We start from the raw sequence: 110,799 nt of genomic DNA, 5'->3' as shown, positions 1-110,799 counted from the left end.
TTATACCGGCAGGGCTTTTCTTGTTTTTGACTTGTCTAAAGAGATTTCAGGGATACCGAAGCATTTATTTTTTTCCCTATAATGATTTCCAATATCGATATTGGATTCGTCGATGTCCATACGGCGGATGCGGCTCGCTACTACAGTGACGATAGGTTGTGAACCCGGTCAGGTCCGGAAGGAAGCAGCCGTAGCAGCTGAAGCGGGTACTGAATTCAAGCGGACTGCAGCCGCCGCCCATATCTTCCCATGTCGCAGAGCATGACCGATATCAATCTGAGTCGCAAGTGAGTTATCTAGTCTTAGCCAGGAAGTGGCGCCCGAGGAATTTCGAGCAGATTGTAGGCCAGGAACACGTAGTCCGAACACTCAGGCACGCACTCGATAATGAACGGCTGCACCATGCCTACCTCTTTACGGGAACCCGCGGTGTCGGCAAGACCACCTTGGCCAGAATTCTCGCCAAGGCCCTGAATTGCGAAAAAGGTGTCAGTTCCAAGCCCTGTAACGACTGCGGTGCCTGCACCGAAATAGACGAGGGGCGATTCATCGATCTGATTGAGGTGGATGCCGCCTCGAGAACCAAAGTGGAAGATACCCGCGCACTGCTGGACAATGTTCCTTTCAGCGCAACTGCCGGTCGCTACAAGGTCTATCTGATCGATGAGATCCACATGTTGTCCGGACACAGTTTCAACGCACTGCTGAAAACGCTGGAGGAGCCCCCGGAACACGTGAAGTTCCTGATGGCGACAACCGACCCGCAAAAACTGCCTGTCACCATCTTGTCGCGCTGCATCCAGTTCAACCTGAGTGCGATGGATTCAAATGAGATCAGTGCCCAGATGATAAGAATTCTCGAGCAGGAAAACATTGATTTCAGTACCGAGGCAGTCGACAGTATCGCCCGGCAATCGCGAGGCAGCATGCGCGACGGACTCAGTATTCTCGACCAGGCGATTTCCTATACCAACGGCAAGTTGGAGGAAGCGCCTGTCCGTGAAATGCTCGGAATGCTGTCGCAGGACTTTCTGCTTCAGCTCCTCACCGCGATTGCAGATCAGGACCCCGACAGGATGCTTGAGATCACCGGAAAAATGTCACAGCAGTCTGTCAATTATGAAAGTGCACTGGATGATATTTTGCTTATGCTTCACGAACTGAGCCTGCTCAAGGCCGCACCTCAGATCGTCACCGAGAGAGCGGACAATATCAATGATCTGAAAAAGCTTGAATCCCAGCTTTCAAAAGAAGAGATCCAACTGTATTATCAGATTGCACTGATTGGCAAGCGAGACCTGCCGTTCGCGCCGGATACTCAGACAGGATTCCAGATGGCGCTGATGAGAATGCTGGCCTTCCACCCGGCACCGAGTTCTTCCGCACAGCAAAAGGAACGCAATCCCTCTCCCGAACATCCAAAAGTGCCGGTCACACCGCGCGGTCAAGCCAAAGCGTCCGATCCACCTCGTGCCCAAAAGCCGACCACACCTGAGGCGGACTCCCCGCAGCCGGAGAGCCCAAAACAATCGCCACACCCCACCATTGCGAAACTTCAGACTTCAGATGACTGGCTTGACATCCTCGACAATGCAGGGAAACTTTCGGGGCCGACCAGACTGTTCGCTAAAAATCTGTCATTCAGGTCCCGCTCGGGGAATACTATAATCGTGGACGCACCTGATAAAGATTCGGTTGCAATGGACCGGCCGGAAATCCGATCAAGGCTCGAGGCGATTTTGCGTGAGATAACCGGTGATAGTATCGAATTGGTCGTCGAAAACGGCGCCAATGAGAACGAAACACTCAGTCAGAAACAAGAGCGGGAACATACGAAACGGATTGCTGAAACGCGGCAGACCATCATCGGACAGGAACTGCCGTCACTCTTGATGAAAGATTTCGGTGCCAAACTTGAAGAGGTCACGCCGAAGCAGGAGTGAGAACAGACACATTTATTGGGGAAAGGAACACGCGATGACAGAGAATTTCAAGGAATTGCTGAAGCAGACTACAAAAATTCAGACACAGATGAAACAAGCACAGAATGAGATGCACAAGCAGAGAGTCACCGGGGTCGCCGGCGCAGGACAGGTGAAGGTTGTACTGACCGGACGATATGATGCGATCGACGTGCAGATTGATCCGTCATTGATGGAAGGTGATCGCGAAGTGATTGAGGATCTTATTGCCGGCGCAATCAACGACGCTGTAAAGCGCGTTGAGCAGATGAATGAGGAGCATATCACGAACATAGCATCCGAACTTCCATTCAACCCTCGGGATTTCCCCTTTTAGCCACCGGACTGCCCCGCTGAGATGACTGTTGCAAAAGCAGTCGACGATCTGACCAAGGCCCTCCGACGCCTGCCGGGAGTAGGACCTAAGACAGCTCAAAGATATGTATTTCAGTTGCTGGCGCGCGATCGGAAAGGTGCGACAGAAATTGTCGACACCCTGCAAAAGGCCGTTGAATCCGTACGTCATTGCAGCCAATGCAATAACTTCAGTGAGTCGCCCGTATGCAGCATCTGCGATTCTCCGGCACGCGACCGTTCACAACTGTGTATCGTTGAAACACCCGCAGATCTGAATTCATTCGAGGAAGCCGGCGTTTACCAGGGCTTGTATTTCGTCCTCATGGGAAAGATCTCACCGATGGACGGCATTGGTCCGGACGACCTGAACATCGATGAGCTGCTCGATGTGCTTAAGTCCAATCCTGTCAATGAAATCATACTGGCAATGAACATTACATTGGAAGGAGATGCAACCGCGGACTACCTGTCGGAACGAATGACCGAATATGGATGCACAATAACCCGCCTTGCGCGCGGACTTCCCCTCGGCGGAGAGCTCGAATACATGGACAAGGGCACCTTGATCGAGGCGTTTCAGCGCCGTGTGCCAAACTGATTCCGATGTCCACGGACTGTGCGTTGCCATGACAAAAGCACCCCGAAACCGCACACTCACCTGCTCCAGACAGGAACTCGCCGAATTGTCCGGCGAGATACTGAATCCGAACTCACGGATGTCCCTGGACAAGATCTCTGGCCGAGTAGCGCAAGGTGACGTATTCAGATTGATCTCATTGCTGCCGGATAGGTTCGTTGATCTCCTGATCCTTGACCCACCCTACAATCTCAGCAAGAACTATCACGGTACCAGATTCCACAACCGGGACGGTACACAGTATCAGGCATGGTTTGAGAGTCTGCTCGATGCACTCATGCCGACACTGAAACCCCATGCGACAATCTATGTCTGCTCAGAATGGCGGACTTCCGTTCTCATCGGACCGATCCTGCAATCCAGATTCCATGTGCACAACCGAATCACTTGGGAAAGGGAGAAGGGTCGCGGCGCGCGATCAAACTGGAAAAACAATTCAGAAGACATTTGGTACTGCACCAGATCAGCGGATTACTTTTTTGATGCCGAAGCAGTGAGATTGAAACGCAAGGTGATCGCACCCTACAGGGTCAACGGTGATCCAAAAGACTGGGCGGAGGAGGAAAATGGGAATTTCCGTCTGACATTCCCTTCCAACATCTGGACTGACATCACCGTTCCGTTCTGGTCCATGCGGGAAAACACGGATCACCCAACCCAAAAACCCGAAAAGCTGATCGCGAAACTCATGCTCGCCAGTTCAAGAAACAATGACTTCGTCTTCGATCCTTTTCTCGGCAGCGGTACCACCGCTGTGGTCGCCACCAAGCTGGGAAGAAGATGGTTTGGCATGGATTGCAATCAGGAGTATCTTTGCTGGGCGCTGAAGCGAATTCGGCTTGCCCGGCAAGACCCGGGCATTCAAGGCTATCGGGATGAGGTGTTCTGGGAAAGAAATTCAGCGAACACAGGCTGAATGCAACTGGAAAATATATTGTCCCGTCCGTCCCGATTCCAGCTGCAGCAATCGCAGAATCATCTCAGCAGGTATTTCCTGTAAAATCATTAACGGCATTCACAGTACTTACCCCTCCTTGATCTCAATCATGTCCAATCCAATTGCTGGGATATCTGACTCGTGCGCGGACGCCAACCCGAAAAGAGACGTCGGGCAGTCGGACGTACGACACACGACCGAAAATTCCAAGCAACAGCTGAGTCAGATCCGTTCGTTCGTCCAGGACGATCTGGACGCCATGCAGGATTATGTCCTTGAGGCACTGGACTCGGATATTCCCCTGATTCAGGACGTCGGCCGTCACATCGTTGAACATGGTGGTAAAAAAATGCGGCCGATCACGGTTCTTCTAGGTGCCCGGGTATTCGATTACCCGGGTCCCCATCATGTCATGCTTGCGACAATCCTGGAGTTTATCCATGTTGCAACCCTGCTTCACGATGATGTCGTGGACGATTCAACCATGCGTCGCGGTCGCGCCAGCGCAAAGTCCATCTGGGGCAACCCCGCAAGTGTGCTCGTGGGTGACTTTTTCTCTACCAGGGCGTTTGAACTGCTCGTATCCGCTGACAGTCTCAAGCTGTTCGAGGTCATGACCAGCGCCATGCGGAAAGTTGCTGAAGGAGAAGTCCTCCAGCTTGTGCAGATGCATGCCTATGAAACCACCCAGAAGGACTACTTCGACACGATCGATCGCAAGACTGCTCCCCTGTTCTGGGCTGGCGCGCAACTCGGAGCGATCATCACCGGCCAGCCGCAAGACGTTCGGCACAACATGGCGCAGTTCGGATACAACCTGGGTATGGCATTTCAGCTGATCGATGACTACCTGGACTATGCCGGAGACACCGAGACGATCGGCAAGGAAGTTGGCGATGATCTGATGGATGGAAAGATGACTCTTCCCCTGATTTACGCGCGAGACCACTGCAAGTCACAACACACAGAAACAATCCGCTCTGCAGTCGATAACCCGGACGAAACAAAAGTCGCCGGGATATGTGAGATTGTTGCCTCGTCCGGCGCACTTGAATATACTGTCAGCCTCGCTTGCAAGTACCGCGACAGCGCAATCGAGAATCTCAGGTTTTTGCCGGACTCAGCCTGCAAGGAAGTACTTTTCAAATTAATTGAGTTTGCGGTCAGTCGGGACTTCTGACCATCAGGAATTCGGGGTGTAGCTCAGCCTGGCAGAGCACTGCCTTCGGGAGGCAGGGGCCGGTGGTTCAAATCCACTCACCCCGACCAATTCCGTTCCCGGTTTCATCTCATTTGCCCGAATCCGGGGCGAACGGACACGTCAGATGGGCAGACCGTAAGATGCCGCCTGCAAGGCGCTCCCCGTCAATTGAGGGTACTTTTCGCTGACGACCGCAGAGTCCAGCCGGCAACGACAACATTCCGCAATGCAGATACCCGTGTGGGAGAATTCCTTCTCCCACACGGGTCTTGGTCATGTGATCGCAGTCAACTGCTGCAGTTGACCGCAACAGTTATTCCGCAGCAGCAGGGGCCGCTTGGGCGGGTTCGACAACCACAGCTGATGAATCCTCGCTCAGCGACTTCACAATGCCGTAGGTCATCAACAGCATGATCACGCTCACCGGCAATGCGGCTGCGATGGACGCGGTCTGAAGCGCGCCGAGACCACCGGCAAGAAGAAGAACCGCGGCGACGAATCCCTCTCCAAGTCCCCACACAATCCGGAACTTCTGAGGTGGGTGATCATCGCCCATGCTGAGCATCGTCGTGATCACCAGTGTTCCTGAGTCCGACGAGGTGATGAACCAGGTCGCTAACAGGAATGTTGCCAGCGCGGCCATGAGCCAGTTGAGCCAGTTCACGCCGGTCATCTGATCGATGGTGCCGTAGAGGGCTGCAGGCAAGTTCCAGTTTCGGACAAGATCCGCAATTCCCGCCGTTCCAACGCCGCCATCGGCCATCATCTCGATATACATTGCGTTACCGCCGAAAATGCACAGCCAGAAGAAAGCCAGCGTGGTCGGGACAAACATGACGCCTACCATGAATTCTCGGATGGTACGTCCCCGGCTGATACGTGCGATGAACATGCCTACGAATGGGGCCCAGGAAATCCACCAACCCCAATAGAAGATCGTCCAGCCGCCTTGCCATTCCCGCTCACCAGGACCATTGAATGTGGCAAACCCCATCGGAATCGCATTCCATAGGTAATCGCCGATCGTGGTCACGAAGAACCCCATCAACCATTGTGCGGGACCGCCGAACAGGAAGTAGGCGAGCAGAACCGCCGACAGCCAGATATTCCACTCCGAGATGATTCGGATTCCATTGCCGACTCCGGACACCGCTGACAGGGTCGCCACGACAGAAATCACACCGATCAATATGATCTGGGTGAAAACCCCCGGGTCGATGCCAAACAGGTGATTGAGTCCAGCTGCCATCTGGCTTACACCGAGACCGAGCGAGGTCGCAACGCCAAAAACTGTACCGAACACAGCAAGCAGGTCCACCGCGTGCCCGACGGGCCCGTAGATCCTGTTACCGATGATCGGATACAGGGAAGATCTCAGTGTCAGCGGCAACTTCTTGCGGAATCCAAAGTACGCCAGGCACAGACCGATCATCACATAGACAGCCCACGCATGAAATCCCCAATGAAAATAGGTTACCCGCATCGCATGAACGGCGCGTTCCTCATTCATCTCCGTCACCAGGGCCCGATCCGCAAATGGATTGTTCGGATAACCCCATGGCTGCGTGTTGTCGAAGTAAAACATGGGCTCTGCAATACCGAAGAAAAGCAGGCCGATACCCACTCCAGCTGAGAACAGCATCGCGAACCATGAGAAGTTGCTGAACTCCGGCTTGGAGTTATCGTCCCCAAGCTTGACTGAGCCATGTCGACTGCACATCAGAAAAATGCAGACAAAGAACATGACTACCAGTGCGCTCACATAGTACCAGTTGAGTGCGGATTCGATCCAGCCTCGGACCGCCGAGTAGATGCCGCTCGCGAAATCAACATTCAGTGCGGTGAAGACAACGAAAGCCAAGACCATTGCCTTGGACGCGATGCCCATTCCTGGATGGAGACCTTTCCACAGACCTCCGGTTGCCACTGCAGTTCGATTTCCGTTAGACTTTTGATTGTTCATATTATTACATTCCCGGGTAACTATACCCTCCTTGGTCTACCAAAAAGATGGCCAGAGCTTCAGCCTTACGCCCTGGATGGTGACGCATGCCCATGGCAGAGCATCGGTACTTCCTAACCGAGTTCACTTCTACCATCTCATCGATTGATGAAGTAAATCGTCATAAAAAAACGAATATCATGGAAAACTCCATTGAAGAAATTATACAAATTTATGCTGACAGGTTAGAACGCACGAACCCGACCGGGCAAACCGTATGAAGTCAGACCGAACCGATCTTGCTACCGAAGAATTCCTGCCGGCGGCTGAACTCGATCGTCTGAGAAACAGACGATGGCGGACGCAGCGGGAATATGTACTGAACCGATCCTCGTTCTTCAAAAGACTGTGGACTCAATCCCATGTTCCGCATAGGCTCGAGGAGTTTGCGAATCTGCCGCTGTGCTGCAAATCCCTGTTGCGAGAATCCCAGATTGCCTGCCCTCCATTCGGAGATTATCTTGCAGCCGACCCGGATTCCATCGTGCGATTGCACCGCACCTCAGGCACCACGGGACAGGCCATGAATGCAGCCCTGACTGAATTGGATGCGCTGCAGACCGCACGAATTGGCGCCAGATGTTTCAGGGCCGCCGGGCTGAAGCCCGCAGACATGGTAATCCATTGCCTGAACTATCAGATGTGGATGGGTGGCGTTACAGATCACCTTTCGCTGGAAGCTGCCGGAGCAACCGTGATTCCCTTCGGAGTCGGCGACAGTCGACACCTGATCAGGACGATTGCGGACCTTGATGTCGCCGCCATTCACTCAACTCCTTCATATCCTGCAGTGCTGGAACAGACGATCAGCGATCATTTTGAGAACCTCACTCCCAGGGATCTCGGGTTGAGGATCGGCCTTTTCGGCGGCGAGGCGGGACTCGACAGTGAGGCTTTTCGAAACAGGCTCGAGGAGACCTGGGGCTACGCAGTGCGAAACTCAAACTACGGGATGGCTGACGCTTTCAGTAACTTTGCCGGACAATGTGAACACAGCAACGACCTTCATCTTCTCGGGCACGATGTTCTGTTTGCGGAACTGATCTGTCCGCAATCACTTTCGGTGATTCCTTTCGAAACAGGTGAGACCGGCGAGCTTGTACTCACGCACCTGATGCGTCAGGCACAGCCTCTGGTGCGCTTTCGGACCAACGATATGGTGACGATCACCGGTACAGATACTTGCCGATGCGGTCGTACCACACCGCGTTTTCGTGTACTCGGGCGCAGCGACGACATGATCATTGTCCGAGGCGTCAACGTCTACCCGACTGCTGTACGCGGGGTCATCAACAGCATTCCCGAACTGTCAGGTGAGTTTCGTATCCGCTTGCGCGGCAAAGGTCCCTATGACCGACTGCGTGTCGAGGCCGAACTGGCGGCACAGACAACCGCGACCGCGGATCTGGCGGAAACAATCGAACACAAGATCAGGCAAACGGTACGGGCCTCAGCACAGGTTGAGCTTTTTCCAGCAAGATCATTTCCCCGAACCGAGGGCAAGACAAAACGAGTAATCCGGGAGTAGATTGATATGAGCAATACTGTATTGTCGAATACGAAAGACAACGTCCGAACCATCACCTTGAATCGTCCGCTGCGATTGAACGCCATGAACTCCCAAATGCTCAGTGAGCTGTGTCTGGCACTTGACGAGGCGAATGCCGACCACAACATCGGCGCAATCGTATTGCGCGGGGCTGGACGCTCGTTTTGCTCAGGCGATGATCTGAAGGATTTCGACAGTCAGGCGCGAAGCGAACAGGACGCGTTGGCCTTCATTGAGTCTATCCAGGATGTCACCCGTCGAATCGTGCTCGGGGAAACAACCGTGATCGGCGCAATCCACGGTTGGGCAGTCGGCGGCGGACTCGAGTGGGCAATCAATTGCGATCTCGCGGTTTTTGCCGACACGACGCGTTGTTTCTTTCCGGAACTGAAGTGGGGAATGTTTCCGACCGGCGGGGTAACCTACCTGCTGCCAAAGACGATAGGACTTGTGAAGACCCGGGAACTGATGCTCTTGGGGGAGGTATTCGACGCGGGCGAAGCGCTCAAGATGGGACTCGCCTGGAAAGTGGTTCCCGAGGACTCGGTCTACGACATAGCACACCAGGCCGCACAGCGCATCGCAGCGTTGCCTCGCAACGCTGTGACTGACCTTAAGAAAGTGCTCAATCAGGTCAACGCTGACGCGCTTGAACTCGCGATCAAACTGGAAACCGAGGCGACAGTCCGGGGGTTTCTGGACCCCGAAACCCATAACCGCTTGCGTGAGTTCATCGATTGAGTCAATCCGCGTTCCAGGTAACCGCGGTCACTCGAGACTTTCTCCTGTTCTGCGTGCCTGCAATCATTTACCAAGCCCCTTTTTCAGCCCAACCGATCGCACGACCGTCAGGCTATAATCTGCCGGGTCAATTGGGTTCGGGCATGGGAAGCAGTCGGTGGCTCCACTATAGACACCACAATTTCCTGCTGCATGCATTTGGAGAGGTGACCGAGCGGCCGAAGGTGCACGCCTGGAAAGCGTGTGTGCGTGAATAGCGTACCGAGGGTTCGAATCCCTCCCTCTCCGCCACAAAATCCGTTCGCAGTTTGTGCTGTTGACGACTTTATCGGATGCGATCCTGGCACCATGTCTGAATCTGCGGCAGTTGAATCCATAATCCAGGCCGATACCGAGGGCGGGTCCGCTGGCCGGCGAGTCATCAATATGGACGATTTAAATCCAGCATCGATTCCGCACACGATTTCCCCGGCAATGCCCGGGTTGCGTATTGTTTCTCAGCAATGGAACTAGGCGGACTGTTCCTCAGTGCCCTGCTGTCCGCGACTGTCCTTCCAGGAGGTTCCGAGGCAATACTTGTTTATCTCGACTCACTGGCCGAATACGGTTTTTGGACCCTGCTGGCTGTCGCTTCGGCAGGAAATACCCTGGGCGGAATGACCAGTTATCTTCTAGGGCGGATATTTCCTAAACGCCGGTTCACTTCAGCAAGCGCCAGCAAAGCGATTGCGGGCATATCCCGATATGGTCCGCCATTGCTGCTCCTGTCCTGGGTTCCTGTGATCGGTGACGGGTTGTGTGTTGCAGCTGGATGGCTGAGAATCAATTGGCTTTTGTCGGCAATACTCATCGGCGCTGGCAAGACCGCACGATATGCTGTCGTGCTTGTCGTACTGTAATTGGCTGTGGCGCTACGTATAATAAGAAACGCCTTCACGACCAAATTGACCGCAATATCCAGCAACGAAAATGCGCAACCGAATACAGATTATCGCCTCGCTTGGTGGCGCAAGGCTCACCCGTGCAGTTGTGATTGCCATCATTTTTGTCGGCGGGACTGTCGCAGTCTTCGCACAGCAGCAATTTCACGCCGATCATACAGACCGTGCAGCCGTAAAGCTCGGGAGCCAGGTTTATGTCCAGCATTGTGCTGTTTGCCACGGTGCCAATCTTGAAGGCGAGCCCGACTGGACGAAGCGCAAGGCAAGTGGCGCACTGCCCGCACCGCCGCACGATCCCTCCGGTCATACCTGGCATCACTCAGATGAAATCCTGTTCAAGCTGACAAAGTTCGGGGTGAGGATTTTCGCAGGCCCCGAATACATCACTGATATGCCAGCGTATGAGAAGATTCTCACCGACGAGGAAATCCTCGCGGTGATCTCCTATATCAAAAGTACCTGGCCGGAAGAGATACTTGAGGCACAGGAACGGATGTCACAATAGTCCGCTTTCCGACCAGGCGGATCGGCACGATCAGGCGAAAACAAACGGGTGCTGAATCTGGCGGAGAGGGTGGGATTCGAACCCACGTGGAGCTTGCGCCCCCAACGGATTTCGAGTCCGCGCCGTTATGGCCACTTCGGTACCTCTCCAAATCCCGATCCAACATGGTGGGCGACTCGTATTATAAGATGTTGACTATTGCGATTCCCACACAACCCACATTCAGTTCAGCACTCAGGGCCGATCCTGCGCACTTGAAAAAATTGCTGAATCAGTTCCGAACATTCATCATGCAAGACGCCTCCCATCACCTCGCATTGATGATTCAATGCCCGATGACGCAACACATCCATCACTGAACCGGCGGCACCCGATTTCGGATCGCTTGCGCCGTAGACCAATGCCGACAGTCTCGCCTGGACCACCGCGCCGGCACACATCGCACACGGTTCCAGTGTCACATACATCGTGCTTGCAGGCAGGCGATGATTGCCCATCCGAGCCGACGCGGCACGCAACGCTACAATTTCAGCATGCGCACTTGGATCGCGATCAATGATTGTGCGGTTGTAACCCTCACCCACAATCTCACCAGCATGGACAACAACGGCACCGACCGGCACTTCGTTCAATTCCAGAGCCAGACGCGCCTGCGTCAGTGCATGACGCATCCAAAGTTGATGTTTCGGCATCCGTTCGACCACCGTGCGGGATAGTTGCGGGACAGTTGCGACTTTGGGCGTGCGCAACTCAATCGAATGGCATGTGACCGGCTACCCGCGCCGCCACAGGACGGGAAACCAGTCCGTTCGCATGCGTTGTCCGGGTTCGAGACCGATATCGGGAAATGGCGGCGACGTCTCAATCGCACGTTCACAGTAGGTGACATCGTCCCCAAGCCAGCGTGTGGACACCGCCCGTCGTCTCGCCTTGATCTTGCCGGCTGTCGTACCGTGCAACGTCAGGAAGTGAAACGCAATACAGTCGCCTGGTTGAAGATCCCACGCAAGAACTTCAAAATCACCGTGATCTTGATTGACATCAGGAGCAGCCTCAAGATGCTTCTCGGCCGACTCAAAATCCTCGCCGTCCAGAAAGGAAACCGGATGAAACAGCCGATTCCACAGGTGAGAGCCCTTGACAAAACGGACCGCTACCTCGGCAGGTGTCTTGTCCAGTGCGACATACAGGCTGACAGTCTGCTTTCCATCGACGCAGTAATACGGCATATCCTGATGCCATGGTGTTGCAGCCTGGGTACCCGGCTCTTTGCAAAACGCATGGTCATGAAAGAACTGCGACTCATCGGATCGCATCAGCTGACCGGCGACCGAGGCCGCACATGATTTTGTCACATGGTCAAAATACTCGGGAATCAGCATCCAGTTGCAATAACTGTCGAAAAATCTTCCAGGCGTCCCTGCAGGAATACTCTCACATGGAAAAGCATAGTCATTCGGAGCATCAAGATTTCTTTGCAGACCGTTTCGAAGCTGCGAAACCCAGTCCGAGAACAGTCCAGGTATCAGTACCGCGCCATCCTCTCGGTATTTTTCGATCAATTCATCTGCGACCGGGACGGATGGTACCGATAACAGATCAACATCCGGAACACCGTTCTTTCGCCAATCGACCGTCGTCTGATTTCCACCGCTCTGCGTTGTCACCGCACCGTCCATAACCCACTCCATAACGTCAGTTGTCCTGATTGCTTCCCTGGTTCGGGGCCGCCGCTTCAGGCAACGCCCGGGCCGGCTGAGTGCAGGTCCGGACTTTCGCCGCGTCGCAAGGTAAGTTGTTTGAGATAGTACATGCACACAGATTATAATAGCGTGAACGCAGCGTCAATGATGACGTCCCCTACCGATCATTCGATTCGCGAATCAATCTTGACTGCAAATTACGACTCCTCTGCAATTGAAGTTCTGGTCGGACTTGAACCTGTCCGGCAACGGCCTGGGATGTATACCCAGACCGACACACCCAACCACCTCGCTGCCGAAGTCATAGATAACAGTGTCGACGAGGCAATTGCCGGACACGCCGGAAAGATCGACGTTGTCCTGCATTCCGATCTCTCCATCAGTGTCGAGGACAACGGCAGGGGAATTCCAGTTGACATTCATGAGCAGGAAAGCGTTTCCGGCGTCGAGGTGATCATGACGCGTCTGCATGCAGGGGCAAAGTTCTCGTCCAAGAACTACCTGCATTCGGGCGGCTTGCACGGTGTCGGAGTCTCAGTTGTGAACGCACTTTCGAAACAGTTGATCGTTCACATCCGCCGCAACGGCTTTCTCCATCAGATGAAGTTCGCAAATGGCGATGTGGTGGAAGACCTGTCGGAAATCTCAACAGTTCCGAAGTCCAGTTCAGGAACAAGAATCCAGTTCTGGCCGGATGCCAAGTTTTTCGACTCGGTCCACATCAACGTCGCCAAGCTCAAGCGACTGATGCTGGCCAAGGCGGTCCTATGTTCCGGATTGGAACTGACCCTCACCGACGAAAACGATGAAAGCAACAACGAAGTGTGGAAGTTTGCGGAAGGGTTGCCGGATTATCTCATCGGACAGCTCAATGGCAGCGAGAGAATTCCCCGCGACCCGCTCATCATTCATCGAAGTGATGAGCAGACACAAGTCGATTGCGCGATCTGCTGGACACCGCAAGCGCATCAGACAGTCACAGAGAGTTATGTCAACCTCATTCCAACAGAACACGGCGGCACTCACGTCAATGGGTTCAGGACCGGCATAACCGATGCCGTTCGGGAATTCTGTGAGTTTCAGAATCTGCTGCCGCGAGGCCTGCGAATTTCAGTCGAGGATGTCTGGCGCCACTGCAGCTACATACTTTCTGTGAGAATGGAAGACCCGCAATTTGTGGGTCAGACAAAAGATCGCCTGTCCTCAAGACATGTGGGCAAGTCTCTCATCTCCATCGCCAAGGGTGCGACCAGCCTGTGGCTCAACCAGCATATATCTGATGCGGAGAGAATTGCCCGGTTGGCCATCGAAAATGCCCGCAGAAGAGAGATCGCGGCCAAGAAGGTTGAAAGAAAGAAAACCGCCGCCGGGCCTGCCCTGCCCGGCAAGCTCAGCGACTGCACCAGCCGAATCATCCAGGATACCGAACTGTTTCTGGTCGAGGGGGATTCTGCCGGAGGCTCAGCGAAGCAGGCGCGTAATCGCGCATCCCAGGCCATCTTGCCGTTGCGCGGCAAGATACTCAATACCTGGGAAGTGGCTTCAGCGCAGGTGCTGGCGTCCGATCAGGTACACTCCATCGCAGTCGCGCTCGGCGTTGACCCGGGGTCGGCCGATATTTCCGGGCTGCGCTACGGCAAAGTCTGCATACTGGCAGATGCCGATTCCGACGGCGCACATATCGCCACACTGCTGTGCGCGCTGTTTGTCAGACACTTCCGCAGTCTCGTCGAGGCAGGACATGTCTACGTCGCCATGCCACCGCTATATCGGGTTGATGCCGGTAAGGACGTCGGCTATGCGCTGGACGATGAGGAACTCGAACATACCAAATCCAGGATGCAGGCGAAAAGGCCAAAGGCAAAAATCTCGGTTCAACGCTTCAAGGGACTCGGCGAGATGAATCCCGCCCAGCTGAAAGAGACTACGATGAATCCCGACACCCGCAGGCTGATTCAGCTTCGTATCGACTCATCATCAAAACTGGACCGAACCCTGGATATGCTCTTGGGCAAGAAGAACGTCGCCGAAAGGAAGAGTTGGCTGATGCAGGTCGGGGATCAGGCCGGATACTGATTGTCATGCCGACCCAACAATCGCTGGAGCTTGTCAGCCCCCCGCCGCCTTCCGATACAGAATCCATCCCGCTTGAGGAGTTCGCGAAACAGGCATATCTCGACTACTCGATGTATGTCATCCTTGACCGGGCGCTCCCGCATATCGAGGATGGCCTGAAGCCGGTCCAGAGACGGATCGTCTATGCCATGTCCGAACTCGGACTCAGCGCCGCGGCCAAGTACAAGAAGTCGGCTCGCACAGTTGGGGACGTCATCGGTAAGTTTCATCCGCATGGCGATACCGCCGCCTACGAGGCCATGGTACTGATGGCGCAGCCTTTCTCATTTCGCTATCCGATCATTGACGGGCAGGGAAACTGGGGATCGACCGATGACCCGAAGTCGTTTGCTGCCATGCGCTATACCGAATGCCGATTCAGACCGTACGCCCAAGTCTTGCTGGAGGAGATTTCCAAGGGAACCGTGGACTGGGTGCCGAATTTTGACGGCACTCTCAGCGAACCCCAAAGACTGCCCGCCCAACTGCCAAACATCCTGCTCAATGGCGCTTCCGGTATCGCGGTGGGCATGGCGACCGATATCCCACCGCATAACGCACGCGAGGTTGCCGACGCCTGTATACAGCTGCTGCGGAATTCAAGAACAACGATTGAGCAGCTGTGCGAGTCAATCAAGGCGCCAGACTTCCCGACTGGCGCACAGATCGTTAGCTCCCGGTCAGAAATTGTTCAAGCCTACGAAACCGGATCAGGCGTCGTCCGGCAAAGAGCCGCATGGACTGATGACAAGACATCGATCGTAATTGATGCAGTCCCCCATCAGGTATCAGGCGCCAAGATCATGGAACAGATCGCCGCTCAAATGCTCGCGAAGAAACTGCCCATGATCACAGATTTGCGCGATGAGGGGGACGAATCCAGTCCGGTCCGGCTCGTCATCGAACTTCGCAGCAACCGGGTCAGTCGTGACGACCTGATGAGCCACCTGTTCGCAACGACAGACCTGGAAAAAACCTATCGTGTAAATCTGAACATGATCGGACTCGATGGAAAACCCAAGGTCTACAACCTCAAGCAACTGTTGCAGGACTGGATCGCGTTCAGGAAGCAAACCATTCTCAGGCGACTGAAGAGCCGTCTGGAGTTTATTGAGAATCGCCTGCACATTCTTGATGGCCTGTTCATCGTCTTTCTGAATCTGGACCAGGTGATCCATGTAATCCGAAATGAGGATGATCCGGAAACTGAACTGATGACCCAGTTGCAACTCAGTACGAGACAGGTGGCGGCGGTACTGGACATCCGGTTGCGACAGCTGGCCAGACTTGAAGAGATCAAGATCCGGGAGGAGCAGTTTGCACTGCGCGACGAACGCGACCAGCTCAAGGCAGTCATTGATTCAGAAACAAAACTGAAAAATCTCACAATCCGTGAAATCGATGCGGCCGCCAATGAATACGGGGACAGCCGTCGCTCCCCGGTCCGCACGCAGGAAGCGGCGCGGGCCTTTTCAGCCGACCAGCACATTGCCTCGGATCCCATTACCGTCGTCCTGTCCAAACACGGCTGGGTACGGTCGGCAAGAGGACATGAACTCGATCTCGAGACGCTGAACTACCGCGAAGGGGACGAATATCTGGCGCACACAACGGGAAAGATGAATGGTCAACTGATGTTTTTGGACTCCAGTGGGCGAGCCTACAACCTACCGGCCCATAATCTGCCCTCAGCAAGATCTTTCGGGGAACCCCTGACCAAAATGCTGTCACCCGCGGCTGATTCGCGGTTTGTCAGTCTGATTCTGGGAGATGAGACAACACACTGTCTGCTGGTGTCCGCAGAGGGAACCGGATTCGTCTGCAAACTGTCCGATGCAATCACCAAGAACCGCTCCGGAAAGTCATTGCTGAGTGTCAGGAAAGGGATCGAGGCAACGCAGTTGGAATGTATCGACAATGTCGATGACAACCTCTTGGCTGCTGTCACGAGCAGTGGGCGGTTGCTGATCTATCCGGTTGCGGATCTCCCGCTTCAGTCAAAGGGCTTCGGTGTCAGACTGATCAATATACCGAAAGCCGCCAGGGATTCCGGGGAACGGGTCGTATTTGTGAAAGTGTTTTCCACCGCGCAGGCACTTGTCATTCACTGCGGCAAGAAATATATCCGGATCAGGAAAACTGAGCGCGAGCGCTATCTGGGTGAACGCACCCTGCGGGGAACGCTGCTGCCAAGGGGATACCGAAACGCTGACCGGGCGGAAGTTCAATAACCGATCAGTTTTGGTTGAACTCAAAACCCAGTTCTTCTTTTTGGTGAGTTATTTTGCCGGCCGTCAATCGAGCGCCTGACCGCTTCGATTCCAAGCATGAACATCCGCTCGATCCGCACCAGCCCCTCACTCGAATCAGCCTCAAATCGCAGACTGACTTCCGATGCGGTATTGGACGCCCGCAAAAGACCGAACCCATCCTCAAAGTCCGCCCGAATTCCATCCAGATGACTGACCGCTGCATTGTCAAATGACACCTGCTGCCGGAACAGCTCAACCAGTCGCGGAGGATCTTCCTCATGCAACCTGATTTCAGGTGAGCTGATTCCCGCAGGCAGATCCGCGAACACTTCCTGCGGTGACCTCGCATCTTCAGCAAGAATCTCACACAGTCTCGCAGCCGCATAAATTCCATCGTCAAATCCCGGCCAGCGGTCGCTGAAAAAGAAATGTCCGCTCAACTCGCCGCCAAACACAGCATCGCATTCGCGCATTTTGGCCTTCATCAGCGAATGTCCCGTTTTCCACATGATCGCCTCCCCACCGGAGGATTCGATCGCAAGTGGCAGTGAACGCGTGCACTTGACATCAAACACAACCTTTCGACCCGGATTTTTCCCAAGAATATGCTGTGAGAAAAGAATCATCAGCCGGTCCGGCCAAATGATCTCACCGGATGGTGCGATGGCAACCATGCGATCACCATCTGCGTCAAGCGCCAGTCCTGCATCCGCCTTCATTTCCTGAACCTTGTCGATGAGATCAGTCAGATTCTCGGCAACAGTTGGATCCGCCGGATGGTTTGGAAAAGTACTGTCGACATCACAGAAAAGTTCAATCACATCGCAACCGATCTGCCGCAATACCCGTGGCGCGAACGCGCCGCCGATACCGTTCGCACAGTCGACAACAATCCGTAACGGACGATTCAGTCGAACATCAGATCCGATCCGAGCGCAGTATTGGTCAAAAACACGCTCGGTAGAAAGCCCCCCGTGACCGGCAGCAAAATCGCTGTTGCCGATCCGTTGCTTGAGATTCTGGATTTCGTCACCGTGCAGACTCCGGCCATTGAGTACCATCTTTACACCGTTATACTCAGGCGGGTTATGACTTGCGGTCACCATCAGACCGGTTCCCGTCTTGAACAGACAGGTTGCAAAGTAAAGCACAGGCGTTGCCACCGTCCCGATGTCGATCACATCACATCCGGTTGATCTCACACCATCGATGATGGAACTCTTGAACTGCGGGCTGGATTCTCGGCTGTCGCAGGCAATGACAATCTGTTGGGTTCCGTTCAGTAGCGAAACCGATCCGAACGCGCGGCCGATCGCGTACATATCCTGGCTCCGCAGGGTTTCGTGGGCAACCCCCCGGATATCGTACATCTTGAAGATTTCGTCAGCGATTGACGCAGCAGTCGTCTCGGACGCGGATGCTGGCATCAGGCTTCATCTGACGGAATGTATGGCCCGGCCACCAACCGCCAGTGCCGCTTCATGCATCGCTTCAGACAAGGTGGGATGGGCGTGTATGGTCCTTGCCAGATCTTCGGAACTCGCGCGGTACTCCATCGCGACCACCGCCTCGGCAATCAACTCCGACGCATGCGGGCCGATGATATGGACACCGAGTATCTCGTCCGTTCGGGAGTCCGCAACAATCTTGACGAATCCCGCCGTTTCCTCCATCGCCTTTGCACGGCCGGTGGCAGCAAAAGGAAATTTGCCGCTGCTGCACTGCAATCCCGCATCGGTCGCTTCGCTTTCGGTTTTACCGACCCAGGCAATTTCAGGTGCCGTATAGATCGCCCACGGAATCGTCCTGTAATTCATATGACCGTGACCGGTTGCGATGCGCTCGGCAACCATGACGCCTTCCTCGGATCCCTTGTGTGCCAACATCGGACCTCGAACACAGTCACCGACAGCATAGACGTTGTCCGCGTCGGTCCTGCAGTCATCGTCGACCTGGATGAATCCCCGCTCATCGAGTTTGACACCGCTGTCCTCCGTCAGGAGATTGTCGGTGCAGGGCTTGCGACCAATGCAAACGATCAACCGGTCGACATTGATCTGTTTTTGTTCATCACCGACGGTGTATCGGACTGTGATATCGTCACCCGCCTCAGCTGACTCGACCCGCGCACCCAACTGAATGTCAAGTTTCTGACGCCTGAACTGTCGCGCTGCATCTTTGGCAACATCGGTATCGGCCCCAGGCAGAAAGTCAGGCAGTGCTTCGAGTATGGTCACTTTCGAACCCAGCCGGTTCCATACACTTCCCAGTTCCAGCCCGATGACACCGGCTCCGACTATTCCCAGCCGCTCAGGCACCTGATCAAACTCCAGCGCACCGGCAGAGTCAACGATCAAATCATCCTGAAAAGGAATGCTGGGCAATTCGATCGGAACCGAGCCGCTCGCTAAAATGACATGCGCTGCCCTGATCTCGTCTGACTTCTCGCCGCTTTCGAAATCCAGCAGTTCGACGACGCCCTGTCCTGAGAGTCGACCATGGGCATGATACGAATCCACCCCATTGGCCTTGAGCAGCGTTGCAATCCCTTGGGTGAGGCTGCTGACAATCTGAGTCTTGCGCTTCATCATCGTCGAGATATCCATGGACACCTGATCGACAACGATGCCGTGTTTGCTGTAACTCGTGTGGATCTGATGAAACTTCTCCGATGAGTCGAGCAATGCCTTGGATGGAATGCACCCGACGTTCAGACAGGTTCCACCTAAAGCCGCCTTGCCCTTGGAATCGCACCATCGGTCAACACAGGCGGTCCGAAGGCCAAGTTGGGCACACCGGATTGCGGCGACGTAACCGGCGGGACCCGCGCCGATAACCGCAACATCATACTTCCCGCTCACGGAACCGACCGGTTAAAGCTGCAGCAACAGCCGGGACGGGTCCTCAAGGGCATCCTTGATTCCGACCAGGAATGTCACCGCCTCGCGTCCGTCAATGATCCTGTGATCGTAGGTCAATGCGAGATACATCATGGGGCGGATCACGATCTCACCGTTGACCGCGATCGGACGCTCCTGTATCTTGTGCATCCCGAGAATCGCACTCTGTGGTGGGTTGATGATCGGTGTTGACACCAAGGATCCGAATATGCCACCGTTGGTGATTGTGAACGTTCCACCGCTGAGTTCCTCTAGCTTCAGTGTGCCCGATCTCGCCCGCTCGCCAAAATCCCGTATCTGTTTCTCAACGTCTGAAAAACTCATCTTTTCGGCATTTCGGACAATCGGTACAACCAGACCCCGCGGCGAAGACACTGCGATGCCCACATCGCAGTAATCGTGATAGACAATGTCATTGCCGTCGATTATCGCGTTGACTGCAGGAATCGACTTCAGCGACTCAACACAAGCCTTGACAAAAAAGGACATGAAACCGAGTTTTGCCCCATGCGTTTTCTCGAATTCTTCCTTGTACTTGCTTCGAAGCGCGATCACCTCAGTCAGATCGACTTCGTTGAACGTAGTCAGCAATGCCGCACCATGCTGAGCCTGGATCAGCCGGTCTGCAATCGTTCTCCTGATGCGGCTCATCGGCTCGCGACGTTCGTGTCGATCGCCGGTCACTTCCGTCTCAACCGCGACTGGCCGGGCAGGCTCAGGTTGAGGGTCGACTTTCTGCACCTCGGACGGAGCAGGTTCGGGCGGAGCCTGTACCTGATCGAGAAGATCGGTTTTGGTCACCCGCCCGTCTTTGCCCGTACCCTTGATCTCCGACAGATCAATACCCTCCTGCGCGGCAATGCTGGTGACAGCCGGGCCATGCCGGTCATCAACGGGCTCAGTCGCAGTGTCAGCGCCATCGGCCTGCGGTTGTGCCGCCGCCACGGGCTCAGGGTCCGCCGAATCCGATGCTGCCGCCTCGGTATCAATCACGCAGAGCAGATCACCCTCGTAAATGGTTTCACCCTCAGCTTTCAGGGACTCGCGCAGTACGCCACTGGTGGACGCTGGAACCTCAAGCACAATCTTCTCTGTCTCAATCTCAATCAGCAGTTCGTCCTGCTGGACAAACTCCCCTGGGGACTTTTTCCAGGACAGTAATGTGGCCTCGCTGACCGACTCCGGCAGCATGGGGGTCTTGATCTCAACTTGCATCGGCTGTAACACCCCGCTTTTGTGAACTGGAGACAGATGGTTTATTGACTGTGAGCGCTTTTGTGATCAGTCGTTCCTGCTGTGCCAGATGAACGCGATAATTGCCGACAGCAGGTGACGGAGCCGCTTCCCGGGATGCCGAAGTCAAATTCTGATTCTTCGTCAGGCACGCGTTCAACCGATGCCATATCTGATACCACGCGCCCTGGTTCTTGGGCTCTTCCTGACACCACACGATGTCGGTTGCATTGGTGTACGACTGCAACAGGAAATTCAACTCACTGGTCGGAAACGGATAAAGCTGCTCGATTCTCGCAATCGCGGTATCCTGAATTCCCAGATGCTCGCGCATTTCCAACAGATCGAAATAGACCTTGCCTGCGCACAAGATCAATCGGACAACACTCTCGCGGTCGATGTTCTCATCGACCTCGTCGATCACGTTCTGGAATCCAAACCGTGTAAGGTCCTTCACATCCGATACCGATCGCTTATGCCGCAACAGGCTTTTCGGCGACATGACAATCAATGGCCTCCGATAGGGTCTGATCGCCTGACGTCGCAACAGATGAAACATCTGCGCCGGCGTCGTCGGTACGCAGATCTGCATGTTGTCGCCCGCGCACATCTGCAAGAACCGTTCCAGCCGCGCGGACGAATGCTCCGGTCCCTGACCCTCGTAACCATGCGGCAACAGCAACACCAGCCCGCAGAATCTCGCCCACTTCGCGAAACCGCTGCTGATGAACTGATCGATGACAATCTGCGCGCCGTTCACAAAATCTCCGAACTGCGCCTCCCACAAGACCAAGGTTTCGGGATCCGTCGTCGCATATCCGTATTCGAAAGCCAACACAGCCTCTTCCGACAAAAGCGAATTGAACAGCTGGCAATCCTCCTGCTTCCTGACTGACTTCAGGGGGCAATGGACATCACGGCTGTTCTGATCGTGCAGCAGCGCATGGCGGTGCGAGAACGTACCGCGACCGACGTCCTCACCGGTCAGACGGATTGGCACTCCGTCGTCAATCAGCGTCGCATACGCCGTCGTTTCGGCAAAACCCCAGTCTATCGGCAACTTGCCGGCGGCCATTTTCATGCGATCATCCATGATTTTCCGTACACGGTTGTGCAAGACGAAATTTTCCGGCAACTCAAGCGCACTCTTGGTCAGCTCCGCGATTTTCTTCAAGGTCACGGTCGTGTCGACCGGATCCGACCATTTCGAGCTGATAAATCTGGACCAGTCGACCATTTTTTCTGTCTTGGCCGGATCAATAATCTGTCCGACAACAACCTCACCGCGGTCAAGATTGTCCCGATAGTCCTGAATCATTTTCTGCGACTGTACCGAGGACACGACGCCCCGTGCGTCCAACTCAGCTGCGTACTTGCGGCGAACCGGTTCAATTTTCTTGATCGCATCATACATGACCGGTTGTGTCATCATCGGTTCATCCGCTTCGTTGTGGCCATATCGGCGGTAGCACACCATGTCAATGACAACATCGGTGTGAAACTTCATCCGATAGGCGTGAGCGTGACGAACCGCCGCGATCACAGCTTCAGGGTCATCACCGTTGACATGAAAGATCGGCGCCTGCACCATTTTTGCGATTTCGGTGCAATAGACCGTCGACCTCGCATCAAGCTGATTGCTTGTGGTAAATCCAATCTGATTGTTGATGACAATATGGATTGTTCCGCCGATATTGAATCCACGGGTATGCGACATGTTCAGGGTTTCCATCACCACACCCTGACCGGCGAGTGCCGCGTCGCCGTGAATCAGTACCGGGGTGACCTCGATCCTGTCCTTGTCGCGTCTGCGATGCTGTCTCGCCCTGACCGACCCCTCAACAACCGGGTTGATGATTTCCAGATGCGATGGGTTGAATGCCAGTGCAACGTGGACAATGCCGCCAGGCGTATTGATGTCGGCGGAAAATCCCTGATGGTATTTGACGTCTCCATGTGCTGTCATGTATTCGTCCGAGACTGGAAGGTTTCCCTCAAACTCACCGAATACCTCGGCTGGAGATTTCCCCAATATGTTGACCAGAACGTTCAGTCGTCCGCGATGCGCCATTCCAATGACGACTTCCTTGCTGCCCGACTCACCGGAGAGATTGACCAATTCATTCAGCATTGGGATCAGAGACTCACCGCCTTCAAGCGAAAATCTTTTCTGACCGACATACTTCATATGAAGGTAGGTCTCCATGCACTCGGCCATGGTGAGCAGATTCAGGATGTTCTCACGATCAGAATCAGTGATGGCTTTGCGCATGTCTGATTTTTCGACTCTGGACTGTATCCACTCAAGCCGTGTTGGGTCGGTGATGTGCATGTACTCATAACCGATCGATCCGCAGTAGGTTTGCTCGTAGAATTTCAGGATCTTGGATAGCGGCATCGACGCGGAATCTTCGACTGCGTCAAATTTGAATTTCTCGTTCAGGTCGCTTTCGGTCAGGCCGACCACTTCCAGGCTCAGGTCGGCGGTAAAAAAGCTGTCACTGAGCCCTAGCGGGTCAAGGCGTGCGTTGAGGTGTCCATAGACCTGATAGCGTCGAATCAGACGCTGGACTGCGGCTTGCTTGCGGATATCGTCCTTGCTGACATAGCCATCCATTGAAGGCTTGCCCGCTGCGGGCGGGCCGATCTGCTGATCCACCGTCGCCTCCAGCGTCTGGAAATCTCCTTTCCAGTCGTCAGCCAGTTCCGGAGTATCAGCCTGGTAGTCCTCGTAGAGACTTTCCAGATATTCCACGCTGCCGGAAAATAACCCTGTGGGATTTGTGTGATTGTGCTTTTCTGACATGATGATCGGGTGGCAGTGACGCGGTTGGGGGGCTTTGGGGTCAGTCGGACAATGCAGAACCGCATCGATGAGGGGAAATGGGGGCGGTAGGACGATTCATTGCGATAATGCTTTCAAATCCCTGAACAAAGATTCAACCTGCACCACCGGAATTCTAAATTCTTCGACTCGGCAACGCGGTTGCAATTCATTTGAAAATCTGACTTTCCCGCTACGGGAATAAGTATCTGAATACATCAAATTATATGCAATTGGTGAACCTTGTCACGATGGTTTTGCTTGGTCGCGATATCTTCGGCCTCAGCATTGGACAATCGAATGCGTCTCAATTCAGACGCGGTGACGGGCTGTTTTCGGATGAACGCGAACGGCTGCGTTCATTCCAGTTCGATCAGCAAGTCCTTGGCGTCGACGTTGTCACCTGCAGCGACCAGCAAGTCGCCGACTTTCGCATCTCTCTCCGCCCTGATCGCGGTTTCCATCTTCATCGCCTCAATGGTGAGCAGGATGTCACCCGACCGGACCGATTGTCCGCGGGTGACACTGATCGACGAGATCATGCCTGGCATGGGCGAGACAACATGATCAGGATTACCGCTGTCGCCTTTCCTGCGTTTTTCCAGCATGTGCGAGAACTTACGGTTGGCCACCTTGATCGTGCGCGGCTGCCCGTTCAGCTCAAAGAAGATCTGGACCTGTCCTTCGGCGTCGGTTTCCCCGATGGCGAGACAGTGGATGACAAGTGTCTTGCCGGGGTCCAGCTCAACGGAGATTTGCTGTTCCGGTATCATTCCGTAAAAGAACACGGGAGTCGGCAGGACATGAACCGGACCGAACTGACGCCGGTGCGCCATGTAATCGGCAAATACCGCCGGATACATCATGTAGGATTGAAACTCCTCGTCGGAAATCTTCCTTGCAACGCGGTCTTCCGCCTGACTGCGCGCAAGCTCAAGATCGGCCGGCGGCAGACTCGCGCCAGGCCGGTCATTCATCGGTGTGCGGCCGGCAAGCACCTTCTTGCGCAGCTGCTCGGGAAATCCGCCAGGCGGCTGACCCAGTTCCCCGGCGAAGAATGACTGCACCGATTCGGGAAATGCGACCTCCCGATCCGGATTCTCAATATCCGCCCGACTCAGATCTGAACTGACCATGAACAACGCCATGTCACCAACCATTTTTGAGGTCGGTGTGACCTTGATCACGTCACCGAACATGTCATTGACCTGTGCATAGGCTTCGGCCACCTCGTGCCAGCGACGCTCCAATCCCAGCGCGCGGGCCTGCTCTTTCAGATTGGTAAATTGACCGCCCGGCATCTCGTGCAGATAGACTTCTGACGCACCATAGCGGACATCGCTCTCAAATGCCGCATAGTTGCTGCGAACACCCTCCCAATAGGCCGAAAAAGACCGGATTGTCGCAGCATCGATTCCGGTATCACTGTCGCCGTCGGCAAGGGCACGCACGACAGAACCCAGATTCGGCTGTGACGTCATGCCCGAGAGCGAGTCCATTGCCAGGTCAACAATGTCCGCACCGGCGTTTACCGCCGCCAGTACACTGGCCGCCGCGATACCACTGGTGTCGTGCGTATGAAAGTGGATCGGCAGTCCAGTCTCCTGTTTCAGCTTTCGCACCAGGACATCGGTACTGGCCGGTGTCAGCAAGCCTCCCATGTCCTTGATGCACAGCATATGGATTCCCGCCTCAGTCAGCTGTCCCGCAAGATCAACGTAATAGTCGAGAGAATACTTCGTCCGCGTCGGGCTGAGAATATCGCCACTGTAGCAGATCGCTCCCTCAAGCAGTTTGCCCGACTCCAGAACCGCATCCATCGACACCCGCATGTTCTCCACCCAGTTCAGACAGTCAAAAACACGAAACAGGTCGACGCCGGACTTTGCGCTGTGCATGACAAACTCCCTCACCACATTGTCCGGATAATTCTTGTAGCCGACCCCATTGGCACCGCGTAACAGCATCTGGAACAGGATATTCGGAACCGCTTCGCGCAGGTCATGCAGCCGCTGCCAGGGACATTCCTTGAGAAATCTCATCGCGACATCGAACGTGGCGCCACCCCAGCACTCGATACTGAAAAGCTGATGCAGATTACGCGAATATGACTCAGCAACATTCACCAGGTCATAACTTCGAAATCGGGTGGCCAGCAATGACTGATGCGCATCGCGAAATGTCGTATCGGTCACCAGCGTCCTTTGTTGCTCCAGTATCCACTTGGAGAACCGCTCGGGCCCGAGCTCATCAAGCAAGGGGCGGGTTCCCTCGACTGCGCGACCGCCCTGTTGTGGCAGTACCGCCTCGGCAAACATGAAAGGACGCGGCCGGTCGGTGACCTCCGGATTGCCGTTGACAGTCACGTCCGCAATGTAAGTCAGCAACCGGGTCGCGCGGTCACGACGCTTGGGTATGTGCAACAGTTCCGGTGTCGTGTCGATAAACCGTGTTGTATAGGTACCCTCGACAAATTTCGGGTGCCTGATCAGATTTTCCAGAAACTCCAGATTCGTCGCGATGCCGCGTATCCTGAATTCCCGGAGCGCGCGGGTCATCCGGCGCACTGACTCTTCGGGCGTTGGAGCCCAAGCGGTTACCTTCTCCAGCAAACTGTCGTAGTATCGGGTGATCACAGCACCGGAATAGGCCGTACCGCCATCGAGACGGATACCGAAGCCGGCGGCTCCTCGATAAGCCATGATCCGGCCGTAGTCCGGAATGAAGTTCTCCTGCGGATTTTCTGTCGTGACCCGACATTGCATCGCATACCCGTTCATCGCAATCTGTTGCTGTTCGGGCACGCCGGAACTGTCAACATCGCCGATTCTGGCACCCTGCGCAATATGGATCTGCGCCTTGACGATGTCAATTCCCGTAATCTCCTCGGTGACGGTATGCTCAACCTGTATCCGCGGATTGACCTCGATGAAATAACACTCCCCGGTATCGTCATCGTACAGGAATTCAGCTGTACCGGCACTGATGTAGCCAACCGCCTCAGCGAGGCGAAGTGCGGACTGACACAGGGTTTCACGCTGATCGTCAGAAAGAAACAGTGCCGGTGCGCGCTCAATGATCTTCTGATTGCGTCGCTGGATCGAGCAATCCCGCTCGAACAGATGGACAATATTGCCATGTGTATCACCCAGCAACTGAACCTCAACATGACGGGCGTTTCGAATCAGTTTCTCAAGATAGACTTCGGGGTTGCCGAACGCAGCCTGGGCCTCGCTTCGACCCATCCGTACAGCATCCAGCAGCTGCGCTTCAGATTCAACCATGCGCATGCCGCGGCCGCCGCCACCCCAGGACGCCTTCAACATCAGTGGATAACCGACAGCGGCTGCAATCTGTCTGATTTTGTCTGGATTTTCAGGTAACGGGTCGGTAGCCGGCAGAATCTGCACATTCGCCTTTCTCGCTTCCTCGCGTGCGGTAACCTTGTTGCCCAGACGTCGCATGATCTGTGGCGTCGGACCGATGAATCGAATGCCGCTGTCCTCGCATTGCTGTGCAAAATCGGGTTTTTCGGACAGGAATCCATAACCCGGATGGATCGCATCGACCCTGCGTTCTATCGCGACGTCCAGAATGTCACTGATCGACCCGTAAGCCTGAATCGGTCCCATCCCGACACCGATAAGATAACTTTCGTCAGCCTTGAATCGATGCAGTGAATACTGATCCTGCTCGGCAAAAACGCCAACCGTCGTAATGCCGAGTTCAGAAGCCGCACGAAAAACGCGAATTGCAATTTCGCTTCGATTCGCGACCAGCAATTTCCTGATGGGTCTTTGCAGATTCATTGCCTGATACCTCGTTTCCACTGAGTCTGTCAACCGCTTATGCAGTGTCGCTGCGCGATGCAGTGACCTCAAAGCCGGGCGCATCCTTCTCATCGTCTGACATTTCCGCTGGAAATCCAGGCGCATGAACGGTCGTTGAGCATTGCTCCTCCAGCCGCCTGATGATGTTCGGAGACCATTCCCGAGGTCCGTACCGCTCCATTCCATCCTTAAAGATCTCGATGAGTTTGGGGCTGATCTCCAGCTTGACCCCCGCCCTTTCGGCCACCTCGTGAAACAGTGTGATGTCCTTGACGACCAGGTCCATGGTGAAGTTGATGTTGCGACTGCCGTTTAGGATGACCTGGCTTTCAGTCTCATGAACAAACGAGTTGCCTGAAGAGATGCGTATGGCCTCGTACGTCGTGGCCAAATCCAGCCCGGCCTGGTCAGCTGTCACCAGCGCCTCACACAGAGTCACCAGGTTCGCGGTCGCAAGATAGTTCGTCATGACCTTCAGTACCGATGCCGTGCCCAGCGGACCGGTGTGCAATATCTGACGCCCCATGGTCTTGAGAACCACCAGGACGCGATCGAATACGGGTCGATCACAACCGGCAAAAATCGAGATGTTTCCGGACGCCGCACGGTGGCAGCCGCCGGAGACCGGACAGTCAATCGGATCAGCATCGACTTCCCGTACCATCTGTCCCAATCGGACAACCTCTGTGTGATCGGTCGTGCTCATCTCAGCCCATATGCTTCCCGGCCTCAATCCGGCCAGCACCCCGGCCGGGCCCTCCATCACACTGCGACAGACAACTGGACTCGGAAGACAGGTGATCACCACGTCGACCGAAGCCGCCAACTCGGCCGGCGTCTCCGACCACGCAGCACCATCGTTGAGGAACGGCTGTGCAGCATCCTGGTCCAATTCCCGAATAGTCAGGTCGAAGCCATTTCTCAGCAGACTGCCCGCAAGCTTTCCGCCGACATTGCCGAGACCTACAAATCCTATTTTCATATCCCTTCCCTTGTCAGAAAATATTTCGTCCGGAGCCGATCGGATTTCCCGATGACGTGTACAGTATGATACTCATGCCGGACGGTCCAGCCGCGCGGTAATTTGCTGTGCGGCATCCGAAAACACCCAGCTGGCTCCGGACCGGATCTCGCGCGCAAGCAGATTTGTGGAGTTTACAAATCCAGTCCCCCACGGGATGCCGCTTGCATTGAGCTGCTTGCGCATTGCGCCATTCAGCAACAGGAAATGTCCGGTCAGACCGCCGATTCCCCCACTCAGGGTCTCGCGCAGCATCTGTTTGGTATTGGTGATCGCGACCAGCAGTTTCGCCTCGACCGGAACACCATCCATCGCCTTGAGTCGGGCCGCGTCCAATGACATGATATGGAAATCCCCGATCGGTTCCAATCGGTCCAGGCAGTCAACCAGTGACTTTTGGACCTCAGTGCCAGCGGCCTCATTTTTCAGTTCGATCATCAGGTGGATCCTGCCGCCGAATTCGGCGACGACCTCATCAAGTCTTGGAACCAGCGGACAGTTGTCTCGCAACTGATCGAATTCTGTACTGCTGATCTCGAGCGAGGCCGAACCGGGAAGCCGCGCTGTATCAGAATCATGAATCACGACCGGAATCTGGTCCCGTGTCCACCGGACATCAAGCTCGACTCCCCAGACACCGGCCTGACAGGCCGTCTCAAAGGCCGCCAGTGTGTTTTCGTGGGTGGTCTGCCCGCCGTCATGACAGCCGCGGTGGGCGACAAGCTTGCAGGTACCCCATTCAACTTCCGAAGCGCCCAGTCGGGGTATGTGGCGGTAAACGACATCCGCTGCCTTTTCGGCGGCTGACGTCAACTTTTTCCTCAAATCCTCCATATCCCATCACCGAATTTTGCTGGTTTGATTTTTGCGGGTCCTCAGTCCTGTGCGCCAAGGACCGAAACCACTGCATCGAGCAAGTGGCCCAACTGCGCCTGTGTGATCACAAGCGGCGGAAGCAGTCGCAGTACGGTCGAGCCTGCAGGCAATGCAAGAATCCCATTTTTTTGCAATTCCATCAGTATCGGGGTGACCTTCTGTCGCAATTCGATACCGATCATCAGGCCTTGGTGGCGGATCTGGCGGATCTGCGACAGCTCCTGCTCCCTGAGCCGGCTCACAAAATCGTCGCCGAGCTGCTCGGCGCGCGGTGCGAGCGATTCCCTTTCCATGACTTCAATGGCGGCCAGGCAGGCAGCGCTTGCGAGCGGATTGCCGCCGAACGTGCTGCCATGGGTGCCGGCTACGGTCCGGATCTTCTGATTGACCAGTACCGCCCCCATCGGCAGACCCCCTGCAATCGCCTTGGCGAGGCACAGTATGTCCGGTTCAAGTTCGAAATGCTCGCATGCGAACATCTTTCCGGTTCGGCAAAAACCCGTCTGGATCTCATCAATCACCAATAAGGCACCCGAATCGTGACAGATCCGCTGGACTGCACTGACATACTCCGCAGCTGCCGGTCGTACGCCACCCTCACCCTGAACCAGTTCCAGAATAACCGCTGCGGTATCGGAATCCACCGCCTGTTCCATCGCTTGGCGACGATTGAATGGCACTGCGACAAATCCGGGCACCAGCGGTGCGAACGGCTCCTGATACTCCTTCCTGTGTGTCGCACTCAATGCACCAAGACTTCGGCCATGAAAGCCTCGCAGCGCGCTGACCACTTTGGTCCGGCCGGTTGACTGACGGGCAAACTTGATCGCCGCTTCCACGCTCTCTGTGCCTGAATTGCACAAAAAGACACGATCCAGGCCAGCCGGCGCGATCGAGATGAGTTTTTCCATGCAACGCACCCTGACGTCATTGGCAAATGCACTGGCTACAGTGACAATGGTTCCGACCTGCTCTTGGATCGCAGCAACCAGTTCGGGGTGGCAGTGACCGATATTCGCGACGCCGACGCCGCACGTACAGTCGATGTACTGTTTACCGGTGTCATCCCACACCATCGCGCCGGACCCCCTGACCAAGGCAATCTCCCGGCTTGCGTATGATCCGGTTCCAAGCGAGGTTTCAAGCTCAGCGATAGTCATCTGTATATTGCTCCCGTTCACTGAATCATCGTACCCTTTCCTTCAATGGCGTCCAGATAAGGGGTTTCAGAGCGTCCATCCGCAATGACGACTTGCGTCGGCCCCTGCTCGAACAGTTGCCGGATGGCAAGCAGTTTTCTTCTCATTCTACCTGTCGCCGCCGCCTCGTATTCCTGAATCCGTGATGCATCGACATTATGGATCAGTGTGGACGGGTCCGTCGGGTCGGCAAGCAACCCCGGCGCCTCAATGAACTGAAAAATCCTTTTTGATCGCAGATCTCGATGCAATACCGTGATGATATTGTCATTGTCCGCATTCAGCGCCGTGCCGTCCGCGTCTGAGATCGGAATGCTCAGCACCGGCACCAGACCGCGGCCAATCAGCAGCCTCAACAACTCACTGTCGACCTGCCGCGGTTTGCCTGACAGGTCGCGCTTGATCAGAGTCTTGCCGTTTTCGCGCACCCGGATTGCGCGGTTGCGATCGCCTTCGATGACGCGTCCGTCGAGTCCGCTGATCCCAAACGCATTGACACCGTATCGTTGACAGGTCTCAACAAACCGGTTTCGTGCAAGCCCTGAATAGGACATCATGATCACATCGATCGCGTTTCGATCAGAATAAACACTATCGTATCCGGACACCGAGTGGAGCACTTGGGTCGGAGTCCCGAGTTTCCCGGCCAGCTCATCCCGCAATGCGTTGGCACCGAGCACGATGATCAACGGTTCCGTCTGCCCGGCCAGATCGCGGACCAACCCCTCAAGGTTGATGGCCGAGCCGCCGCCAACCTTGATGATGGTGGGATTGAGAGCGGATGCGGGTGCAGCCATGCTTACAGGATCCGCCGCACGATGTGATTGTCAATTGCCGTCCAGCCGGACTCACCCGCATAGGGCGCCGAACTGATGATGTGCAGGTCTTCCTGCAGCAGCTCGTGCATCTGGAAATATTCGGAATACTCATTGTATTCACTGTTCAGCCAGCCATTTTCCCGATCCGCGATGATGAAATTCATGGCCCTGACATATCTCGTCTTGCTGTTGAGCAGACGGACGGCCTCGCGGATTGCGTACAGAGTGTCACCACTGTCGTGACGCCGTACAAAATTGAAAACCTTCTCGGCGCCAATCCGACCGTCCTCCCTGATTCGCACACCGCGCAACTCGCCGTTGAAAATGAACACCCGATGACCATCAGTAAACGGCATATTGTTCGCGATCTCAATGCCCTCGTTCCGGTAGGCACTTCGCGCGTGGGCCACAAAATACCGGCAATCGATGAATTGTTCAAAGTCGTCCTCCCAGATTGGTTTGAGACTGTGATGGAAGTCCCACCGGTCCTTATTCAGCCACGCGCATCCCCATCCATGTCCCTGGTATTCCGGACTGTTCCTGGCCGTCAGGGCAAAACGTTCCAGATGGCTCTTCATGCTGACCGGATGTCCGGCATGCAGATAAAGCAGGCGACACACTGCGACCGTACCGACAGCTAGACCGGAAACAGGCCTGTGAACTCAAGTCCGGATGATTCGGGCAATCCAAACATGATGTTCATATTCTGTACCGCCTGTCCTGCGGCACCTTTCATCAGGTTGTCCAGTGCGCTGATGACGACGACCCGGCCGCCTTGCGGATCCGATTCGAATCCCACATCGCAATAATTGGTGCCGGCAAGGTGCTTCGGCTCCGGCAGACGATGCAGCCCGCTGCGGTCCCTGACGATCCTCACGAACGGCTCATGCGCATATTGACCGCGGTAGGCTTTCCAGAGCTCTTTGTCCGATGGGATGGGACCTTCGAGAAAAAGATGTGCGGTAACCGCAACTCCTCTGACCATCTCGATCGAGGTGGCGGAAAAGCTGATCCGGTCCAGCCCAAGTTCCTGGATCATCTCACCGGTATGCCGATGTCCCACCGGTCGGTAGGATCGGACTGCGCCGCGTCGCAGCGGGTGATGACTGCCGTCGCCCGACTGACTCCCGCCCTCGCTGGACCCGACTTTCGCTTCTGCGACGATGGACCGGACATCAAAAGATCGCACAACCGGCAATACACCGAGAATCAGCGCCGTCGCATTGCAGCCGGCACAGGCGACGAGATCCGAGTTGGCGATCCGTTCCCGGTGAAGCTCCGCGATGCCGTAACAGAAAAGTCCGAGCATATCCGGTCGGGCATGTGGATTGCCGTACCAGCGTTCGAAATCGACCGCGTCCGCAAACCGGAAATCGCCCCCAAGATCAATGACTTTCGGTGCAAGGCGCCTGAGGTCGTCAATTCGATTCATCGTCTGACCATGTGGCAGGCATGAAAACAGTACATCACACTGCGTGAGTTCTGCGGGTGAGCAAAACTTGACGGCTGAGGATTTTCGCAGGTTGGGATTGACCGAATACACGGGCCGGCCGGCCCGACTGGCGGATGCCACCTGGCTGATCTCGACGTGCTCATGTCCCGACAGCAGGCGGATCAGCTCGCCGCCTGTGTAGCCAGAGATCCGCCTACGACAGATGCGCGAATCATGGTCTTGGACTATCCGCTCCTGGAGATGACATATTCGACAATCTTCTCGGGAATATTCACACCGGTCGGCTCGATACTATTGCGAAACTCCATTGTGTAATTGACTTCGTTGACGAGCAGTCCGCGTTCCGACTCCAGCAGGTCGACTGCGAGGATACCACCACCGACCGCACGCGCGGCCGCCGCGGACACGCTTGCGATCTCATCGGTCACCGGGCAGTTTGATGCAACCGCACCGCGAGCCGTGTTTGTAATCCAGTGTCCGGACTCCCTGTAGATGGCGGCAATGCAATCATCACCCACAACGAAGGAGCGGATGTCGCGTCCATTCTTATCGATATATTCCTGAATATAGAAGATTGAATGCTGATAGCTGCCAAGTCGCTCCTTGTGTTCGACGATGGCTTCAGCCGCCTCGCGATCATTGACTTTCGAGAGCAGTCGGCCCCACGAGCCGACGACCGGCTTGAGTATTGCCGGGTAACCGATCTGCTCGATGGCATCGAGCGCGGATTGCGTCGAATAGGCCACACACATCCGGGGCTGCGGCACACCGGCCCGGTCCAGCTGTATTGAGGTGTCGATCTTGTCGCCGCAGATGGCTGCAACCGACGAACTGTTGATGCAGTGAATACCGGCATTCTCAAGCAACTTAAGGCTGTAGACCGCGCGCGAGTGATTGATACACCGCTCCAGCACGACATCAGGTCGCGGGTAGCGTTCCAGGTCAAAAATCAGATTGCGGTCATCGAGCATCTCCACATCAGCGGACTGTCGGCGAAGCTCCGCGAGCAACAGTTTTTCCTCAACCCGGATCAGCGAGTGCAGAAAACCGACTTTCACGTGAACTTTTCTTCAGCCAAAATCGATTGGATGACGCTCACTGACCCCAATCCTCATCCGTCTCCGGCGCCTCGGCCACTGCATCCGGATCAATGCTGACCACTTCCAGCTCGGCACCGCAGTCATCACACTCGATGAGCTCGCCCGTGATCGTATCCTGCTCGAACTCAATTGCCAGCGCGCAAACGGGACATTCCGCCATATTGTCTCTCCCTGTAAACCCCGGTATTTCAGGCCCGCTACGATTCCTGTTCGGGTGTGGGATACATCAGTATCTCATGCATGTCCACCCGGGGATGCTGCTCGACTGCGAACAGAATTGCGTTGGCGACATCCTCGACTTCCATGGCATTCGGCCTGGCCTGGGAAAAAAGTTCCGTATTGGTCACACCGGGTTCCACAAGCGTGACCCGGATGCCAGTCCCGCGAAGCTCCTCTCTCAGATTCTGACCCATTGCGGTCACCGCCCACTTGGTCGCGCCGTACATTGATCCTGCAATGGGCCGGCGGCCGGCGGCGGAGCCGAGCAACAGGATGTGACCTTTGGTCCGTTTCAGCGCCACCAGTCCGGCTCTCAGCGTCAATCCGGCACCGTAGACGTTCGTCAGGATCATTTCCTTCCAATGATCCGGGTTGCCTTCCACAAACCCGCCGCCGGACCGGTAGATGCCTGCGTTCGCCAAAATGACATCAATCTGTCCGAACCGGTCGAGTGTGCAACCGATCATTTCCTGCTGTTCATTCCATTGGGTAACGTCACACTGCACCGCAAGGGCACGTTCCGATCCACCGAGTTCCTCAGCCAGCTGATCGAGCTTTTGCCGTCTGCGCGCAGCGAGGACAACTCGAAATCCGCGCCGTGACGCCGCTCGGGCTGTCGCTGCGCCGATTCCACTGGAAGCACCGGTAATCAGAAATACCTTGTCAGCCATTTGAGATAATGCAATCTGCGGCAATTGGTCGGAAAACCATGATGGCAGAGTATTATAGAAGTATACAGACAGGCACCTTGAAATCATTCCATGCCGACGAACGTAACAGCCGAGTATAAGAAGGCCGAACAGGCATTCCGCGATGCGCGCGAGCCGACTGACCGGCTGCAGTGTCTCAAGGAGATGCTTCGGACCATCCCGAAGCACAAGGGCACCGAACACCTGCAGCGTGACATCAAGACCCGGATCAAGCAGCTCACCGACGAGCTGGCCGCGCCTAGGAAAAGCGGTGCCCGAACCGGGCCATCGTATTCGGTAAGACCGGAAGGTGCAGCGCAAATTGCTCTTTTGGGGCCGCCGAATTCGGGAAAATCCCAGCTGCACCATGTTATGACGGGCGCAAGATCGGAAGTGGGACCGTACCCATTTACCACACAGTTGCCGCTGCCGGGCATGATGCCGTATGAGGACATCTATATTCAACTGATCGACCTGCCGCCGATTTCCGAAGACTTCTTCGAACCATGGATTGTCAATTCACTCCAGCCAGCGGACGCGGCTTTGTTGATCATCGATATCACCAACCCGGAGTGTATCGATCACATTCAGCATGTCATCACACAGCTGAACAGCAAAAAAATCTGCCTCAATGACAGGTTCGAGGACGCGCAGGATGATGTTCCGCAACAGGACGATGACTTTGACGATCCATTCCGTATCGAGCTCCCAACCATACTGGTTGCCAACAAAATCGATCTGGCGGACAGTTCGGAAGAACTCGACGCACTCAACGAACTTGTGAGTCACGGCTTTCCATCGATTGCGATATCCGCACTGACCGGGAGAAATCTCGACGCGCTGTCGCGCATGCTGTTTGAGAAAATGAAGATTGTCAGGGTTTATACCAAGGTTCCGGGCAAACCTGCAGATACCGAGCGACCGTTCACACTGATCTCTGGCGGTACGGTGGCCGATGTCGCGCGGCAGGTTCACAAGGAATTCGCTCAGTCGTTTCGATTTGCGAAAGTCTGGGGGGCGCATGTGTTCGACGGGCAGCAGGTCGGACCCGACCACATTCTTCACGATCTCGATATTGTCGAGCTCCACGTCAAGTAGACAGGAAGCGGGGTTCGCATGAACGCAAAACGCAACATGGACGCGCGCGAACGAAAGATCGTCGGCGTTGTCGGAGCCGCGCATTTCTTCTCGCATTTCTATTTTCTCGTGCTGCCGCTGATGTTTCCGATTCTTTACGATGTGTATGGAATCGGTTACACGGAACTGGGAATCGGCTACGCGGTGTTCAGTGGCGCAACCTTGATTTGCCAGACTCCGATCGGATTCATTGTCGATCGCTATGGAGCCCGGCTGATCTTGATCGCCGGCGTTGCTGTGGAGTCGTTCGTCCTGGTCCTGTTCGGAGTATTCCATACCTATTTTGCATATCTGATCCTGATGGGGATTGCGGGGATTGCCAATGCTGTCTATCACCCATGCGATTACTCAATCCTGACTCGCTCGGTCAACAAGTCAAGCTTGGGAAAGGCCTTCTCGATCCATACCTTCTGCGGTCAGATGGGCAGCGCCTCAGCACCGGTTGTGATCGTACTGATCACCCTGGGGGTTGAGTGGAACCACGCCCTGATGCTGTGCGGCGTCCTTGGATTGGTGCTTGTGCTGTGCCTGTTTATCGGGTTTCGCAGTGTTGATATCCCCTCGATCACCGATTCACAGCCCGTCACTGACAATCGCAAAAGCAGCATTCGTCTCCTGCTCAGCCCTTCGATCCTGCTTGGATGGCTGTTTTTCCTGGGTTATGCAATGAGCAGTACGGGGCTGTATGACTTCTCAGTGTCCGCATTCACAGAAATCTATGCATCCCCGCTGGCACACGCCGGAGTTGTGATCTGGCTGTTTCTGCTGGCCGATGCGATCGGCATCCTATCGGCCGGATTTTTCGCACATCGCTGGGTTCGGCACGACCTTGTTGTCACCCATTGTTTCATTGGCGTCGCCGCCTGCATGTTCTTCATAACATTTGTGCCGATGCCTTTGTGGGCGCTGACCATACCGATGGTGATCGCGGGGCTGTTCTACGGTTTCATTGCGCCGTCCCGGGACGTGATCATCTCGCAACTGGCCCCTGCAAAGGATATGGGCAAGGTGTTCGGGACGGTGACAACAGGCTTCAACGCCGGCGGAATTATCGGGCCGCCCCTGTTCGGATTCCTGCTCGATCTCGGTGATCCTTATTCTATATTCTGGGGTGCGGGCGTGATCGCCCTGCTGTCCATCGCTACCGTCGTCACCCCCGCTGCCTTGCGCAGACACGGGACAGCTGTAGCCTCCCAACGCAAGTGACGCGCGACCCATGCGCAGATCAATCGTCACAACAGACACTGCAATCTCGGTCGCAAGACCCGCATCACAGGACCATTTCTGTCATGGCTGATCAATCTCTGACATGCGGCACAGCACTGATGCGGCTGGTGCGAAAGTATGGCACGGACGTTGTATTCGGAATTCCCGGCGTGCATACGCTTGAACTTTATCGCGGTATCAGCGAGGCTGGAATTCAACATATCACGCCTCGACACGAGCAGTCCGCTGGATTCATGGCCGACGGCTACGCCCGTGCCACGGGCAGGGTTGGTGTCTGCTGCCTGATCACCGGCCCGGGCGTGACCAACGCGGCAACAGCCATCGCACAGGCTTATTCCGACTCGGTACCAATGCTGGTGATCTCAAGTGTCAACAGGACAGCCAGTCTTGGCATGGGCCAAGGCGATCTGCATGAGGTTCCGGGACAGCAGGCTCTCACTGAACACTTCACCGAATTCAGCCATACGGTGCTCGATGTCGATTCCCTGCCCGAACTGATCGCTCGGGCCTATTCGGTGTACGACACATCTCGACCGCGGCCGGTGCACATTGAGATACCGATTGACCTGATCGGGCAGCCGGTCAGCTGGCAACCATCTGCGGCTTCCAGACTGATCGCACCCAACGCACCGGGGCAGGTTCTCGAACAGGCCGCGGCACTCTTAAGCGAGGCGGCCAATCCAGCGGTCATTTTGGGAGGTGGGGCGATCAACGCATCGGTTGAAGCCGAACGACTCGTCAAACTTCTGAATTCACCGGTTGTCACGACATTTTCAGCCAAAGGGGTGATTTCCGAAGACCATCCGCTGAGTCTGGGCGCCAACCTCCTGCACCCGCCGGTTCTTGATTTTCTTCAGCAGTCGGATGTTGTGCTTGCCGTCGGAACGCACTTGTCGGAAACCGACATCTGGAGTCGCGGCGGCGACATCAGATTTGACGGGAGCCTGATCCGAATTGATCTCGACCGCGGACAACTCTACCGCAACGCCATGCCTGAACTGGGCATTGTCGGCGATGCCCGACACGCATTGGGACAGCTGGCCGAACAACTCCTCCCTTTGGCCGGCGACGGTTCGCAACGAGTCCGGGATGAGAAGGCGCAACTTGTTCAGGATCTTTTGCAGCGCACACGACCTCATTGGTATGAAAATACACCGTTGCATCTTGAGGTCTGGGATGCCATTCGAAGCGCACTGCCGGATGATGGCATCGTCACCGCTGACTCGACGCAACTGGTCTACAGCGGAAACTACTGTTATCGAGCCAGACTGCCTCGTACCTATCTGACATCCACGACCGGTTACGGAACTCTTGGATATGCGCTGCCTGCGGCGATCGGCGCAAAGATAGGACGGCCTGACAGTCCCATCGTATGCGTCGCGGGCGACGGTGGGCTCATGTTCTCGATTCAGGAACTCGCCACCGCAGTCGAACATCAGTTGCCGATCGTCGTGTTATTGTGGAACAACGAGGGTTATGGAGAAATTCGAGACAATTTCAGACAGTCGGAAATTCCACTGATCGGTGTTGACCTCAAGATGCCCGACTTCATCTCGGTCGCGCAAGGGTTTGGCTGCAGCGCACTGCGGCTGGAGCGATTGCGTGATCTGCCTCAGATCATGCAAGAGGGATTCAGGTCGAATCGACCGACTTTGGTCGAAGTGCGGCCGGAAGTCATCGACTGAGGGCTGTCGGCATCCAAAGAATTGATGTCTTCAGCCGACGCGGGCTGAGCCGGAAAACCCGAATGGGAAATTCATGGGCGCGCACCCTATTTGACTACCAGATAATAAGGCCGGCCCCAAGATTCCTCAGGATTCTTCATCATCAGATCAATCAGAATCGGGACCAAAAACGCAAGAATATTCAATGAGTCCCGAATTTGTTCGCGATTGACGCTGCTGTGCCAGGTCGCAGCACCGTGAAACACCTGATTTCTCAAGACGTATAGACGATCGAATATCAATTTGAGCATCTTTCCGGTGTCTTCGTGCTTCAGCGCAGCCAGGCTCATCATCTTTGACTTGTCAAATCTGTTCTCCCAGTCATCATTGCCGGGAATATTGTTGAAATGGTTCCAGAAAGGCTGATAGACGAACTTGTTCGCCAGCAGATTGCGAATCGGATCCGGGAATCGTTGCCAGAACTCATCATAAATCACGTGATCCTTGTCGATCATTACAATCTTGTCGAAGTATTGCCCCAGGACATCTCTTTCGGTTTCGATCAGTTCATCATGATCGAGACGCTCTCGAGCATACAGCGAGTTGAACGCCAGCCAGTAGAATATGAACGCGGAATCATCGTCGGTCTGTTTCTCGGCACGCTCCAGCCAACTCAGGGAGCGATGGATCCGAAGATTCAGGTATTCGGATAAGTTCGCTTCAGATTCACTTCGCCTTCTGTACAGCTCATTGCTGTTGAGCGGGTTATTCACTGGACTGGTCTTGTGTACAGGAAAATTGATTCAATAACGTCAATTTACCATATACGTGAATCAGTTTTTCATTCCAGCGGCGTTACAGCGCGCCAGCACTGTTATCGGTACCCTGGATGAGGGACCTGGGGCGACACCCGACGAATGTCGGGGAATTCAGGGAATCAGAACGGTCGCTCCGACAGTCGTTCCGCTCTCGACGGCCCGATGCGCCTCAGCCGCGTCCTTGAGCGCATATTCGTAGTTGACATTCGCCTTGACTACGCCGTCGCCAATCGCTTCGAACAGGGTCTTGGCTGCGACATCGAGATCCTTTCTCCGGTCAACATAGTGCATGATTGCCGGACGAGTGATGAACAACGACCCCCGACGGCCCAGATCGTGAATGATGTCGACCGGGTCCGGAGGTCCGGATACATGACCATAGGCCGCACACATTCCCATAGGACGCAGACTGTCCAGTGACTGCTGCAGCGTGTCCTTGCCGATCGACTCATACACGACCGCCGCGCCTTCTCCCCCGGATACCTGCCACACCTTGTCGACAAAGCTCTCCTCGGAACGGACAACCGGATGATCACAGCCAGCTTCGTACGCGGCTTGCGCTTTGTTCTCGGTACTGACCGTTCCGACGACAGTCGCTCCAAGCGTCTTTCCCCATTGACACAGGATCTGACCCATTGCCCCAGCGGCCGCGTGGACTAAAATCGTGTCACCGGGCTGGACGCTGTAAGTCTGATGCAACAGGTAGTATGCTGTCATGCCCTTGAGCAGCAAAGCAGCAACCTGTTTATCCTCAAGTCCATCGGGAACGCGGACAAGATGCCGGATGGGATAATTTCGAACCTCTGAATAACTGCCAAGCGGGGGCACCGCGTAAGCCACCCGGTCGCCGATCTTGAATCCTGTCACTTCACTACCGATGTCTTCCACGACTCCGACAGCCTCGAAACCGATGACCACCGGACACGGTGGAACAGGCCAGGGGTGTGGAATTGCGCCGCGATGATAGGTATCAGCAAAATTGAAGCCGATGACCGTATGGCGCAGACGAACCTCGTCACAGGCTGGCGCTGAAATCGGCCAATGTTCCCACCGCATGTTTTCCGCAGGGCCCAGGGCATGAAGGACTTGAGCATACCCGCTCATGGTTTGAGAATCCGTAAGTTCAGGCTGAACGACATTGGAAGCATTTTATTGTGCAAGAAGTCGCGTTTCATTGGAAATGACATGCAAAGCCCCCACCACATCGGCTTGCCGTGCCAGATTCACAATAGGAGCCAATTGAGATTGGCACACAATGTTTCCATCTGTGGATTGACTGGTATGGGTGGTCTTGTGACAAACGCAATCGGGATGCTCCCAAACTCAGTAACCAGCCCGAATTTCTGAAATGAGGCAACTGTCGTCAAAAGATGCATTCAGTCGAACGTTCGGCACAAAGAGCGCTTGCGAAACCTTGCTTTGTGCGCGGTTGGTTTTTTCGTCAAGGGTGAGAAGCATTGAACTGCATATGCAACCGGTCTTGCTCGGGTCGGCTCGTCCAGCAACACACACGCTTCAAAGCTCGCCGTCCACCTTCAGCCGCTCATGCATGATGGGACTGGTTGTCGTGAACTGCACGCGCTGTTTGATTTCGGGATACAGATAGTGCTGCACCCCGAATGCAGCCATGGCCGCTTCGTGGAATCCGCACAGAATCAACTTCTTCTTTCCGGGATACGAAGCAATGTCACCGATCGCGAATATGCCCGCTTCACTGGTCTGGCTGTTTTCGGTGTCCACAGTGATTGTCTTGCGGTCCAGCTGCAGGCCCCACTGTGCGATCGGACCAAGATTGGGCGAAAGACCGTAGAAAACCAGCAGCTCGTCAAACTCAATATCGATCGTCTGTGGATCATCGCTGAAGGTGACGATCCGAATCCCTGAAAGCTGTCCGCTGTCCTCAAGTATCCTTTCGATACGGGCTATGTGATAGCTCATGCTGCCTGAGTCGCTATCTGCGATTTTTTTCATTTGCACAACGGAGGCTGGCTGTGCGCGAAATTCCTGTCGACGATGAACCACCACCACGCTTGAGGCAATGCCATGAAGCTCCAGCGCCCAGTCGAGCGCCGAGTCGCCGCCCCCTAGAATCGCCACTCTCTTGCCGCGGTACTTGTTCTTGTCACTGACGTGATAATTGAGATTCTGACCGGCATGCTGCGCAGCGCCCGGTGTACGTAACGGACGTGCGTCAAATGCACCGAGGCCGCCTGCGATGACGATGGTTCCAGCATCAAATTCGGTACCCGACGATGTGGTCACGTCAAACCTCCCGTCATCACGCTTGAGCACACCTGTGACCTGTTCACCGAGCACATACTCGGGTTCAAACGGCGATGCCTGCTTTACCAGCAGATCAACCAGTTCCTGTCCGCCTACCACAGGATAGCCCGGTATGTCATAGATCGGCTTGTCGGCATAGAGTGTTGAGCACTGCCCCCCGGTCATCGACAGGGAATCGACGATATGACATTTGATTCCAAGCAATCCAAGCTCAAAAATCTGAAACAGGCCACAGGGACCCGCTCCTACAATTACAGACTCAGTGTTTATTTTCATCGAGAACGCTCTCAAAGACTTCGGAATTGGTAATACGACTCTTGCACCATGGTGAATCCAGCGATGCTTCGGGCGTGAACGGTCATCACTTCGACAGTCTTTGGATTATACCCGCAAACTGCGGTAGTGATTTTCAGCACAGAGTCCCAGTTTGCGCCAGCCGCGACTCAGGCACCGGGCAAAACTTGATAATAGCCGTTCTGCGATACAACATTCATCGAAGTTTCGTAAAGATCACTCAGCTTGTCATCGGTCAATAGTTCCTGCTTTTCGCCAAAGCCGACAATCCGGCCATGTTTCACCAACACGACAAGCGAGACTTCCGGTGGGATTTCATGGATATGATGGGTGACCAGCACAAGTTGCTTTCCGTCCGCAATCAGACATCTGATAATTCGCAAATACTGGAAGGTAGCATTCAGGTCCAGTCCGCTCGTGGGCTCATCGAGGACCAGTGTGCCCGGATCGCTTACCAATGCCCTGGCGAGCAGAAATCTTCGCTGTTCGCCGGTTGACATACGCGAGTATTCGTCCGCGCGAAGATGGTTGATTCCCAAATTCTTCATGATGCGGGTCGCAAGTTCAGTCCATGAGGACTCAATCTGCTGGTGGTCATATAAGCCGACACTTGAGTGAAATCCCGACATGACAACTTCGATCCCCTTCACATAACCCAGATAGCGATTCTGCAGGTCCTGTGAGATAAACCCGAGATTCCGTCTCAGTTCCCAGACATTCCAAGTGTCTTGGCCGAGAATCCTGACCCATGAATCTTCATTTCGCACCGGATACAGTTCACGCATCAGCACTTTCAGCAACGTAGACTTCCCTGCCCCGTTCGGGCCCAATATCGCGATGCTCCGGTCGCGCGGAAGCTGCAGCGAAAACTCACTGAGGATCTTCGAGCTGCCTCGATACACCGTCACGTTGTGCATATCAATGAGATAATTGTCAGTCACCCGGTGTAATCTCCGAATTTCGTGAAACAGGAATTTCCGATAGAATATTGTACGGCGAGACGGCGGCGAAGTCAGTGTCGCACCAACTTTACAGATCTGAAGTCAATCCGATTCAATGGCTCTTCTCATTACCGACGAATGCATCAACTGTGATGTATGTGAACCGGAATGCCCGAACGATGCAATCTACATGGGTCCGGAAATCTATGAGATCGAGCCGGCGCTGTGCACCGAGTGCGTCGGGCATTTCGAAACCCAGCAGTGCGTGGATATCTGCCCGGTTGAATGCATCATCGTCGACCCGGATCACACCGAAACTGAAACCCAGCTGCTGGAAAAATACCGACGCATCATCGCTGACATACCGGTTGTCGACAAGCGGTCATGACTCATTTCTGACAGGTCCGGCAGTAATAGGTTGAACGTTGTCCGATCGTCTTCCTGCTGATCGGGGTCTGGCATGACTTGCAGGCCTTGCCCGCCCTTTCGTAAACCGCAAGCTCCTGTCTGAAGTATCCAGGCGCTCCATAGCCATTGACAAAATCTCTCAGGGTGGTTCCGCCTGCAGTGATCGCATCGCTCAACGTATCTTCGATCGCCTTGACCAAACGATGGTATTTCGGCCTGGAGATCCGACTGGCACGCGTCCCAGGGCGGATGCCGGCGCGGAACAGAGCTTCTGAAGCATAGATATTGCCGACACCGACTACAACGCGACTGTCCATGATCAGATTCTTCACAGCAGTTCGGCGAGCCCTTGACACCGCATAAAGATAATCCGCGTTGAATCCGTCCGCCAGCGGTTCCGGACCGAGATTTCTCAACAACTTGAATTGTGCCGGGTTGCCCTCGATCCACAAAACGCACCCGAACCGACGCGGATCGTGAAAGCGGAGCGCTCTTTCGTTGTCAATTTCAAGGTCGACATGATCATGAAACTTGTAATGTTCACCGCTGGCCGCGAATCTCAGACTTCCGGACATGCCAAGATGAATGAGAATGTGTCCGGATTCAACCCCGATCAGAATGTACTTCGCACGTCGACTGACGCTCGTCACCTGCCTGTTGATGATGTGGTCCGCGAGTGTTTCGGGTATCGGCCAGCGCAGTCTGGATTCACGCACAACAAGATTCGTGATCCTGCGTCCGACCAGCAAGGGTGAGATTCCGCGAACAGTTGTTTCGACTTCAGGGAGCTCAGGCATGATTTAAAATATTGCGATATTCATTTTCCTGTATCTGAAGGGCATTTTCTCATAAAGCGGAAATTTCCATGTCCGAATTTCAAGTCAGAAATCTGTCGTCACAACGAGACTACACCGTCCGTCCTGACGAAACAATTCTCGACGCCATATTGCGCCAGGGTGTCGCAGTTCCCTACAGTTGCAGAAATGGAACGTGTGCAGCGTGCAAATCAACGCTGGTCTCAGGCAAGGTTGCTTATGATCCGTACGACAAGTCCGCCATGACGGATGCCGAACGGGAAGCCGGTGCCATCTTATTGTGCCGTGCACGGCCGATAGAAGATCTCGAGGTTCGCGCCGAGGAGATCCCAACACTATCCAACATCAGCATCCAGAAACTGCCGTGCCGGGTGCAGGCGCTCAACCTTCTGGCTCATGATGTGATGGAGCTTACACTGCAGTTGCCCGGTGAGGCATTCTTCAACTACATTCCCGGCCAATACATCGACGTGATGATGCGGGATCAGCGACGCCGCGGATTCTCAATCGCCAATCCGCCGAATGGCGAATCACTGACTTTGCATGTTCGCCACGTTCCGAATGGACGATTCACCACACATATCTTTCAATCCATGAAGTCGCGCGACATCCTTCGATTCGAAGGACCGCTCGGCACTTTTTTTCTGCGCAAGGACTCCGAACGTCCGGTCATCCTGATTGCGGGTGGAACAGGATTCGCGCCACTGAACGCGATGATCGAGGATGCGCTGGGCAATGGCAACATGCGTCCAATGCACCTATTCTGGGGCGTGCGTGCCTATCGCGACCTGTATTTGTACGAGACAGTACAAGCGTGGGCTGAGCAGGCGCCAGCCAGCTTTCGGTTCACACCGGTCTTGTCAGAGCCGATGGAACAGGACAACTGGACGGGCGAGACAGGCTGGGTACACGAATCCGTGCTCCATCATTACCCTGACCTGACTGACTATGATGTCTACGCCAGCGGACCGCCGCCGATGATCGATGTCATCCGCGAGACATTTCCAGACCACGGACTTGACGCAAGTCATCTGTATTACGATTCGTTCGAGTTTTCCACCGATACGCTCTATCCATCGGTATCGGAAAACTGAACCAGGCGTGATGCTAGTCGGCCGAACCGGATAGCGCTTTGCGGTAGGCGTCCACAGCTTCGTCTATACGACGTTGCGCCAGAAGCAGTTTTCCGAGTGCTTCCGTGGCCTCAGTTCTGCCCCCATTGTCAGCGGAGGCCCGCAGATGTTCCACTGCCTTGTCCGGGAGCTCGTTGCGGATTGCGAGTTTTCCGACTGTCAGCAGCAACTCCGGATCTTCCGGATGTTCCGCCAGCCATTTGCCGGCCGTTTCATACAACTCGCTGTCACTCAGATTGCCGCCAATCAAACCATATAAATATGCCAGCTCAGAATGCCAGTTGCGAGCGAGCAATCGCCGGATGACTTGTTCCGCTTCCTGATGACGATCGAACTCGAGCAGCCGGCGAACATACAATCCACTGAATTCCACCATGTTCTGCTCGCGTGACGAAATTCCTTTCCAGACCTTGAACAGCTCGCTGGCGGTCTGCGCTGAGCGCAAGCGGTTGTTAAGCACGCGCGAGTCCAATAGCTTGAGTTCATCGGGCGTAAGGGCTTTCGATTTCTGCAAGTGAGGTCGAAGCTGAGCCAAAGCCGTCCAGTCGCCGGTTTTCTGATAGGCTTCAGCCAGCATTGCAAACGCGACCGGATAGTTTGGAAGATGCGAGCATAATCGTTTCAGCGCCTCGATCGCCTCCTCATGTTCACCGCTAGCGATCTGAAACTGGCAATTTACAAGCTCCACGACATGCTTGTGATCCGAATTGCTTCCCTTGGCCTTTTCGAGATACTCCTGTCTTTTTTTCGAATCACCGCGCTTTTCTGCCGCGAAAGCGGCCGCAAGATAGTTGAATTCAGGCTCGGGCAGATGCCTCGCCATACTGCTCAATAACTTTTCAGCCCGGTCCCAGTCACCCAGCAGAAGAAACTTCAGCCCCTGGCCGGTCCTGATCAATCTTTTTGCATCCTTGTACTCTCGATACGAACGGCCGATACGACGGGGGATTCCCAAAATGGCAGAAACAACATCGAACACCAGATACAAGACAACGATGAATAGAAAGATCGCCGCGACAGCAAAAATCAAGGAAGTCTCGATCTGCCATTCACTCCACTGCAGAAATACGTAGCCGGGCTCGCCCAGCGTAGAGAGCGTCACAACAGAGACAATGGCAGTCAGAATCAGCAATAGAATCATATAGATCATGGCACTACTCCACGATCGCCGATTCAAGCGCCTGTTCCAGAAGCTCAATGGAACGGGAAAGGTCTGGAATGTCCAGCACGATGTCGGTTGCGATCAATGCGCTGACCTCGCTGGAAAATTCGGCAACCACAGACGAGTCCGAAGAGAACTGTTGTCCGACTGAAGCCCTGACATACTCAAGATTGGCCTCAAACAACTGCTGATCGGATCGTATTGCCGCGGATTGCGCCGCGAACAGCGCCGACTTCAGGTTTTCCACCACATTGATTATCATGTCCGGCCTGAGCAGTGACTGTTCAGACGGATCGATCTTCTTCACGCGTACCAACGACTGGATATCCGTCCAGACTTCCGTGATTAGTCCAGAGCCCATCGAACTGTCCACCTCAACAGGCTGGTCGGGCATCGCATTGTCGTCGCCATCATCTTGCAGCATCGAAGCGGCTGACAGATCCAGCGGCAGCTGCTCGACATCAACGGCCAACCTCAACAAGCGACTCGAAACGTCACCCAAATCTATCGGTACAAGATTCTCAAGCGCTGCAATCTCCTCCTCAATTGCCAGTTTTGCGTCGAACAGTCCCGGGTTGGAAATGGTCTGGAGCTGATCTTCGACCGCCCGCCAGACCACCAACGCGGAGTTCACATTCCCGTCGATCTCAATCCGATGCCGGGCCAGTACCATCAGAAAGATAATTTCCTGAACTCTCCACTCGTCTGTCTCATCGTCCTGATTCTCATAAATCGCGGACAGCGAGGCCTTGACATCTTCAAGCTGTCGCGTCAATTGCTCGAATGATTGCTGCATTTCGCTCTCGAGGCGTTCGATCTTCCCATCCCGGTCTTCAACCTCGTCGTCCAGACCCTGCAACCCGGCAATCAGTTCGTCTTTCTGCCGGGAGATGCTTTCAGTCAGTTCCGAGATCTGACTGTCGACATCCTGAATGAATTCACTCTCGGAAGCGAACTGGGGAAGAATCCTGAATTCCTGTTGATAAAACAGGTAACCGGCACCACCGAGCGAAACCAGGGACAACAGCAATGCGACAAAAATCCAGAACTTTGCACCGGAACTTGTTTGCTTGGGTTTACGCGCTCGCTTCGCTTTATCGGATTGACCGGATGACCCGCGTGAGTCGGGTTGTGTCGATTCTTCAGCCATCTTAAAACCTACTCCAATTTGTTCTCATTGTCATGACTCGTCAAAGTCCACTGGCGATGTTCATGTCTTGAGCCTGAACGGAATTCTCAATCGCCGCGATGACCGCATCATCGCACGACTCGCTGGCAACGACCACCTGATCAAAGCCTTCAGAGCATATGCGGTCCGCGATTCTCTCACTGTAAGTAATCATACATGATGCCCTCAACCGGTCTGACAGTTGTGTGCCCAATATGCTGAACAGATTGGTGGCGCCAGACACGCTGGTGATCACAACGTAGCCGATCGAGCCCTGACCCAGATACTCGGCAACAGGCCCGATATCAACATCGGGACATTTTCTGCGATACACAACAAAATGTGCAACCGAGGGAGAGCCCCGATGCCGCAGGAGATCCGACAATTTCTTGGAATTCGCGCCGCCGCCGTCGATCACCATGGACGGTGTCCGAGCAAGATTCTGCATTCTGTCCATTTCCATCAGATGGGTGATGCCATGGGCTGATTCGGGATAGATCGCGCAATCGATGCCGAATGAATTTTCTATCGCCTGTGCCGTCTTGCGGCCGACCGCAGCACATTCGAGAACACGCGGCCATGCGGCATTGCTGTCTCGCAGCCACTCGGCTACCGCATCCACTGCATTTCGACTGGTGAATATTGCAAGCTTTCGCTCCGAATCTGCGCACAGGACAGCCGGAAGACCCGAAGCCTCCACGGTGTATTCAACCTGTACGGTCGGCAGCGCGATGGCGTGTCCGCCGCGCAACTCGATTTCGCCGATCAGATATCCGGCGTAGGCAGACGGTCGTGTGACCAGTACACTGACCCCTTCCAAACTCCTGCAGGTCCCAGAATCAATCCGTCTTCCAGGCATTGAGAATCTCCTGCGCGCCCTGTCGGTCCAGATCACCCGCCAAGGTGTGTGCGACCGCTTTGGCATCATCAGTCGCACCTTCTATGGATGACTGTATCCGTGTGCTGCCGTCAACACTTCCAACAAACGCAGACAACCTGATCCTTTCATTGTCGGCCGAGGCATGAATTCCTATCGGTGCAACACAACTGCCGCCCAATTCCCGGTTGGTCAGTCGTTCAGCCTGTACAGCGATACTGCTGTATTCGTGATTCAATGGCGCAATCAGCTCCTGAATCCGGATGTCGGACCTGCGGCATTCAATCCCCAGCGCGCCTTGCCCCGGGGAGGGGACATGATCCGTGCCGTCAAGTATCTGTGCGACTCGATATTCCAGACCCAGCCGTTTCAGTCCTGAAACCGCAAGTATTATTGCGTCGAATTCACCTGCATCAAGCCGATTGAGACGGGTCGTCACATTGCCCCGCAGGGTGAGAAACTGTAAATCCGGACGAATACCCTGCAATTGGCTTTTGCGGCGCACACTGCATGTTCCGATCGTCGCATTGGCAGGCAACTGATCAATTGACCCATAACGATTGGATACCAATGCGTCGTATGGATTGCCGCGATCAAGAATGACATCGATACACAATTCCGGGTCCAGATGGACGGTAACGTCTTTCATGGAATGGACCGCGATATCCACCTTCTCCTCATGGAGACTGCGTTCGAGCTCCTTGATAAAAAGACCCTTGCCTCCTATTTGCGACAGTGTGACATCAAGCCTTCGATCACCTTCGGTCTTGACGGGCACGACTTCGATCCGAACTTCGGGGTGAAGATTCCTAAGGCTTTCGGCAACATGATTCGCCTGCCACAACGCCAAGTCACTGCCCCGTGTTCCTACCAGGATGTTCTGCACGCACATTACCCTCGAATCGGTCTATACCAGGCCGTACGTCTCAACCCGAATCATCAGGCAATACCGATTCCGGGAAAGAAAGAACAACAAAAGCCATGATCATATCTATGTTCCAAATGCCGCCGCCAAGTCCGGATGTCATTATAAATGAATAGCGACAAGGCATTATTGACGCTCATCGCCGACCGCAGCGGAAGTTTGTCCGGTCAGACCAAGAGGAAGATCGCCGCGCCCAGTGCCAATCGGTACAGCACGAATGGCATCATTCCGACACGCTCTATGAATTGCAGGAAGCAGCGTATGCAAAGGTATGCGACAACGGCAGAAATCACAGCCGAATATGCGAATACCGGCCAGTCAGTCACGGAATCCGACGTCACCAGAGTCAGAAACTGCCATCCCCCGGCCATCGCAATTGCTGGAATTGCCAGGAGGAACGCGAATTTTGCAGATTCCTTCCTCGAGAGTCCCAGCAACAGACCAACGGTGATCGTCATGCCTGATCTTGAAGTACCAGGAATCAGAGCAACGGCTTGTCCCAGTCCAATCAGCACAGCATCCTTCCAGCTCAGTGAATTCAGGCTGCGTCCGCCCCTGCGAAATCGATCCGCGTACCACAGCAGTAACGCAAACAACACGGTTGCTGATGCAATGACAACAGGACTTCTGAGTTCGTTCTCGACCAATTCATGGAACAGCGCCCCGGCCAGCGCAACCGGAATACTGGCGATAACGATAAGCCAGCCCATTTTCGCTTCCGCTGAGTCGTCTCGCCCCGAAAGTGATTTCAGCCATGCGACAAGAATTTTCCGGATGTCATCGCGAAAGTAGGTGAGCGACGCGGCGAGCGTTCCTGCGTGCACTGCGATGTCAAATGCAAGTCCCTGATCACGCCAGCCAAAAATGTGCGGCACAATGACCAGATGAGCTGAACTCGATATCGGCAGAAATTCAGTTGCACCCTGTATGAATGCGAGAAAACTGGAACTGAGAAATTCTGTCATCGAACCAACACCAGACCGGAAATCGTATCAGTTTCCCGCTCCGAAATTCGGGTCGGAAACACCTAGACGATGGGTCCGATCAGACAATTCAAACCCCAATCCGGTTGAATTGAAGTTCTTGGTCAGTTCCATCACCTTGAAAATCTCACCCATTTCTTGCGGACTGCTCAACTTGTCGAGCTCGCGGGCATGCTGTGCGGAATTCTGCGTTGCCTGTTCGAGTGCCGCGCCGATCACTGCGATGTCAACGACAAAACTGCCAAGATTGGTGAACCCATTGACTTCCATTCCCATTTCAGCGGCGGCCCGGGCCAGTCCCGTGTAATTGACGTGGGCCGTGATATCCTGACAGCCGATATAGGCAAAAGGATCATACACAAGCCTGTGTCGTCGGTGACAGACCAAAGTTCCCTGATTCCTGTCGTGATGGTAGTACTCGTGCTCAGGAAACCCATAGTCAGCGATCAGAATCGACCCGGATCGCATCATTTGTGCCAATGTGCGGATCCATGCTTCAGCCTGGCAGTGAATCTCGGAGAAGTATTCGTCATCGAACTCCAGCAGATTCAGCGCGTTGATGGACTTTCGGAAATCCGGCCGAACGGGTGTACGGTATTCCAATCCAAGACCGCCATCGGTCTCGACGACAAACCCCTGTCGGCACTCATCACCCGCCTTGAAAAACAGTTCAACTGGCATGGCATCAATGACCTCATTCGCGATCACGATGCCATCGAATCCCGATTGCGGCAGTGTTTCCCGCCACTCAATCTTGTGACCGACCTGATGTCCCGCACGGCTGAAGGTGTCTTTTTGAATTTCCCTGAGCACCGGACTGACTTCAACGATCACATAATTTTCGATGTCAACATTTCGGCGATGCAATTGTTCGAGAATCTGCATCGCCAAGGTCCCATTGCCCGCGCCAAACTCGTACAACACGGGCGGATTTTCAAACTGTGTGCGACAGTCCGCAATCTTGCTCGCAAGAACAATACCGAACACTTCCCCAAGTTCCGGTGCGGTAATGAAGTCACCCCCGGCACCGACTACCCGTCCTGCGGAGGTATAGTAACCGCAGTTCGGTGCATACAGGGCGAGATTCATATAGCTCGAAAATGGAATCGCCTGGTGGTCCGAACTTGCAATCTGCTCCTGAATCAACGCGCTGAGCATACGGGAACGCTCATGCTCTTCAGCAGACATTTCGAGGTCCACGGCCAGGCGGGCATTGTCAGAATGCGTTTTCATATCGATATGAATGTACCGGTCGCCATTATATTGTTGAAAACACCGAATATTTTTGGCCGCGCTGACAGCCGGCGACATGTGTATGCATCTGAAGTCCGGTCCGGCGGGCAGGCTGTGGTCGCAATGCCGCTAAGCGACGACGGATCGACGTTGTTGAATATTGCTCCTGTACGGGCAGATAATCAATGGATTTGGAAGGCTCAAGACTGTTCGCCTATGCGAAAACAGCAGACGGAAGATTGCGTCCGAAACTTCTGTATCCCCGCTTGCTGATGAGCAAGGGTTGGACATACTGCTCATAACGTTCGAACAGGCAATCTATTCTTTCCTGATCTGAGTCGAACGGTCTGCGGCGGTAAAGCCGTTCAACCGCTCGGTCCAGATTGGCGTGCGCCGTACGCAATCCGGCAGGCATGAAGTCTGGATCATACAAGTTCAGGAATGCTGTATCCGGATATTGGTCTCTTGCATCGAGCACCGCCTTTGCGAATGGTTCCAGACGGTCAAGATCACCTTCGGGACGCGGGAAGACGTTGTAGACCAAATTGATGGAATAACGATAGCGACTTTCCAGTCGGCCACCTACAAATCGAAGCCAGACCATGTGCATCCGGGACGTCAGCAGTGCGAAATCGGCCAGACTCGCATCGACAAGTATTCTTGTATCGATGTTGGGGATTACAGGCGGTTCCAGCCAGCTGATCGGAACATACTCCCGACGTTCGGAACTTGTCACTGGAATCACCAGGAAGGCAGAGGAAGGAATGACATTGATGTGATACAGCATTGGAGTGTCAGCAAGTTTGATCGTTGGAACGCTGCTGCTTCGCTGCCTGAACTCGCGCACTGCCCTGATCCGCTCGCGCACCTGCGGAAGATTTGCCAACTGATCCGGCGTGGCATCGTGCAGTGCCAGAATGTATCGGGTCGTACCATTGATCAGATCCTGTGATCCGACATAGGGACGGATGAACTGCGCGGCGGCTGGTTCCCGGGCGACAAAGGCATCCCGCTGCGCCTGGGACTTGAAAATGTAATTTCCGTCGTCAATCGGTTTCGATCCCGCCTTCAATGCCCGAAAGCCATTGATCGGACGTTTGCTGGCCTGCACTGCCACATAGGGATAGCGCTCAAGTTCGGGCACGAGATACGGGGAGATATTCTTGTGCGAGCTTTCTTGCGGCCGTTGCGTGTTGTCAGGATAACTGAAAAGACGCACCGACTTCGGCCGATATTCACTTCGCACGAGCCCGATAATCACCACATGGACATGAGCTGCGCCGCTCGCTTCGGACGACCATGAGAACGAACTGTGTGCGAATGCGATATCCAACCCGGCCCGATTGAACATCAATGGCCACAACTGACCCACCTGTTCACCCTGCACAATCGAGTTGGTTGCGACAAGACCGATTCTCGTTTTGCCTTCAACATACGCAGCAGCTTTCAGAAACCAGCAACTCACATAATCAAGTGTTCCCTTGATGTGCTTGAATGCGGCAATTCGATGAACCTGAGCGCGTTGTTCCGGACTTTGGAGCTTGGAACCTGAAAAGGGAGGATTGCCAAGGATGTAACTGCAGTTCGCCGCGGAGATGACGTCATTCCAGTCCATCTCGAGCGCATCCGCGCACGCAATGTTTGCGGTGGCGCGAAGAGGAATACGCGTGTAGACCTTGCCGAATGCCTCTCCCAGCCGATTGTTCATGATGTGATCCATCATCCACAACGCAATCTCAGCAATCCGTGCTGGAAATTCTTCCAGTTCGATACCGTAGAACTGATCGACATCGACAATACTCAGACTGCGGGCATCCAAATCAAGCTGACTGGAACTGATTCTCTGTCGAAGCACGTCGATCTCCAGTTGCCTTAACTCCCGATATGCGATAACCAGGAAGTTTCCGCAACCACAGGCCGGGTCAAAAAATGTCAGATCACCCAACTTGCGTTGGAACTCCTGCAACCGATAGGCCTGACCCCGTTTCAACTTGCAGATATCTGAGAATTCCTTTCTGAGGTCATCAAGAAAAAGTGGCTCGATCACTTTCAGAATGTTCTCCTCAGTCGTATAGTGAGCTCCGATCGCACGGCGAAGATCCTTGTCCATCACACACTGAAACAACGACCCGAATATTGCCGGCGATATCTCCGACCAGTCGTACTCGCAGGCTTCCAGCAGCCGGTTTCGAAGCACGGAGTCAAAATCAGCAGTAACAAGATGGTGTTCGAACAGCATGCCATCCACATAAGGGAATGCTGCCAAATCATCAATGAGGTAACGTTGACGCTCGTCAACCGGGGTGTTCAGTAACTCAAATAACCGTTTCAGCCACAGCCCTGTGTCCGATCCATCCTCGTGCGTGTGGTCAAGCAAGAGATTATGAAAAATGTCACGCGGCTCGAAGATTCCGGTGTCGTCAGCAAAAAGGCAGAAGACCAGCTGCACCAGGAATCTCTCAAGATCATCAGCTGGATACCCCGAATGTGCAAGTCTGTCATGAATTTGGCCCACAAGTTCTGTCGCCGCGATACTGACGGAATCCTGTTGGTTGAAGTCGCGAGATTGCCGACCCAGAATGAAGCCAAATACTTCCACATTCTGTGGCAGTTCCTCAAGCGTGAACTTCCACTGCCCGCGCGTCTCTCGATCGAGCAGGTGGAACGTCTGAAAATCACATACCAGCTGATAGCGCGGTTTTTCCGAGTCGTTTACGGCATCAAAATACTCACCGGCCTGCTCTGCGGCCTGATTCAAGTCGCGGCCGACACTTTTTTGCTCAACCAGCAACACACCCGGCCAGAAAAGATCTATATAGCCACGTGAATTGTCCAGTCGGGTCACTCTCTCCTCAAAGCGCGCAACCCTGCGTCGTTTCACCCCGAATATAGCGAAGAAGTCGTTGTAAAAGCTCTGTGTATCACTTTTTTCATATCTCGCATCACACCAGTCGCGGGAAAACTCGGCAGCTCGGATTCGAATTTCATTCCAACTCAATGCCATTGGTGCTGGTCTGTTGTGTGCGTGTTGTGAATTCCACAAGATAGCGGCATTACGCAGCCAATTCTTTGAGAGGTGTCAGGGCGAGGCGCGTAACGAAGCTTCAAATGCGCTTGCATAACCGGTATTTTACAACTGTCCCAAACCGATTGCCTCGTACGTGACCATCCCGTTTTGCGTGCCGATCCGCCAGACGCGCGCGGATTTGTAAATTCCCATAAAGATAGGTATTAAAATTAGATTGATTGCGGACGCAAATCAGCCCACTGAATGGCAACAATACCGATCCAAGGTATTCGGCACCCCGACAGATGCGGGTAACTCATCTTTTTTACCGTCAGCAATCGTTTATTCACCTTCGGGTACTCGTAACTCCAAGTGGTTGAGGAAGTCAGCACTGATGGCATTTGATACATTGTTGCCGCGCAACTATAGCCCTGCCAAATTGAAAGGGGATATTTTTGGCGGCCTGACTGCATCAGTGGTCTTGCTCCCCTTGTCGCTGGCATTCGGTATCGCAACCGGTCTGGGACCCAGCGCAGGTATTTACGGCGCGATTGCTGTTGGATTTTTCGCCGCTGTTTTCGGAGGCACGCCAACCCAGATTTCAGGACCCACTGCGCCAGTGGCGATCGCGATCGCAGTCATCGTCGCCAGCCACGCCGAGAGCATTTATCAAGCGTTTGCGATTGTCTCGATAGCCGGCTTCTTCCAGATATTGTTGGGGTTGTCGGGAGTCGGAAAATATATCGAATACGCGCCAAGAGTCGTGGTTTCAGGGTTCATGTCCGGAATCGGTGTGATCATCATCGTTGTTCAGCTGCTGCCGTTGCTGGGTCATGCGCCCGTATCGGAAGTTGTGGAATCCCTGCATATGCTGACCGAATTGATTGGGGTGACCAATGTCGACGCCCTGATCGTCGGCTTGGTTGCACTGGGTATTTCCATTTTCTGGCCGGCAAGACTGGGAAAATACCTGCCAGCCCCGTTGGTGGCCCTGACTGTGGCAACCCTGAGTGCTGTTCTATGGTTCCCCGACTCACCTGTGATCGGAGAAATCCCTAGCGGATTGCCGCAACTGCAGTTATTTTTCCCGGGACTCGATCTTCTGTGGGCGTCAGTCGAACTGGCATTCATTCTGGCTATGATCGCGTCGGTTGAAAGCCTGATTTCAGCAGTCATGGCGGATACCATGACGGGAACCCGGCACAAACCCAGTCGCGAACTGATCGGACAGGGAATCGGAAATATAGCGGCAGGACTTGTCGGAGGTCTGCCGGGTTCCGGATCCCCACCCGGAACAGCGGCCAATATCCGCGCCGGCGCCAGTACCGCTGTATCCGGTCTTTCCTATGCGATCATACTCGTGCTGATCGTATTGGTGATCAGTGACGTCGTGGAACCGATACCGCTCGCCGCATTGTCGGGCATTTTGATCAAGGTCGGCTGGGACGTCATCGATTGGAGAATTGTCAATCGTATTCATCGGATCCAGCGTCCCAGAATGGTCATACTTTTGCTGACTTTCGGCCTGACTGTTTTTGTTGACCTGCTGCCCGCCATCGCCCTTGGCCTGATCGCTGCAGCCATGTCACATGCCCGGACAATCGAGCGATTCGAGCTGGACAGTGTGACTTCGGCAGCCATACTTGACCTGCAACTGTTTGATGAGGATGCGTCAACCTCGAAACTTGACCCCTTTTCCACGCGTACAGTGCTGGTCCGTCTGAGCGGAATCCTTTCAATCGCTTCCAAAACAAAACTGGTCAACAGTGTCACCGAAGATATCAAGGATCATGAGATCATTATTTTTGACTTCACCAAGACTCAATTTGTCGACGATGACATTGCCCTGGTGATTGAGAAACTCACCGAAGTGGCCACTCAGGACAATATCCAAATCGTCATGTGCGGCTTCGCCGACTCTGTCTTCAGGACCATGACGTCACTGAACGTACTGAAACTTGTTCCGGACGAAAATATCGTAGATGACCTGGAAGGCGCCCACCAGCTGGCAAGACAGATGCTCAGGTCGTCAATGAATTGATCCCTGTTCAGCAATCGCATGTTAGTACATGGCCAATCCTGTTCATTTTTCGTTTCCTGATTCATTCGTTTTGCGATCGCGTTGAGGTTCAGCGACAGGTGGCTTTTTCTTAAACGAGCATGCCGACCCGGCCGAAGTATAACTTTATTTGACCTAAGCAGTTGATATTGTGAATTTAATAAATGCAACTGCACTGCAAATACACTTCCACCGGTTATTTTCCAGCCGCGGATGATTCGGTAATGCGGAATGAGCGAGTGAAATCATTTCCGAATTCACCTCTCAATCGTTATACTTGATAGGTTGAATGTAAGCGGAACGCGTGACATTTTCATAGCATCTGACCGCCAAGTATTGAATAGCACGCCCATCACGGCTGCATTCGCCGCTGGATCATCGGGCAAAGGGACTGACTTATTCCATGAATTCGCATCAACGCGATACCGGGCTTTATCGTCCGCAGTTTGAACATGATGGCTGCGGTTTCGGCCTGATTGCGCAAATGGACGGCCAGCCGTCACATGAGTTGGTCCGCACTGCCGTGCAATCGCTTTGCAACCTGACCCACCGCGGTGCCATAGCCTCCGACGGGAAATCGGGTGATGGCTGCGGAATCATGCTCAGAATTCCGGATCAGTTTATGCGCGGATGTGCTGCCAGACAGGATATAAGCCTGGCACGGAAATTCGCAGTCGGCATGATCTTTCTCAATCCGGACCCCGATATCGCCCACACAGCAAGAGTCCAGCTGGAGCAGGAACTGGTCAGGAAGGGACTGGAGCCGGCCGGGTGGCGTCTGATACCGGTGAACCCCGAAGCGCTCGGCGAATCGGCACTGTCCAGCCAGCCCCGTATTGAGCAGATTCTGGTCAACGCGCCGGAAGGGCTGTCGACAGCCGTATTCGAACGTCGCCTGTATGCAGCCCGTCGAGCGACCGAAAAAAAACTGCTGGATTCCGACAGCAGTTTCTATATCTGCAGCCTGTCCTCCCTGTTAATGGTATACAAGGGGTTGTTCATGCCGGACAACCTGACCGCGTACTTCCCCGAACTGGATGACCCCGATCTGAAGTCATCCCTTGCAGTATTCCATCAGCGGTTCTCGACCAATACCGCCCCGACATGGCGTCTCGCCCAGCCCTTTCGCATGCTGGCTCACAATGGTGAGATCAACACCATACAAAGCAATCGCAACTGGGCCATTGCAAGGAGCGGCAAATTTGCCGATTCGCTTCACGAAAATGTCGAAGAACTGTTGCCGATCGTGGACTTTGAGTCTTCAGACTCGGCAAGTCTGGACAACATGCTGGACTTTTTCGTCAGCGGCGGCATGGATATTTTCCGGGCCATGCAAATTCTGGTTCCGCCGGCATGGCAGAATGTCGATACCATGGACTCAAACCTGAGGTCATTTCACAGTTACAACTCACTGCATTCCGAACCTTGGGACGGACCGGCGGGCATCGTGCTGACCGATGGTCGGTATGCTGCCTGTGTCATGGATCGAAATGGCCTGCGCCCTGCACGCTACATCATTACTGCGGACCGACACATCACACTGTGCACCGAGATCGGAGTTCACGACTACAGTGAAGGCGACCTGATCGCCAAGGGAAGACTGAAGCCTGGCGAGATGATTGCAGCCGACACCAAGACCGGTGCGTTGCTGTTGCCTGATGATATCAATGACGAAATCAAGAACCGTCAGCCGTACAGTCGCTGGCTCAAGCAAAGACAGCGCAGAGTCTATACCAGGCTCCTGAACGACACACACTCGAGCGCCGCGCTCAATCCGTTTGAGCTTGCCATCTACAAGAAGATGTTCGATGTATCCTTTGAGGAGCAGGAACAGGTGATCCGCGTGCTGAGCGAGCTTGGACTTGAAGCGGTCGGATCCATGGGCGATGACACCCCCTTGCCGGTACTATCCGACAGAAGACGCTCAATCTATGATTACTTCCGCCAGCAGTTCGCGCAGGTGACCAATCCGCCAATCGATCCGTTGCGCGAAAAAATAGTCATGTCGCTGGAAACCACGATTGGCCTGTCGTTCGGATTGTTCGAGGAGAACCCTGACCATGCGAAACGTCTCATCATCGGTTCGCCGATTCTGTCAGGGCGGAAATTCTATACGATCATGGACGATGCCGACCCGGCTTTCAGCGTGCACCAAATCTGCCTGAACTATCAACGCAGTGAGGGTCTGGAAAACGCTATCCGGCGCATTTGCAATGAGGCTGTGGAGGCAATCCGTTCAGGCAATCTGATTCTCACGCTGTCGGACCGCGACATTGCACAGGACAAACTCCCGATTCCCGCTGCGCTTGCAATCGGCGCTGTGCATCATCGACTGATTGACGAAGACTTAAGGTGCGATGCAAACATCATCGTTGAAACGGCAACAGCTCGCGATCCGCATCATTTTGCAGTGCTGATCGGATACGGCGCCACCGCGATCTACCCCTATCTGAGCTATGCGATCGTGCGCAGCATTATCGGCAATGAAGTACCCGACAGCCAATCGTTGTCAGCCGTACGCTCATACCGTCAGGGTATCAAGAAGGGTCTTTTCAAAATCATGTCCAAAATGGGTATTTCGACCATTACCAGCTATCGCGGTGCACAGCTGTTCGAAGCAGTGGGACTTCACAATGAAGTGGTGGACTTGTGCTTCAAGGGGACAGTGTCTCGAATTCAGGGCGCGAATTTCGAGGACATTGAGAACGACCTGATTGAACAGTCGGATGCCGCGTGGGATCCTCGAGTCCCTGTCAGTCACGGAGGACTGCTCAAGTACTCGACTGACAGTGAATACCATGCGTTCAATCCGGATGTCGTTCACGCGATGCATGCAGCGGTGGAGAGCGGGGATTCGGGTGACTATGAGAAGTTTGCGTCACTGGTCAATCATCGCCCGCCCATGGTGTTGCGCGACCTTCTGCGCATCAGGACTGACGGCAATGAACCGGTTGATCTTAAGGAGGTTGAGCCGGCTGAGGAGATACTCAAGCGGTTTGACAGCGCGGCCATGTCGCTCGGGGCGCTTTCGCCGGAAGCTCATGAAGTGCTCGCTGAGGCCATGAATGAATTGGGCGGTCGCTCCAACTCGGGTGAGGGTGGCGAGGACCCGCGGCGCTACGGAACCTCCCGGACCTCAAAGATCAAACAGGTCGCATCCGGCCGTTTCGGCGTCACGCCCCACTATCTCACCAATGCAGAGGTGCTTCAGATCAAGATCGCCCAGGGCGCGAAACCCGGTGAGGGCGGACAGCTGCCGGGACATAAGGTCAGTGAGGTGATCGCCTCGTTGCGATACTCATCGCCAGGTGTTTCATTGATATCTCCGCCGCCACATCATGATATTTATTCAATCGAGGATCTGGCGCAGCTGATTTTTGATCTCAAGCAGGTCAACCCCGAAGCCTTGGTATCGGTGAAGCTGGTTTCCGAAGCCGGAGTCGGTACGATTGCTGCGGGCGTGACCAAAGCGTATGCCGACCTGATCACAATAGCCGGGTACGACGGCGGCACCGGTGCAAGCCCGATCACCTCCGTCAAGTACGCTGGCAGCCCGTGGGAGTTGGGATTGGTGGAAACCCAGCAGACACTGAGAATGAACCGACTGCGTCACCGAGTTCGATTGCAGGTGGACGGCGGACTGAAGACCGGTCTGGATGTGGTCAAGGCGGCGATACTCGGTGCGGATTCGTTCGGGTTCGGGACCGCACCCATGATTGCCATTGGATGCAAATATCTCAGGGTGTGCCATCTGAACAACTGTGCAACCGGTGTCGCTACGCAGAATTCGAGTCTGCGAACTCGGCATTTCAAGGGCACCAAGGACAAAGTGGTTCGATATTTCAGATTCGTCGCCGAGGAAGTTCGTGAGATTCTGGCATCAATCGGTGTCCGGAGCCTCGACGAAGTCATCGGACGACCGGAGTATCTGGAAATGATCGAGCCGAAGTCCAGCAAGCAGAAACGACTTGATCTCAATGCGTTGCTTTCGCTGGCCGATGTGGCGGACGATGTGCCGCGACGATGTACGAGTGCGCGCAATGAGCCCTGGGACAAGGGTCCGCTCGCAGAAAAAATGGTGACGGACGCCCTGCCATGCATCAGGCACGGCAAAGGCAGTGTGTTCGACTACCGGATTGCAAACGTCAACCGTTCGATCGGTGCCAGGCTGTCGGGCGAGATCGTCAAGTCACCGAAGCCCCTGTCGTCACCGATCAAGATGAATTTCAAGGGCATTGCAGGTCAGAGTTTCGGCGCCTGGAACGCAGCGGAGCTGGAATTGTACCTGGAAGGCGATGCCAATGACTATGTCGGCAAGGGAATGGCAGGCGGAAAAATCGTGATCAGGCCGCCGCATGACAGTCCCCTCGAAACACAGTCCACACCGATCGTCGGGAATACCTGTCTGTACGGCGCAACCGGCGGGCGGTTTTTTGCTGCCGGTACTGCAGGGGAAAGGTTTGCGGTGAGAAATTCCGGTGCCATTGCCGTACTGGAGGGATGCGGGGATCATGGATGCGAGTATATGACCGGCGGTGCGGTGCTGTCACTCGGCGCGACCGGAGTCAATTTCGGTGCCGGGATGACCGGAGGAATCGCATTCATACTGGATCTGGAACGGATTTTTGTCGACTGCTATAACCATGAGTTGATCGATATCCATCGGTTGACACACGAAGACATGGAACCGCACCTGAGTTTTCTGCACGAAATGATCGGAGAGTACGTTGAGGAAACCGGCAGCCGATGGGGCAGAAGGGTTCGGGATGATTTCCTGGAACTGGTCGGACGGTTCTGGCTCATCAAGCCGAAAGCGTCAGATATCAAGGACTTGATGGAAACACTCAGGGAAGCCGCATAAGCACGGCAGTGATCAGGGAATCGATGTGAAAGATCATTTTCAGTTTCTGGACCTGCCAAGACAGAGTCCGCCAAAGGATCCCGCACAATATCGTATCCATCATTGGAACGAAATTTACCAGCCATACGATTCGGCTGTCGTAGCCGGTCAGTCGGCCCGATGCATCTCCTGTGGCAACCCCTATTGCCAGTGGAAATGCCCGGTTCACAATTACATTCCGGAATGGCTGGGCATGATCGCTGAAGACCGATTGCTTGAGGCGGCGGAACTGTCACACCAGACCAATTCCTTGCCGGAAATCTGCGGTCGAATCTGCCCTCAGGATCGCCTGTGTGAAGGTGCCTGCACAATGAACGACGGATTCGGTGCGATAACCATCGGCGCAGTGGAGAAGTACATCACGGACGAAGCGTTCAGCCAGGGATGGAAACCCGATATCTCCAACGTCGAACCCAATGGCAAGACGGTCGCTATTGTGGGCAGCGGCCCCGCTGGACTCGGTTGTGCCGATGTGCTGGTCCGCAACGGATTCAGCGCAACTGTCTACGATCGCTACCCGGAAATTGGCGGATTGCTCACGTTCGGAATACCACCTTTCAAGCTGGAAAAGAGAATTGTGCTCAAACGCCGCCAGATCATGGAGGAAATGGGGGTGAAATTTGTGCTGAATACCGAGATTGGAACAGACATTGACTTTCAGGAACTTCTTGACCGGTACGACGCAGTCTTTCTGGGCATGGGAACCTATACCTACATGAAAGGCGGATTTCCAGGGGAGAACCTGAACGGTGTACATGAGGCGCTGCCCTATCTGGTCGGCAACAATTTTGAGGTTGAGCGCTGGGACCCCGGTTCATGGCTGCCCATCAATCTGAATGACCAGGATGTCGTCGTACTGGGCGGCGGTGACACCGCAATGGACTGTGTGCGTACAGCGATTCGACAGGGAGCCGGAAAAGTGACCTGTGTCTACCGGCGCGACGAACAGAACATGCCGGGGTCCAGGCGGGAAGTCTGGCACGCTAGAGAGGAGGGTGTGCAATTTTTATGGAACCGACAGCCATTGGAGATCATCGGCAATGGTCAGGCCGAGCAGGTCAGGGTCATTGAGACCAGACTTGGCGAACCGGATGAGCGGGGTCGACGCCAGCCTGAACCCGTCCCGGGCAGTGAGCAGCTGATCGATTGCGACCGCGTCATCATTGCGTTCGGGTTTCGCCCCAGTCCCAGCGACTGGATGGCCGAACACGATATTCGGATCGATTCATTCCTGCGCGTTCAGGCCAGCCACGACAGTGAGTATCCGTTCCAGACTTCCAATCCGAAGGTGTTCTCAGGCGGCGATATGGTACGGGGTGCGGATTTGGTTGTTACCGCAGTGTTCGAGGGACGTGAAGCTGCACGCGGGATCATGAGCTACATCAACGCGGACTGACTCAGGACGGACACCCCCTCATGGCCGAAATTCCAACCCGCGACCGCCTGATCGTCGCCTTGGATTTACCGACAGGCACCCAGGCGTTGGAACTGGCTGACAGAATCGAGGGTCACGTCAATTTCTTCAAGGTCGGCCTGGAGCTGTTCTCAAGTGGTACCGGCGTCGATCTGATCGAGTCCCTGATCGGGCGCGGCCACAAGGTATTTGCAGACTTCAAGCTGTTTGACGTACCCGCAACAGTCTTTCGGGCTGTTCGCAATCTCAACGGACTGGGGATCACATTTGTCACTGTGCACGGCGATGAGCAGATCATGGAAGCCGCAGTCGAGGCATCTGACGGGATTTCAATATTGGCAGTCACTGTCCTGACGAGCATGGATCAGGACAGTCTGGCAGGCATGGGCGTCAGTATGAGCCTTGAGGATCTCGTCAGGACACGGGCGAAAAATGCCGAGAGGCTGGGTTGTGGCGGTGTGGTCGCTTCCCCTCGCGAGGCGGCGGTCATCCGTCAGCAGGCAGACGCCAGATTGAGAATTGTAACGCCGGGCATCCGTCGCGAGGGTGGCAGCTTCAATGATCAGAAACGCGTGATGACGGTCAAGGGTGCGCTTGACGCCGGTGCCGACTACGTGGTCGTCGGCCGACCAATTCGCGATGCATCCGATCCTGCCCGGGCTGCGGCACAATTCCAGAATGAAATCGCGGATGCGTTGGCTGAAAGCTGATCTGATTGCCGATGACATTACCGAAAAACGACCGCTTCTTGCGCGCCCTGAAAAGACAGGACACGGATCGCACACCGGTATGGATCATGCGCCAGGCCGGCCGATATCTGCCTGAATACCGGCAAACGCGGCGCCAGGCCGGCGATTTTCTTACTCTGTGCCGAACACCGGAACTGGCTTGCGAAGTCACACTGCAACCGCTCAGACGATATGATCTCGATGCTGCGATTATCTTTTCCGACATTCTGGTCATTCCAGATGCCATGGGACTTGGGCTCAGAATGGAGGAGTCGGTCGGGCCGGTATTCGAAAATCCAATCACGTCGGGGGCTGACATCAGAAAACTTGTGCGCCCTGACCCGGAAGACGATCTGGGTTATGTGATGGACGCTGTGCGCACAACGGCAAGCAGTCTCGATGGTGCGGTCCCACTGATCGGATTCTCCGGAAGCCCTTGGACACTCGCAGTCTACATGATAGAAGGTCGTTCCAAGACTGACTTTGGGAAAATTCTGGCTTTTGCGAAGTCTCAGACCGCAGACTTGCATCAATTGCTTGATATCCTCGCACGGTCGGCCGCTGAATATCTCGCGGCCAAAGCCAGAGCCGGCGCCTCGGCACTCATGATTTTCGATACCTGGGGCGGGCTGCTTGACACCCCCCAATATCTGGATCTGTCGTTGCGTTACATGCAGCGAATCGTCGAGGAACTGTCGATACAGACGCCCGGAATTCCCACGATACTTTTCACCAAGGGCGGAGGAAAGTGGCTTGAGAATATGGCGGATGCCGGGTGCAGCGCCATTGGTATTGACTGGACTGTCGATATCGGTGACGCCCGGCGCAGAGTCGGCGACAGGACCGCCATTCAGGGCAACCTGAATCCGGATTCACTCAGACTCAGCGACGAGCAGATCGAACAGCAGGTGACTGGAATACTTGAGTCATTCGGGCCTGGCAATGGCCACATATTCAATCTCGGACATGGAATCAAACCCGACATCGACCCAAATAAGGTGTCGGTGCTGGTCGATGCAGTCGCCCGCATCAGCCCGCAGTTTCACTGATACCCGACCGGGGGCTCAGGCCAACCGGTATTTCTTGTCCAATGCCGGCGCGCCCTGGCAAGTCACCGTGCCCTCTTCCCACAACTTGATGATGGTTGCGAACAAAGACCTGGCTGCCGGTGCATGCAGTGACACATCGGTGTCCCGGTAAACCACGGGCACCATTTCCATAACGTCCGACAAGCCATTTTGCAGACACTCCAGTATCTGTAACTCACGCTGTCGCCGGTGTTCAATGCACGCGTGCAAGAATTCATGCGGTTGCCTGATGGGCGGTCCATGCGTCGGATAATAGATTTGATCGTCACAATCCAGCAACATCCTGAGACTTGCCAGATAGTCCGACATCGAACCGTCGGGCGGTATGATGACAGTGGTCGACCACCCCATAACGTGATCGCCGGAAAAAAGCGCCTTTTCTTCCAGCAGCCGATAGCACATATGATTGGACATGTGGCCTGGCGTGTGGACACATTGCAAAGTCCACTGCTCAGTGCGCAGCAAATCCCCATCTTTCACCGCAATATCAGGATGGAACGCATGGTCGACGTCCTCTTCCAATCGCTCCGACACCTCAATGTCGTTTTCCGCGGGTCTTGTGCTGAACCCGTAAACCGGCGCACCGCAGATTGACTGCAAGGGTCGGGCTGCGGGAGAGTGATCGCTATGAGTATGCGTCACGAGGATGTGCGTGATTGTCTCGTCTGACAGGCTTTCCGCGATTGCCCTGATGTGACTTTCCAGTCGCGGTCCAGGGTCAATGACAGCGACTTCGCCGCGCCCCACGATATAGGTCCCGGTTCCCAGATAGGTAAACTTGCTTGGATTTTTCGCTACGATCCGTCTGATCAGGGGAGAAACCTCGTGAAGTTCCCCGTATTCGAACTCATCGGCTAGCTGAAATGGAATTGAGGTTCTCACCATTTCGATCGGCGGTCAAGCTGATGGTGTCTCATACCTCAACCGGAAGCTGTGACTTTGCGAACCTGACCTTGCCCTCGTTCAAACTCACCTCAACCTCGTCACCTGCAGCGAATTGTCCGGAAAGAAGTTCCTTGGCGAGTGGATTTTCCAGTCGGGTCCGGATCGCTCTTTTCAGGGGTCGCGCCCCATAAACCGGATCGAATCCCGTCGTCGCAATAAATCCGACCACCTCTTCGGTCAGCTTCAGATGTACATCCTGATCGGCAAGCCGATCCTGAAGCAGACTTATCTGAATTCGTGCGATGTCGTCAATGTTCTTGCGTGTAAGCGGCTGGAACATGATGATGTCGTCGATGCGATTGATGAACTCGGGGCGGAAATTCCGCACCACCGTATTCATCACAGCGCGTTTTATTTTCCTGTAGGGCGTATCGCCGGTCATTTCCTGGATCAGGTCCGATCCAAGATTGGAAGTCATGACAACAACCGTGTTGCGAAAGTCAACCGTACGTCCATGACCATCGGTCAGCCGTCCATCGTCCAGTACCTGCAGCAGAATGTTGAACACATCGGAATGGGCTTTCTCGATCTCATCCAAAAGGATGACGCAATACGGGCGGCGGCGCACCAGTTCGGTGAGATGTCCTCCCTCTTCATAGCCGACATAGCCGGGTGGCGCACCGATCAGTCTCGCAACTGAGTGCTTTTCCATGAACTCGGACATGTCAATTCGAATCAACGCATCTTCGGTATCGAACAGGAATTGTGCCAGTGCCTTGCACAGTTCAGTCTTGCCGACCCCTGTGGGCCCCAGAAACAGGAATGTTCCATACGGCTGATCAGGATCCGACAAACCGGTGCGAGATCGCCGGATCGCATCGGAAACACTGCCGACTGCGGCTTTCTGACCGACGACGCGCCGACCTAGTTCCTGTTCCATCCGCAACAGTTTCGATTTCTCCCCCTCGAGCATTCTGCTGACAGGAATTCCAGTGGCGGATGAAACCACTTGTGCGATTTCCTCTTCAGTCACACTGCTTCTCAGCAACTCAAACTCCCGATCATCTTCTGAGCGACTGCTCTCCAGTTGCTGTTCCAGCTCCGGAATGGTCTGATAGGTGAGTTTCGCCAAGCGATCCAGATCTCCCGCCCGCTGCGCATTGCCAGCCTCAATTCGTGCGGCATCAAGCTGTTCCATGATGTGCTGTGAGCTCATGACAGCGGACTTCTCACCAAACCACAGCTGTTCGAGTTCGGAATACTCACCCGAAAGGCGATCAAGTTCACTTTCCAATTTCTCGAGTCTGGTCCTGGAAGCCTGATCGGTTTCGTTTTTCAGGGCTTCCCGCTCAATTTTCAGCTGGATGATCTTTCGGTCAAGCCGGTCCAGCGCATCCGGTTTTGAGTCAATCTCGATTCGTATCCGGCTGGCGGCCTCATCGACCAGATCAATCGCCTTATCCGGCAGGTTTCGATCGGTGATGTAGCGATGGGAGAGTCGGGCTGCTGCGACAATTGCCGGGTCTGTGATATCCACGCCATGGTGGACCTCGTACTTTTCCTTGATGCCGCGAAGAATCGCAATAGTGCTTTCCATGCTGGGTTCCTGGACAATGATCTTCTGGAAACGGCGCTCGAGCGCCGCATCCTTCTCGACATGCTTGCGATATTCATCAAGCGTTGTCGCACCGATACAATGCAACTCACCGCGAGCCAACGCGGGCTTCAGCATGTTTCCAGCGTCCATCGAGCCTTCCGCCTTGCCTGCACCAACCATCATATGAAGCTCATCGACAAAAAGGATGATCTCCCCTTCCTGACGGGTCAGTTCGTTGAGCAGGGCCTTGAGCCGCTCCTCAAACTCGCCGCGGAACTTGGTTCCGGCAATCAATGTGCCAAGGTCAAGCGATAGCAAACGCTTGCCTTTCAGGATTTCCGGCACCTCATCGTCCGAGATTCGTTGAGCAAGTCCTTCGACAATCGCGGTCTTGCCAACACCAGGCTCGCCAATCAACACCGGGTTGTTCTTCGTTCGACGCTGCAGTACCTGAATGGTGCGCCGAATCTCGTCGTCCCGGCCGATCACCGGATCCAGCTTTCCCAGCCGGGCCCGTTCGGTTACATCGATCGTATACTTCTCAAGTGCCCGATACTGCTCTTCGCTGCCGGCATCACTGACAGCCTGACCTCCGCGCATCTGATCGATTTTCGCTTCCAGAATCTTCCCGTCAGCACCCGCATCGCGCAATATCTTCCCGACTTTGTGCTTGCTGTCAACAGCACTCAGCGCAACCATCTCACTGGAAATGAACTGATCACCTCTTTTCTGGGATAGCGCATCAGCCCCGTTCAGGAGTCTTGCGAGATCCTGCGACAGGTGGACCTGTCCATCACTTCCGCTCACTGTCGCGAGTCCATCGAGATAATTGCCGAGCTCAGTTCGAAGCTGCGGCATCCTCACATTGCTCTGCGTCAGCAGATGATGAACTGTGCCACCTTTCTGGTCCAGCATGGCCACCACCAGGTGCGCCGGATCGATGAACTGATGATCCCGTCCAATCGCCAGACTCTGGGCATCAGCCAGTGCATGCTGCAGTTTTGTGGTGAACTTTTCTGGATTCATATCGTTTGCCCGACCAAATTCGGAATTCTGTCCATGCAACAAAAAATGGGGGCGAATCCGGGAATTTCAATATTCGATGCGGAGTCGAAACTGATCGCCAAGCTTTGGATTGCGCCTGTGGAAATCGCACAAGCATGGGCTTGCGCGGACGTAACCCACCTGGATTGTCCGTTCAGCGTACTTCGTAAGACTCGAACACTTCGGGGAGTTTGGACAGTGCGGTCTTGCCAAGCGGTGTCTTCGGCAAGTCCTCGACCACTGCGCATCGGGTAATGTGATTGTGGGCAGATGCCTTGGTGTTGAAGTCCTTCAGAATCTGTTTTGCCCGTGCAGCGCCGGTTTCGGGATTTTCCATGGCAAACACGGCACAGGGACGATTATCGAATTCAACAATCCCGGCCTCCTTGACATCCGGATAGCGCTCAAGCAGTGATTCAAGCTCTTCCGGATACACATTCTTGCCGCCCTCGGTGATGATGGTTCTCTTGATTCGGCCGGTAAGACTCAGATTTCCGGAACTGTCAAGTCTTCCCAGATCGCCGGTTCGAAACCACCCATCGGTCATCACTTCCTGCGTCGCTGACTCATCGGAATATCCCAGCATGACATTGTCCCCCTTGACCAGCACCTCACCGCTTCCCAGCTCATCAGGATTGTCAATCTTGACGGTTACGCCTTCAATCGCATAACCCACACTGTCGAGGTTGTCCGGAAATGCCTCCTGAACGCAGACAACCGGAGATGTCTCTGTCAATCCATATCCCTGCCTGAGACTGATCCCCAGATCGCGGAAGAACTGTGCGATGACCGGATCAAGTCGGGCGCCGCCGCTGACCCAGTAGCGAAGATTCGGACTCAATTTCTTGCGCAACGGCGCGTTCAGTCGGGTTCTCAGACTCATCGGCAAAGCGCCAAGCAGCGAAACATAGCCCCGAAGCAGAAAACTGCCGCTGTGAAATTTCTGCTCCATGCCCCGTTTGATATTGCGATAAAGCCGCGGAACCGCCAATACAACTGATACATTCTCTTCCGCCATGGCTGCCAGCACCTCCTGTGCGGTCAGCACTTTGGGCAATGCGATCGACGATCCGCAGTAAAGCGGCAGTAACATCCCACCCACCATTTCAAATGTGTGTGAGAGCGGCAGCAGACTGAGAAATCTGTCATTGTGATCGATCTCAACGATTTTCGAGCAGGCAATCACGTTTGACGACAGGTTGCGATGCGAAAGCCGGACAATCTTGGGCGAGCCCGTACTGCCTGAAGTGTAGATTCGCACCGCCTCTTCTGAGCTCAGATTGTTGCTGGCAACCTGTTCCTCTGCGGCCGAGAGTTCACTTGTAATCTCAATCGCAATCTGGGGTGTGTCGACACCCGAGAGTTTTGAGTCTGCCTCGTGTGCCATGATCAACTTGGGACTCAATGCTGTGATCTGGGTGCGGATGTCTTCCTCGCTGTAACCGATGTGGACCGGGGCCAGAATCGCACCAACCCGCCATGCTGCGAAGGCGGCAACGCCCCATTCAATACCGTTCGGTCCGATTACGGAAACAACATCTCCTTGCGAAACACCATGCTCGCGCAGGCGGGCTGCCATATGCAGCGCAGATTGGTGCACCATTCCATACGTATACGAAAGGGATTGTGCATCTCGCTGTCTGCGAATCCAGGCGGTTTTTGGTGCATTTGATTTCAGGCGCGGACTGAAAATATTCCAAATATCGTGAGACATGATCGTATACCTCCTGCATGCCAGCGGGTCGGACGAGGCTGGCAAACAACTTCGCATGTAGTATGGATTTTCGGATTGGCATCCGGTTGCAACTTTCGGACCTTATATTGTTGCACAGTAGCGACCATTGCGTGAGACAGTTTTGACTGATTGTCGACTGAGTCTTATTGACGGTTCCTCTCACGCTGCCGGACCGGGCGAGTATTTGCGGGCAGGTCAAATGGTGAGATTTGCGGGCACAGCGAATTCCGACGTATCATAATGCCAGCACGCAGGGAGGGATTTGCTGACCGGCAAGAAGCGTTGTTCCAGGGCTTCGCTCGAGCAGATCACAAGTGAGGTTCAAAGTGATCGCTCAGCAGCGACTGCAGTTCGTGATCGCGAACCAAGTGCGAACACAATTTATCCCCGGTCAGCGTCAGTCGGTGAGGCTGACTGGTTGCGTCATTGGCTGTAAATTCGCGTTTGCGTCGTGACCTTGCGATTTCAGGAGTGCGGTGGTCTGGAAAAGTTGTGAGCATCTATCGATTCAAGGCGGCGGAGCGGACTGGATTTTCGGTCTGTGCGACGGCGTATGCACTTGAGGCGACTTGCAACACAACACAGTTGTGCGCATTTTGCCACCACCTGCAAATTGATTGTTGTGAGTGAACATGAAACCAGCCAATGCCATTGAACTTCCGGGTGACATCCCGGATATCGTTCGTGTCGCATTGCGCGAAGACGTTGGCGATGGCGACGCAACAAGCTGTCTGATCGAGGATCGCGAGCACGTCAATGCGTACGTCAAGGTGCGGGAATCTGCAATTCTCTGTGGCTGTGCCTGGTTCAATGAGGTGTTCCACCAGACCGACCCGTCGATACAGATTGATTGGCTCTGTGACGACGCAGACGAACTGCACGCCAATCAGACAGTATGCCGGCTCAATGGAAGTGCGCGATCACTGCTCACAGCCGAAAGAACCGCTTTGAATTTTCTGCAGACACTGTCGGGAACCGCGACTGTGACCAACCAGTTCGTGCAGGCCATCGCCGAATACAGAACACGGATACTCGATACACGCAAAACCGTTCCAGGCCTGCGCAATGCCCAAAAATATGCCGTTCGTATCGGCGGTGGCACCAATCACCGCCATGGGCTATACGACGGAATCCTGATCAAGGACAATCACCAGTACGCAACACATTCACTGGAGTCGATCCTGCGTGGCTTGCCGGACAGTCGTCCCGCACTGATTGAAGTGGAAATCGAACGTCTCGATCAACTCGAAGGCGCCCTTCGGTGCGGCGCGAACCGAATCATGCTGGACAACTTCAGTGTCGACAATATCGCACAAGCCGTAAAGATCAATGCGCACCGGGTCGAGCTCGAGGCATCGGGAAACATTGACCTTGGCAACATCCGCGAAGTCGCAAGGACAGGGGTCGACTACATATCGGTCGGTGCGATTACCAAAAACGTACGGGCCATCGACTTTACGATGTTGTTTGACTCATCCGGCGCGAATGCCTGACTGCCCGGGCAAGTCTATTCGCTTTGGGTCAGCGCTTTCAATTTCTCGATCAGAACATGCTTTGTCACCGCCGCAATCTTGCGAAATACAATCTTTCCCTCAGGTGAGACGATGAATGTCGTCGGCATGCCCTTGAGCGGTTCAAATGGAACCAGCGGCTGGTCTCCAATGCGCAGAACCAGATATTCCATTTCAAGCGCCATGATGAATTCCTTCAGGCTTTCGGTATCAATCTCCTCAAAATCGATCCCGATTACAACCGGTGTGACCGGATCCGTCAGCCTGGAAACCTCATTCAACTCCGGAATTTCCTTGATGCACGGGGCGCACCATGTCGCCCAGAAGTTGACAATCACCCACTGCCCCCGATAGTCTGACAGACTGTGGAGGTTTCCTTGAATGTCAGGCAACGTGAAATCAACAATCTCGTCGGAGGCACCCGCGGTCGAGACAGCCAGCATCGCGGCAGCCAAAACAGCGCCAATCCAGTCAATCAGACGGTTCTGTCGAATCATAGCGGTACCTATGTCCAATCCTCATCATCTGAGTTGCGCACAATTGCGCGCCTGACGAGCGTCAGGAACTCAGTTCGCTCAATCTGTTCCGCCCCCATACTGCTCAGGAGCGAGGTCTTGATCTGACAGTCAATCAGCACAAAATTCCACTCGCGTAATTTTGCGACAAGATGACACAGCGCAACCTTTGACGCATCAGTCCGGGTGGAAAACATGCTCTCACCGAAAAATACCTTTCCCAGGCTGACACCGTACAGGCCGCCGACAAGCTGTCCGTCGTGCCAGGTTTCCACCGAGTGTGCATGGCCGAGTCTGCTGAGCTCGCAATAAGCGTCGATCATTGCGTTGGTAATCCAGGTAGAGACTCTTTCCTCACCCGGTCGCAGAGTAGTCGCACAGTTTCGAATAACAGCTTCAAAATCCTTATTGATTGTAACTGAATAGCCTCGGTTGCGGATACTCTTGCGCAGACTCCGAGATACCTTGAACCGCTCCGGAAAAACCACCAGACGCGGATCGGGACTCCACCAGAAAATGAGCTCATCGTTGCTGAACCAGGGGAATATCCCGCGACTGTAGGCCATCAGCAGTCTTTCGACTGAGAGGTCGCCACCAACCGCAACCGGGCTGAACTGATCGCCGGGCGAGTCGAGCTCCGGGAAGCCAGGATTGCGCAGATCGGGAGATAGGACGGTGATCAATTCTTGTCCTCCATGATCTTCGCATACGGAGAGAAGTCAAAAAGATGTTCCTGACGTACATCCAGGCTATGTGATTCCTCAATGGTGTAGTGACGAATCGCGTCGGAAAACTGCGTATTGTTGAACATGTGTGCGGAATAGCACGCTTGCGGCAAAAATCCCCGGCTCAGCTTGTGTGCGCCCTGAACACCGGCGTGACATTGCCTGAATCCGTTCTCGATACAGTATTCAATGGCAGAGTAATAGCAAATTTCGAAGTGCAGATTGGACACCGGTTGCAATGTGCCCCAGTAACGTCCGTAGAGTGTTCCGCCGCCCTGGTAGAACAGCCCGCTCGCCAGCGGTCGATTGTCCCGCTCAGCTAAGACGAGCAGCAGATTTTCCGGCATGGATTCCCGGATCATCTGGAAGAACTCGCGGTTCAGGTATCGAAACGAATCATATTTACGGGTGGTGGCGTAATAGCAAAGGTGAAAGGAGTACCAATGGTAGTCCTCCATTTCGGTACCCGGAATCACCTTGATCTGTATACCCTCCTCTCGGACGGACTTTCTCTCATGCCTGATTTTCTTTCGCTTTCTGCTCGACAGGGTCGACAGAAAGTCATCCATTGAACCATAGCTGTTGTTTGTCCAGACAAAACTGATGTTACTGCGCCGCGGAATCAGATCCCTGGTGGTGAAATAATCAAGCTCATCCTGATTCAGGAACAGCAGATGCAACGAAGACAGATCAGGGTCGCTGGCTTCGTTCAGGCAGGAGTCGGTGAGCTGGCTGCGCACCTCGTCGACCGGAGAGTCAGGTGCTGCAAGCAGTTTCGGGGCGGGCAGACCGGTGAACGGCGATATCGATACCAATTTCGGATAGTACTGCAGGCCATGACGAAAATACGCGTTCTCCCACTGCCAATCGAATATAAACTCGCCCCATGAGTGATATTTCCGGTATAGCGGCAACGCGCCCGCCACAGGCGAATCGGGAACGTCCGGTTTTCGTAATACAATATGCATCGGGCACCATCCTGTTTCCTCCGATACGCATCCCGACTGTTCCATCGCGTTGAGGAATTCGTGGCGAAGAAATGGACTATCCGACGGCACACACCGATTCCATTCATAGGCACTGACCTGATTGATTGACTGGATGATTTCCTGCTTGAACAATTCTTTTTCGATACCGCTGCAAGTTGTTGGATGACGCACCGCTTTCCACGTAATTCACGATCGAACCGAGATAAAAGTATATCTGATGGCTTCAGAATTTGGCGTAGCGTTAGCCCAGTTGAATCTTGTCGTCGGTGATCTTCAGGGCAATCGGGACCGGGTGATCGCCGCTGCCATCGATGCCCGCGACCGGCTGAACTGCCGGTATGCCGTTTTCCCGGAATTGACCGTCTGTGGCTACCCGCCAGAGGACCTGCTGCTCCGCAATCGTTTCATCGATGATTGTGAGGCGACCTTGCAGACGCTGACCGATGCGGTACCGGGAATCGCCTTGTGTGTCGGACATCCCCATCGCGAGTCGGGTGCACTGTTCAATGCAGCGACCATGATTGACGATGGCAGGCAACTTTGCACCTATCACAAGCAGCTGCTTCCGAACTATGGAGTTTTTGATGAGAAACGATACTTCAGCGCAGGTATCGCGCCTAAGGTACAGGAGATTGATGGGGTGCGGATCGGTCTGACGATCTGCGAGGATGTCTGGGAAGTCGGTCCGGTGGAACAGTCTGTCGCGCAAGGCGCGGATCTGATCTTCACCTTGAACGGATCGCCATTTGACGCGGCCAAGATTGCCTACCGGGAAAATGAGATTGTCCGCACCCGCGCCCGGAACAATAACGTCAGCATTGTCTACGTCAATCTCGTCGGCGGTCAGGATGAGCTGGTCTTTGACGGTGGTTCCCTGGTCTGTGATGCCAGCGGCTCGGTTGTCGTCAGAGCAGCCCACTTCGAGGAGGCAGTGGTGCGCTCAACTTTTACCGCAAGGGGTCCGATCACGCCGATTGCACATACAGTTGCACCGATTCCGGACAATGTCCAGGGCGTCTACACTGCCATAAGGCTCGGGGTGGCGGACTACATCGGCAAAAACGGATTCAAAGGCGCTGTGCTGGGACTGTCGGGAGGGATCGATTCGGCACTCACGCTATGCATTGTCGCTGACGCGATCGGTCCAGACAATGTGGAAGCGGTCCTGATGCCCTCGAGATACACCGGTCAGGTCAGCATGGATGCAGCGATCGAACAGGCGAAAATGCTTGGTGTACCCTATTCGATCATCTCCATCGAGCCGATTTTTGAAGCGTTTCTGAATCAACTGACGACTGAATTCGAAGGGTTCGATTCAGACGTCACAGAGGAGAACATACAGGCCCGGTGCCGAGGCACGCTGCTGATGGCCATATCGAACAAGAAGAAAAAGATTCTGATCACCACGGGTAACAAGAGCGAAATGGCCGTGGGCTACGCCACTCTTTACGGAGACATGGCCGGCGGCTTCGCACCCATCAAGGATGTGCCGAAAATGCTGGTTTATGAACTGGCTCGATATCGCAATGAGCACATCGGTCATGTGATCCCCGAAATCGTCTTTGAACGCGCACCCACAGCCGAGCTGGCGGAAAATCAGCGCGATACCGATTCATTGCCGGACTACGCGCTGCTTGATGCAATCCTGCAACAGTACATCGAGCAGGAACAGGATTCCGATCAGATCGCCAAATCAGGATTTGAGGCGGAAACAGTCCGTCGAATTGTCGGGATGGTCAAGCGCAATGAATACAAACGCAGACAGGCACCGCCCGGTGTACGGATTACCGAACTGGCATTCGGGCGCGACCGGCGTTACCCGATCACCAATCGCAGTTAGCGGAATACGCCAAGCAATAGAGGTTTGGTGCTGCGTTCCAAAATCTCCTGGTCCAGAACGATATGCTCGTTGCCGAGATATTTGCTGCCTGGGAAATTGTACGAAAGCACCCTGCGATTATCCGCCGCCAGCTCAGGCAACTCCAGTTGCTCGTACGCATAGATAAGAATCGCCAGCGCCTCTTCAGTATGCGGTGATGTCTCGTAGCGCAAAAGCACTTGCTTGACCCGGTTGATCGCGCCCACATAGGCATTGCGATACAGATAGAATCTCGCGATCCGCAGATCGTGGCGGGCAAATGCGTTGATCAGATTGACAAGTATCGTCCGTGAGGACTCCGCATATTCACTGAACGGAAACCGCTCGATCACCACGTTGAACGCCTCATAGGCCTCCCGTGCCGACTCCGCATCGTGATCGCTGAACTGCTCCTGCGTCTTGAAAAACCGCTCTCCGAGCCTTGGTGCCCGCAATGGGAGATGGGCCAGACCCTTGAGGTAATATGCGTAGTCGATGTGCGGATGCGTGGGGTGCAGGCTCAGGAACTCATCCACGCACGGGACAGCTTCATCCGAATTTTTCAGCTTGTAATGGGCGTAGCAGATTTCCAGTTCACCCTGCGTGGTGTAGGTACCGAACGGGTAAGCTGCACTGAGTGCCGTATAGCGTTCGATCGCGGTTTCGTAAGCACCTGAATTCAAGGAAGAATACGCGCGATCGTACATTTCCCGCTCGGAGCGTATCCTATCTTTGTCCTTACCGCCGCAACCCGCGATAATGAGCGAGGTCAGTGCTGCCAGAACAAGGATGATTCGATTGAGCTTCATGAACTTCCCACAATTTTCGGTCAGGTATTGCTGATATGCACAGCATGGTCTGGAACCTGCGCTGATATCGTCATTGCAACGACGGCATCGCAATTGGCGGTATCATTATACAAAGTGAAATTTGTCGATTGCTCAATAACAATCTCCCCTGAAATCTCGTTAGACAAGTCAAAAGCAAGAAAAGCCCTGCCGGTATAATAGGTTTCATAACTTTACACGAGTATAGAAAACAGACGCTATATTCCACTACACATCCTTAGATTGTTACTTATGTGCGCATATTTCATTTCTGCAGATTGGAGCAAAGATCCAACAAAACGATCAGTATACGTTGCAGATATAGATAAGAAATCGATTCAGAAGAAGAATCCAAAGACCGAGTATTGGAACCTTAAAGCATTGCTGGATCTCGCGAATTCTCTTCGGGGAAGCGGTCCCGTGCTGATCGGAGTCGACGTAGTACTAGGCGTTTCAGACGGATACTGGCGCATGGTTCGTGAAAAAAGTGAACGCCACAAACCCAAGAATTTCGTGGATTGGTTAAGTCGTATTGACCCCGACAGTGACTTCTTTCACATTAACACAGATTCGAGAGAGTGGCATGTCGATCGACCTTGGTTTCGTGTACCAAAGGGCGAAGGAGGACTTAGGTCATTCACAGATCTAGTGTGTGATGGGTTTCGTCGTTGTATTGATCGCGCAACAAACGCAAAGCCAGTTTTTGCCGTCAGTGGAATTCCAGGTGTCGTTGGTGGAGCAACCCGATGCTTCTGGCGCGAATTGATTCCAGCCCTCACCTGCGGCGATCGAGAATTTACAATTTGGCCATTCGAAAACGACCTGTCTGGTCTTCTCCACCAAGACAGTATTTTCCTATGTGAAACGTATCCCGGTATCGCCTATGCCACTGCGTTGGCGGAGGCGGACGAACTTCCCACACGCAGGCTTATCGTGTCTAAAACCAAACGAGAACAACGAAATGAAGTCTGTGAACTCCTTAAAGAAGCCAATTGGGTTAAAGATAACGAAATTGAACTTGGCGAACTTGAGGCACTGGTCAAGAACGATGATGACTTCGATGCTCACCTTACGGCCGCTGCTGCCATGCGCTGCGTTATTGAAAAAAGGCGTCTGACTAGTCGGGGCTGGATTGACGAAATTGCGGAGGGATCAATGCTCTTGGTTGGGACGGTCAACCTAGCCCAAAGGGGTCGTCGCTTCCAACCATAAAAAGAGTGTTAGTCAAAATCTTCTGGAAATATCCTATTCTGTCCAATTCCCGGTTGTCAAAAACAATTCTGCGGGTCGCTGAGAGGTTGGGATGCACATGTAGCCTCGTTCCTCATGCTTCCTTGCTGGCTCTCGGCCGCGAACCGACACTACGTTTGAATTTCCCCATTGCTGAGGTTCAACAACTTGGACATCGAGCTATCCGTACCTGATCAATATCGCGGTTACAGACTGGATAAGGCACTTGCCCTGCTCCTGCCGGATTATTCGAGAACAACGATCCAGTCGTGGCTGGACGCCGGCAGGATTCTGTTGGATGAGGACACCCCATCGCGTCGGAAGATTGTTTCCGGCGGTGAGCGGCTTCGGGTTGAAATCCCCCAACCTGAGCGCCACGACTGGCTGGCCGAGGACATTCCGCTTGACATCGTGTTTGAAGATGATCATCTGCTTGTGATCGACAAGGCCCCGGGCATGGTGGTCCATCCTGGCGCTGGAAACCAGTGCGGCACTCTTCTGAACGCGCTGATCAGTCATGCAGATTCGCTGAGCGCTCTGCCGCGGGCCGGCATCGTCCATCGTCTCGACAAGAACACATCCGGGCTGCTCGTTGTCGCGAAGACCGAGACTGCACGACTCGCGCTCGTCAAGCAATTCAAGAATCGACTCGCCAAACGTCAATACCTCGCTATTGTCGATGGCAGACTGATTTCGGGCGGAACGATTGATGCACCCATAGGCCGGCATCCGCGCAACCGAAAGAAAATGACTGCGGGGCTGGGCAAAGACGCGATCAGTCACTATAGAATCGTCTCGCGCTACCGGATGCACACTTTGCTGCGGGTATCGCTTGACACCGGGCGAACCCATCAGATACGCGTGCATTTCCAGCACATGGGGCATCCCCTGGTCGGCGACCCGGAATACGGAACCAGGACAAAAATTCCAGCCGCTGCGGACGAGACGCTGGTGGCAACGCTGAAAGGTTTCCGCCGTCAGGCACTGCATGCCGAGACGCTGAGTGTCAACCACCCTGCATCCAATGAACAACTGAAGTGGCATGCGGGTGTACCTGAGGACATGCGGGTGCTGCTTGTTGCCCTGAAGCGAGACTCGGTGCAACCTGCGATACAGTCAGGCTATTCAAAGAGTTGAATCTTGAACAATATTGAACTGCCGCGATGAATCCGGGCGAGACATCGACAGTTGATCAGTTCCGGTTGCCTGCTCCCGACGGTCAGCGCTGCCTTGCCTGAGCGGTCGGCTGATTGCGAATCACCGACTCACAAGTCGTCTTGAGATGACAAAGACACGACTGTCGGTAGATAAAAATAGAAAGACCGCTCGAAGCTGCTGCTTCGAGCGGTCCTATCTGAATCAGCTGATTGTCAGACGGTTATGCGTTGGGGTGAATGGTCGTCAATCCGAGATTCTCCCAATTCTGCATGCCACCCCGATACCACTTGATCTTGTGCGCGGGATAACCCAGTCGCAACAGATTCTTGATGTTGTTCGGTGACTGACCGCACCACATTCCATTGCAGAACATGACCGCAGTGCGGCAGTTGGAAAAATCAAACAATCCCTCGCTCTCGGTTACGTTGAACACCGACTCAAGAATTTCTGCGATTTCCAGCGGTGTCGCGCCCTTCGCAGGATTCAGGTTGGTCCACGGAACATTCATGGCAGTGGGGATGGTGCCCCGCTCAACCCAGTCAGGCGTACGCGAATCAATAACGATAATGTCCTCATTACCGTCATTCATGTCCTTCGCCAATGCAATCAATTCGACTTCTGCGATGGTTTCCACACCAACGGCAAGACTTGATGGCTGAATGCAAAACGGCGGGCAGGGACGTGATGTCTTCGCAAACGCGGGATTCACTGTTGCATTGTTATCCTGATTGCGCTCAATCGAGACGGTTGAGCCATTTATGTCAAAGGGCACCGACATGATATCCGGTGTAATCCCTACAGGTTTGGAGTCAGCCGACCCGACCAACGGTATTGTCACGAGTGAAATAACGCCAATCAATAAAATGCAGATTTTTCGCATGATCATTTACCTCTGTTCATCTATTCAGGACGTCACCGTCCCGCGTTTGGAAAAGTTATAGCTCATTTCTGTCCAGCGGTTTTCAATTTCTGGCTACCGAAGGACTGGGCATTCCTATGCTGAATTATTGTAATTTCGCCGGTATTATGCAAGTTTTTATTTCAACCGCATTTTGCGGCCGGCACGGTGATGCAACTGAACCACTGCGGCGGCAATTGGTCGAAAGCCATGCAATACCGGATTTTTGCTGATTCGGGCCCGTCATTGGGCTAGCTCCGAAGCGCCGTGATCAGGAAAGACGAGACAGCCCGTTTCGTCTGCTTTCCCATCGTTAAAAAAATGCTTCGAAAACCTGTCTCGAGAAGCAGATTGTCAGTAATTAATTGTTCAACTTACCTGAATTATTTTCATATAATTTACTATATGAACGATACAGGCTGTCCTTTTTTAAGATACGGGGTGTAGCGATTCGTGAATGTCGTATTTCAACATTCCATAAATTTATGTTTTTGAGGTGATTTCACAATATGGATAATCAAATGAAATCCACTAGCCTACGCGGCGTATTACTTGCTCTTGTTGTGCTATTGACATTCAGCGTGTCAGGGTGTCAGCTTTTTCGGGCGATTTTTGGCTTTTCCCCTCCAGCAGAAGCTGAGATGATGACCATGGAGGAACCAAAGGAAGAAGTCATGGACGAAACTGAGGTTACAGTTGAACCGCTCATGGTTTCAGATGATATTCACGTTGTGTCGACTGGCGAAAATCTATGGAATATCGCTGGAATGTCATCAATTTACAATGACCCGTTCCGCTGGCCATTGATTTATGCCCGTAACAAGAGCATCGAAGATGCCGATCTGATCTTTCCCGGCCAGGAGTTGTCCATTCAACGTGACCTGAGTCGCGATATGATTGATGCAGCCGTCATGCACGCAAAGAATCGAGGTGCATGGTCAATCGGTGAAGTTGAGGCATCCGATACTGAGTATCGCGCGTCAACCATGTAATTCAACAGTTGGCTGAGGGGCAAGTCCATGCCCAAACCAACTGATTGAATCTGTGTTTGTCGCATTTGAACCAGATTATTTGGGAATCGGCGTCGTACGGTCGGCTATCTGACCGTATCCGCCGATTTTCTGCATGCATCCGGTCGTAACAATGTGCTTGTCGCTTGTCACGCTGGAGGTTCATCCAGACTGCAAATGACAGATTAGGACAGAGTGTCCGCACCGAGTCGGCTCTGGCAGCAGTCCATTCGGTTTTGTCTCCTGCACCCGGTCACCCATTTTTATTGCCTGAACATACAGGTTTGATGCGGAATAACTCACTGATCACCTTCATCCGATGCATCTGCGTCCTGGTGTTGGCGCTGACTGTGTCAGCGACGTCCGCCGCCAGTTCCGGATTGGACCTGGCTCAACAGCGAAAAGCTTATCTCGAAGCTGCCCGGCACCTGGATCAGGGCAGAATTTCCAAATGGCTGAAGATCAGGCCAGACCTGAAGTCCTACCCATTGTTCCCGTATCTTCGACTGAAGGAAATACGGGCGACACAATCCCAGTTCAGCAACAAGGAGATCTCACAGATCGTTTCTGAATTGCAGATCCCGATTCCTTCCAGTTTCGCCAACTGGTGGCTTAAGCGGCTCCGGCATCACGGAGACTGGGAACTTGTTATCAGACATTACGCTGACTCAAGCAACACCAAGACGCGGTGCTTGGCCGCCCACGCGATGATCCAACTGAAAAAACAGGATTCGTCGAATCCGGCCAGCGCATCGCTGGAACAGGCCATGCATAAACTATGGCTGGTCAACCGTTCGCAACCCGAACAGTGCGATATCGTCTTCAAATATGGATTCGATACCGGTATTATCGACGACCGGCTGATTTTTGAAAGAATGCTGCTCACCAAGTTACGCAACGACGGTCGTCTGACGGACTACCTCGCCGGATTGCTGAAGTCCAAACAGTACCAGCGCTGGGGAAAACATCTGAACGCAGTGCATAGACACCCCGAAAAGAACATCAGGAAGAATTTTTCCAAGTGGAGTGAATCGAAGCAGGGTCACGGGGTAATCAATCACGGAATGGTTCGGGTCGCCAGGGCTGATGTAGGTGATGCCGCCAAATTATGGCAGGAACTTCGCAAGATCGATTCAGCAGCGATCAAGACAATGTCACAGATTGAAAGGACAATCGCACTCAGGCTGGCTTGGGCGCAACATCAGGACAGCTTCGACTGGCTTCGGAATCTGCCCGCTGATGTGCACGACCGCGAGTCGTTGCGACTGATGGCCACGAGTGCCCTTGCAACAGAAAGTTGGAAGCAGGTCATGCAGACCGTTGATCTGATGCCCATCAAAGAGGCGAGTCGGTCGCAATGGAGGTATTGGAAGGCGCGCGCCCTGTATGAGACCGGCGATGAAGAGCTCGCCAATCCGATCTGGCTGGATCTATCGAGTGAGTACAGCTATTACGGGTTTCTCGCAGCCGATCAGCTGGGGTTGCCATACTCAATCCATCAACCTGTTCCATCCATTCATCTGAATCATTCCGCAGACGTTGCGATGCTGGAGCCTGCGATACTGCGTATTCGGGAGTGGCTGGTCATGAACAAGCCCTACTCAGCCAGACGGGAATTGAAACGGCTCAAGGCAGCCAGAAGGGACGATGCGGATTTCTGGTATCACACAGCGATCCAGTTTCATCTGTGGGGCTGGCATGACGGTGCGATCCAGTCCAGTTACCGGACTGATCGCGCACGACTGCAGATGAACGTCACGCATCCGTCGCCATATGCCCACATTGTTCGCAGGGAGTCTCTTCGGCATGGTATTCCAGAACCGTGGATCTACTCGATCATGCGACAGGAAAGCAATTTCATACGCGATATTCGTTCCGGACGCGGGGCAACAGGACTCATGCAGCTGATGCACTCGACCGCCCGCATGACAGCCAACAAGAGTGGACTGAAAAAACCGAGTGTGGGCGATCTTCAACGCGCCGAAGTGAATATTCGACTCGGCGTGGCTTATTTCAAACAGCTGCTCGACCAAGCCGACTACAAGACGATTCAAGCAATTGCGGGATATAACGCCGGTCCGCGAAGAGCGAAAAAGTGGCAAAATTCCTTTCGCGCGTCTGATCCCGCAATCTGGGTAGAGACGATCGTATTCGACGAGACACGAAATTACGTCAAGAACATTCTGGTCAATTTCGTTGTTTATGAGCAGATTCACAACTCGCAGAGTGCGCGGGTCAGAGATTACCTCCAGCTACCGGACATACAGCACGCCAGCTCGTCGGAATGATCGAAACCAGAAAGTTGGTCGTCTCGGGTCTGGTTCAGGGAGTCTGGTTTCGAAAGTTCGTACAGGATGTCGCCATTCATCATGGAATCAATGGCTGGGTACGAAATGCGGAAGATGGGACCGTTGAGGTCTTGGCCCAGGGGAGTCCGGAAAACTTGGAAAAGCTCGAATTGGAACTGTGGCGGGGAACCCTTCGATCGGATGTCCGATCGGTGCGTTGGGAACCTTCCCAGGAACCGGTGTGCGAGCGTTTTTCTGTTCGCTAGCGCACCCGACAACAGTGCCCGGTTACCCGAGCGGGGTGCGATGACGCCGTGAGAACATGATTGTCAGCCCGATTTTATCCGGTTGAGAATGTCGGTCGTCAGACCGTCGATGGGGAGATTGGTTGCCTGTTCGTCGGTACGGTGCTTGTACTCGATTTCACCATTTGCGGCATTGCGGTCTGAAACGACCAGTCGATGCGGAATGCCGAGCAGATCCATATCATTGAACTTCACACCTGCGCGGTCATCACGGTCGTCAAGCAACACTTCCACACCCGCACCAGTCAGCTGATCCTGAATCTGGTCCGACAACCTCGCGACACTGTCGGACTGGTGATAATTGATCGGGACGATACAGACTGCAAACGGAGCAATCGGTTCAGGCCAGATGATGCCGGCCTCATCGTGATTCTGCTCGATTGCCGCAGCTACGATACGCGATACACCGATTCCGTAGCACCCCATCCACATGATCGAATTGCGGCCATCAGCATCCAGGCAGGTGGCATCAAAGGCCTCGCTGTACTTCGTACCCAGCTGGAAGACATGACCGACTTCTATCCCGCGCTTGACGGTGAGAGTCTGCGCAGATGTTCCCGGGCATGGGTCACCCTCCACTGCCTTTCTCAAGTCAGCGAATTCCACATCGGACACATCCCGTTCCCAGTTGACGCCGACATGATGCTGTCCGCTTAAGTTCGCGCCACAGACAAAATCGGACATCGGCTGGACCGAATAGTCGGCAACAACCCGAATGTCCGAACCATCGGACTTCGAAGTGAGATTGACCGGACCGATCGAGCCGACTTCCGCGTTGACCGCTTCGCCGACCTGCTGCGGTGTCAGGAATTGAACCGGGACTGTCACACCCGCTATGTTCTCAGCTTTGAGCATGTTCAGTTCATGATCGCCTCTGACAACCAGTGCAACGGGTTGTTTCTCACCTTGCACAAGTAGAGTCTTGAGCGTTGAATCAGCGGTTATGTCCAGACTGTCGCACAATTGCTCAATTGTGCTCACACCAGGAGTCTCAATGGACTGAATTGGCCGGGTCGGTGGATTTCTCGCTGCGTCTGAAGGAGGCAGGGGAATCAATTCGATATTCGATGCAAACCCGGCTTCGGTGTTGACACCGATTCCGTCCTCACCTGAATCGGCCAGGACATGAAACTCATGAGACACACTTCCGCCAATGGCACCGGAGTCAGCCTCAACCGCGACATAGTCCAGTCCGAGACGGTCAAAAACCCGGCGGTACGCGTCGTACATCACACGATACGACTGTTCCATGCCTTTTTTGTCCACATCGAACGAATAGGCATCTTTCATCAGGAATTCCCTGCAACGCATCACTCCGAATCGCGGACGGATCTCGTCTCGGAATTTCCATTGCATCTGGTAGAAGTTTGCTGGAAGCTGACGATAACTGCGAACCTCATTGTTGATCAGCGTTGTGATCACTTCCTCGTGTGTGGGGCCTAGACAGAAATCTCGATCATGTCTGTCCGTGAAGCGCAGCAACTCGGGTCCGAAGAAGTCCCAGCGTTCGGATTCGCGCCAGATTTCTGCCGGTTGTACGGAAGGCATCAATACTTCCTGCGCACCGGCCCGGTTCATTTCTTCGCGGACAATGTTCTCCACTTTCTTCAACACCCGCAGTCCGGTGGGCAGCCAGTTGTAAATCCCGGCGGCCAGCTGGCGGATCATCCCGGCTCTCAGCATGAGCCGATGGCTGACAATCTCAACATCGGCGGGGACCTGTCGAACAGTCGCTAACAGATAATTTGATGTTTTCATGGTGTGGTCCTGTGCATTGTCGTCTACCAGCGATCCTTGTCCCATCGGTCGGGATTCGCCCAGTCCCTTGCGTTCAACCACTTGGGTACCGGCTTATAGAATTTGAGACTGAACTCGAACCACTTGGTGTCCTTGTTTCCGAATTGAGTCGGGTCAACCATCCGCATGCCTTGTGCCATCGCGTCTTTAGAAGAGAATGCAGTGTCCGGACCATCAGAAACAGCCACCCACAGCAACTTTGCGTGCAGATCGCGCAACCTGGCCACCAGTTGTTGCGCGGCATGACCGTCAAGTTGCAAAAATGTTGATTCCACTACTGCCGCAAAGTCGTATCGTTCAAGCTCGCGAGTTGATTTTTCGAGACTCTCGAACGCGACATGGGTCACTTGCAAATTTTCAGATTGACTTGCAAATTCCGCCAGAACCCGGGATAACTTCGGGGCAACGATCAGAACCGATTCCGGTGGATCCGACTTGAGCCGCTGCAATAGAATCTGTTCAACCTGCGAACTCACTCCCGACCAGCCGCCGTCTGGATTTCAAATATTCGAGCCGTGGTTCCGGATATTGTCACTCAACGATGCTGAGTTTGCCGTTTTGAGATTGTTTTACTCCGGAGATTCTCGCATAGGCTGAGTGATTGTGAATGGATTCAAAATTCTCTGACTCAACGGTATAGGCAACGACCCTGTCATCCTCGATCAGCTTACCGGCGATGTCACGTACCATGTCCTCGACAAACTTGGGATTGTCATATGCCTGTTCTGTAACAAATTTCTCATCCGGACGTTTCAGCAAGCCGTATAGCTGGGAACTTGCGTTGTCTTCCGCCAATTCAATCAATTCCTCAAGCCAGACAAAGCCATCGGTACGAACTGTGATTGTGACATGTGAGCGTTGGTTGTGCGCTCCGTAGTCGGAAATCTCCTTCGAACACGGGCACAGGCTGGTAACAGGCACCACAACGCTTGTCGTGATGTTCACCTCATCCTTGTTGAGATCGCCGTATAGCGTGGCCTCATAGTCAACAAGACTCTTCACAGCCGTCACCGGTGCCGCCTTTTCCAGGAAATACGGAAATGTCATTTCAATCCGGCTGGTTTCCGAATCCAGCTTGTCGGCCACCTGCTTTACGATGTCCCGAAATGACTGGATCGAGATTACGTTGTCGTGATCATTGAGCACTTCGATAAATCGCGACATGTGAGTCCCCTTGAAATTGTGCGGGAGACCGACGTACATGTTGAATGTCGCAATGGTGTATTGCTCTCCGTGACTGCGATCGCGCACCTTGACCGGATGGCGAATCGCCCTGATTCCGACCTGATCGATTGCCAGTTGCCGCGTATCTGCCTTCGACTGAATATCGGGGATTGGCTTCCCCTCAAGTTCTGTCGGAACTGGAATAATTTCGGGTAAATTCATTTTCTGGCATACTCCTTGATATCCTGACCCCTGATCGCCTCAACCTGTCGAATGATTGCATCGGCGTCCATTCCGTGCTCAGCAAAAACCAACTTGGGCACACCGTGATCGACATGCTCGTCAGGCATTCCTAAATTGACTGTTCTTGTGAGAATGCCATACTTGGCCAGCACCTCATTCACCGCGGAGCCTGCTCCACCCAGAACAACGTGCTCCTCAGTAGTTACGATTAAATCATGAGACTCTGACATACGCAACACAATTTCTTCGTCGATCGGTTTCACAAATCTCATGTTGACCACCGTCGCATCCAGTTCCTCAGCAGCCTGCATGGCATGAATCAGCATGCTGCCGAATGACAGGATTGCCGTACCATGGCCTTCACGCACCACCACCGCCTTGCCGATCTCGAGTTGCGTCATTTCCTCTTCCTGCTCAACGCCGACGCCGGCACCTCTGGGATAGCGTACGGAACTGGGTCCTTCATGCAGGTATGCCGTGTACAGCATATTGCGGCATTCGCGCTCATCACATGGCGCCATGACGACCATGTTTGGAATGCATCGCATATACGCGAAATCGTATGCACCGGCATGGGTGGCACCGTCGCCGCCGACATAACCCGCCCGATCGAGTGCGAATGTAACGTCCAAATTCTGCACGCAGACATCATGGATCAGCTGATCGTAGGCACGTTGGAGAAATGTCGAATAGATTGCCACCACCGGCTTCATGCCTTCACAGGACAGTCCCGCCGCGAAGGTCACCGAATGCTGTTCCGCTATGCCCACATCGAAATAGCGGTCCGGGAATCGTTTCTCAAATTCCACCAGACCCGAACCTTCCCGCATGGCAGGTGTTATACCCACCAGCCTTTCGTCCTTCTCCGCCATGTCGCACAGCCACTTGCTGAACACCTGGGTATAGGAAACCGCTCCGCCACTGGATTTCTTTTCAATCTTTCCAGTTGCCAGATTAAAAGGTACCACACCGTGATAGACCAGGGGGTCTGCCTCCGCGGGATCAAATCCCTTGCCTTTTTGCGTAACGATATGCAAAAACCTCGGTCCCTTGATGCGTTGCATATTCCTGATCGTTCGCTGGAGTATCCTGATGTCGTGCCCGTCAATCGGTCCGACGTAGTAAAACCCGAGTTCCTCAAACAGTGAGCTGGGGAGAAACATGCCCTTGGTATGCGTCTCGACCCGACTGGACAGCTCCTTGACCGGTGGCACCGTACTCAATACGGCCATACTGCCCTCGCGGACGGTCATGAATGTCTTGCCGGACAGCACGCGCGCGAGGTAGTTGGAAACCGCACCGACGTTCGGTGAGATGGACATCTCATTGTCATTGAGAATCACAAGCAGATTGGTGTCCGACGTGCCCGCGTTGTTCAAGGCCTCGTAGGCGAGTCCTGCGGTCATGGCGCCATCACCGATAACGGCTACGACATTGCGGTCCTCTCCCTTGGCCTGAGCCGCTTTCGCCATCCCGAATGCTGCTGATATGGACGTGCTTGAGTGGCCTGCGCCAAAACAGTCATATTCGCTTTCGTCACGTTTGAGAAATCCGCTGATTCCGTCGTGTTGTCGAATCGTATGCATCTGCTCGCGACGTCCTGTCAGAATCTTGTGTGGATAGGCCTGGTGTCCGATATCCCAGACCAACCTGTCATGGGGTGTGTCATACAGGTAATGCAGAACGACAGTCAGCTCGACAGCGCCCAGACCCGGTGCGAGATGCCCCCCGGTCTTGGATGTCACCTCAATCAGATACTCCCGCAATTGGTCCGCTACATCGACCAGCCTGTCCGATGGTAACTTTCTGAGGTCCGCCGGTGATTCGATGCTCCTGAGCAGATCATACCGGCTCATGTTGATCTGGCTGTCTGGACCAGAATCTTCTTTCTGTGTCGTATCCATCACTTGCCTCCCTGATCAATATTTGCGCTCGACCACAAAGTTCGCAGCCTGAACCAGATTGCTCGAGTCGGTGCCATTCAATCGCTGCAGCGCGGAAATGGCCTGGTCCCGGAAGCCGACGGCCTTGTCAAGGAGATTCTCCCCCAAGTGTTCCCCGTCAAGGTGGTCATCCACGTACTGGAATGCCAGGCCGACAGCTTCTCCGTATTCGCACAACGCCTCGTAGTCGCGCGCATCAAGATCATCGCACATCAGAGCGCCCAACTTGACGGCGCCCTGTATCAGTTTCGCGGTCTTCAGCTGAAAGACCGTATGCAGATCAATACTGCCGTCCGAATCCGTCAACTCTATGTCCAACACCTGACCTCCAATCATTCCAGTCGAGCCGGCAGCTTCCGCTAAAGCCGCAACCAACTGTCCGGTCTTATGCTGAAAGTGTACCAAACTTTCATCCTTCGCGAGTATCTCCATAGCCAGACTGTGCAGCGCATCGCCGACCAGAACGCCCATTGCCTCACCGTATACTGCGTGACACGAGAGTTTCCCCCGTCGGAAGTCATCGTCGTCCATGCATGGGAGATCATCGTGCACCAGCGAAAACGCATGCACGCATTCCACAGCAACTGCTGAGGGAAGCAGGAGTTCAGTTTCGACGCCGAGCATCTCTCCGGTCATGATCGCCAAAGTTGCACGGAACCTTTTCCCTCCGTTCAATGTGGCATAGCGCATCGCCTCATGCAAAGACTGAGGCGGCAGATCAACCGGCGGCAGACGCGCGTCAAGTGCCTGCTCGGTGAGCTTCCGGCAGCGAGTCCAGTCCTGCTTGAATGGCATCAGTCCGATTTTTGGGGTGAAAATGGTGCGACGTCGTCCTCGCCGTTCTTTGCAGTCAGGACTTCCACACGTTGCTGCGCTTGTTCCAATTTGCGCTGGCACTGGCGAATCAGGCTGATTCCGCGCTCGAACTCGTCGAGCGACTTCTCCAACGACTGGTCACCGCTCTCCATTGCGGCGACGATCGTCTGCAGTTCCGCCAGCGACTCTTCAAATGACCGCGTATCGGCGTCCGACTCTGCTGAGCGTTCGATATCCTTGCCTTCCATCGATCATTCCTCTCAATATCGGTTCGAAAATGACTTCAAAACTGGAAATCCTGCATTGAGTGATGGATCCAGTCCGGTATCCTGCGTGAATCCGATGCGGTGAATCCGATTTTCCCATTATAAATGATGAATCGTCCCGGATTGTAGCGGGCAGTCGTCAGTTCTTCCGGGGGTAGATGCCGGTTCGGCCACCTTGGTTTGCACGCGTGCGCTGAACCTGTCTGCGGCAGTGCGTGCTGAGGTTGATCCCGACTGCCGTCAGTCAGACAGTTGGCCCATTCCCTCTCGCGTTTCGGCAAGTATCAATTCGACAACGTGCTGAAGCGCCTCTTCAGGGGTATCGCCCTCAAGCAGCCGCAACCTGTATAGATCAATCTGGCGGTCTGCGCTGGTACCTTCGCGCACGATCTTCTGCGCGCGACGTATCTCGGCCTCGCAATCCAATGCACGGGCATCGTCTGCAAGCTCCTCAATCAACTCAGCGACCAGGTCCTCGATGTCAATCCGACCGCCTTCAACCGATTGGGCGCCAAAGAAAGCGAACACGCCGTAGCGCTGTGCAACCCAGCGATTTTCGGCGATCAGTTCTGTGAGTGGTTCTTCCGGAAGCTCGCCCTCGCGCTGAAGTCGTGAGAGTCGTCGGATCAGGCAGGCATACAGTGCAGCGATGGTTACGGTGTCCTCAATGCGCGGACACACATCGCAGATGCGCAATTCAACGGTTGGATAGGCATGGGACGGGCGGATGTCCCACCAAAGATCGCCACCGGTTTCGGCAAACCCCATTTTCTGGTACTCGCTCAGAAGACGGTCATAGTCACTGCGAGATTTCATCGCACTCGGCAACCCGGTGCGCGGCAGGCCGCCGACCAATGTCAGTCGGTAGGACTTAAAGCCCGTATCGCGTCCCTCGATGAACGGTGAAGATGTTGACAGCGCATGCAGCAACGGCAGATAGCGCCGCAAAGCGGTCATCACCTGAATTCTTGATTCCTCATCGCCAAAACCCGCATGAATATGCATTCCCCCGATGACAAATCTTCGCAACCCTTCCTGAAAGATCATGGCGTAACGCTGGTAGCGATCCCCTTTGGTCACAGCCCGTTCCGCCAGTTTCGCAAAAGGATGGGTCGAGGCCGCCAAAGCCCTCAATCCGTACTGCTCTGCCGCTTCGATCACGATCCTGCGGGTTTCATGCATCGCTTTGCGAACATGCGCGATAGAACTGCAAACCTCTGTGTTGGTCTCTATCTGCGCGCGTAGAAACTCGCGAACCACCTTATGCGGACCGCTGTTGTCCTCGCAGACATCAAATATCCTCTGGTCCGGATTGTCGATCAGGTTTCCGGATTCCGGCTCGACCAGAAACATCTCCTCCTCGACACCCAGGGTGATTGTCGTATCTTCACTCATATCAACAATTATCCGTTTACAGTCCAATCCGACATGTCAACCCGGCGAAACCAGCACACGGTGCGAAGGGCGTATCCCCCAGCGGCCACCCGACTGTGCCCAACATCGTTCGATGCCGGCAAACTCCCTCATGGACAGCAATTATCAAGATTACCAGACTTGTACAAGCCAATATCAAAGTCGTTATTCTATCACTTGGACAGGCTTGACAGGACACCGCGATTCTCATTTCGAAAGGTTGCGCATGAGCCGGGTTTTTGCCCATCGGCAATGACTTTGTGAAGCAGGCCCGACGCTGCGGCACGCGGCAACAGTCACAGGCCCTTCGAACCGACGCAAAACCGTTTGGTCGACGGCTGACATCTCAACCCCGACACTTTGTCAGGTGTTGGTGGTGGATAGATGTAAAATAGACGTTCCTGTGATCAGGTCAGGGTGGATTCAATCACCTTGGGAATTCTCTATAATGAGAATTCGTATATTGCAGTATTCGGATAACATCATATCAAATAAAGAGGTAAATACTTTATGACTGGAACAAATGCATGCCCGGTGAGGAACGGCATGCTGGAAAGAAGTATGGCAAGCAATGCCAGCAGCGGTACCACAAACGATGACTGGTGGCCGAACCGGCTCAACATTGATGTTTTGCACCAGCAATCGGCCGAAGCAAGCCCGATCAACAATGGATACAGCTATGCTGAGGAATTCAAGAGTCTGGACTATGACGCGCTTAAGAATGACCTTTATGCATTGATGACCGACTCACAGGATTGGTGGCCTGCCGACTATGGTCATTACGGACCATTGTTCATTCGAATGGCTTGGCACGCTGCCGGCACCTACCGAATCGGTGATGGTCGCGGCGGTGCCGGAACCGGCAATCAGAGATTTGCACCGCTCAACAGTTGGCCTGATAACGGCAATCTGGACAAGGCACGTCGATTGCTGTGGCCGATCAAACAGAAGTACGGCAGTAAGATATCGTGGGCCGATCTTCTGATCCTGGCAGGAAATTGTGCCTTGGAATCAATGGGATTCAAGACATTTGGTTTTGGCGGCGGTCGTGAAGACATATGGAAGCCCGAAGACGACATCTACTGGGGCACCGAAGAAGAGTGGCTCGGAGACAATCGCTACAGCGGTGAACGCGATCTGGAAAATCCGCTCGGTGCGGTCCAGATGGGTCTGATCTATGTCAATCCTGAAGGACCCAACGGAAATCCCGATCCCGTCGCTTCCGGAGTCGATGTTCGAGAGACTTTCGCCCGTATGGCAATGAACGACGAGGAAACCGTCGCACTGACCGCAGGCGGACACACTTTCGGTAAATGTCATGGTGCCGGAGATGCGGATCTTGTGGGCCCGGATCCGGAAGGCGCTGCGATTGAGGAGCAAGGACTTGGCTGGACCAACGCCCATGGGTCCGGTGTGGCTGCAGATGCCATCACCAGTGGACTGGAAGGGGCATGGACCAACAACCCGACCACATGGGACATGGGTTATTTTGATAATCTGTTCGGTTACGAATGGGAAGTGACCAAAAGTCCTGCCGGCGCCAATCAGTGGGTGCCTAAAAATGGAGTCGGTTCGGATACCGTTCCGGATGCGCACGATGCTTCGAGACGGCATGCTCCGATCATGACAACAGCGGATATGGCCATGAGGATGGATCCTGCCTATGAGCCGATTTCACGACGTTTTCACGAAAATCCCGAGGAATTTGCAGATGCATTCGCGCGTGCGTGGTTCAAATTGACACACCGCGACATGGGGCCTCGTGTGCGTTATCTCGGACCGGAAGTTCCGGACGAGGAACTGATCTGGCAAGACCCTGTACCTGCTGTCACCCACAATCCGATCAACGGTCGGGATGTCACCGAACTCAAGCAGAAGATCCTCTCCAGCGGGCTGTCAGTATCAGCGCTGGTAGCTGCCGCTTGGGCATCCGCCTCGACCTACCGCAACTCGGACATGCGCGGTGGAGCGAACGGCGCTCGGATTCGACTTGCGCCGCAAAAGGACTGGGAGGTCAACCAGCCGGACCAGCTTGCTGAAGTACTGGACATTCTGCAAGGTATCCAGCAGGATTTCAACGAGTCTGCACAGAACGGAAAGGAAGTATCTCTCGCTGACATGATCGTACTTGGCGGTTGCGCTGGCGTGGAGCAAGCCGCAGCCAATGCAGGTCACAATGTAACAGTTCCATTTTCTCCGGGTCGTGCGGACGCGGGACAACAGCAAACCGATGTTGATTCCTTTGCCGTGCTTGAGCCGACTGCGGACGGATTCCGCAACTATATGAAGGCAAAGCACACCGTTTCGGCGGAAGAGTTGTTGATTGATCGTGCACAGCTGCTCACCCTGACTGCGCCTGAAATGACGGCGCTTGTCGGTGGACTGCGAGTCCTGGACGCCAACGCCGGACAGTCCCAGCACGGTGTCTTCACCGACCGGCCGGGTGCGCTGAGCAATGACTTTTTTGTGAACCTGCTGGATATGAGTACAAAGTGGGTGCCGACATCTGAAGACAATGATCTTTTCGAAGGACGCGATCGCACGACCGGTGACGTGAAGTGGACCGCGACAAGAGTCGATCTTATCTTCGGATCAAACTCACAACTGCGAGCGATTGCGGAACACTATGGTTGTTCCGACTCGGAACCTCAGTTTGTGGAGGACTTCGTAGACGCATGGAACAAGGTGATGAATCTCGACCGATTCGATATCGTTTGATCCAATTGACACCGAAGAGGCATTCCTTGTTGGGAAGGAATGCCTCTTTTTTGTACCCATCGGCACATTTCAGTACGATCTTGGCAAGCCCAGAACGTGCTCCGCAAGATAACTGAGAATCAGGTTGGTAGAAATCGGAGCCACCTGATAGAGCTTGGTCTCGCGGAATTTTCGTTCCACGTCGAATTCTTCGGCAAAACCGAAACCTCCGTGAGTCTGAAGGCAAACATCCGCTGCCGCGCAAGATGCGTCGGCTGCCAGCATCTTTGCCAGGTTCGCCTCTTCTCCGGGATTTTCGCCGGCATCGTATCGTCTTGCCGCTTCCTTGAGCATCAGTTCAGCCGCCCGCATCCTCGAATAGGCTTGCGCAATCGGAAACTGTATGCCTTGGTTCTTTCCTATCGGCCGGCCGAAAACCACCCGCTCATTCGCATATTTCACCGCTTTGTCAATAAACCACTTCGCATCTCCTATGCACTCGGCAGCAATCAGGATGCGTTCTGCATTCATCCCTGACAGAATGTAACTGAAACCATTGTCCTGCTCGCCAATCAGTGCGTCCGCAGGTACCGCCATATCCTCGAAAAATACTTCGGTTGTCGAATGGTTCATCATGGTGCGGAGCGGACGGATGGTCAGTTGCGATCGGGGGATCTCGCGCATGTCAATCAGCAGAACCGACAGTCCCTGCGACCGTTTGCTCACCCGATCGAGCGGGGTGGTGCGGCACAGCAACAGCATCAGGTCAGAGTGCTCCGACCGCGAGGTCCAGATTTTCTGGCCATTGACAATATATCTGTCACCGGTGCGAACCGCCGTCGTCCGGATTGATGTCGTATCCGTTCCGCTGACGGGCTCCGTCACACCGAATGCCTGCAGTCGAAGTGAGCCGTCCGCAATATGAGGCAGGTATCGAGACTTCTGTCGGTCACTGCCATGGCGCAATATCGTTCCCATGGTGTACATCTGGGCGTGACAGGCTGCGGCATTGCCGCCACTTAGGTGGATTTCCTCCAGTATGGCTGCCGCTGCACTGATCGGCAGCCCGATCCCGCCGTACTGCTGAGGTATCAACGCTCCCAGATAGCCTGATCGCGTGAGCGCCCTGACAAAATCTGTCGGGTATGCGCGATCCCGATCACAATTTCGCCAATATTCTGAATCGAATTCAAGACAGAGTTTTCTGATACCGTCCCGAATATCCTGGTGATCATTCTCGTAGTTCATGAAACGTTGTCCGGCGAGACTCTCCGAGTGCAAAGTCGACATTGTGCAGGCATGTCGCATACCATGCGAAGGGGCGCCGCACGCACCTGGTCTGAAATCGGACTCGCGATTATAGACTTGAAACGACATTGTCCACGATGCGTGGCGGTCGCATAAGGTGTCCAGATCGTCGGCAGAGTCTATAATCGGTTGCGTTTTCGAATTTGCCACCGCGAACGCTGAAACAGCCAGATATTGCTTTCAGATATGAAACCGAATCAATACGATACGCTACTCGTTGAGTCAGTCGACGCGCATATTGCTGTTGTGACGCTGAATCGTCCCGAAATCTCGAACGCATTCAATACCCGGATGGCGTGTGAGCTTTATGGATTTTTCGAAGACTTGAACGCGGATGATTCCAAGTCGCGTTGCATCATTCTCACAGGAGCTGGCGAGCGTGCCTTTTGCGCGGGTGCGGACCTCAAGGAACGCAGGGAGATGAGGGACGAGCAGTGGACGCGGCAGCACCTGGAAATAGAGCGGATGGTTCGGGCAATCCATGATTGTCCCATCCCTATAGTCGGGGCGGTCAATGGCGCCGCGTTTGGCGGAGGATGCGAAATCGCCTGTCTGGCCGACTTTCTGTATGCTGCTGAAACCGCACGATTCGCCCTGCCGGAAACCAGCCTTGGTATCATTCCGGGCGCGGGCGGCACCCAGACCTTGCCCCGTACCATAGGGGAAAAGCGAGCCAAGGAGATCATATTGAGTGGACGTGCCTTTACAGCCACTGAAGCGCTGGCCTGGGGACTGGTCAATAAGGTACTCCCTCAAGATCAGCTGATGCCCGCCGCAATGCAAGTCGCTCAAAAAATAGCCGAAAACGCGCCGATTGCTGTCCGGCAGGCCAAAAAGGCCATCCGCGGCGGACTTCACATGACCTTGTCCGATGGGCTTGAATTCGAGCTTGAATCTTACTATCAGACTGTACCGACCCGCGATCGAAGGGAAGGGATGCTGGCCTTCAACGAGAAAAGGGAACCAAGATTCAAAGGTCGATGAGCCGGAATGGATCTGAGACCTGTCGGATCAAGTCTGCTGGCGCCGGCCTGACACTTTGTCTCAGTTCATGGCTGCAGGGCGGCCTGCATCACTCTCGCAAAGTGCATGGCCTTTCTGCCCGTGCCCAGCTCGATCTGGTGCCGGCAAGAGGTTCCATCCGCGATAATGATCGTGTCATCTGCCGAGTCCCGAACTGCGGGGAATAAATCGAGCTCGCCCATCTGTTCCGATTGCCGGTAGGTCTTGCGATCGTATCCGAATGCGCCTGCCATTCCACAGCACCCTGAACTGACACAGTTGAAAGTCAGACCGGGAATACGTCCCAGCGAACGTTCAACGTGAACCATCTGATCGAATGATTTCTGGTGACAGTGACCGTGGACGAGTGCCGTACCGTGGACTGTCTTGAGGTCGATTTCAGGCTCTTCCCGGTCCAGGAACTCTTCGAGCAGAAAGGAATTTTGCGCAAGCAATTCAGCCGATTGGCTGTCGACGAGCACGGGAATCTCGTCTCTCATACCCAGCATGCAGCTCGGCTCCAGACCGACAATCGGTAGCCGATTTTCCAGGTACGGATTCAGTGCCCGCAGCAACCGCCCGACTTCGTGCCTGGCCTGATTCACCATGCCATTGGTCAGGTAGGTACGACCGCAGCAAAGCGGACGCTCGCCGAGTGCAGGCGCCGCGACCTCAACCCGGTATCCGGCAGCAATCAGCACTTCCTCAGCCGCAATCAGGTTCTCAGGTTCAAACCATGTATTGAATGTATCCGCGAACAGTACGACTGGCGGGTTGTCGGGCGGTCCGAGCGATTCGCGCTTCAGATATGGCTTGCGACTCCAACCGGGCAGAGGACGAAATCGACTCAGGCCGGTAATGGGCTCGCTGATTGAACGAATCAACCCGGATCTGAGCGCGAGATCAGTCAAACTGGAAAATCGACTGGCATAGGGCGCATACCGCGGAAGATGAGCGATGAGCTTGTGATGAAAGGACGCGCCGTGCTTTTCGAATCGCGCCGCGGCAACTTCCAGTTTCATTCTCGCCATGTCAACACCCGTCGGACATTCCCGGCGACACGCTTTGCAACTCACACACAACTGCATCGCGTCGTGCATGGATTCACTGGTCAGGGCATCTTGGCCAAGCTGACCGGAAATGGCCAATCGCAACACATTCGCCCGACCGCGAGTGACGTGTCTTTCATCCCTGGTTACGCGGTAGGATGGACACATCACACCACCTGCGAGCTTGCGACACGCACCATTGTTGTTGCACATCTCCACCGCACCCTGAAATCCGCCGCCGGCTCCGGTCCAGCCCTGCCAGTTCAATGCGGTGCTGAATTGGGGAACGGAGTACTCAGGCGGGTGGCGAAACAGTCTCGTATCGTCCATTTTCGGTGGATTCACAATCTTGCCCGGATTCATGATCCCGTCCGGGTCGAACAGCTTCTTGACCTGTTGAAATGCATCCACCATTTTCTTGCCGAACATCTTTTCGTGAAATTCGGACCGAGACAGTCCGTCACCGTGCTCCCCGGAATGAGAGCCCTTGTACTCCAATACCATGTCGAAGCACTCCTGTGCGATCGCCCGCATTGCGCGGACGTCCTGTTTGTGTCGCATGTCGAGAATCGGCCGCACATGCAGACATCCGACAGAAGCATGTGCGTACCAAGTGCCGCGAGTCCCATGCTTGCGGAAGATCTCGTTGAGTCTTGCCGTGTATTCAGCCAGGTCTTCCAGTCTTACTGCGCAATCTTCCACGAAAGAGACCGGCTTGCGTTCGTCACGCATCGACATCATGATGTTCAAACCGGCTTTGCGGACATCAAACACCGCACTCTGAAATGTCGGATCGATTGCTTCGACCACACCGCCGCGAGAGTTGGCAGGGTTGGCGAAACTGTATCCCAGGTCGGACATCATTTCGGCCAGGGCTTTCAGTCGCCTGAAATTCTCCTGTTGATCATCTTCGGCGAACTCAACCAGCAGCAGGGATTGCGGATCTCCATTGACCATTTCGTCGATGGTATGCTTAAACAGCGGAATATCCCGGGATAATCCGATCATGGTGTGATCAATGAGTTCCACTGCCGTCGGATTCAGCGTGACGATATGCTGTGCACAATCCATGGCCGCATGAAAACTCGGGAAATGACAGATGCCAAGCACTTTGTTCTGTGCGATGGGTGAGAGACTGAGTTCGATTGTGCCCGAGCACGCCAGCGTGCCTTCCGAACCAACGAGCAGATGGGCGAGATTGACGGTGTCAGATCCGGCAACCAGTGCGTCGATGTTGTATCCCCCGACGCGCCGTTGCACTTTGGGAAACCGGTGAGCAATTTCCTGTTCCTCGCGAATTCCGATGTCCAGCAGTTCGTCGTACAACGGGTGGATTGCGCGTGCATTCACATCCACTTCGCCGAAATGTACCGAATCTCCCCCGGGCAGCAAGGCATCGATCGCAATGACGTTGTCACGCATAAGCCCATAGCGTATCGATCGGCTGCCGCAGGAATTGTTGCCGGCCATACCACCAATGGTAGCCTGGCTGGCTGTAGACACATCAACCGGAAACCACAGTCCATGTGGCTTGAGCATTCGATTCAGTTCGTCGAGCACGATTCCGCCCTCGACCCGACAGCGGCGATTCTCGATGTCCAGATCGATCAGTCGACTCATGTACTTGCTATAGTCCAGGACGATCGCATTGTTGACCGTCTGTCCGCATTGTGACGTCCCGCCACCTCTTGGCAGTATTGGAATTCCGTGATTGCGCGCATACTGTACGGTCGTCGCCACATCGGGCTGATTCTTTACCGTAACGACCGCAAGTGGCATCATCTGATAGATTGACGCGTCGGTCGCGTAGCGTCCCCGATCAAAGATTCCGGTCAGGACCTCCCCCTGGACCAGGCGGGCAAGGTCTTTACCTATTGTGCGGGTCGACTGCATTGAATGTGAACCTGAAAATTTTCAGCGACCGGGACCAGTCAGATGATCTGTTGTTCGACTCGTTACTTCAAGCCGGTGTGTGACCACTCCCGCCTGAGTCGAGGCCAGACGGTCGGTCGGGCACCTGAAGTGTCAGACTGTCCGACACCTGCATTGTTTGCGCTGCCCCGACATCACTCCCACTCAATGGTAGCCGGTGGCTTGCTGGTGATGTCGTACGTGACCCTGCTGACACCTGCGACCTCGTTGGTTATCCGGCTGGCAATGACCTGAAGAATAGGGTGAGGTATTTCCATGCAGTTCGCGGTCATGAAGTCCTGTGTCTGCACCGCTCGCAGACTTACAACATAATCGTAAGCGCGATTGTCTCCGACCACTCCGACAGACTTGACTGGCACAAACACAACAAAAGCCTGACTTGCCTCGTAGTACAAGTCGTGTCGGTGCAGTTCCTCGATGTAAATTGCGTCCGCCTGTCGCAGAATATCGGCAAACTCTCTTTTCACCTCACCGAGTATCCGGACACCGAGACCGGGGCCGGGAAACGGATGTCGATAGACAACCTCATGCGGCAAGCCAAGTTCCGTACCGATTGTACGCACCTCGTCCTTGAACAGCTCACGCAACGGTTCAAGCAGTCGCAGATGCAGTGACTCCGGCAGTCCTCCGACATTGTGGTGGCTTTTTATCACTTTTGCCTTGTCTGTCTTCAACCCCGCCGACTCGATTACGTCCGGATAGATGGTACCTTGGGCCAGCCATTCAACATGACTGAGTTTGCTCGCCTCCTCCTGGAAAATCTCGACAAATACCCGACCGATGATCCTGCGTTTCTCCTCAGGTTCGGACACGCCCGCGAGTTCGCAATAGAATCTGTCGGCCGCATCAACCTTGATGAGATTCACGGCGACCTTTTCGGTCATGGTTTGACAGACGGTATCCGCCTCATTGAGACGCAGCAATCCGTTGTCGACAAAAATGCAGGTGAGCTGATCTCCGATGGCCCGGTGCAGCAAAGCCGCACAGACAGAAGAATCGACACCGCCTGACAGAGCTAGAACAACCCGATCGGATCCAACTTGCCGACGAATTGAATCGATCTGATTCTGAATGATTGACTCCGGTTCCCAACTTGGCGAGCAACGACAGACACGGTGAACAAATCTCTCGATGATTGCCTTTCCCTGAGGTGTGTGAGTCACCTCCGGGTGAAACTGAAATCCATACAACTGCCGGTCAGCGTCACTGATCGCAGCATAGGGAGAATTTGCAGAACATGCGCTCGCGGTAAATCCCGGTGGCAGTTCGATCACTCGGTCACCATGACTCATCCACACATCCATCTGACCCAGGCTCCCGTTACCGGATGGATCGCCGAGTCCATGGAGCAGCTCTGACTGCTCGATCAGCTTCATTGTGGTACGCCCATATTCGTGGAAAAGGGCGTTCTCAACCTTACCGCCAAGCTGGGCGGTCATGGTCTGCATTCCATAGCAGATTCCCAACACCGGGACGCCCATCTCAAACACTTCCGGCACTGCCCTGGCGGTGAATTCCTCCGTGACAGTAGCGGGCCCGCCGGACAGTATGATGCCCGCGGGCTGGAAACTGTCGATCGACTCAAATGGCGAGTCGTATGGCAGGATAGCGCTGAAGACCTTGCACTCCCGAACTCTACGCGCGATCAACTGCGTATACTGCGATCCGAAGTCGATTACCAGTATCTTGTTTTCAGGCGAGGCATGAGGATGATCAGCCGCAGGAGACGACATCATAATCGCTGGTAGTTTGGAGATTCCTTGACAATTTCAACGTCATGGACATGACTCTCGCGCACACCGGCATTGGTAATGCGGACAAATCGTCCCTTGTTGCGAAGGGTGTCCAGATCACCGCTTCCGGTATAACCCATTCCCGATCGCAGGCCGCCAATCAACTGGTGTACGATATTCTTCACTGCGCCCCGATATGGAACACGAGCCTCGATTCCTTCCGGCACCAGTTTGATCCGCTCGTTCTCGGATTCCTGGAAATAGCGGTCTTTCGAATTGCCGCCTTCGAGTGCGCCGAGTGATCCCATTCCGCGGTAGGACTTATAGGTTCTGCCTTCATAAACCTCAATCTCACCCGGTGCCTCATCCGTACCGCCCAGAAGGCTTCCGACCATGACCGAATGCGCGCCGGCGGCAATTGCCTTGGTAATGTCGCCCGAGTAGCGGATACCACCATCCGCAATGACAGGAATAGATTGGTTGCGGATCGCCCTGACAACGTCAAAAATTGCAGAGACCTGGGGGACGCCAACGCCGGCAACCACCCTGGTCGTGCAAATGGACCCGGGCCCGACTCCGACCTTGATCGCATCGGCTCCCTGATCCACCAGATCCTGCGCCGCGGTGGCGGTTGCGACGTTGCCCGCAATCAGTTCAATTGAGGGGAATTGCGCCTTTATCTTCCGCACTTGCTGGAGCACGCGCTGGGCGTGACCGTGAGCGGTATCAACGATAATCACGTCCACTCCCTGGTCCACCAATCTGCCAACTCTCTCAAGGTCACTATCTGACGTTCCGACTGCCGCCGCTACGAGCAATCTGCCGTCCCCATCCTTGCAGGAATTCGGATAGACATCGGATTTAAGGATATCCTTGACAGTAATCAACCCTTCCAGCTGAAACGAGTCATCCACGACCAGAATTTTTTCGATCCGATTGGCATGAAGCAATTCGAGGATTCGGGATTTCTTTTCCTGCCTGTGCACCGTGACCAGACGCTCCTTTGGCGTCATCACGGTCGTAATTTTCTTATCGCTCAGTTTTTGGAAACGCAGGTCACGGTTGGTGACAATGCCCGACAGAGTCTTTCCATCCAGTACCGGAACCCCCGATATGCGCTTGTTCCTCATCAGGTCGGCGACCTGCGAGATGGTCATGTTGACATCCGCTGTGATGGGGTCGGTTACAACGCCACTCTCGTGTTTCTTGACTCTGCGAACCTCCGCAGCCTGTCGGTCCGCTGACATGTTGCGATGGATGACACCAATTCCTCCGAGTTGCGCCAGGGCGATTGACATCGCAGATTCGGTGACTGTATCCATTGCCGCCGAAAGCAACGGTAGATTCAGACGGATTTTCTGCGTGAGAGGGGTTGAGAGGTCGACGTCTTTTGGCAGTACAGTCGAACTTGCGGGAACCAGGAGGACGTCGTCGAAGGTCAGTGCATGTTCAATGTTTTCCATTCGCCAATTATAGTGTTAAGTCGCTCGGATTTGAGGGCAGTGTTCACAAACATCGCCGGATCAGCCAACACGAGCGCGACCGCCGCCGACCGTATATCCAGGTCGCGGAAGCCTGCGCTCACCGACCTGTCGCGGCAGGTGACGGCGCGTGTGAGGTTCTTGCGTCTGGAACAACGGATCATTGTCGGAATTCGGACAATATAAAATGGTCGCAACAACTCAACAACTGACAAAGACAGCAACATTCACGATCCGCCGGCAGGTGCCACTTGGACGCATCCAGCAAACAATCCATGCGCATTCTCACCGTTTCTGAACTGAACTCGACGGTCAGGAAGCTGCTTGAGGACGAATTCGGAGAGATTCGGCTCAGAGGGGAGGTTTCCGGACTGCAGACCGCACAGTCAGGGCACACCTACTTCACTCTGAAAGATCAATCTGCGGAGATTGATTGTGCGTTGTTCAGATCAACCGCGTACAAGCTTCGAAAATTACCGGAAAATGGTCAGGAAGTCATTCTGATCGGCAAGGTCACACTGTATCCGAACCGAGGCAGATATCAGTTCATCGTCAGCGGAGTCGAACTCAAAGACGAAGGCGAACTTTACAGATCATTCATCGAACGCAAGACGCGCCTCGAGAAAGAGGGATATTTTGCCGCCGAACGCAAGAAACAACTGCCGGCCATTCCCGAACGCGTGGGTATCATCACATCACCGACCGGCGCCGCGGTGCAGGACATGATCCGGGCGTTCACTCGCAGAAGTCCATTCATTGCTCTTTTGGTCTATCCGGTCGCAGTTCAAGGTACCGGTGCCGAAGAAAAGATCGCCGCCGCAATCAATTTGGCGAACAGGCGAAACCGCGAGGATGTTCTGATAATTGCCAGGGGCGGTGGCAGCATTGAAGATCTGTGGGCATTCAATGAAGAGGCAGTGGCTGAGGCAATCAAACAGAGCGATATTCCGATCGTCACCGGCATCGGACATGAAACCGACAAGACGATCGCGGACTACGTTGCTGACGTCAGTGCGGCAACACCGACCGCAGCGGCGGAGCGCGTGAGCACGCCGTCCCGGAACGACCTGCTGGAAAAGCTCGCCAATAACAAATTTCGGTTGTCCAGCCTGATCAGCGGCAAAATCAACGGACTGTCACAGGACGTGGACCTGATGCACAAAAGCCTGGTGCATCCCGCACAGCGAATACAGAATCAACAGGCAAGTTTTCAATTGATCGAAAATCGTCTTCACCACCTTGCGAGCGAATTGCTGAACTCGCATTCCACCAGACTCATGTCCGAGAATCAGCGCCTGTCTGCAGCGTCACCGAAAATCAGGATCGAACTAATCGGTCGAAAGTTCTCAGAGGCCCAAAGACTGCTTGATATTCATTTCTCCAAGCATTTCAATGCCAAGTCCAATCAGATTGAGAATTTACTTGCGAGGCTTCAATCCGCAAATCCCACCACTGCCCTTAATCGCGGATTCTCGATCATGCGTCGCGCCGATGACGATTCAGTGATATCCCATGTGGACTGCGTATCGAGCGGAGACAAGGTCCGGGCGCAACTGTCGGACGGCACCCTGAATCTTGAAGTGGATTCCGTCGACAGCTGACCCGACTCAGTCGCGGTCTTTGTCGAACGGATTCTTGCCCGAACGAAAGACCACCCGGACATCAGCGCCGAAAAGATCGAACCGTTCGCGAAAATACTTTTCCAGATAGCGGCGATAGTGGTCTGGAATTGAACTTACATTATTGCCGTGGACCACGACTACCGGCGGGTTTCGACCGCCTTGGTGAGCATATTTCAAGCGCACCGGTCGACGACGGGATAAAGGTGGAGGCATCTGACTGACGGCATCCTGCAGCGTCCTGTTCAGGATCCCAGTCGGCATGTCGATCATCGCCGAGCGGTAAGCCAGATCGATCGCCTTGAGCAGCTTCGAAAACCCCTGGCGCTTGAGTCCCGACAGATAGAGCGACTCATGATGTGGTGCAAATGCGAGCTTTCGCTGGAGCATCTTTTCGATATCGACACGGGATGCGGCTGTGATTCGGTCGGATTTATTCACAGCAATGATCACCGGACGTCCGGCACGCCTGATCAGACCCGCCAGTGTGGCATCCTGGTCGGTTACAGCCTCCGACCCATCCAGCATCAGAATCACGACATGTGCGGCCTCTATCGACTGCAGGGTCTTCACGACTGAGAGTTTTTCCAGTGATTCGTCGATCCTGGACTTTCTGCGCACACCCGCGGTATCGATGAATCGATAGCGTTCTCCACCTCGCTCAAATGGGACCAGCACACTATCCCGGGTAGTACCCGGCACGTCACTGACAATCAGACGCTGGTCGTCGCAGATGGCATTGATCAATGTGGACTTGCCGACGTTCGGCCGACCGATCACAGCAATTTTCGGTCCGGGATCAAGCCACAGTGAATCCTCCTGCTGGGGCAGTGACTGCACAATCGGCTCAAACATCTGTGCCACGCCGCTGCCGCGACGCGCTGAGATGGCGACCGGTTCGCTGTATCCGAGCGACTGGAATTCCAGACAGGCGAGTTCCGGTGCCAGTCCCTCGCTTTTATTGACTGCGATGGCCACTGGCAGATTGATCCTGCCGAGGCGCTGTGCGATCTGCTCATCAGCAACCGTCAGACCCTGGGTTGCATCAACCAAAAACACGATTGCATCCGACTCTTCCAATACCGACTCGACCTGTTCCACCACCAGTTTGGAAAGTCCGTCGTCCTCCTCACCGATTCCACCTGTATCCACAATGAGAACGTTGCGTTCACCGAATCGGGCGACACCGTAGAGCCGATCCCGGGTCACACCGGGAATGTCATCGACCAGCGCATCGCGAGTTCGCGTGAGGCGATTGAACAAGGTGGACTTCCCGACATTCGGGCGTCCGACAATACTGATTACGGGCAGCATGAACCTCTCCGACAAGATCAAATGCGGTGTGCTTGGTGTTCTATGTTCCGGGTAACCCTGTTCGTAACATCAGGCGGTCGCCGGATTGACACAAACAGCTGCAGCGTATAAAGCGACATAACTGCATTCACCATGGTGTCCCTGCCGGACCGAACAGGTCGTACGCCACGCTGCAGCGACCATGACAGCTATTTTGCCCAGCCGGCCGTACAGGCAACTGGAGTCCAAAGATCGGGGGCGTCCCGCCCTGGCCATGCCTTCAGGGATTACTGGACCGCAGTCAGCCGGAACGCCTCCATCGACCCCTGTCTATAACTGACAAACAGTCTGTTGCCATCCGTAAGAAACCCACCGAACAGAACATCACTTCTCAGCTTTGCCCGTCCGATAATTTCTCCGCTGTCGGTATCCAGTATATGGAGATAACCCTGATTATCTCCCACCACCAGATGATCACCGACCAGTGCAATATTGCTCAGTTTTCGGTACAGCAGCGATTTCTGCTCCCACCTGACTGAACCGTCACTGCGCGAGAGCGCAAAAACCGTATCATCCAGATCCGTTCCATAGACTTGGTCTGAATCCACCGCCAAGCGACGCTGGGATTTTCTGAGACGCTGCCAGAAAAGACTTCCGTCGGTCAGATCATACGCCACGACCGCATTCGTATAGTCCGAAACGAACAGGTGGTCGCCAAAGATGACCGGTATGGTTTCGGCGTCGTTCAGTGCTGTTTCGGAACTTGTGCCGCCCAGATAGATCTGCCAGAATTCCAGACCGGTCGCAAGATCAGTCGCGAACACGCGGCCGGTCGCATTGCCGACAAGAACCAGATTTCCGATGGCCAGTGGCCGCGGAGATCCAAAAACGACGAATTCCGGCTGATCATAGAATGCATCCCACATCAACTCTCCGCTCGAAGCGTCGATTGCCAGCAAGTCGCCGTCGATGGTCTGCATTACTACAATCCCACGATAAACCAATGGCGGAGTGAACGAGGTCTGATCGATCGACTCTTTCCATCGCAGCTCGCCGGAGTCCGATCGCAGCGTCACCAACTCACGGGCGGCACTGACTACAGCTACAACGCCATCACCCACTCCCACTCCTGCGGTGATCTGGTTTTCCAGATCAGTTGACCAACGCAATTTGCCATCACTCTTGCCGATGGCAGCGACCCGACCTTGCGCTGACGCACCGAATATCTGGTCGTCAACGATAATCGGCAGCAAATTGATAAACTGGCTGCCCGCACCTGTGCCCCCGGACGCGAAATTACTACGCCACAAAGATGCCAGTTGCGCGGACGCGGTGATCTTGGAAAGAGGTGTCGGGTCCGGGCCTCGCTTTCTGGCTGAGCCACAGGCGACAAGCGTCAGGCACAGGGTGATTACGATAATCAGGCGAAGTTTCATACTGGAGTCATTCGCTGACGGTCTCGTTTAACTTCAATGCCAGTACCTGTTCGTATGATGACCCCGGACTGAGTTCATCCATGCTCTGAAGATAAGCCTGATGCGCCTGTTCATCCATTCCCAGTGCATGATAGGCGTCGCCTCTGAGTTCGAGATAGTACGAATCGAAGCCCTGCTGTCTTTCAACGTCAAGCAAGTCGAGCGCATCCTGATATTCCCGATCGGCAATCATCAGCTTTGCCAATCTGATCCTGGCCACATGAACAGTGGCCTCTTCAGTGGCCTCATCCAATGCCTGGCGCAGATAGCGGCGAGCCTGGGCGGCGTCGCCGTTTTCATAACTTGCGCGCGCCATCAGCAACATGGCCTTGCCCGCATAACCTGAAGAACCATGTTCATCCAACAGTTGCTCAGCTGCTGTCAGTGCCGCTTCATAGTCGTTTTGAACCACCGCGACCGACACATCCTGATATAGCACGGATGCGGATTCCTGCTGGACTCGGGTATACTCGTTCCAACCCGTCCAACCTCCAATCACACCGATTCCGAGTACGGTGCCTGCGACAATCGTCCAGCGGTATTCCTTCCACCACTCCTTTATCTGATCTAGGCGTTCTTCTTCGGTTGTCATCTGATTCGACTCCGATTCAAGATTAATTGTTTGTACTCAGCATCTGCTTTACGGTCTGTACAACTTCTGAAATTCGAACTGCTCTTTGCGGTTCATCCACCTTAAGGTTCTTGATCATCGCATTGCCTGCTTCCAATTCAGATTGCCCGATAATTATAGCAATCGCAGTACTGAGCCTATCAGCATTCCGAAGCTGTCGGGCGAGTTTCCCGCCGCCGCAATGCACGATGGTCGACACATCCGCCTGTCGCAGGGCCTGTGCGATCGAATAGCCTTGTCCCTGTGCCTCTTCACCCAGCACACACAAATACACATCGGCGGCTGTCGACAAGGGCTCAAGGTCGCCGAGCCTGACAATGTCAACGAGTCGCTCGAGACCCATTGCGAATCCGATCCCGGGCACTTCCCGCCCACCCAGCATTTCGGCCAGCCCATCGTATCGGCCACCTGCGCATATCGCATTTTGCGCACCCAGCCGGTCGGTTACCCACTCAAAAACCGTGCCGTTGTAGTAATCAAGTCCGCGAACCAGTCGGTTGTTGATTTCATATTCAATTCCGAGGTCGCGCAAAAGCCTCAGCAGGCGGTTGAAGTGATCCCTGGACTCGTCGCTCAGATAATCCGACAGGGCCGGTGCAGACTGGATCACTTGCTGCATATCGGGATTCTTGCTGTCAAGTATCCGCAACGGATTAGTCTTCAATCTTCTGACGCTGTCCTCATCAAGCTCACCATGATTGGCCTCGAAATATGCGACCAGTTGCCGACGATAGGTTGCTCTGGAGTCAGGCGTACCCAATGAATTGATCTGCAAGCGGGCAAACCGGGCAATTTTCAGGCGCTTCCACAGCGTATTGCCGATATCGATGATTTCCGCATCGATATCCGGTCCGGCCCAGCCAAACGCTTCAATTCCATACTGGTGGAATTGGCGGTAGCGTCCTTGCTGGGGCCTTTCATAACGAAACATCGATCCCATGTACCACAATCTTGGCTGGGCATTGTGAAACAGTCCGTGCTCGATGCCGGCGCGCACGCAACTGGCGGTCGCTTCCGGTCTGAGCGTCATGCTCTTGTCGCTGTTGTCAAGGAAGGTGTACATTTCCTTTTCAACAATATCAGTCGCTTCCCCGATCGAACGCTTGAAAAGCTCGGTCCGTTCCAGCAGGGGCAACCTGATCTCACTGTAACCATACAATGCCGATACTTCACGGATCTCCTGTTCGACCTGTTGCCAAAGCTCGATTTCGCCGGGAAGAAGATCCTTCATTCCCCGGACTGACTGGACTTTCATCGACATCCCCGACGCCTGCGCGGTCACTCGGCCAGTGCCACGTCCGCCAATGCGGTACCCAGACGACTTGACCGCTTGGTCCGATCCTTGAATCGACCGACCAACTGACCGCAAGCGGCGGCGACCTCGTCGCCCCTGGTCTTGCGTGTGATGGTCATGACGTCTGCGGCAAGAAGTACGTCGCGAAACCGATCGATTGACTGTGTCGAGGATCTCTCGTAATCCAATCCGGTAACCGAATTGTAGGGAATCAGATTGACCTTCGACGGAACGTCGGCAAGCAATCGAACAAGATTTCTGGCATGTCGGATCGAATCGTTCACGTCCCTGATCATGATGTATTCAAATGTAACGCGCCAACGCCGATCATATCTTGCGTAATCAGCGCATGCTGCCATCAGGTCGGCGATCGGGTACTTGCGGTTGATTGGAACCAGCTGATTGCGCAACTCATCGTCCGGCGCATGCAGGGAGACGGCCAGACTGACCGGGCAGTCTGTCAGCAGACGCTTGATCCCGGGAATGACACCGGCGGTGCTCAGTGTGACTTTTCTTCTCGAAAATCCGTAACTGCAATCGTCCAGCATGAGTCGGAGTGCCGGGACAACCTGTCCGTAGTTGAGTAAAGGCTCACCCATGCCCATCAGGACGATATTGGTGATCGGCCGACTGATCCGATCGGTCGATAGCATATTGATCGCGAATCGAACCTGCGCGATGATCTCAGCCGTCGTCAGGTTCCGGTTGAATCCCTGTCTGCCAGTAGCGCAGAAAGAACATGTGAGCGAGCATCCGACCTGCGATGAGATGCACAATGTCCCCCTTGAGTCCTCGGGTATGAAAACCGTCTCAACGCAGTTACCGTCATCCAGCTGAAGAAGCCACTTGCGAGTGCCGTCAGTGGACACGGTATCGCCGACCGCACGCAACCCTTCAACTGATGCGATTTCACCAAGACGGCCTCTGAGCTGCTTGCTGAGATCAGTCATTTCGCTGAAGTCCGTCACATTGCGCTGATGAATCCACTTCAGGATCTGATCGGTACGATAGGACGGCTCGCCGAGTTCCGCCATAAAGTCGGTCAGCGCATTGCGTTCATATCCGAGTAGATTGACCTTCATTTCAGTCGGTGAGGCCCCGTCATCGATTCGCAGGAATCAGGCGTTTCTGGAATGGATATCATCATCCGAAAAGAAGAATGCGATTTCAGTCCTGGCGGTCTCCTGGGCATCGGAACCGTGGACCGAATTTCGCTCCAGGGACTCCGCCAGATCCGCGCGGATGGTGCCTGGCGCGGCGTCGGCTGGATTGGTCGCCCCCATGATCGTCCGATTGTTCGATATCGCATTGTCGCCTTCGAGCACCTGCACCACAATCGGCCCTGACTGCATGTACTCCACCAGGCTGTCATAGAAGGGTCTTTCCCGATGTACCGCATAGAATCCCTGGGCCTGCTCTTGTGTCAGGTGGATCATCCTGCACGCCACAATGGATAGGCCACCGGCTTCAAACCGACGATTGATTTCACCGATCAGGTCTCGCCGCACTGCGTCAGGCTTGATAATTGATAAGGTTCGTTCAAGTTTCATGGAATAAGCATCCTCAGAATCAAGGTAAGAGATTAATTCAATTCGGGTGAAGAGATTTCACAGGCTGTCTGTTCGTCTGGACAGGAAACAGATTCGGCTATTTTAATCTGTATCGGGCTGATAGATAGAACTACTTGTGCCCTGAAATCGCGTTAGAGCATTATTTTCGCATCAACAGCCCGATTCTGGCG

Annotated in this window: 84 protein-coding genes, 3 tRNA genes, 1 other RNA gene and 1 pseudogene; 34 read left to right on the top strand and 55 right to left on the bottom strand. The window is 54.3% G+C overall.

Annotation, left to right across the window (positions count from 1 at the left end; all coding sequences use genetic code 11):
• The first annotated feature begins 131 nt into the window (after window positions 1–131).
• From ffs to OXI60_12310, 7 genes are all read left to right on the top strand, one after another.
• Window positions 132–229, top strand: an RNA gene (gene ffs, locus OXI60_12340) — signal recognition particle sRNA small type.
• A 58-nt stretch (window positions 230–287) separates the two neighbouring features.
• A complete protein-coding gene (gene dnaX / locus OXI60_12335) occupies window positions 288–1,943 on the top strand; it encodes a DNA polymerase III subunit gamma/tau (GenBank protein MDE0310597.1) in 1,656 nt (551 codons plus the stop codon).
• A 34-nt stretch (window positions 1,944–1,977) separates the two neighbouring features.
• Window positions 1,978–2,298, top strand: coding sequence for a YbaB/EbfC family nucleoid-associated protein (locus tag OXI60_12330; GenBank protein MDE0310596.1), 321 nt, complete (start codon window positions 1,978–1,980; stop codon window positions 2,296–2,298).
• Window positions 2,299–2,319: 21 nt separating this feature from the next.
• Entirely contained in the window at window positions 2,320–2,916 is a 597-nt protein-coding gene (gene recR / locus OXI60_12325) for a recombination mediator RecR (protein ID MDE0310595.1), read from the top strand.
• Window positions 2,917–2,944: 28 nt separating this feature from the next.
• Complete coding sequence (locus tag OXI60_12320) at window positions 2,945–3,871, top strand: DNA methyltransferase (GenBank protein MDE0310594.1); 927 nt, start codon at window positions 2,945–2,947, stop codon at window positions 3,869–3,871.
• Window positions 3,872–4,001: 130 nt separating this feature from the next.
• On the top strand, window positions 4,002–5,072 hold the full coding sequence (locus tag OXI60_12315; protein MDE0310593.1) for a polyprenyl synthetase family protein: 1,071 nt from the start codon (window positions 4,002–4,004) through the stop codon (window positions 5,070–5,072).
• Window positions 5,073–5,084: 12 nt separating this feature from the next.
• Window positions 5,085–5,161: transfer RNA gene (locus OXI60_12310), tRNA-Pro, on the top strand.
• A gap of 245 nt (window positions 5,162–5,406) precedes the next feature.
• Here OXI60_12310 and OXI60_12305 read toward each other — a convergent pair.
• On the bottom strand, window positions 5,407–7,056 hold the full coding sequence (locus OXI60_12305) for a BCCT family transporter (protein MDE0310592.1): 1,650 nt from the start codon (window positions 7,054–7,056) through the stop codon (window positions 5,407–5,409).
• Between the two features lie 256 nt (window positions 7,057–7,312).
• Between OXI60_12305 and OXI60_12300 the strand changes: the two genes are divergently transcribed.
• The 5 genes from OXI60_12300 (at window position 7,313) to OXI60_12280 (ending at window position 10,831) form a co-directional block, all read left to right on the top strand.
• Entirely contained in the window at window positions 7,313–8,623 is a 1,311-nt protein-coding gene (locus OXI60_12300; protein MDE0310591.1) for a hypothetical protein, read from the top strand.
• A 6-nt stretch (window positions 8,624–8,629) separates the two neighbouring features.
• Window positions 8,630–9,385: an enoyl-CoA hydratase/isomerase family protein gene (locus OXI60_12295; protein ID MDE0310590.1), complete on the top strand. Its 756-nt coding sequence runs from the start codon at window positions 8,630–8,632 to the stop codon at window positions 9,383–9,385.
• A 200-nt stretch (window positions 9,386–9,585) separates the two neighbouring features.
• Window positions 9,586–9,676 (top strand) — tRNA-Ser (locus OXI60_12290).
• Between the two features lie 212 nt (window positions 9,677–9,888).
• On the top strand, window positions 9,889–10,284 hold the full coding sequence (locus tag OXI60_12285; protein MDE0310589.1) for a DedA family protein: 396 nt from the start codon (window positions 9,889–9,891) through the stop codon (window positions 10,282–10,284).
• A 70-nt stretch (window positions 10,285–10,354) separates the two neighbouring features.
• A complete protein-coding gene (locus OXI60_12280; GenBank protein MDE0310588.1) occupies window positions 10,355–10,831 on the top strand; it encodes a cytochrome c in 477 nt (158 codons plus the stop codon).
• A gap of 58 nt (window positions 10,832–10,889) precedes the next feature.
• On the opposite strand, the gene OXI60_12275 is transcribed toward OXI60_12280, so the two are convergent.
• From OXI60_12275 to OXI60_12265, 3 genes are all read right to left on the bottom strand, one after another.
• Window positions 10,890–10,980 (bottom strand) — tRNA-Ser (locus OXI60_12275).
• Between the two features lie 78 nt (window positions 10,981–11,058).
• Window positions 11,059–11,523, bottom strand: coding sequence for a tRNA adenosine(34) deaminase TadA (gene tadA, locus OXI60_12270; GenBank protein MDE0310587.1), 465 nt, complete (start codon window positions 11,521–11,523; stop codon window positions 11,059–11,061).
• Between the two features lie 81 nt (window positions 11,524–11,604).
• Window positions 11,605–12,510 carry a phytanoyl-CoA dioxygenase family protein gene (locus tag OXI60_12265; protein ID MDE0310586.1) on the bottom strand — a complete coding sequence of 302 codons (906 nt, stop codon included), beginning with the start codon at window positions 12,508–12,510 and terminating at the stop codon, window positions 11,605–11,607.
• A gap of 210 nt (window positions 12,511–12,720) precedes the next feature.
• On the opposite strand from OXI60_12265, the gene parE reads away from it, so the two are divergent.
• Complete coding sequence (parE, locus tag OXI60_12260) at window positions 12,721–14,610, top strand: DNA topoisomerase IV subunit B (protein MDE0310585.1); 1,890 nt, start codon at window positions 12,721–12,723, stop codon at window positions 14,608–14,610.
• Between the two features lie 5 nt (window positions 14,611–14,615).
• A complete protein-coding gene (parC, locus tag OXI60_12255; GenBank protein ID MDE0310584.1) occupies window positions 14,616–16,880 on the top strand; it encodes a DNA topoisomerase IV subunit A in 2,265 nt (754 codons plus the stop codon).
• 20 nt (window positions 16,881–16,900) lie between these two features.
• Here parC and OXI60_12250 read toward each other — a convergent pair whose 3' ends face one another.
• The 14 genes from OXI60_12250 to OXI60_12185 all read right to left on the bottom strand — a co-directional run bounded on the left by OXI60_12250 (window position 16,901) and on the right by OXI60_12185 (window position 35,045).
• Complete coding sequence (locus OXI60_12250) at window positions 16,901–18,328, bottom strand: phosphomannomutase/phosphoglucomutase (protein ID MDE0310583.1); 1,428 nt, start codon at window positions 18,326–18,328, stop codon at window positions 16,901–16,903.
• Window positions 18,329–18,334: 6 nt separating this feature from the next.
• On the bottom strand, window positions 18,335–19,762 hold the full coding sequence (lpdA, locus tag OXI60_12245) for a dihydrolipoyl dehydrogenase (GenBank protein MDE0310582.1): 1,428 nt from the start codon (window positions 19,760–19,762) through the stop codon (window positions 18,335–18,337).
• Window positions 19,763–19,774: 12 nt separating this feature from the next.
• Window positions 19,775–21,016, bottom strand: coding sequence for a 2-oxoglutarate dehydrogenase complex dihydrolipoyllysine-residue succinyltransferase (gene odhB / locus OXI60_12240; protein MDE0310581.1), 1,242 nt, complete (start codon window positions 21,014–21,016; stop codon window positions 19,775–19,777).
• The gene (locus OXI60_12235) at window positions 21,006–23,840 is read right to left on the bottom strand and encodes a 2-oxoglutarate dehydrogenase E1 component (protein MDE0310580.1); all 2,835 of its coding nucleotides are present in this window, start codon (window positions 23,838–23,840) and stop codon (window positions 21,006–21,008) included. The genes odhB and OXI60_12235 overlap by 11 nt, the downstream gene beginning before the upstream one ends.
• A 377-nt stretch (window positions 23,841–24,217) precedes the next feature.
• The gene (gene pyc, locus OXI60_12230) at window positions 24,218–27,667 is read right to left on the bottom strand and encodes a pyruvate carboxylase (GenBank protein MDE0310579.1); all 3,450 of its coding nucleotides are present in this window, start codon (window positions 27,665–27,667) and stop codon (window positions 24,218–24,220) included.
• A 37-nt stretch (window positions 27,668–27,704) separates the two neighbouring features.
• Window positions 27,705–28,670 carry an NAD(P)-dependent oxidoreductase gene (locus OXI60_12225; GenBank protein ID MDE0310578.1) on the bottom strand — a complete coding sequence of 322 codons (966 nt, stop codon included), beginning with the start codon at window positions 28,668–28,670 and terminating at the stop codon, window positions 27,705–27,707.
• Between the two features lie 72 nt (window positions 28,671–28,742).
• Window positions 28,743–29,522, bottom strand: a complete 780-nt coding sequence (locus OXI60_12220) for a glycerophosphodiester phosphodiesterase (GenBank protein ID MDE0310577.1) — start codon at window positions 29,520–29,522, stop codon at window positions 28,743–28,745.
• Window positions 29,523–29,584: 62 nt separating this feature from the next.
• The gene (locus tag OXI60_12215) at window positions 29,585–30,745 is read right to left on the bottom strand and encodes an acetylornithine/succinylornithine family transaminase (GenBank protein ID MDE0310576.1); all 1,161 of its coding nucleotides are present in this window, start codon (window positions 30,743–30,745) and stop codon (window positions 29,585–29,587) included.
• A gap of 17 nt (window positions 30,746–30,762) precedes the next feature.
• The gene (locus OXI60_12210; GenBank protein MDE0310575.1) at window positions 30,763–31,581 is read right to left on the bottom strand and encodes a hypothetical protein; all 819 of its coding nucleotides are present in this window, start codon (window positions 31,579–31,581) and stop codon (window positions 30,763–30,765) included.
• Window positions 31,582–31,583: 2 nt separating this feature from the next.
• On the bottom strand, window positions 31,584–32,180 hold the full coding sequence (locus OXI60_12205; protein ID MDE0310574.1) for a hypothetical protein: 597 nt from the start codon (window positions 32,178–32,180) through the stop codon (window positions 31,584–31,586).
• Window positions 32,181–32,239: 59 nt separating this feature from the next.
• A complete protein-coding gene (argC, locus tag OXI60_12200; GenBank protein MDE0310573.1) occupies window positions 32,240–33,244 on the bottom strand; it encodes an N-acetyl-gamma-glutamyl-phosphate reductase in 1,005 nt (334 codons plus the stop codon).
• Window positions 33,245–33,279: 35 nt separating this feature from the next.
• Window positions 33,280–34,113, bottom strand: coding sequence for a lysine biosynthesis protein LysX (lysX, locus tag OXI60_12195; protein MDE0310572.1), 834 nt, complete (start codon window positions 34,111–34,113; stop codon window positions 33,280–33,282).
• A 37-nt stretch (window positions 34,114–34,150) separates the two neighbouring features.
• The gene (gene lysW, locus OXI60_12190) at window positions 34,151–34,315 is read right to left on the bottom strand and encodes a lysine biosynthesis protein LysW (GenBank protein ID MDE0310571.1); all 165 of its coding nucleotides are present in this window, start codon (window positions 34,313–34,315) and stop codon (window positions 34,151–34,153) included.
• Window positions 34,316–34,352: 37 nt separating this feature from the next.
• Window positions 34,353–35,045 carry an SDR family oxidoreductase gene (locus OXI60_12185; GenBank protein ID MDE0310570.1) on the bottom strand — a complete coding sequence of 231 codons (693 nt, stop codon included), beginning with the start codon at window positions 35,043–35,045 and terminating at the stop codon, window positions 34,353–34,355.
• 90 nt (window positions 35,046–35,135) lie between these two features.
• Between OXI60_12185 and OXI60_12180 the strand changes: the two genes are divergently transcribed.
• The 3 genes from OXI60_12180 (at window position 35,136) to OXI60_12170 (ending at window position 39,112) form a co-directional block, all read left to right on the top strand.
• Window positions 35,136–36,161, top strand: a complete 1,026-nt coding sequence (locus OXI60_12180) for a TGS domain-containing protein (protein ID MDE0310569.1) — start codon at window positions 35,136–35,138, stop codon at window positions 36,159–36,161.
• Window positions 36,162–36,179: 18 nt separating this feature from the next.
• Window positions 36,180–37,406, top strand: a complete 1,227-nt coding sequence (locus OXI60_12175) for an MFS transporter (protein ID MDE0310568.1) — start codon at window positions 36,180–36,182, stop codon at window positions 37,404–37,406.
• Between the two features lie 83 nt (window positions 37,407–37,489).
• Entirely contained in the window at window positions 37,490–39,112 is a 1,623-nt protein-coding gene (locus OXI60_12170; protein ID MDE0310567.1) for a 5-guanidino-2-oxopentanoate decarboxylase, read from the top strand.
• Window positions 39,113–39,198: 86 nt separating this feature from the next.
• Here OXI60_12170 and OXI60_12165 read toward each other — a convergent pair whose 3' ends face one another.
• The 4 genes from OXI60_12165 to OXI60_12150 all read right to left on the bottom strand — a co-directional run bounded on the left by OXI60_12165 (window position 39,199) and on the right by OXI60_12150 (window position 43,427).
• The gene (locus tag OXI60_12165; protein MDE0310566.1) at window positions 39,199–39,864 is read right to left on the bottom strand and encodes a HEPN domain-containing protein; all 666 of its coding nucleotides are present in this window, start codon (window positions 39,862–39,864) and stop codon (window positions 39,199–39,201) included.
• 156 nt (window positions 39,865–40,020) lie between these two features.
• Window positions 40,021–41,013 (bottom strand): quinone oxidoreductase, encoded by a 993-nt coding sequence (locus tag OXI60_12160; GenBank protein MDE0310565.1) that lies wholly within the window; start codon window positions 41,011–41,013, stop codon window positions 40,021–40,023.
• A 411-nt stretch (window positions 41,014–41,424) separates the two neighbouring features.
• Window positions 41,425–42,468, bottom strand: a complete 1,044-nt coding sequence (locus OXI60_12155; GenBank protein ID MDE0310564.1) for an NAD(P)/FAD-dependent oxidoreductase — start codon at window positions 42,466–42,468, stop codon at window positions 41,425–41,427.
• A gap of 167 nt (window positions 42,469–42,635) precedes the next feature.
• On the bottom strand, window positions 42,636–43,427 hold the full coding sequence (locus OXI60_12150) for an ATP-binding cassette domain-containing protein (protein ID MDE0310563.1): 792 nt from the start codon (window positions 43,425–43,427) through the stop codon (window positions 42,636–42,638).
• A 115-nt stretch (window positions 43,428–43,542) separates the two neighbouring features.
• On the opposite strand from OXI60_12150, the gene OXI60_12145 reads away from it, so the two are divergent.
• Complete coding sequence (locus OXI60_12145) at window positions 43,543–43,815, top strand: YfhL family 4Fe-4S dicluster ferredoxin (GenBank protein ID MDE0310562.1); 273 nt, start codon at window positions 43,543–43,545, stop codon at window positions 43,813–43,815.
• Between the two features lies 1 nt (window position 43,816).
• Here the strand turns inward: OXI60_12145 and mutM are convergent, their stop codons facing one another.
• Window positions 43,817–44,632 (bottom strand): bifunctional DNA-formamidopyrimidine glycosylase/DNA-(apurinic or apyrimidinic site) lyase, encoded by an 816-nt coding sequence (gene mutM, locus OXI60_12140; GenBank protein MDE0310561.1) that lies wholly within the window; start codon window positions 44,630–44,632, stop codon window positions 43,817–43,819.
• A 68-nt stretch (window positions 44,633–44,700) separates the two neighbouring features.
• On the opposite strand from mutM, the gene OXI60_12135 reads away from it, so the two are divergent.
• On the top strand, window positions 44,701–45,744 hold the full coding sequence (locus OXI60_12135) for a CDP-6-deoxy-delta-3,4-glucoseen reductase (GenBank protein MDE0310560.1): 1,044 nt from the start codon (window positions 44,701–44,703) through the stop codon (window positions 45,742–45,744).
• Window positions 45,745–45,757: 13 nt separating this feature from the next.
• Here OXI60_12135 and OXI60_12130 read toward each other — a convergent pair whose 3' ends face one another.
• From OXI60_12130 to OXI60_12100, 7 genes are all read right to left on the bottom strand, one after another.
• Window positions 45,758–46,933 (bottom strand): tetratricopeptide repeat protein, encoded by a 1,176-nt coding sequence (locus tag OXI60_12130; GenBank protein MDE0310559.1) that lies wholly within the window; start codon window positions 46,931–46,933, stop codon window positions 45,758–45,760.
• Between the two features lie 4 nt (window positions 46,934–46,937).
• Window positions 46,938–48,095: a uroporphyrinogen-III C-methyltransferase gene (locus OXI60_12125; protein ID MDE0310558.1), complete on the bottom strand. Its 1,158-nt coding sequence runs from the start codon at window positions 48,093–48,095 to the stop codon at window positions 46,938–46,940.
• 40 nt (window positions 48,096–48,135) lie between these two features.
• Window positions 48,136–48,972 (bottom strand): uroporphyrinogen-III synthase, encoded by an 837-nt coding sequence (locus OXI60_12120; protein ID MDE0310557.1) that lies wholly within the window; start codon window positions 48,970–48,972, stop codon window positions 48,136–48,138.
• Window positions 48,953–49,876, bottom strand: coding sequence for a hydroxymethylbilane synthase (hemC, locus tag OXI60_12115; protein MDE0310556.1), 924 nt, complete (start codon window positions 49,874–49,876; stop codon window positions 48,953–48,955). The genes OXI60_12120 and hemC overlap by 20 nt, the downstream gene beginning before the upstream one ends.
• A gap of 206 nt (window positions 49,877–50,082) precedes the next feature.
• Window positions 50,083–50,880 (bottom strand): undecaprenyl-diphosphate phosphatase, encoded by a 798-nt coding sequence (locus tag OXI60_12110; protein MDE0310555.1) that lies wholly within the window; start codon window positions 50,878–50,880, stop codon window positions 50,083–50,085.
• 27 nt (window positions 50,881–50,907) lie between these two features.
• Window positions 50,908–52,131 (bottom strand): SAM-dependent methyltransferase, encoded by a 1,224-nt coding sequence (locus OXI60_12105; protein ID MDE0310554.1) that lies wholly within the window; start codon window positions 52,129–52,131, stop codon window positions 50,908–50,910.
• 214 nt (window positions 52,132–52,345) lie between these two features.
• Window positions 52,346–55,135 (bottom strand): N-6 DNA methylase, encoded by a 2,790-nt coding sequence (locus tag OXI60_12100; GenBank protein MDE0310553.1) that lies wholly within the window; start codon window positions 55,133–55,135, stop codon window positions 52,346–52,348.
• A 397-nt stretch (window positions 55,136–55,532) separates the two neighbouring features.
• Between OXI60_12100 and OXI60_12095 the strand changes: the two genes are divergently transcribed.
• The 5 genes from OXI60_12095 (at window position 55,533) to hemE (ending at window position 65,288) form a co-directional block, all read left to right on the top strand.
• Window positions 55,533–57,179 carry a SulP family inorganic anion transporter gene (locus tag OXI60_12095; protein MDE0310552.1) on the top strand — a complete coding sequence of 549 codons (1,647 nt, stop codon included), beginning with the start codon at window positions 55,533–55,535 and terminating at the stop codon, window positions 57,177–57,179.
• A 421-nt stretch (window positions 57,180–57,600) separates the two neighbouring features.
• Entirely contained in the window at window positions 57,601–62,058 is a 4,458-nt protein-coding gene (gene gltB / locus OXI60_12090; protein ID MDE0310551.1) for a glutamate synthase large subunit, read from the top strand.
• 25 nt (window positions 62,059–62,083) lie between these two features.
• A complete protein-coding gene (locus tag OXI60_12085) occupies window positions 62,084–63,493 on the top strand; it encodes an FAD-dependent oxidoreductase (GenBank protein ID MDE0310550.1) in 1,410 nt (469 codons plus the stop codon).
• Between the two features lie 20 nt (window positions 63,494–63,513).
• Complete coding sequence (gene pyrF / locus OXI60_12080) at window positions 63,514–64,221, top strand: orotidine-5'-phosphate decarboxylase (protein MDE0310549.1); 708 nt, start codon at window positions 63,514–63,516, stop codon at window positions 64,219–64,221.
• Between the two features lie 11 nt (window positions 64,222–64,232).
• On the top strand, window positions 64,233–65,288 hold the full coding sequence (hemE, locus tag OXI60_12075; GenBank protein MDE0310548.1) for a uroporphyrinogen decarboxylase: 1,056 nt from the start codon (window positions 64,233–64,235) through the stop codon (window positions 65,286–65,288).
• Window positions 65,289–65,303: 15 nt separating this feature from the next.
• Here hemE and OXI60_12070 read toward each other — a convergent pair whose 3' ends face one another.
• The 3 genes and pseudogenes from OXI60_12070 to OXI60_12060 form a co-directional block, all read right to left on the bottom strand.
• Entirely contained in the window at window positions 65,304–66,212 is a 909-nt protein-coding gene (locus OXI60_12070; protein ID MDE0310547.1) for an MBL fold metallo-hydrolase, read from the bottom strand.
• A 70-nt stretch (window positions 66,213–66,282) separates the two neighbouring features.
• Window positions 66,283–68,835, bottom strand: a pseudogene (clpB, locus tag OXI60_12065) (ATP-dependent chaperone ClpB).
• A 172-nt stretch (window positions 68,836–69,007) separates the two neighbouring features.
• Window positions 69,008–70,567 (bottom strand): AMP-binding protein, encoded by a 1,560-nt coding sequence (locus OXI60_12060; protein ID MDE0310546.1) that lies wholly within the window; start codon window positions 70,565–70,567, stop codon window positions 69,008–69,010.
• Between the two features lie 653 nt (window positions 70,568–71,220).
• On the opposite strand from OXI60_12060, the gene nadC reads away from it, so the two are divergent.
• Window positions 71,221–72,081 (top strand): carboxylating nicotinate-nucleotide diphosphorylase, encoded by an 861-nt coding sequence (nadC, locus tag OXI60_12055; GenBank protein MDE0310545.1) that lies wholly within the window; start codon window positions 71,221–71,223, stop codon window positions 72,079–72,081.
• A 14-nt stretch (window positions 72,082–72,095) separates the two neighbouring features.
• On the opposite strand, the gene OXI60_12050 is transcribed toward nadC, so the two are convergent.
• From OXI60_12050 to OXI60_12040, 3 genes are read right to left on the bottom strand one after another with little or no spacing between them, the layout of a single operon-like run.
• The gene (locus OXI60_12050; protein MDE0310544.1) at window positions 72,096–72,596 is read right to left on the bottom strand and encodes a TlpA disulfide reductase family protein; all 501 of its coding nucleotides are present in this window, start codon (window positions 72,594–72,596) and stop codon (window positions 72,096–72,098) included.
• An 8-nt stretch (window positions 72,597–72,604) separates the two neighbouring features.
• Window positions 72,605–73,297, bottom strand: a complete 693-nt coding sequence (gene aat, locus OXI60_12045; protein ID MDE0310543.1) for a leucyl/phenylalanyl-tRNA--protein transferase — start codon at window positions 73,295–73,297, stop codon at window positions 72,605–72,607.
• Window positions 73,294–74,460 carry a GNAT family N-acetyltransferase gene (locus OXI60_12040; protein ID MDE0310542.1) on the bottom strand — a complete coding sequence of 389 codons (1,167 nt, stop codon included), beginning with the start codon at window positions 74,458–74,460 and terminating at the stop codon, window positions 73,294–73,296. The genes aat and OXI60_12040 overlap by 4 nt, the downstream gene beginning before the upstream one ends.
• A gap of 85 nt (window positions 74,461–74,545) precedes the next feature.
• On the opposite strand from OXI60_12040, the gene OXI60_12035 reads away from it, so the two are divergent.
• Entirely contained in the window at window positions 74,546–76,168 is a 1,623-nt protein-coding gene (locus OXI60_12035) for an NAD+ synthase (GenBank protein ID MDE0310541.1), read from the top strand.
• On the opposite strand, the gene OXI60_12030 is transcribed toward OXI60_12035, so the two are convergent.
• Window positions 76,165–76,995: an outer membrane protein assembly factor BamD gene (locus OXI60_12030; protein MDE0310540.1), complete on the bottom strand. Its 831-nt coding sequence runs from the start codon at window positions 76,993–76,995 to the stop codon at window positions 76,165–76,167. The genes OXI60_12035 and OXI60_12030 overlap by 4 nt on opposite strands.
• 270 nt (window positions 76,996–77,265) lie before the next feature.
• Here OXI60_12030 and OXI60_12025 point away from each other — a divergent pair, with 270 nt between their 5' ends.
• Window positions 77,266–78,225 (top strand): DUF429 domain-containing protein, encoded by a 960-nt coding sequence (locus OXI60_12025; protein ID MDE0310539.1) that lies wholly within the window; start codon window positions 77,266–77,268, stop codon window positions 78,223–78,225.
• A gap of 186 nt (window positions 78,226–78,411) precedes the next feature.
• Window positions 78,412–79,380, top strand: coding sequence for a 23S rRNA pseudouridine(1911/1915/1917) synthase RluD (gene rluD / locus OXI60_12020; protein ID MDE0310538.1), 969 nt, complete (start codon window positions 78,412–78,414; stop codon window positions 79,378–79,380).
• A gap of 241 nt (window positions 79,381–79,621) precedes the next feature.
• Here the strand turns inward: rluD and OXI60_12015 are convergent, their stop codons facing one another.
• Window positions 79,622–80,239, bottom strand: coding sequence for a rhodanese-like domain-containing protein (locus tag OXI60_12015; protein ID MDE0310537.1), 618 nt, complete (start codon window positions 80,237–80,239; stop codon window positions 79,622–79,624).
• A gap of 581 nt (window positions 80,240–80,820) precedes the next feature.
• On the opposite strand from OXI60_12015, the gene OXI60_12010 reads away from it, so the two are divergent.
• The 3 genes from OXI60_12010 to OXI60_12000 all read left to right on the top strand — a co-directional run bounded on the left by OXI60_12010 (window position 80,821) and on the right by OXI60_12000 (window position 83,863).
• A complete protein-coding gene (locus tag OXI60_12010) occupies window positions 80,821–81,291 on the top strand; it encodes a LysM peptidoglycan-binding domain-containing protein (protein ID MDE0310536.1) in 471 nt (156 codons plus the stop codon).
• Between the two features lie 305 nt (window positions 81,292–81,596).
• A complete protein-coding gene (locus OXI60_12005; GenBank protein MDE0310535.1) occupies window positions 81,597–83,597 on the top strand; it encodes a transglycosylase SLT domain-containing protein in 2,001 nt (666 codons plus the stop codon).
• Entirely contained in the window at window positions 83,594–83,863 is a 270-nt protein-coding gene (locus OXI60_12000) for an acylphosphatase (protein MDE0310534.1), read from the top strand. Before OXI60_12005 ends, OXI60_12000 begins: the two co-directional genes overlap by 4 nt.
• A gap of 63 nt (window positions 83,864–83,926) precedes the next feature.
• On the opposite strand, the gene OXI60_11995 is transcribed toward OXI60_12000, so the two are convergent.
• From OXI60_11995 to OXI60_11965, 7 genes are all read right to left on the bottom strand, one after another.
• Complete coding sequence (locus tag OXI60_11995) at window positions 83,927–85,705, bottom strand: proline--tRNA ligase (GenBank protein MDE0310533.1); 1,779 nt, start codon at window positions 85,703–85,705, stop codon at window positions 83,927–83,929.
• Window positions 85,684–86,175 carry a DUF6231 family protein gene (locus tag OXI60_11990; protein ID MDE0310532.1) on the bottom strand — a complete coding sequence of 164 codons (492 nt, stop codon included), beginning with the start codon at window positions 86,173–86,175 and terminating at the stop codon, window positions 85,684–85,686. The genes OXI60_11995 and OXI60_11990 overlap by 22 nt, the downstream gene beginning before the upstream one ends.
• Window positions 86,176–86,230: 55 nt before the next feature.
• Window positions 86,231–87,085 carry a GTP cyclohydrolase FolE2 gene (folE2, locus tag OXI60_11985; GenBank protein MDE0310531.1) on the bottom strand — a complete coding sequence of 285 codons (855 nt, stop codon included), beginning with the start codon at window positions 87,083–87,085 and terminating at the stop codon, window positions 86,231–86,233.
• Complete coding sequence (gene dxs / locus OXI60_11980) at window positions 87,082–89,010, bottom strand: 1-deoxy-D-xylulose-5-phosphate synthase (protein ID MDE0310530.1); 1,929 nt, start codon at window positions 89,008–89,010, stop codon at window positions 87,082–87,084. The genes folE2 and dxs overlap by 4 nt, the downstream gene beginning before the upstream one ends.
• Window positions 89,011–89,025: 15 nt before the next feature.
• Window positions 89,026–89,844, bottom strand: a complete 819-nt coding sequence (locus OXI60_11975) for a polyprenyl synthetase family protein (protein ID MDE0310529.1) — start codon at window positions 89,842–89,844, stop codon at window positions 89,026–89,028.
• On the bottom strand, window positions 89,844–90,113 hold the full coding sequence (locus tag OXI60_11970) for an exodeoxyribonuclease VII small subunit (GenBank protein ID MDE0310528.1): 270 nt from the start codon (window positions 90,111–90,113) through the stop codon (window positions 89,844–89,846). Before OXI60_11970 ends, OXI60_11975 begins: the two co-directional genes overlap by 1 nt.
• Window positions 90,114–90,371: 258 nt before the next feature.
• On the bottom strand, window positions 90,372–91,526 hold the full coding sequence (locus tag OXI60_11965) for a carboxylate-amine ligase (GenBank protein MDE0310527.1): 1,155 nt from the start codon (window positions 91,524–91,526) through the stop codon (window positions 90,372–90,374).
• Window positions 91,527–92,054: 528 nt separating this feature from the next.
• Between OXI60_11965 and katG the strand changes: the two genes are divergently transcribed.
• On the top strand, window positions 92,055–94,262 hold the full coding sequence (gene katG, locus OXI60_11960) for a catalase/peroxidase HPI (GenBank protein MDE0310526.1): 2,208 nt from the start codon (window positions 92,055–92,057) through the stop codon (window positions 94,260–94,262).
• Between the two features lie 69 nt (window positions 94,263–94,331).
• Here the strand turns inward: katG and OXI60_11955 are convergent, their stop codons facing one another.
• Window positions 94,332–95,489 carry an acyl-CoA/acyl-ACP dehydrogenase gene (locus OXI60_11955; protein ID MDE0310525.1) on the bottom strand — a complete coding sequence of 386 codons (1,158 nt, stop codon included), beginning with the start codon at window positions 95,487–95,489 and terminating at the stop codon, window positions 94,332–94,334.
• A gap of 246 nt (window positions 95,490–95,735) precedes the next feature.
• On the opposite strand from OXI60_11955, the gene OXI60_11950 reads away from it, so the two are divergent.
• Window positions 95,736–96,533, top strand: a complete 798-nt coding sequence (locus OXI60_11950; protein MDE0310524.1) for an enoyl-CoA hydratase-related protein — start codon at window positions 95,736–95,738, stop codon at window positions 96,531–96,533.
• Window positions 96,534–96,598: 65 nt separating this feature from the next.
• Here OXI60_11950 and OXI60_11945 read toward each other — a convergent pair whose 3' ends face one another.
• The 3 genes from OXI60_11945 to guaB all read right to left on the bottom strand — a co-directional run bounded on the left by OXI60_11945 (window position 96,599) and on the right by guaB (window position 102,728).
• Complete coding sequence (locus OXI60_11945; GenBank protein MDE0310523.1) at window positions 96,599–99,493, bottom strand: FAD-binding protein; 2,895 nt, start codon at window positions 99,491–99,493, stop codon at window positions 96,599–96,601.
• A 173-nt stretch (window positions 99,494–99,666) separates the two neighbouring features.
• On the bottom strand, window positions 99,667–101,268 hold the full coding sequence (gene guaA, locus OXI60_11940; GenBank protein ID MDE0310522.1) for a glutamine-hydrolyzing GMP synthase: 1,602 nt from the start codon (window positions 101,266–101,268) through the stop codon (window positions 99,667–99,669).
• Window positions 101,265–102,728 (bottom strand): IMP dehydrogenase, encoded by a 1,464-nt coding sequence (guaB, locus tag OXI60_11935; GenBank protein MDE0310521.1) that lies wholly within the window; start codon window positions 102,726–102,728, stop codon window positions 101,265–101,267. Before guaB ends, guaA begins: the two co-directional genes overlap by 4 nt.
• A gap of 293 nt (window positions 102,729–103,021) precedes the next feature.
• Here guaB and xseA point away from each other — a divergent pair, with 293 nt between their 5' ends.
• Entirely contained in the window at window positions 103,022–104,347 is a 1,326-nt protein-coding gene (xseA, locus tag OXI60_11930) for an exodeoxyribonuclease VII large subunit (GenBank protein ID MDE0310520.1), read from the top strand.
• A gap of 6 nt (window positions 104,348–104,353) precedes the next feature.
• On the opposite strand, the gene der is transcribed toward xseA, so the two are convergent.
• The 6 genes from der to ndk form a co-directional block, all read right to left on the bottom strand.
• On the bottom strand, window positions 104,354–105,679 hold the full coding sequence (gene der, locus OXI60_11925; protein MDE0310519.1) for a ribosome biogenesis GTPase Der: 1,326 nt from the start codon (window positions 105,677–105,679) through the stop codon (window positions 104,354–104,356).
• A gap of 266 nt (window positions 105,680–105,945) precedes the next feature.
• Entirely contained in the window at window positions 105,946–107,094 is a 1,149-nt protein-coding gene (gene bamB, locus OXI60_11920; GenBank protein ID MDE0310518.1) for an outer membrane protein assembly factor BamB, read from the bottom strand.
• Window positions 107,095–107,101: 7 nt separating this feature from the next.
• A complete protein-coding gene (locus OXI60_11915; GenBank protein MDE0310517.1) occupies window positions 107,102–107,725 on the bottom strand; it encodes a tetratricopeptide repeat protein in 624 nt (207 codons plus the stop codon).
• A gap of 22 nt (window positions 107,726–107,747) precedes the next feature.
• Complete coding sequence (gene hisS, locus OXI60_11910; GenBank protein MDE0310516.1) at window positions 107,748–109,019, bottom strand: histidine--tRNA ligase; 1,272 nt, start codon at window positions 109,017–109,019, stop codon at window positions 107,748–107,750.
• 23 nt (window positions 109,020–109,042) lie between these two features.
• The gene (gene rlmN, locus OXI60_11905; GenBank protein MDE0310515.1) at window positions 109,043–110,140 is read right to left on the bottom strand and encodes a 23S rRNA (adenine(2503)-C(2))-methyltransferase RlmN; all 1,098 of its coding nucleotides are present in this window, start codon (window positions 110,138–110,140) and stop codon (window positions 109,043–109,045) included.
• 36 nt (window positions 110,141–110,176) lie between these two features.
• Window positions 110,177–110,608: a nucleoside-diphosphate kinase gene (gene ndk / locus OXI60_11900; GenBank protein MDE0310514.1), complete on the bottom strand. Its 432-nt coding sequence runs from the start codon at window positions 110,606–110,608 to the stop codon at window positions 110,177–110,179.
• Between the last annotated feature and the right edge of the window lie 191 nt (window positions 110,609–110,799).

Source organism: Acidiferrobacterales bacterium, assembly GCA_028820695.1.
Lineage (GTDB): Bacteria > Pseudomonadota > Gammaproteobacteria > Arenicellales > JAJDZL01 > JAJDZL01.
The sequence above is the reverse complement of the archived record's forward strand: the minus strand, read 5'-3'. Positions and strand labels throughout refer to the sequence as shown.

What these genes read in the sequence shown, in the direction of transcription:
- OXI60_12330 (MDE0310596.1), top strand. Translation starts at nt 1,978, where the DNA reads ATGACAGAGAATTTCAAGGAATTGCTGAAGCAGACTACAAAAATTCAG.
- recR (MDE0310595.1), top strand. Translation starts at nt 2,320, where the DNA reads ATGACTGTTGCAAAAGCAGTCGACGATCTGACCAAGGCCCTCCGACGC.
- OXI60_12320 (MDE0310594.1), top strand. Translation starts at nt 2,945, where the DNA reads ATGACAAAAGCACCCCGAAACCGCACACTCACCTGCTCCAGACAGGAA.
- OXI60_12315 (MDE0310593.1), top strand. Translation starts at nt 4,002, where the DNA reads ATGTCCAATCCAATTGCTGGGATATCTGACTCGTGCGCGGACGCCAAC.
- OXI60_12305 (MDE0310592.1), bottom strand. Translation starts at nt 7,056, where the DNA reads ATGAACAATCAAAAGTCTAACGGAAATCGAACTGCAGTGGCAACCGGA.
- OXI60_12300 (MDE0310591.1), top strand. Translation starts at nt 7,313, where the DNA reads ATGAAGTCAGACCGAACCGATCTTGCTACCGAAGAATTCCTGCCGGCG.
- OXI60_12295 (MDE0310590.1), top strand. Translation starts at nt 8,630, where the DNA reads ATGAGCAATACTGTATTGTCGAATACGAAAGACAACGTCCGAACCATC.
- OXI60_12285 (MDE0310589.1), top strand. Translation starts at nt 9,889, where the DNA reads ATGGAACTAGGCGGACTGTTCCTCAGTGCCCTGCTGTCCGCGACTGTC.
- OXI60_12280 (MDE0310588.1), top strand. Translation starts at nt 10,355, where the DNA reads ATGCGCAACCGAATACAGATTATCGCCTCGCTTGGTGGCGCAAGGCTC.
- tadA (MDE0310587.1), bottom strand. Translation starts at nt 11,523, where the DNA reads ATGCCGAAACATCAACTTTGGATGCGTCATGCACTGACGCAGGCGCGT.
- OXI60_12265 (MDE0310586.1), bottom strand. Translation starts at nt 12,510, where the DNA reads ATGGACGGTGCGGTGACAACGCAGAGCGGTGGAAATCAGACGACGGTC.
- parC (MDE0310584.1), top strand. Translation starts at nt 14,616, where the DNA reads ATGCCGACCCAACAATCGCTGGAGCTTGTCAGCCCCCCGCCGCCTTCC.
- OXI60_12250 (MDE0310583.1), bottom strand. Translation starts at nt 18,328, where the DNA reads ATGCCAGCATCCGCGTCCGAGACGACTGCTGCGTCAATCGCTGACGAA.
- odhB (MDE0310581.1), bottom strand. Translation starts at nt 21,016, where the DNA reads ATGCAAGTTGAGATCAAGACCCCCATGCTGCCGGAGTCGGTCAGCGAG.
- OXI60_12235 (MDE0310580.1), bottom strand. Translation starts at nt 23,840, where the DNA reads ATGTCAGAAAAGCACAATCACACAAATCCCACAGGGTTATTTTCCGGC.
- pyc (MDE0310579.1), bottom strand. Translation starts at nt 27,667, where the DNA reads ATGAATCTGCAAAGACCCATCAGGAAATTGCTGGTCGCGAATCGAAGC.
- OXI60_12225 (MDE0310578.1), bottom strand. Translation starts at nt 28,670, where the DNA reads ATGAAAATAGGATTTGTAGGTCTCGGCAATGTCGGCGGAAAGCTTGCG.
- OXI60_12215 (MDE0310576.1), bottom strand. Translation starts at nt 30,745, where the DNA reads ATGACTATCGCTGAGCTTGAAACCTCGCTTGGAACCGGATCATACGCA.
- OXI60_12210 (MDE0310575.1), bottom strand. Translation starts at nt 31,581, where the DNA reads ATGGCTGCACCCGCATCCGCTCTCAATCCCACCATCATCAAGGTTGGC.
- OXI60_12205 (MDE0310574.1), bottom strand. Translation starts at nt 32,180, where the DNA reads ATGAAGAGCCATCTGGAACGTTTTGCCCTGACGGCCAGGAACAGTCCG.
- lysW (MDE0310571.1), bottom strand. Translation starts at nt 34,315, where the DNA reads ATGGCGGAATGTCCCGTTTGCGCGCTGGCAATTGAGTTCGAGCAGGAT.
- OXI60_12185 (MDE0310570.1), bottom strand. Translation starts at nt 35,045, where the DNA reads ATGGCTGACAAGGTATTTCTGATTACCGGTGCTTCCAGTGGAATCGGC.
- OXI60_12180 (MDE0310569.1), top strand. Translation starts at nt 35,136, where the DNA reads ATGCCGACGAACGTAACAGCCGAGTATAAGAAGGCCGAACAGGCATTC.
- OXI60_12175 (MDE0310568.1), top strand. Translation starts at nt 36,180, where the DNA reads ATGAACGCAAAACGCAACATGGACGCGCGCGAACGAAAGATCGTCGGC.
- OXI60_12170 (MDE0310567.1), top strand. Translation starts at nt 37,490, where the DNA reads ATGGCTGATCAATCTCTGACATGCGGCACAGCACTGATGCGGCTGGTG.
- OXI60_12160 (MDE0310565.1), bottom strand. Translation starts at nt 41,013, where the DNA reads ATGAGCGGGTATGCTCAAGTCCTTCATGCCCTGGGCCCTGCGGAAAAC.
- OXI60_12155 (MDE0310564.1), bottom strand. Translation starts at nt 42,468, where the DNA reads ATGAAAATAAACACTGAGTCTGTAATTGTAGGAGCGGGTCCCTGTGGC.
- OXI60_12145 (MDE0310562.1), top strand. Translation starts at nt 43,543, where the DNA reads ATGGCTCTTCTCATTACCGACGAATGCATCAACTGTGATGTATGTGAA.
- mutM (MDE0310561.1), bottom strand. Translation starts at nt 44,632, where the DNA reads ATGCCTGAGCTCCCTGAAGTCGAAACAACTGTTCGCGGAATCTCACCC.
- OXI60_12135 (MDE0310560.1), top strand. Translation starts at nt 44,701, where the DNA reads ATGTCCGAATTTCAAGTCAGAAATCTGTCGTCACAACGAGACTACACC.
- OXI60_12130 (MDE0310559.1), bottom strand. Translation starts at nt 46,933, where the DNA reads ATGATCTATATGATTCTATTGCTGATTCTGACTGCCATTGTCTCTGTT.
- OXI60_12125 (MDE0310558.1), bottom strand. Translation starts at nt 48,095, where the DNA reads ATGGCTGAAGAATCGACACAACCCGACTCACGCGGGTCATCCGGTCAA.
- OXI60_12120 (MDE0310557.1), bottom strand. Translation starts at nt 48,972, where the DNA reads ATGCCTGGAAGACGGATTGATTCTGGGACCTGCAGGAGTTTGGAAGGG.
- OXI60_12110 (MDE0310555.1), bottom strand. Translation starts at nt 50,880, where the DNA reads ATGACAGAATTTCTCAGTTCCAGTTTTCTCGCATTCATACAGGGTGCA.
- OXI60_12105 (MDE0310554.1), bottom strand. Translation starts at nt 52,131, where the DNA reads ATGAAAACGCATTCTGACAATGCCCGCCTGGCCGTGGACCTCGAAATG.
- OXI60_12100 (MDE0310553.1), bottom strand. Translation starts at nt 55,135, where the DNA reads ATGGCATTGAGTTGGAATGAAATTCGAATCCGAGCTGCCGAGTTTTCC.
- OXI60_12095 (MDE0310552.1), top strand. Translation starts at nt 55,533, where the DNA reads ATGGCATTTGATACATTGTTGCCGCGCAACTATAGCCCTGCCAAATTG.
- gltB (MDE0310551.1), top strand. Translation starts at nt 57,601, where the DNA reads ATGAATTCGCATCAACGCGATACCGGGCTTTATCGTCCGCAGTTTGAA.
- pyrF (MDE0310549.1), top strand. Translation starts at nt 63,514, where the DNA reads ATGGCCGAAATTCCAACCCGCGACCGCCTGATCGTCGCCTTGGATTTA.
- hemE (MDE0310548.1), top strand. Translation starts at nt 64,233, where the DNA reads ATGACATTACCGAAAAACGACCGCTTCTTGCGCGCCCTGAAAAGACAG.
- OXI60_12070 (MDE0310547.1), bottom strand. Translation starts at nt 66,212, where the DNA reads ATGGTGAGAACCTCAATTCCATTTCAGCTAGCCGATGAGTTCGAATAC.
- OXI60_12060 (MDE0310546.1), bottom strand. Translation starts at nt 70,567, where the DNA reads ATGTCTCACGATATTTGGAATATTTTCAGTCCGCGCCTGAAATCAAAT.
- nadC (MDE0310545.1), top strand. Translation starts at nt 71,221, where the DNA reads ATGAAACCAGCCAATGCCATTGAACTTCCGGGTGACATCCCGGATATC.
- OXI60_12050 (MDE0310544.1), bottom strand. Translation starts at nt 72,596, where the DNA reads ATGATTCGACAGAACCGTCTGATTGACTGGATTGGCGCTGTTTTGGCT.
- OXI60_12035 (MDE0310541.1), top strand. Translation starts at nt 74,546, where the DNA reads ATGGCTTCAGAATTTGGCGTAGCGTTAGCCCAGTTGAATCTTGTCGTC.
- OXI60_12030 (MDE0310540.1), bottom strand. Translation starts at nt 76,995, where the DNA reads ATGAAGCTCAATCGAATCATCCTTGTTCTGGCAGCACTGACCTCGCTC.
- OXI60_12025 (MDE0310539.1), top strand. Translation starts at nt 77,266, where the DNA reads ATGTGCGCATATTTCATTTCTGCAGATTGGAGCAAAGATCCAACAAAA.
- OXI60_12010 (MDE0310536.1), top strand. Translation starts at nt 80,821, where the DNA reads ATGAAATCCACTAGCCTACGCGGCGTATTACTTGCTCTTGTTGTGCTA.
- OXI60_12005 (MDE0310535.1), top strand. Translation starts at nt 81,597, where the DNA reads ATGCGGAATAACTCACTGATCACCTTCATCCGATGCATCTGCGTCCTG.
- OXI60_12000 (MDE0310534.1), top strand. Translation starts at nt 83,594, where the DNA reads ATGATCGAAACCAGAAAGTTGGTCGTCTCGGGTCTGGTTCAGGGAGTC.
- OXI60_11995 (MDE0310533.1), bottom strand. Translation starts at nt 85,705, where the DNA reads ATGGGACAAGGATCGCTGGTAGACGACAATGCACAGGACCACACCATG.
- folE2 (MDE0310531.1), bottom strand. Translation starts at nt 87,085, where the DNA reads ATGAATTTACCCGAAATTATTCCAGTTCCGACAGAACTTGAGGGGAAG.
- dxs (MDE0310530.1), bottom strand. Translation starts at nt 89,010, where the DNA reads ATGGATACGACACAGAAAGAAGATTCTGGTCCAGACAGCCAGATCAAC.
- OXI60_11975 (MDE0310529.1), bottom strand. Translation starts at nt 89,844, where the DNA reads ATGCCATTCAAGCAGGACTGGACTCGCTGCCGGAAGCTCACCGAGCAG.
- OXI60_11970 (MDE0310528.1), bottom strand. Translation starts at nt 90,113, where the DNA reads ATGGAAGGCAAGGATATCGAACGCTCAGCAGAGTCGGACGCCGATACG.
- OXI60_11965 (MDE0310527.1), bottom strand. Translation starts at nt 91,526, where the DNA reads ATGAGTGAAGATACGACAATCACCCTGGGTGTCGAGGAGGAGATGTTT.
- katG (MDE0310526.1), top strand. Translation starts at nt 92,055, where the DNA reads ATGACTGGAACAAATGCATGCCCGGTGAGGAACGGCATGCTGGAAAGA.
- OXI60_11955 (MDE0310525.1), bottom strand. Translation starts at nt 95,489, where the DNA reads ATGAACTACGAGAATGATCACCAGGATATTCGGGACGGTATCAGAAAA.
- OXI60_11950 (MDE0310524.1), top strand. Translation starts at nt 95,736, where the DNA reads ATGAAACCGAATCAATACGATACGCTACTCGTTGAGTCAGTCGACGCG.
- OXI60_11945 (MDE0310523.1), bottom strand. Translation starts at nt 99,493, where the DNA reads ATGCAGTCGACCCGCACAATAGGTAAAGACCTTGCCCGCCTGGTCCAG.
- guaA (MDE0310522.1), bottom strand. Translation starts at nt 101,268, where the DNA reads ATGATGTCGTCTCCTGCGGCTGATCATCCTCATGCCTCGCCTGAAAAC.
- guaB (MDE0310521.1), bottom strand. Translation starts at nt 102,728, where the DNA reads ATGGAAAACATTGAACATGCACTGACCTTCGACGACGTCCTCCTGGTT.
- xseA (MDE0310520.1), top strand. Translation starts at nt 103,022, where the DNA reads ATGCGCATTCTCACCGTTTCTGAACTGAACTCGACGGTCAGGAAGCTG.
- der (MDE0310519.1), bottom strand. Translation starts at nt 105,679, where the DNA reads ATGCTGCCCGTAATCAGTATTGTCGGACGCCCGAATGTCGGGAAGTCC.
- bamB (MDE0310518.1), bottom strand. Translation starts at nt 107,094, where the DNA reads ATGAAACTTCGCCTGATTATCGTAATCACCCTGTGCCTGACGCTTGTC.
- OXI60_11915 (MDE0310517.1), bottom strand. Translation starts at nt 107,725, where the DNA reads ATGACAACCGAAGAAGAACGCCTAGATCAGATAAAGGAGTGGTGGAAG.
- hisS (MDE0310516.1), bottom strand. Translation starts at nt 109,019, where the DNA reads ATGAAAGTCCAGTCAGTCCGGGGAATGAAGGATCTTCTTCCCGGCGAA.
- rlmN (MDE0310515.1), bottom strand. Translation starts at nt 110,140, where the DNA reads ATGAAGGTCAATCTACTCGGATATGAACGCAATGCGCTGACCGACTTT.
- ndk (MDE0310514.1), bottom strand. Translation starts at nt 110,608, where the DNA reads ATGAAACTTGAACGAACCTTATCAATTATCAAGCCTGACGCAGTGCGG.